The 115,024-nt window shown below is 72.0% G+C and carries 101 protein-coding genes and 1 other RNA gene; 64 read left to right on the top strand and 38 right to left on the bottom strand.

Annotated elements, in window-relative coordinates; translation table 11 throughout:
• Positions 1–60: 60 nt before the first annotated feature.
• A complete protein-coding gene (locus tag ACIBG4_RS31460; protein WP_397204878.1) occupies positions 61–1,455 on the bottom strand; it encodes an SDR family oxidoreductase in 1,395 nt (464 codons plus the stop codon).
• Positions 1,456–1,548: 93 nt separating this feature from the next.
• Between ACIBG4_RS31460 and ACIBG4_RS31455 the strand changes: the two genes are divergently transcribed.
• From ACIBG4_RS31455 to ACIBG4_RS31430, 6 genes are all read left to right on the top strand, one after another.
• Positions 1,549–3,054 (top strand): CDP-alcohol phosphatidyltransferase family protein, encoded by a 1,506-nt coding sequence (locus ACIBG4_RS31455; RefSeq protein ID WP_397204877.1) that lies wholly within the window; start codon positions 1,549–1,551, stop codon positions 3,052–3,054.
• Positions 3,051–3,686 carry a DUF5941 domain-containing protein gene (locus tag ACIBG4_RS31450; protein ID WP_397204876.1) on the top strand — a complete coding sequence of 212 codons (636 nt, stop codon included), beginning with the start codon at positions 3,051–3,053 and terminating at the stop codon, positions 3,684–3,686. Before ACIBG4_RS31455 ends, ACIBG4_RS31450 begins: the two co-directional genes overlap by 4 nt.
• A 172-nt stretch (positions 3,687–3,858) precedes the next feature.
• On the top strand, positions 3,859–4,590 hold the full coding sequence (locus tag ACIBG4_RS31445) for a sugar phosphate nucleotidyltransferase (RefSeq protein WP_397204875.1): 732 nt from the start codon (positions 3,859–3,861) through the stop codon (positions 4,588–4,590).
• Positions 4,591–4,650: 60 nt separating this feature from the next.
• Positions 4,651–5,691, top strand: coding sequence for an iron-containing alcohol dehydrogenase family protein (locus tag ACIBG4_RS31440; RefSeq protein WP_355440095.1), 1,041 nt, complete (start codon positions 4,651–4,653; stop codon positions 5,689–5,691).
• Complete coding sequence (locus ACIBG4_RS31435; RefSeq protein ID WP_397204874.1) at positions 5,669–6,436, top strand: CDP-alcohol phosphatidyltransferase family protein; 768 nt, start codon at positions 5,669–5,671, stop codon at positions 6,434–6,436. The genes ACIBG4_RS31440 and ACIBG4_RS31435 overlap by 23 nt, the downstream gene beginning before the upstream one ends.
• A 186-nt stretch (positions 6,437–6,622) precedes the next feature.
• Positions 6,623–7,507, top strand: a complete 885-nt coding sequence (locus ACIBG4_RS31430) for a glycosyltransferase family 2 protein (protein WP_397204873.1) — start codon at positions 6,623–6,625, stop codon at positions 7,505–7,507.
• Between the two features lie 34 nt (positions 7,508–7,541).
• Here ACIBG4_RS31430 and ACIBG4_RS31425 read toward each other — a convergent pair whose 3' ends face one another.
• A complete protein-coding gene (locus ACIBG4_RS31425) occupies positions 7,542–8,207 on the bottom strand; it encodes an acetoacetate decarboxylase family protein (protein WP_397204872.1) in 666 nt (221 codons plus the stop codon).
• 140 nt (positions 8,208–8,347) lie between these two features.
• Here ACIBG4_RS31425 and ACIBG4_RS31420 point away from each other — a divergent pair, with 140 nt between their 5' ends.
• Both ACIBG4_RS31420 and ACIBG4_RS31415 read left to right on the top strand, forming a co-directional pair.
• Positions 8,348–8,815, top strand: a complete 468-nt coding sequence (locus ACIBG4_RS31420) for an RNA polymerase sigma factor (RefSeq protein WP_397204943.1) — start codon at positions 8,348–8,350, stop codon at positions 8,813–8,815.
• Positions 8,812–9,735 (top strand): hypothetical protein, encoded by a 924-nt coding sequence (locus tag ACIBG4_RS31415; protein WP_397204871.1) that lies wholly within the window; start codon positions 8,812–8,814, stop codon positions 9,733–9,735. The genes ACIBG4_RS31420 and ACIBG4_RS31415 overlap by 4 nt, the downstream gene beginning before the upstream one ends.
• Here the strand turns inward: ACIBG4_RS31415 and ACIBG4_RS31410 are convergent.
• The 4 genes from ACIBG4_RS31410 to ACIBG4_RS31395 all read right to left on the bottom strand — a co-directional run bounded on the left by ACIBG4_RS31410 (position 9,732) and on the right by ACIBG4_RS31395 (position 15,580).
• Positions 9,732–10,724 carry a glycosyltransferase gene (locus ACIBG4_RS31410; RefSeq protein ID WP_397204870.1) on the bottom strand — a complete coding sequence of 331 codons (993 nt, stop codon included), beginning with the start codon at positions 10,722–10,724 and terminating at the stop codon, positions 9,732–9,734. The genes ACIBG4_RS31415 and ACIBG4_RS31410 overlap by 4 nt on opposite strands.
• A 56-nt stretch (positions 10,725–10,780) precedes the next feature.
• Positions 10,781–12,109, bottom strand: a complete 1,329-nt coding sequence (locus ACIBG4_RS31405) for an acyltransferase family protein (protein WP_397204869.1) — start codon at positions 12,107–12,109, stop codon at positions 10,781–10,783.
• Between the two features lie 176 nt (positions 12,110–12,285).
• Positions 12,286–13,926: an LCP family protein gene (locus ACIBG4_RS31400; protein ID WP_397204868.1), complete on the bottom strand. Its 1,641-nt coding sequence runs from the start codon at positions 13,924–13,926 to the stop codon at positions 12,286–12,288.
• A gap of 184 nt (positions 13,927–14,110) precedes the next feature.
• On the bottom strand, positions 14,111–15,580 hold the full coding sequence (locus tag ACIBG4_RS31395) for a hypothetical protein (protein ID WP_397204867.1): 1,470 nt from the start codon (positions 15,578–15,580) through the stop codon (positions 14,111–14,113).
• 57 nt (positions 15,581–15,637) lie between these two features.
• On the opposite strand from ACIBG4_RS31395, the gene ACIBG4_RS31390 reads away from it, so the two are divergent.
• The 3 genes from ACIBG4_RS31390 to ACIBG4_RS31380 all read left to right on the top strand — a co-directional run bounded on the left by ACIBG4_RS31390 (position 15,638) and on the right by ACIBG4_RS31380 (position 19,812).
• Entirely contained in the window at positions 15,638–17,728 is a 2,091-nt protein-coding gene (locus ACIBG4_RS31390) for a hypothetical protein (protein WP_397204866.1), read from the top strand.
• 127 nt (positions 17,729–17,855) lie between these two features.
• Positions 17,856–18,749, top strand: a complete 894-nt coding sequence (locus tag ACIBG4_RS31385) for a glycosyltransferase family 2 protein (protein WP_397204865.1) — start codon at positions 17,856–17,858, stop codon at positions 18,747–18,749.
• A gap of 1 nt (position 18,750) precedes the next feature.
• Entirely contained in the window at positions 18,751–19,812 is a 1,062-nt protein-coding gene (locus ACIBG4_RS31380) for a glycosyltransferase family 4 protein (RefSeq protein ID WP_397204864.1), read from the top strand.
• Here the strand turns inward: ACIBG4_RS31380 and ACIBG4_RS31375 are convergent.
• On the bottom strand, positions 19,713–20,672 hold the full coding sequence (locus ACIBG4_RS31375; protein WP_397204863.1) for a YbhN family protein: 960 nt from the start codon (positions 20,670–20,672) through the stop codon (positions 19,713–19,715). The genes ACIBG4_RS31380 and ACIBG4_RS31375 overlap by 100 nt on opposite strands.
• A gap of 105 nt (positions 20,673–20,777) precedes the next feature.
• Between ACIBG4_RS31375 and ACIBG4_RS31370 the strand changes: the two genes are divergently transcribed.
• The 7 genes from ACIBG4_RS31370 (at position 20,778) to ACIBG4_RS31340 (ending at position 30,366) form a co-directional block, all read left to right on the top strand.
• Positions 20,778–21,596 carry a methyltransferase domain-containing protein gene (locus ACIBG4_RS31370; protein ID WP_397204862.1) on the top strand — a complete coding sequence of 273 codons (819 nt, stop codon included), beginning with the start codon at positions 20,778–20,780 and terminating at the stop codon, positions 21,594–21,596.
• Complete coding sequence (locus ACIBG4_RS31365) at positions 21,593–22,486, top strand: lysylphosphatidylglycerol synthase domain-containing protein (RefSeq protein WP_310708193.1); 894 nt, start codon at positions 21,593–21,595, stop codon at positions 22,484–22,486. The genes ACIBG4_RS31370 and ACIBG4_RS31365 overlap by 4 nt, the downstream gene beginning before the upstream one ends.
• A gap of 95 nt (positions 22,487–22,581) precedes the next feature.
• Positions 22,582–23,700, top strand: coding sequence for a glycosyltransferase family 1 protein (locus tag ACIBG4_RS31360; protein ID WP_310708192.1), 1,119 nt, complete (start codon positions 22,582–22,584; stop codon positions 23,698–23,700).
• Between the two features lie 20 nt (positions 23,701–23,720).
• On the top strand, positions 23,721–24,812 hold the full coding sequence (locus tag ACIBG4_RS31355; protein ID WP_397204861.1) for a sugar phosphate nucleotidyltransferase: 1,092 nt from the start codon (positions 23,721–23,723) through the stop codon (positions 24,810–24,812).
• Positions 24,813–24,975: 163 nt separating this feature from the next.
• Positions 24,976–25,869, top strand: coding sequence for a DNA-3-methyladenine glycosylase family protein (locus ACIBG4_RS31350; RefSeq protein ID WP_397204942.1), 894 nt, complete (start codon positions 24,976–24,978; stop codon positions 25,867–25,869).
• A gap of 60 nt (positions 25,870–25,929) precedes the next feature.
• Positions 25,930–28,542, top strand: a complete 2,613-nt coding sequence (locus tag ACIBG4_RS31345; protein WP_397204860.1) for a bifunctional FO biosynthesis protein CofGH — start codon at positions 25,930–25,932, stop codon at positions 28,540–28,542.
• Between the two features lie 165 nt (positions 28,543–28,707).
• Complete coding sequence (locus ACIBG4_RS31340) at positions 28,708–30,366, top strand: substrate-binding and VWA domain-containing protein (protein WP_397204859.1); 1,659 nt, start codon at positions 28,708–28,710, stop codon at positions 30,364–30,366.
• A 114-nt stretch (positions 30,367–30,480) separates the two neighbouring features.
• Here the strand turns inward: ACIBG4_RS31340 and ACIBG4_RS31335 are convergent, their stop codons facing one another.
• The 3 genes from ACIBG4_RS31335 to cofD all read right to left on the bottom strand — a co-directional run bounded on the left by ACIBG4_RS31335 (position 30,481) and on the right by cofD (position 33,533).
• On the bottom strand, positions 30,481–31,215 hold the full coding sequence (locus tag ACIBG4_RS31335; protein ID WP_310708187.1) for a lytic polysaccharide monooxygenase: 735 nt from the start codon (positions 31,213–31,215) through the stop codon (positions 30,481–30,483).
• 87 nt (positions 31,216–31,302) lie between these two features.
• Positions 31,303–32,586, bottom strand: a complete 1,284-nt coding sequence (locus tag ACIBG4_RS31330) for a coenzyme F420-0:L-glutamate ligase (protein ID WP_397204858.1) — start codon at positions 32,584–32,586, stop codon at positions 31,303–31,305.
• Positions 32,583–33,533, bottom strand: coding sequence for a 2-phospho-L-lactate transferase (gene cofD / locus ACIBG4_RS31325; protein ID WP_310708185.1), 951 nt, complete (start codon positions 33,531–33,533; stop codon positions 32,583–32,585). Before cofD ends, ACIBG4_RS31330 begins: the two co-directional genes overlap by 4 nt.
• 192 nt (positions 33,534–33,725) lie before the next feature.
• On the opposite strand from cofD, the gene ACIBG4_RS31320 reads away from it, so the two are divergent.
• Together ACIBG4_RS31320 and ACIBG4_RS31315 are read left to right on the top strand one after the other, a co-directional pair.
• Complete coding sequence (locus tag ACIBG4_RS31320) at positions 33,726–36,332, top strand: hypothetical protein (RefSeq protein ID WP_397204857.1); 2,607 nt, start codon at positions 33,726–33,728, stop codon at positions 36,330–36,332.
• A 320-nt stretch (positions 36,333–36,652) separates the two neighbouring features.
• A complete protein-coding gene (locus tag ACIBG4_RS31315; protein ID WP_049564653.1) occupies positions 36,653–36,913 on the top strand; it encodes a WhiB family transcriptional regulator in 261 nt (86 codons plus the stop codon).
• Between the two features lie 66 nt (positions 36,914–36,979).
• Here ACIBG4_RS31315 and ACIBG4_RS31310 read toward each other — a convergent pair whose 3' ends face one another.
• Positions 36,980–37,432 (bottom strand): metallopeptidase family protein, encoded by a 453-nt coding sequence (locus ACIBG4_RS31310; RefSeq protein ID WP_310708183.1) that lies wholly within the window; start codon positions 37,430–37,432, stop codon positions 36,980–36,982.
• Between the two features lie 157 nt (positions 37,433–37,589).
• Between ACIBG4_RS31310 and ACIBG4_RS31305 the strand changes: the two genes are divergently transcribed.
• The 5 genes from ACIBG4_RS31305 to ACIBG4_RS31285 are packed head-to-tail and all read left to right on the top strand — an operon-like array spanning position 37,590 to position 41,622.
• Positions 37,590–37,955, top strand: coding sequence for a DUF3499 domain-containing protein (locus ACIBG4_RS31305; RefSeq protein WP_310708182.1), 366 nt, complete (start codon positions 37,590–37,592; stop codon positions 37,953–37,955).
• Positions 37,956–37,995: 40 nt separating this feature from the next.
• Entirely contained in the window at positions 37,996–39,357 is a 1,362-nt protein-coding gene (locus ACIBG4_RS31300) for a phosphomannomutase/phosphoglucomutase (protein ID WP_310708181.1), read from the top strand.
• Positions 39,354–39,539, top strand: a complete 186-nt coding sequence (locus ACIBG4_RS31295; protein WP_310708180.1) for a Trm112 family protein — start codon at positions 39,354–39,356, stop codon at positions 39,537–39,539. The genes ACIBG4_RS31300 and ACIBG4_RS31295 overlap by 4 nt, the downstream gene beginning before the upstream one ends.
• On the top strand, positions 39,536–40,642 hold the full coding sequence (locus tag ACIBG4_RS31290) for a bifunctional phosphoglucose/phosphomannose isomerase (protein ID WP_397204856.1): 1,107 nt from the start codon (positions 39,536–39,538) through the stop codon (positions 40,640–40,642). The genes ACIBG4_RS31295 and ACIBG4_RS31290 overlap by 4 nt, the downstream gene beginning before the upstream one ends.
• Before the next feature lie 53 nt (positions 40,643–40,695).
• Positions 40,696–41,622 carry a cation diffusion facilitator family transporter gene (locus ACIBG4_RS31285; RefSeq protein WP_397204855.1) on the top strand — a complete coding sequence of 309 codons (927 nt, stop codon included), beginning with the start codon at positions 40,696–40,698 and terminating at the stop codon, positions 41,620–41,622.
• Between the two features lie 47 nt (positions 41,623–41,669).
• Here the strand turns inward: ACIBG4_RS31285 and ACIBG4_RS31280 are convergent, their stop codons facing one another.
• Positions 41,670–43,391, bottom strand: coding sequence for a phosphatidylglycerol lysyltransferase domain-containing protein (locus tag ACIBG4_RS31280; RefSeq protein WP_397204854.1), 1,722 nt, complete (start codon positions 43,389–43,391; stop codon positions 41,670–41,672).
• Positions 43,392–43,468: 77 nt separating this feature from the next.
• Here ACIBG4_RS31280 and ACIBG4_RS31275 point away from each other — a divergent pair, with 77 nt between their 5' ends.
• Positions 43,469–44,587, top strand: a complete 1,119-nt coding sequence (locus ACIBG4_RS31275; RefSeq protein ID WP_397204853.1) for an alpha/beta hydrolase — start codon at positions 43,469–43,471, stop codon at positions 44,585–44,587.
• Between the two features lie 34 nt (positions 44,588–44,621).
• Here the strand turns inward: ACIBG4_RS31275 and ACIBG4_RS31270 are convergent, their stop codons facing one another.
• Both ACIBG4_RS31270 and ACIBG4_RS31265 read right to left on the bottom strand, forming a co-directional pair.
• Positions 44,622–45,176: a GerMN domain-containing protein gene (locus ACIBG4_RS31270; RefSeq protein ID WP_397204852.1), complete on the bottom strand. Its 555-nt coding sequence runs from the start codon at positions 45,174–45,176 to the stop codon at positions 44,622–44,624.
• Positions 45,173–45,532 (bottom strand): MerR family DNA-binding transcriptional regulator, encoded by a 360-nt coding sequence (locus ACIBG4_RS31265; protein WP_310708174.1) that lies wholly within the window; start codon positions 45,530–45,532, stop codon positions 45,173–45,175. The genes ACIBG4_RS31270 and ACIBG4_RS31265 overlap by 4 nt, the downstream gene beginning before the upstream one ends.
• 100 nt (positions 45,533–45,632) lie before the next feature.
• On the opposite strand from ACIBG4_RS31265, the gene ahcY reads away from it, so the two are divergent.
• Both ahcY and ACIBG4_RS31255 read left to right on the top strand, forming a co-directional pair.
• Positions 45,633–47,060: an adenosylhomocysteinase gene (ahcY, locus tag ACIBG4_RS31260; RefSeq protein WP_310708173.1), complete on the top strand. Its 1,428-nt coding sequence runs from the start codon at positions 45,633–45,635 to the stop codon at positions 47,058–47,060.
• A 190-nt stretch (positions 47,061–47,250) separates the two neighbouring features.
• On the top strand, positions 47,251–48,486 hold the full coding sequence (locus ACIBG4_RS31255; protein WP_310708172.1) for an adenosylhomocysteinase: 1,236 nt from the start codon (positions 47,251–47,253) through the stop codon (positions 48,484–48,486).
• Positions 48,487–48,521: 35 nt separating this feature from the next.
• Here the strand turns inward: ACIBG4_RS31255 and ACIBG4_RS31250 are convergent, their stop codons facing one another.
• Complete coding sequence (locus ACIBG4_RS31250; RefSeq protein WP_397204851.1) at positions 48,522–49,154, bottom strand: DUF305 domain-containing protein; 633 nt, start codon at positions 49,152–49,154, stop codon at positions 48,522–48,524.
• A 184-nt stretch (positions 49,155–49,338) separates the two neighbouring features.
• Between ACIBG4_RS31250 and ACIBG4_RS31245 the strand changes: the two genes are divergently transcribed.
• Both ACIBG4_RS31245 and ACIBG4_RS31240 read left to right on the top strand, forming a co-directional pair.
• Positions 49,339–50,727 (top strand): hypothetical protein, encoded by a 1,389-nt coding sequence (locus ACIBG4_RS31245; protein WP_310708170.1) that lies wholly within the window; start codon positions 49,339–49,341, stop codon positions 50,725–50,727.
• Between the two features lie 137 nt (positions 50,728–50,864).
• Complete coding sequence (locus tag ACIBG4_RS31240; RefSeq protein ID WP_310708169.1) at positions 50,865–52,202, top strand: hypothetical protein; 1,338 nt, start codon at positions 50,865–50,867, stop codon at positions 52,200–52,202.
• A gap of 9 nt (positions 52,203–52,211) precedes the next feature.
• Here ACIBG4_RS31240 and ACIBG4_RS31235 read toward each other — a convergent pair whose 3' ends face one another.
• A complete protein-coding gene (locus ACIBG4_RS31235; protein ID WP_397204850.1) occupies positions 52,212–53,210 on the bottom strand; it encodes an RDD family protein in 999 nt (332 codons plus the stop codon).
• Between the two features lie 51 nt (positions 53,211–53,261).
• Between ACIBG4_RS31235 and ACIBG4_RS31230 the strand changes: the two genes are divergently transcribed.
• Entirely contained in the window at positions 53,262–54,254 is a 993-nt protein-coding gene (locus ACIBG4_RS31230; protein WP_397204849.1) for a stage II sporulation protein M, read from the top strand.
• A gap of 36 nt (positions 54,255–54,290) precedes the next feature.
• Here the strand turns inward: ACIBG4_RS31230 and ACIBG4_RS31225 are convergent, their stop codons facing one another.
• From ACIBG4_RS31225 to ACIBG4_RS31205, 5 genes are read right to left on the bottom strand one after another with little or no spacing between them, the layout of a single operon-like run.
• Positions 54,291–55,664 carry a DUF58 domain-containing protein gene (locus ACIBG4_RS31225; RefSeq protein WP_397204848.1) on the bottom strand — a complete coding sequence of 458 codons (1,374 nt, stop codon included), beginning with the start codon at positions 55,662–55,664 and terminating at the stop codon, positions 54,291–54,293.
• Positions 55,664–56,644 (bottom strand): MoxR family ATPase, encoded by a 981-nt coding sequence (locus tag ACIBG4_RS31220; RefSeq protein ID WP_310715780.1) that lies wholly within the window; start codon positions 56,642–56,644, stop codon positions 55,664–55,666. The genes ACIBG4_RS31225 and ACIBG4_RS31220 overlap by 1 nt, the downstream gene beginning before the upstream one ends.
• A complete protein-coding gene (locus ACIBG4_RS31215; protein ID WP_397204847.1) occupies positions 56,634–57,827 on the bottom strand; it encodes a DUF4350 domain-containing protein in 1,194 nt (397 codons plus the stop codon). Before ACIBG4_RS31215 ends, ACIBG4_RS31220 begins: the two co-directional genes overlap by 11 nt.
• A gap of 52 nt (positions 57,828–57,879) precedes the next feature.
• Positions 57,880–58,521 (bottom strand): DUF4129 domain-containing protein, encoded by a 642-nt coding sequence (locus tag ACIBG4_RS31210; RefSeq protein WP_397204846.1) that lies wholly within the window; start codon positions 58,519–58,521, stop codon positions 57,880–57,882.
• Between the two features lie 11 nt (positions 58,522–58,532).
• On the bottom strand, positions 58,533–59,828 hold the full coding sequence (locus tag ACIBG4_RS31205; RefSeq protein WP_397204845.1) for a glycerophosphoryl diester phosphodiesterase membrane domain-containing protein: 1,296 nt from the start codon (positions 59,826–59,828) through the stop codon (positions 58,533–58,535).
• A 267-nt stretch (positions 59,829–60,095) separates the two neighbouring features.
• On the opposite strand from ACIBG4_RS31205, the gene mtrA reads away from it, so the two are divergent.
• From mtrA to ACIBG4_RS31175, 6 genes are all read left to right on the top strand, one after another.
• A complete protein-coding gene (mtrA, locus tag ACIBG4_RS31200) occupies positions 60,096–60,773 on the top strand; it encodes an MtrAB system response regulator MtrA (RefSeq protein WP_106236674.1) in 678 nt (225 codons plus the stop codon).
• A 21-nt stretch (positions 60,774–60,794) separates the two neighbouring features.
• A complete protein-coding gene (gene mtrB / locus ACIBG4_RS31195; RefSeq protein WP_310715771.1) occupies positions 60,795–62,537 on the top strand; it encodes an MtrAB system histidine kinase MtrB in 1,743 nt (580 codons plus the stop codon).
• Positions 62,524–64,305 carry an LpqB family beta-propeller domain-containing protein gene (locus tag ACIBG4_RS31190; protein ID WP_397204844.1) on the top strand — a complete coding sequence of 594 codons (1,782 nt, stop codon included), beginning with the start codon at positions 62,524–62,526 and terminating at the stop codon, positions 64,303–64,305. The genes mtrB and ACIBG4_RS31190 overlap by 14 nt, the downstream gene beginning before the upstream one ends.
• 46 nt (positions 64,306–64,351) lie before the next feature.
• On the top strand, positions 64,352–65,047 hold the full coding sequence (locus ACIBG4_RS31185) for a ComF family protein (RefSeq protein ID WP_397204843.1): 696 nt from the start codon (positions 64,352–64,354) through the stop codon (positions 65,045–65,047).
• Between the two features lie 623 nt (positions 65,048–65,670).
• Complete coding sequence (gene hpf, locus ACIBG4_RS31180) at positions 65,671–66,348, top strand: ribosome hibernation-promoting factor, HPF/YfiA family (protein WP_355442656.1); 678 nt, start codon at positions 65,671–65,673, stop codon at positions 66,346–66,348.
• 160 nt (positions 66,349–66,508) lie between these two features.
• Entirely contained in the window at positions 66,509–67,207 is a 699-nt protein-coding gene (locus ACIBG4_RS31175) for a response regulator transcription factor (RefSeq protein WP_310715763.1), read from the top strand.
• Here the strand turns inward: ACIBG4_RS31175 and ACIBG4_RS31170 are convergent.
• Both ACIBG4_RS31170 and ACIBG4_RS31165 read right to left on the bottom strand, forming a co-directional pair.
• Positions 67,200–68,507 carry a winged helix-turn-helix domain-containing protein gene (locus tag ACIBG4_RS31170; protein WP_397204842.1) on the bottom strand — a complete coding sequence of 436 codons (1,308 nt, stop codon included), beginning with the start codon at positions 68,505–68,507 and terminating at the stop codon, positions 67,200–67,202. The two genes, ACIBG4_RS31175 and ACIBG4_RS31170, sit on opposite strands and share 8 nt — an antisense overlap.
• Positions 68,508–68,892: 385 nt before the next feature.
• On the bottom strand, positions 68,893–69,216 hold the full coding sequence (locus tag ACIBG4_RS31165) for an HGxxPAAW family protein (protein ID WP_310715760.1): 324 nt from the start codon (positions 69,214–69,216) through the stop codon (positions 68,893–68,895).
• Positions 69,217–69,378: 162 nt separating this feature from the next.
• Between ACIBG4_RS31165 and secA the strand changes: the two genes are divergently transcribed.
• Positions 69,379–72,171 (top strand): preprotein translocase subunit SecA, encoded by a 2,793-nt coding sequence (gene secA, locus ACIBG4_RS31160; RefSeq protein ID WP_397204841.1) that lies wholly within the window; start codon positions 69,379–69,381, stop codon positions 72,169–72,171.
• An 87-nt stretch (positions 72,172–72,258) separates the two neighbouring features.
• Here the strand turns inward: secA and ACIBG4_RS31155 are convergent, their stop codons facing one another.
• From ACIBG4_RS31155 to ACIBG4_RS31145, 3 genes are all read right to left on the bottom strand, one after another.
• Positions 72,259–72,699: an Rv3235 family protein gene (locus ACIBG4_RS31155; protein ID WP_397204840.1), complete on the bottom strand. Its 441-nt coding sequence runs from the start codon at positions 72,697–72,699 to the stop codon at positions 72,259–72,261.
• A 321-nt stretch (positions 72,700–73,020) separates the two neighbouring features.
• Positions 73,021–74,469 (bottom strand): PTS transporter subunit EIIC, encoded by a 1,449-nt coding sequence (locus ACIBG4_RS31150; RefSeq protein ID WP_397204839.1) that lies wholly within the window; start codon positions 74,467–74,469, stop codon positions 73,021–73,023.
• Positions 74,470–74,502: 33 nt separating this feature from the next.
• On the bottom strand, positions 74,503–75,243 hold the full coding sequence (locus ACIBG4_RS31145) for a GntR family transcriptional regulator (protein ID WP_310715752.1): 741 nt from the start codon (positions 75,241–75,243) through the stop codon (positions 74,503–74,505).
• A 118-nt stretch (positions 75,244–75,361) separates the two neighbouring features.
• Here ACIBG4_RS31145 and ACIBG4_RS31140 point away from each other — a divergent pair, with 118 nt between their 5' ends.
• From ACIBG4_RS31140 to nagZ, 6 genes are all read left to right on the top strand, one after another.
• A complete protein-coding gene (locus ACIBG4_RS31140) occupies positions 75,362–76,396 on the top strand; it encodes an SIS domain-containing protein (RefSeq protein ID WP_397204838.1) in 1,035 nt (344 codons plus the stop codon).
• A 59-nt stretch (positions 76,397–76,455) separates the two neighbouring features.
• Entirely contained in the window at positions 76,456–76,692 is a 237-nt protein-coding gene (locus ACIBG4_RS31135) for a glucose PTS transporter subunit EIIB (RefSeq protein ID WP_310715748.1), read from the top strand.
• Between the two features lie 11 nt (positions 76,693–76,703).
• Positions 76,704–77,150, top strand: coding sequence for a PTS glucose transporter subunit IIA (locus ACIBG4_RS31130; protein ID WP_397204837.1), 447 nt, complete (start codon positions 76,704–76,706; stop codon positions 77,148–77,150).
• 114 nt (positions 77,151–77,264) lie between these two features.
• Entirely contained in the window at positions 77,265–77,522 is a 258-nt protein-coding gene (locus tag ACIBG4_RS31125) for an HPr family phosphocarrier protein (RefSeq protein WP_397204836.1), read from the top strand.
• Entirely contained in the window at positions 77,519–79,246 is a 1,728-nt protein-coding gene (ptsP, locus tag ACIBG4_RS31120; RefSeq protein WP_397204835.1) for a phosphoenolpyruvate--protein phosphotransferase, read from the top strand. The genes ACIBG4_RS31125 and ptsP overlap by 4 nt, the downstream gene beginning before the upstream one ends.
• A 120-nt stretch (positions 79,247–79,366) precedes the next feature.
• Positions 79,367–80,728 carry a beta-N-acetylhexosaminidase gene (gene nagZ, locus ACIBG4_RS31115; RefSeq protein WP_397204834.1) on the top strand — a complete coding sequence of 454 codons (1,362 nt, stop codon included), beginning with the start codon at positions 79,367–79,369 and terminating at the stop codon, positions 80,726–80,728.
• 12 nt (positions 80,729–80,740) lie between these two features.
• On the opposite strand, the gene ACIBG4_RS31110 is transcribed toward nagZ, so the two are convergent.
• A complete protein-coding gene (locus ACIBG4_RS31110) occupies positions 80,741–81,535 on the bottom strand; it encodes a F0F1 ATP synthase subunit A (protein ID WP_397204833.1) in 795 nt (264 codons plus the stop codon).
• Between the two features lie 146 nt (positions 81,536–81,681).
• Between ACIBG4_RS31110 and ACIBG4_RS31105 the strand changes: the two genes are divergently transcribed.
• The 5 genes from ACIBG4_RS31105 (at position 81,682) to ACIBG4_RS31085 (ending at position 85,009) form a co-directional block, all read left to right on the top strand.
• Positions 81,682–82,329 (top strand): HAD family hydrolase, encoded by a 648-nt coding sequence (locus ACIBG4_RS31105; RefSeq protein WP_397204832.1) that lies wholly within the window; start codon positions 81,682–81,684, stop codon positions 82,327–82,329.
• 54 nt (positions 82,330–82,383) lie between these two features.
• A complete protein-coding gene (locus ACIBG4_RS31100) occupies positions 82,384–82,965 on the top strand; it encodes a DUF6912 family protein (RefSeq protein ID WP_397204831.1) in 582 nt (193 codons plus the stop codon).
• Positions 82,966–83,063: 98 nt separating this feature from the next.
• On the top strand, positions 83,064–83,513 hold the full coding sequence (locus ACIBG4_RS31095; protein WP_397204830.1) for a DUF2690 domain-containing protein: 450 nt from the start codon (positions 83,064–83,066) through the stop codon (positions 83,511–83,513).
• 94 nt (positions 83,514–83,607) lie between these two features.
• On the top strand, positions 83,608–84,234 hold the full coding sequence (locus ACIBG4_RS31090) for an HAD family hydrolase (RefSeq protein WP_310715733.1): 627 nt from the start codon (positions 83,608–83,610) through the stop codon (positions 84,232–84,234).
• Positions 84,235–84,316: 82 nt separating this feature from the next.
• Entirely contained in the window at positions 84,317–85,009 is a 693-nt protein-coding gene (locus ACIBG4_RS31085) for a haloacid dehalogenase-like hydrolase (protein WP_310715731.1), read from the top strand.
• Positions 85,010–85,012: 3 nt separating this feature from the next.
• On the opposite strand, the gene ACIBG4_RS31080 is transcribed toward ACIBG4_RS31085, so the two are convergent.
• The gene (locus tag ACIBG4_RS31080; RefSeq protein WP_397204829.1) at positions 85,013–86,623 is read right to left on the bottom strand and encodes a penicillin-binding transpeptidase domain-containing protein; all 1,611 of its coding nucleotides are present in this window, start codon (positions 86,621–86,623) and stop codon (positions 85,013–85,015) included.
• 86 nt (positions 86,624–86,709) lie between these two features.
• On the opposite strand from ACIBG4_RS31080, the gene ACIBG4_RS31075 reads away from it, so the two are divergent.
• The 3 genes from ACIBG4_RS31075 to ACIBG4_RS31065 are packed head-to-tail and all read left to right on the top strand — an operon-like array spanning position 86,710 to position 90,528.
• Entirely contained in the window at positions 86,710–87,627 is a 918-nt protein-coding gene (locus ACIBG4_RS31075; RefSeq protein ID WP_310715728.1) for a LysR substrate-binding domain-containing protein, read from the top strand.
• Positions 87,624–88,481 (top strand): serine hydrolase, encoded by an 858-nt coding sequence (locus ACIBG4_RS31070; protein ID WP_310715726.1) that lies wholly within the window; start codon positions 87,624–87,626, stop codon positions 88,479–88,481. The genes ACIBG4_RS31075 and ACIBG4_RS31070 overlap by 4 nt, the downstream gene beginning before the upstream one ends.
• Positions 88,482–88,539: 58 nt before the next feature.
• Entirely contained in the window at positions 88,540–90,528 is a 1,989-nt protein-coding gene (locus ACIBG4_RS31065; RefSeq protein WP_397204828.1) for an acetoacetate--CoA ligase, read from the top strand.
• On the opposite strand, the gene ACIBG4_RS31060 is transcribed toward ACIBG4_RS31065, so the two are convergent.
• The 6 genes from ACIBG4_RS31060 to ACIBG4_RS31035 all read right to left on the bottom strand — a co-directional run bounded on the left by ACIBG4_RS31060 (position 90,496) and on the right by ACIBG4_RS31035 (position 96,890).
• On the bottom strand, positions 90,496–91,920 hold the full coding sequence (locus ACIBG4_RS31060) for an FAD-binding oxidoreductase (RefSeq protein WP_397204827.1): 1,425 nt from the start codon (positions 91,918–91,920) through the stop codon (positions 90,496–90,498). The genes ACIBG4_RS31065 and ACIBG4_RS31060 overlap by 33 nt on opposite strands.
• Before the next feature lie 161 nt (positions 91,921–92,081).
• Positions 92,082–93,578 carry a ferredoxin gene (locus tag ACIBG4_RS31055; protein WP_397204826.1) on the bottom strand — a complete coding sequence of 499 codons (1,497 nt, stop codon included), beginning with the start codon at positions 93,576–93,578 and terminating at the stop codon, positions 92,082–92,084.
• Complete coding sequence (locus tag ACIBG4_RS31050; protein ID WP_397204825.1) at positions 93,575–93,721, bottom strand: hypothetical protein; 147 nt, start codon at positions 93,719–93,721, stop codon at positions 93,575–93,577. The genes ACIBG4_RS31055 and ACIBG4_RS31050 overlap by 4 nt, the downstream gene beginning before the upstream one ends.
• Entirely contained in the window at positions 93,718–94,500 is a 783-nt protein-coding gene (locus ACIBG4_RS31045) for a hypothetical protein (protein WP_397204824.1), read from the bottom strand. Before ACIBG4_RS31045 ends, ACIBG4_RS31050 begins: the two co-directional genes overlap by 4 nt.
• A 225-nt stretch (positions 94,501–94,725) precedes the next feature.
• Complete coding sequence (locus ACIBG4_RS31040; RefSeq protein ID WP_397204823.1) at positions 94,726–96,249, bottom strand: DUF1996 domain-containing protein; 1,524 nt, start codon at positions 96,247–96,249, stop codon at positions 94,726–94,728.
• Complete coding sequence (locus ACIBG4_RS31035) at positions 96,246–96,890, bottom strand: DUF4142 domain-containing protein (protein WP_397204822.1); 645 nt, start codon at positions 96,888–96,890, stop codon at positions 96,246–96,248. Before ACIBG4_RS31035 ends, ACIBG4_RS31040 begins: the two co-directional genes overlap by 4 nt.
• A gap of 117 nt (positions 96,891–97,007) precedes the next feature.
• On the opposite strand from ACIBG4_RS31035, the gene ACIBG4_RS31030 reads away from it, so the two are divergent.
• The 3 genes from ACIBG4_RS31030 (at position 97,008) to ACIBG4_RS31020 (ending at position 103,138) form a co-directional block, all read left to right on the top strand.
• Positions 97,008–97,553 carry a sigma-70 family RNA polymerase sigma factor gene (locus tag ACIBG4_RS31030; RefSeq protein ID WP_357634941.1) on the top strand — a complete coding sequence of 182 codons (546 nt, stop codon included), beginning with the start codon at positions 97,008–97,010 and terminating at the stop codon, positions 97,551–97,553.
• Entirely contained in the window at positions 97,553–97,750 is a 198-nt protein-coding gene (locus tag ACIBG4_RS31025; protein ID WP_397204821.1) for an anti-sigma factor family protein, read from the top strand. Before ACIBG4_RS31030 ends, ACIBG4_RS31025 begins: the two co-directional genes overlap by 1 nt.
• A gap of 444 nt (positions 97,751–98,194) precedes the next feature.
• Positions 98,195–103,138, top strand: coding sequence for an NAD-glutamate dehydrogenase (locus ACIBG4_RS31020; protein WP_397204820.1), 4,944 nt, complete (start codon positions 98,195–98,197; stop codon positions 103,136–103,138).
• A 57-nt stretch (positions 103,139–103,195) separates the two neighbouring features.
• On the opposite strand, the gene ACIBG4_RS31015 is transcribed toward ACIBG4_RS31020, so the two are convergent.
• Entirely contained in the window at positions 103,196–104,236 is a 1,041-nt protein-coding gene (locus ACIBG4_RS31015) for a hypothetical protein (RefSeq protein ID WP_397204819.1), read from the bottom strand.
• Positions 104,237–104,283: 47 nt separating this feature from the next.
• Between ACIBG4_RS31015 and prfB the strand changes: the two genes are divergently transcribed.
• On the top strand, positions 104,284–105,399 hold the full coding sequence (gene prfB / locus ACIBG4_RS31010) for a peptide chain release factor 2 (RefSeq protein WP_397204818.1): 1,116 nt from the start codon (positions 104,284–104,286) through the stop codon (positions 105,397–105,399).
• Here prfB and ACIBG4_RS31005 read toward each other — a convergent pair.
• Positions 105,396–105,587: a hypothetical protein gene (locus ACIBG4_RS31005; RefSeq protein ID WP_355442730.1), complete on the bottom strand. Its 192-nt coding sequence runs from the start codon at positions 105,585–105,587 to the stop codon at positions 105,396–105,398. The two genes, prfB and ACIBG4_RS31005, sit on opposite strands and share 4 nt — an antisense overlap.
• Before the next feature lie 203 nt (positions 105,588–105,790).
• Here ACIBG4_RS31005 and ftsE point away from each other — a divergent pair, with 203 nt between their 5' ends.
• From ftsE to ssrA, 5 genes are all read left to right on the top strand, one after another.
• Complete coding sequence (gene ftsE, locus ACIBG4_RS31000) at positions 105,791–106,480, top strand: cell division ATP-binding protein FtsE (protein ID WP_185088544.1); 690 nt, start codon at positions 105,791–105,793, stop codon at positions 106,478–106,480.
• Positions 106,481–106,500: 20 nt separating this feature from the next.
• Positions 106,501–107,406 carry a permease-like cell division protein FtsX gene (gene ftsX, locus ACIBG4_RS30995; RefSeq protein ID WP_355442733.1) on the top strand — a complete coding sequence of 302 codons (906 nt, stop codon included), beginning with the start codon at positions 106,501–106,503 and terminating at the stop codon, positions 107,404–107,406.
• Positions 107,407–107,505: 99 nt separating this feature from the next.
• Entirely contained in the window at positions 107,506–107,973 is a 468-nt protein-coding gene (smpB, locus tag ACIBG4_RS30990; RefSeq protein WP_310715704.1) for an SsrA-binding protein SmpB, read from the top strand.
• Positions 107,970–109,844, top strand: a complete 1,875-nt coding sequence (locus tag ACIBG4_RS30985; RefSeq protein WP_397204817.1) for a penicillin-binding transpeptidase domain-containing protein — start codon at positions 107,970–107,972, stop codon at positions 109,842–109,844. Before smpB ends, ACIBG4_RS30985 begins: the two co-directional genes overlap by 4 nt.
• Positions 109,845–110,240: 396 nt before the next feature.
• Positions 110,241–110,624: a transfer-messenger RNA gene (gene ssrA / locus ACIBG4_RS30980) on the top strand.
• A 229-nt stretch (positions 110,625–110,853) separates the two neighbouring features.
• On the opposite strand, the gene ACIBG4_RS30975 is transcribed toward ssrA, so the two are convergent.
• Complete coding sequence (locus ACIBG4_RS30975; RefSeq protein WP_397204816.1) at positions 110,854–111,498, bottom strand: DUF998 domain-containing protein; 645 nt, start codon at positions 111,496–111,498, stop codon at positions 110,854–110,856.
• A 289-nt stretch (positions 111,499–111,787) separates the two neighbouring features.
• Between ACIBG4_RS30975 and ACIBG4_RS30970 the strand changes: the two genes are divergently transcribed.
• Positions 111,788–112,948, top strand: a complete 1,161-nt coding sequence (locus ACIBG4_RS30970) for a sensor histidine kinase (protein WP_397204815.1) — start codon at positions 111,788–111,790, stop codon at positions 112,946–112,948.
• Complete coding sequence (locus ACIBG4_RS30965) at positions 112,945–113,649, top strand: response regulator (protein WP_397204814.1); 705 nt, start codon at positions 112,945–112,947, stop codon at positions 113,647–113,649. The genes ACIBG4_RS30970 and ACIBG4_RS30965 overlap by 4 nt, the downstream gene beginning before the upstream one ends.
• Positions 113,650–113,725: 76 nt before the next feature.
• Here the strand turns inward: ACIBG4_RS30965 and ACIBG4_RS30960 are convergent, their stop codons facing one another.
• Entirely contained in the window at positions 113,726–114,616 is an 891-nt protein-coding gene (locus ACIBG4_RS30960; protein ID WP_397204813.1) for an alpha/beta fold hydrolase, read from the bottom strand.
• A gap of 215 nt (positions 114,617–114,831) precedes the next feature.
• On the opposite strand from ACIBG4_RS30960, the gene ACIBG4_RS30955 reads away from it, so the two are divergent.
• Positions 114,832–114,987: a hypothetical protein gene (locus ACIBG4_RS30955; protein ID WP_175587533.1), complete on the top strand. Its 156-nt coding sequence runs from the start codon at positions 114,832–114,834 to the stop codon at positions 114,985–114,987.
• Positions 114,988–115,024: the final 37 nt, after the last annotated feature.

Here is a 115,024-nt window from a genome sequence, read left to right as displayed (position 1 = left end):
GCGGAGAGCGTCAGCCGTCGCCGAGTGCGAGGGCGTCAGCCGTAGCCGAGTGCGAGGGCGTCAGCCGTCGCCGAGTGACGGGTCCACGACCTGGCCCGTGAGGCCCGACGCCAGCACGGCCAGCGACGCCCGCGCCGCTTCGCCCGCCGTCCCGCCGGCGGTGACGCAGTTGACCCGCACGCCCTCGACGGCCCACTCGGCGGCCAGGGACCGGGCGAGCGCGGTCACCGCCGCCCCGGCCGGCGCCCGCAGCGCGTCCCCCGGGCCCGGCAAAGCCCCAGCCGCGTCCACCATGCCGGGGGCGTCCGGCGGCGCCGGGGCCCACAGGAGCAGCCCCCCGCCGCTCTCCCGCAGGCGCGGGTACGCCGCCCGCGCCACGTTGACCGGCCCCAGGTAGCCGGACACCGCCGCCTCCGCCACGCTCTCGTCCGTGGCGTCCACGAGGCTCCCCGCCCGTCCCGGGGACACGGCCAGGACCAGGTGGTCGATCCGCCCCACCCCGGCCAGGGCCTTGGCCACGGCGGCATGGTCGTCCAGCCGCAGCCCGTCCCGCTCGCGGGACAGGACCCGCACCACCGCGCCGTGCCCGGCGGCCAGCTCGGCCAGCTCCGCCGCCACCCGCGCGTCCGCGCCTTCAGGACCCGTTCCCCCCGGACCCGCCCCCGCGTCGAGCACCACCACGGTCCGCCCCGCCAGCGCCGCCCGCAGGCCCGCCTCCGGCACCACCGGCACCGGCGACGTCGCGAGGAGGCCGGCCGCGATCCGCGCGTCCACCGGATGAGTGATCTTCAGGTTGCGCTCGCTGCCCGGCACGATGTGGATGGGCACGTCCGGCAGGTACCGCAGCACCACCCCGCAGTCGTCCGTCGCCGGCCGGCTGCCAAAGTCCGGGTCCGCCAGCGCCCGCTCGTACGCCTCCCTGATGACCGACAGCCGGAAGCACTGCGGCGTCTGCGCGCGCCGCAGCCGCGACCGGTCCAGAACCTCCGCAATGGTCTCCCCGGCCGGGCCCGGGTCGACCGTGAAGATGGTGTCGGAGCTGGGGATCGCCACCTCGACGGCCCGGTGGGTCCGCAGGGCCCGCACACAGTCCGTGATGATCCGGGGCTCCAGCAAGGGCCGGACGGCGTCGTGCAGCAGCACGTCGCACTCCTCCGTGCCGATCGCCTGGAGCGCCCGCCAGGTGCTCTCCGTGCGGCTCGCCCCGCCCTCGACGACCTGGCTGACCTTACGGAACCCGGCGCGCCCGACCAGCTCCCTCGCCTCGTCCGCGAGGCCCGGCGTCATCAGCACCACGACCTCGTCGATGTCGGGGGAGCCGTCGAACAGGGCGATCGTGTGCTCCAGGATCGTCCGCCCGGCGATCGTGGCGAGCTGCTTGGGCCGCCCGAGCCCCATCCGCTGCCCCACTCCGCCCGCCAGAACGACCCCGACGGCGCGCAACCCAGAATCCATACCCGGAGCGTAACGGTCTGGGTCCGTGATATCCCGTCGCCCTGTCGCTACGCTGAGTCCACGCACTCCCTCACTACCGGGAGGACCTGCGCTTTGACCGACTCCTTGACCCGCGCGAGCTCGGCCGCCTCGGTGGTCCTGCTCGCCACGACTCCGGCATGCAGGCTCTCCTGCGCGGACGGCACACTGCTCGACCGGCTCGGCGACCAGCTCGCGACGCTCTCCGTCCGCGACGTACAGGTGCTGACGCCAGGCGGTGCGCTGCTCACGCACGGAGAGCAGCCCGACGCGGAGCATGCCGAAAACGCCGGAGGGCTCGGCGCCGACCTGCGGGCCGTGGCCAAGCTGGCCCGCGGCTCGACCGGCGCCGTCGTCGTGCTGCCCGCCGACCTCGTCGCCCACACCGACGCGCTGGGGCTGCTGCTCCAGCACCCCGCGCGCGGCTCCGCCGCGCTCGTCTCGTCCGACGCGGACGGCGGGCCGCGGCGCCCGCCCGTGCGGGTGGAGGGCGGCCGGGTGGTCGCCGCGGGCAGCTCCTTCCACACGGTTCCGCAGGCCAACGCCACCTTCCGCGGTGTGCTGCAGGCGGGCGAGGGCGACCTCGCCTCGCTCGCCGACGTCGCGGAGGAGCTGGCCGACCTCGCCGAGAGCGGGCGGCTCGGCCCGGTCAGCACCATCGAGGCCGTGGACCTGCTCCTGGTGGGCATGGTCAGGGCCGGCGCGCGGGTCCGCGCCGCCCGGCTCGGCCGGTTGCACGCCGACCGGGTGACCGGGCAGTCCACCTGCGACGGCGCGATGGCCCGCCTCGCGGAGGTGGACGAGGACCAGGTACGCCTCGACACCGCGATCAAGGACCGAGACGGCTTCTTCACCACGTTCTTCGTCTCCACCTGGTCACGCCATCTGGTGCGCCCGGCGGCCCGGCTCAAGCTCACGCCCAACACCGTCACGGGCTGCTCCGTCGCCCTGGCCGTCCTCGCGGCGGTCTGGTTCTCGGCCGGCACGCGCGGTGGGCAGGTGGCGGGGGCCGCGCTGGTCTACCTGTCGTTCGTGCTCGACTGCCTGGACGGCCAGCTCGCCCGCTACACCCGCGCGTTCACCCCGCTCGGGGCGTGGGCGGACGGGATGGCCGACCGGCTGAAGGAGTACGTCGTCTACGCCGGTCTGGCCCTCGGCTACGCCGACGGCCTGCCGTGGCAGAACGGCGGACCCGACGGCATCTGGTACCTCGCCATCGCCGCGATGATCCTCCAGGTCGTCCGGCACGCGATCGACTTCGCGTTCGGGGGATCGGTGGCGGACGCCAACCGCATCGGCGCGATGTGGGCCAAGCCGGTGCGCTCGCTGCTGGAGGAGACCGACGGGCGGGCCGGCGCTCCCGCGCCGGGAGTGCTGGGCCTCGCCCACCGGCTGGAGCGCGACTCGATCGTCCGCTGGGCGAAGAAGATGATCGTCCTGCCCATCGGCGAGCGGATGGCGCTGATCGCCGTGACCGCCGCGCTGTTCAACGCCCGCGTGACGTTCGCGGCGCTCATCACCTGGGGCAGCGTCGCGGCCCTCTACCAGCTCACCGGGCGGATCGCGAGGTCGACGCGATGATCACCGTGCACATGACACCGGTGCCGAGGAGCACGGTCGTCGCCTACCGCGACGACGGGTCGCTCTCGCGCGGCATGGGCGCGCTCGTGGCGGGCCAGCTCCCGCCGCTGCCGCCGGTCGTCGCGGGCGCGTTCGTCACCGGCGTGCTGCTGATGCTGGGCGTGGCCGGCAGCGACGGGCTGGCGCTCTTCGCGCCGGCCGTGACGCTGCTGCTGGCCGGGCCGGGCAGCTCCCACCCGCACGACGGGCGCTTCGACTGGCTCGTGCCGCCGATCCTGCGGGTGATCGAGTACTCCTTCGTCGCCGCCTGCGGGTTCGCCCACGGCGTCCATCCGGTGCTGATCGTGGTGCTGCTGGGCGCGCTCGCCTTCCACCACTACGACCTGGTGTACCGGCTGCGGCAGCGGGTCTACCCGCCGCCGTGGCTGTCCAAGTTCGGGCTCGGGTGGGAGGGGCGGATGCTGGTGATCGCGCTGGCGGGCGTCGCCGGCGTGATGACGTTCGGTTACGCGCTCCTCGCGCTCTACCTGTGGGGCCTGTTCGCGTGGGAGAGCCTCACCTGCTGGCTCGCCGCGCCCCGCTCCGAACCGGAGCCCGCGCCCGAGGTGGCCGACATGGGAACACAAGACTGACGCCGGATTACCCGCACAGGGCCCAAAGCCAACTAACCTTTGGGCCTACGGTGGTGCGCGTCCGGCGACCCACCACGTGACGGAGTCCGTGCGTACGGTGGGGCGCGTTCAGCGATCCGCCGCCGGGACGGGGTCCGTCCGTACGGAGTCATGCTCGACTGAGGAGTGCACGTTGCTGGGAATGGTGCTGGCCGCTGGAGCCGGAAGACGTCTGCGGCCGTACACCGACACGCTGCCCAAGGCTCTCGTGCCGGTCGACGGCGAGACGACGATCATGGACATCGCGCTGCGCAACCTCGCCGAGGTGGACCTGCGCGAGGTCGTGGTCGTCGTGGGATACGCCGCCCAGGCGGTGCACGAGCGCAAGGAGGAGCTGGAGCGGCGCCACGGCGTCAAGCTCACCCTCGTGCACAACGACAAGGCCGAGGAGTGGAACAACGCCTACTCCCTGTGGTGCGCCCGCGATTACTTCGCGCAGGGCGCGCTGCTCGTCAACGGCGACACCGTCCACCCCGTCTCGGTCGAGAAGACGCTCCTGTCGGCTCCCGAGACCAGCGACATCCTGCTCGCGGTCGACGACGTGAAGAAGCTGGCCGACGAGGAGATGAAGGTCACCCTCGACGGCGGCGCGGTCAAGCGGATCACCAAGCTCATGGACCCGGCCGAGGCGTACGGCGAGTACATCGGGGCGACGCTGATCCGGCCGGCCGCCGCCGAACGGCTCGCCGACGCGCTGCGCGCCACGTTCGAGCGCGACCCGCAGCTCTACTACGAGGACGGCTACCAGGAGATGATCGAGCGCGGCGAGGGCATCCACGTCGCGCCGATCGGCGAGGTCGACTGGGTCGAGGTGGACAACCACGACGACCTGGCCAAGGCCCGCACCATCGCCGTCCGCTACTGAGGGGGCCCGGATGCCGCTTCCAGCCGCTCCTGAGGGGGCCGCATGCCGCTGCTAGCGCGGATGCTGCCGGCGCCGCTGACCATGGAGGTCAGACGGGGCGCGGTGGCGCAGCTCGGCGCACTGCTCGCCGACAGCCGGGTGGCGACCTCCGGCCGTGTCGCGGTGGCGGTCGGGCCGGGCCAGGGCGACCACATCGAGGGCCTGATCGCGCCCACGCTCGACGAGGCCGAGGTGTTCCGGGTCGCCGACGGGTCGGTCGAGGCCGCCGTCTCGCTCGGCGCCGACCTGCGTAAGGGCGCCTACGAGGTGGTCGTGGGCGTCGGCGGCGGGCGCACGATCGACGCGACGAAGTACGCCGCCTCCCTGGCGGGCATCCCGATGGTCGCCGTGGCCACCAACCTGTCCCACGACGGCATCTGCTCCCCGACGGCCTCGCTGACGTACGAGGGCGGCAAGGGCTCCTTCGGCGTGCCGATGCCGCTGGCGATCCTGGTGGACCTCGACTTCGTGCACAACGCGCCGGAGTCGCTGGTCCGCTCGGGCGTGGGCGACGTGGTGAGCAACCTGTCGGCCATCGACGACTGGATCCTCAGCAACGTCGAGCGCGGCGAGCCGATCGACGGCCTGGCCTGCTCGATGGCGCGCACCTCCGCCGAGGCGCTGATCGGCCGCCCCGACTCGATCGAGTCCGACGCGTTCCTGACGGTCCTCGCCGAATCCCTGATCCTGTCGGGGATGTCGATGGTGATCGCCGGGTCCTCACGTCCTTCGAGCGGCGGCGACCATGAGATCCTTCATGCCGTGGACCAACTCTTCCCGGGCACCTCCAACCACGGCGAGCTCGCCGGCATCGGTGCCGCCTTCTGCTTCTTCCTCAGGGAGGACGACGCCCGGCTCGCGCAGGTGACGGGCTGCCTGCGCCGGCACCAGCTGCCCGTGTCGCCGGCCGAGATCGGGCTGAGCACGGAGCAGTTCGCCGAGGCCGTCGCGCTGGCCCCCGCCACGCGTCCCGGCCGCTACACGATCCTGGAGCACCTTCGCATGGGGGAGTCCGAGATCCGCGATCGGGTGGAGGACTATGTCCGGGCCTTCGGTAGCTGAGCTGCGGCGGGTGGCCCAGCCCGCGGGCCACCTGGAGCGCAGGAACGGCGAGCACTGGGCAGGCGTGCTCTACATGCGCCGGATGTCCATCTACGTCACCTGGCTGATGACCAAGACGCCCGTCACGCCCAACCAGCTCACCTGGGTGATGACGCTGGCGGGGGTCGCGGCCGGGGTCGTGCTGGCGCTGCCGGGGTTCTGGGCCGTCGTGGTCGCCGCCCTGCTCGTGCAGGTCTACCTGCTGCTCGACTGCTCCGACGGCGAGCTGGCCCGCTGGACCGGCAAGACCTCGCTGACCGGCGTCTACCTGGACCGCGTCGGCGCCTACTTCACCGAGGCCGCGGTGCTCGTCGGCCTCGGCTGGCGGGTCTCGGCCGTCCTGCCCGACTGGTACACCGTGCTGGGGGTCGCCGCCGCGCTCGGCGCGATCCTCATCAAGGCCGAGACCGACCTCGTGGACGTGGCGCGGGCCAAGGGCGGCCTGCCGGCCGCCACCGAGGCGTCCGGGGCGCAGTTCCGCTCCGGGGTGCTGGGGCTGGGCCGGCGGGTGCTGGGGGCCACGAAGTTCCACCGCATCGTGCAGCCGATCGAGCTTTCGCTGCTCGTCGTGGTGACCACGGTGATCGACATGGTGATCGGCGGCTTCACGGCCACCCGGGTGCTGCTCGTCGCCTGCTTCGTGGCGGCCTGCCTCCAGGTCGTGCTCCATCTGGTCAGCATCATGGCGTCGAGGCGGCTTGCTTGATCAGAAGCCCGGAACCGGTTGCCCGTCTCGGCCGTCGTATAGATCGGACCTCCGTCGTTCGGCGGGGGTTCACGATCGGTTCCGATACGCTTAGCTCCACCAACATCAGGACCATGCGACCAGCAGACTCGGTGATCATGAAAGAATGCTCCGCTCGTGCTCTCAACGCGTCAGGACGATGATTCGTTGAAGATCTCGTGCGTCATCCTCACCATGGGCAACCGGGTCGCGGAGCTGAACCGGGCGGTCGAGTCCGCGCTCAACCAGATCGACGGCGACGTCGAAGTGGTGATCGTCGGCAACGGCGCCGACGTGCCCGAGGTGTCGGCGACGCCACCCGAGGGCTCGGCCGCGATCGTCAAGACGATCCGGCTCGACCGCAACACCGGCATCCCGGCCGGCCGCAACCGCGGCGTCGAGGAGTGCTCCGGTGACGTCGTGCTGTTCCTCGACGACGACGGCTGGTACGCCAACCAGAAGGTCGTCTCGCACGTCCGCGACCGGTTCGCCACGGAGCCCGACCTCGCCGTCATCTCGTTCCGCGTGATGGACCCGGAGGGCGGCACCGGCCAGCGCCGCCACGTTCCCCGGCTGCGCGCGGGCGATCCCGAGCGGTCCTCGCCGGTCACCACGTTCCTCGGCGGCGCTTCGGCCATCAGGCGCTCGGCCTTCCTCCAGGTGGGCGGGCTGCCCGAGCGGTTCTTCTACGCCCACGAGGAGACCGACCTGGCCTGGCGGCTGCTCGGCGAGGGCTACCGGATCGAGTACGACGCCGAGACGGTCATGTACCACCCGCAGGTCCCGCCGACCCGGCACTCCGACTTCCACCGGCTCAACGCCCGCAACCGGGTCTGGCTGGCCCGCCGCAACCTGCCGTGGCCGCTGGCGGTCCTCTACCTGCTCGACTGGATCGTGCTGACCGTGATCCGCGAGCGCGGCTCCTCCGAGGCGCTGAAGGCGTGGTTCGCCGGCTTCCTCGAAGGGCTGCGCACGTCCGCCGGCGAGCGCCGTCCGATGGCGTGGCGGACCGCCTGGCGCATGGTGAAGCTCGGCCGCCCCCCGATCGTCTGACCAGCCCTCCGGCCCGTCCGGAGGCACGGTCCGTCTAGGGGTTGAGCGCCTCGCCGAAGGTCATCTCCACCCGCGCCACCGTGGTCGAGGTCAGGGCCCGCTTGGGCAGGCCCAGCTCGCTCAGCTCCTTGGCGATGGGGTGGTTGCCGAGCCGGATCAGCGCCCCGCCCGGCCGTACCCTGACCCCTCGCGGACGCACCGACCAGGGCACGCGCCGCGTCAGCCCGTCGCGGTGCGTGTAGGCGTCGAGCGGCGTCATGGGCCCCGAACCGGGCACGGGCAGGCCCGGGCGGAGCAGCAGGTCGAGCACCAGCCGGCCGTCCTTGCGCACGATGCAGCGCTTGTACGGCGACGACAGCCGCAGCTCGATGTCCGCCAGCTCCTTCGGGAACCCCCAGATCGACCGCCCGGCCTCCAGCGTGAATCGCTGGTCCACCGGCAGCCAGTGGATGAACACGCCCGCCTGCCTCAGGTCGGCCAGCCCGGCCGACCCTGCCACGCCCGGCGGCCTGACCATGAAGGCCATGCCGAACTCGTGGTACTGATCGAGGTCGCCGTCGCGGTAGTCGACGAACGTCAGCACGCAGACGGCCTTGCCCGGGAACACCTCGGCCACGTCCAGCCCGGAATAGGCGATCACCGCCCGGGCCGCGTCGGCCCGCACGGGGAACATCGCGCTGCAGACGGTCGCGTCTCTCACCTCGACAGGCATGCTGACCGTACGCCCTTGGATCACATGCGATGCCATGCGTCCAGTACATCAACCGGAAAGCGATGTGACCATTCCCGGGCGGCCCCCGTCTGTGCTGATGTGACCATTCTGACCACGCGGAGGCTGTCATCGAGGAGCTCTACCGCGAGCACTGGGCGCTCGTGTGCGGGTTCCTGCTGCGCCGCACCCGCGATCCCCATCTCGCCGAGGATCTCGCCCAGGAGACGTTCGTCAAGGCGACCCGAGCCCTGCTCGGCTGGCGCGGCGAGAACCCGGCCGCCTGGCTGCTCACGATCGCCCGCAACGTGCTCATCGACCACGTCCGGCGCTCCCGCCGGGAGCTCGCCTTACCCGACGCCGACGAGCTCGGCGCGCCGCCGTTGCACGTCGACGCCCTGGAGGTGCGCGACGCCCTCGACCGGCTGCCGGAGCGGCACCGCAGGCTGCTCACGCTGGTCTACCTCGAAGGCTTCTCGCTGGTGGAGGTGGCCGCGATGACCGGCACGAAGCACGCGACGATCAAGACCGCGGTGTGGCGCGCGCGGGCCGCGTTCGCCGAGACGTACGGAGCCGAGAAAAGCGGAGGAGTGCGATGAACGAGGACGAGCCGGTGCTGGAGCTGCCGGACTTCGACCCCAGGGCGACCCGCCGGTCGGTGCGCCGGGGGATCGTCAGGACGGCGACGGTGGTGCTGGCCGTGCTGGTGGCGGTCGTGCTCGTCGCGACGCTCGGGTCGGCGGCGGTGCAGCAGCGCGGCGACCGTGAGCGGCGCATGACGGACGTGCTGGCCACCGCTTTCAAGATCTACAACCCGGCGTACGCCATCGACGTCCAGGACTGCTGCCAGACCACGCCGCTGTCGATGTCGTTCACCGTCGGCGCCCGCCAGCGGCGCGCCGCCGGGGGCTTCGAGGGCGGCGCCACGGGCTTCTACACCATCACCCAGGACTTCTTCGGCCGGGTCGGCCGGCTGCCCCTCGGCAACTACGCCAACACGCGGCTCACCGCCTCTCTGGCCGACGTCGGCACGGACCTCCAGCGGAAGGAGGACGTGCGCCGGGTGCTGGCGAGGCTGCCCGAAGCGCTCAACGCGATGGCCGTCGTCGAGTTCGCCGAGCCGCTCACACCGGCCGAGTTCGCGAAGTTCGGCCAGGGGTGCGGCGGGCCGGCCGTCTACGAGCGGCGGCCCGGCTCGGTCCCGATCACCTGGGACAACACCACCTACGACCGGGCCTACCCGGACCTGGAACTGGGCCCTCCGTGCGGCAAGGAGCCCGAGCAGAACCTGGAGATCTTCCGCCGCTGGGTCGGCATGCTGCGCGACTACGACGAGGCCAATCTCCGCCGCTTCGACCTGTCGCTGGCCCGGCTGCGCAAGGCCGCGAAGGACGGTCTCGTGTACGCCTACGTGGATGACCTGGCCTCGGTCGGGGACCTGCGCAAGCTCCTCGACGACCCGAGGGTGCGCACCGTCCGGCTGGCCGATGTGGCCTTCGACCTCGACCGTCCGCGCTAGGCCGTTCGCGACAGGGGAGTCTTGACGGCGCGGTGCCGGACCGGGGCGGTGAGCCCGGCCCACCCCTCCATCCGGGCCACGAACGCCGGCGCCTGGTCCGGCCAGTGGTGCCGCAGCCGGGCCTCCGCGTGACCGCGCGCGCCGTGCGCGACCCGCCGTGCCGGGTCCTCCTTGAGGTCCAGCACGGCGTCCACGACCGCGTCCACGCTCAGCGGCACCACGATCCCGCAGCCGACTCCCTCCACCAGCGGTGCCGCCTGCGGCGTGGTGATCACGGGCAACCCGCGGCCCATGTAGTCGAGGACCTTGGTGGGGACCCCCGTGACCGTCTCGGCGGCCAGGGAGAGGCCGGCGAGGGCGCCCTCGGCCATCCGCAGGGCGTGCCGGTTCGGGACGTGGCCGTACCAGTCGAGCAGCCCGACCCGCTGGGCGTCGCGCAGCAGCGGGCGGACGCCCGGCTCGGCGGCGCCGATCAGCTCCATCCGGATGCCGTGCGGCGCCAGCCGCTCGGCCAACCGGATGAGCTCCGCCAGGCCGCGCTCGGCCGACAGCCGGCCGAGGTGGACCACCCGGGTGTCGCCGGGAGCGGGCGGGGTCGGGGACACCACGGTCGCCTCCGGCACCACGGAGGAGGAGCAGACGTGGTACCGCCGCTCCGCCCGTGCCAGCCGCCGGGGGGCGACGGGCTCACGCACGTCCCACACGACCGGTGGGCGGCGGTGCGGCAGCAGGCGCAGCAGCGCGTGGTCGTGGACCAGCAGCAGGTCCGCGCCGCGCAGGCCGCGCCTGAGCGCGGCGGCGGCCCGGCCGAAGTGCCCGCCGTACGGCACGTCGACGGGGTCGAGGCCCATCGGCGGCGTGACGTTGAAATAGGTGAACGGCGCGACGTAGGTCACCTTGTGGCCCGCGTCGAGCAGCGCCCTGATCTGCCGGTGCATGATCCGGGCGTCCTCGGGATGGTGGACGGTGGTGGCTACGCATACCCGCATGCGTAGATGCTCGGTGCTGACCAGGTCGATGACGTTAATGCGGGTCGAACTACCGCTTAACTTCCAGATGGGCGCCGATACAACCAGGTCAGGCGCGGCTCCAGCACCCACTTGAACACCGTGCGGGTCTCCGGCAGGCACAGCACGATGGCCAGCGCGAAGCAGCTCGAACTGATCGCCAGCACGCCGAGCGGGCCGTGCAGCCAGGGCAGCTCCAGCCAGCCCATCTCCTTGGCGATGAGCACCGGGATGCCGTGCAGCAGGTAGCAGTACAGGGTGCGGGTGCCCAGGTCGGAGTACCACGTCTCGCGCCGGGGCACGAGCGCGAGCACCGCGAGGCAGACGGCGAGCGAGCAGACGAGCAGACCCGTGCGCACGCCGAGGCCCATCCACCAGGACAGGTCCATGTCCGCGTAGCTGTGCTTGAAGTAGAACGGCTTGAGCGTCGCCTTGGGTGCGATGTAGATGGCGACCGCGGCGGCGGCGGCCAGCACGCCCACGGAGACGATCTTGATCCAGCGCCGGTTGAGCAGCTCGAAGTGCTCGGGCTGCATGACCAGGCCGATGACGAAGAACGGCATGAGGCCGAAGAAGCGGTCCATGCTGAAGTCGCCGGAGATCTGCGAGAACCCGGCGAACAGGTAGATGGCGATGGCCACCGGCACCGGGTACTTCATCCGCTTCCACACCGGAGTGGACAGCCGCCAGAACAGCAGCGCCAGGAGGTACCAGTTGAGCCAGGCCGGGTCGATGATCGTCAGCGACCACTTCTGGCCCAGCGCGGACCGCAGCACCGCGTAGCCGACCTCCACGATGACGTACGGCACGACGAACGTGTCGACGAGCTTGTTCGTCTTCGCGTTGGAGTTCCAGAAGTTGCGGGACAGGTAGCCGCTGATGACCACGAACAGCGGCATGTGGAAGACGTAGATGAAGATGTACGCGGCGCGTGAGGAGTCGGCGTCGAGCGTCGGCACCAGCGAGTGGCCGATGGGCACGAGGGCGATCAGGAGGAACTTGACGTTGTCGAGGTAAGGGTCGCGCTTGCGGCGGGGCGGCTCGGGCTGCTGCTCCGGCGCGGCCTGCGCCTGGGGAGCCTCGGCCACCGCCGTCACCGGCGCCGCCTTGTCACCCGGAGCCGCCTTCGGGGCGCTGGGAGGAGCGCTCGGGGTCCTGGGGGCCGTCCTCGGGGCGTCCGTGGCGGGCGGCGCGGCGCCGAGGGCCGGCGGGCCGGGGCGGACACCGTGGGGGTCGGTCCGCTCGCTCCAGAACGTCTCCTCCGGCAGCGGCCAGCCGGCTCCCGTGCTCGCGGGGCCGGCGGCCTCGCCGGGGCCCCCGGGAGCCGGGGGAGTGGTGACCGGGGCGGACGGCTTGGTCTCAGACACTACGGAGTCGCTCAGCTTCGCTCGGGGCCGGGGGAACGCGACGGCCGCCACGCCTTACAGACGCCCTGACGGCGGAGGACGAGCGGTGTCGCCGACCCGCACCACGATATCCCGGCCAGGACGGTCCTGTCTCTCGAGACGCATCCGAAACCCCGCTTACACAGGGAACTCGGAGGTCACGTGCAGACGTTCTTCTGGTCCGCGGCGACGATGGTGCTGTTCTTGACGCTGTCGGGAAGCTTCTCGACCTTGACCGTCTGGAAGTCCTCGCCGACGATCAGCTGGATCACCGGCGTGCCCGCGGCCTTGGCGCCGCCCGAGGGCAGCGCGACCGGCGAGGTGTAGACGTCCGTGGTCGTGGGCCTGATCTTGCCGGCCGTGGGGGCGGGCTTGGGGACGACCATCCCGGCCAGCACGCCGGCGTAGTCGCCGCCGTCGGCGGCCTTCTTGGCGTAGCGGACCTCGGTCTTGGCCAGGGACTTGCCGTCGGGGGCCTGGTAGTTGCCCAGGCCGACGACCTTGAAGCCCTGCTTGCTGAGCTGGTCGGCGACGGTGCGGGCCCGGCCTGACGTGGTGGTGCCGTTGAGCACCTGGACCTGCACCTGCTCGGGCTTGAGCGCGACCTTGGGCGCGGTGCCGGTGCTGGTCGACGGCTCCGGCTTGGCCACCTCGATGTCGCTCTTGATGGCGTTGAACAGCTCGGTGGAGTCGGGCTCCTTCCACACGACCCGGTTCTTGTCCTCGGGGTCGGGAACCCACGGGATCGTGGTGAACTTGACGCCGTTCGCGGTGAGCTTCTCGGCGCTCCGGGCGATCTCCAGGAGCTTCCCGGTGTCGGCGGCCAGCGCGGGGTCCATGGTCACGGACTGGGCGGCGGCCTTGATGAAGCCGGTCAGCTTGGCGGGGTTGGTGAGCAGCTCGCCGCTGGTCGCCTTCGCCACGACCTTGCTGAGGAAGATCTGCTGGCGCTTGATGCGCTGGATGTCGCTGCCGTCGCCGTAGTGGCGCAGCCGCACGTAGCCGAGGGCCTGCTCGCCGTTCAGCAGGCTCTTGCCCGGGGGCAGCTTGAGCTTGGAGAACTTGTCGTCGACGCCGGACTTGAGGCAGATCTGGATGCCGCCGAGGGCGTTGACGATGTTCTTGAACCCGCTGAAGTCGACCTCGACGAAGTGGTCGATGCGGATGCCCGTGAGGGTCTCCAGCGTGGACATCGTGCAGGAGATGCCGCCGGAGCTGTAGGCGGCGTTGATCTGGCCGCGGTAGCCCGGCATCGGCTGCTTGGTGGTCTCGTTCTGGCAGGTGGGGATCTGCACCATCGAGTCACGGGGGAAGCTGATGAGCTGGGCCTTGTCGCGGTTGGGCGACAGGTGCAACAGGATGATCGTGTCGGTGCGCTTGCCGCCCGCGTCGGCGGTGCGGGCCAGTTTCTGGCCGTACTTCGCGTTGCCCTCGCCCGCGCGGGTGTCGGAGCCGACCAGGAGCACGTTGAGCGCGCCGGTGCTGGGCGGCCGCGGGGTGAGGATCTTGACGGGCTTCTGGTGGATGTTGCCGAAGGCGTCGCGGTAGACCGTGTAGCCGGTCAGCGCGCCCGCGACCATCACCGTCGTGGCGCCGATGCTGATCCAGGCCAGAACGCGCATCTTGTTGACGCCGCCGCCGCCCTTGCCCGGAGCGGCCCGGCGGCCGCCGCGCGGGGGCTCGTCACCCGGCGGAGGGGGAGGCGGGGGGGCCGCCGCCGCTCGGCGGGACATCCGGTGGCCGGGTTCTGCCGGGGCGACCCTGCGGTCCTGCACGGACACGCTCCTGTAGTCACTCATACGCCCCCTCGCCTGGTCTGCGCGCGCCTCACGCGTCGGCATGGTCGTTCTGCGCCACGAGACTAGGTCACGTACGGCGTACCCGTAGCCATGACCGGCGGAATTCGCCGTGACCCGGGCGTGATGTTATCGGCCAAGAGCATACTCAGAGCTAGACAATTCGTGGAATATCATCTTCAAACTCTTAGGGTTTGGCCAGCTCAGCTCGGGTAGAGACAGCGGCCGCCAGACAGGCCAGCGGCACGGCGGGCAGCACGTACCGGTAGTCGAACTCGGCCACGGCGGGCGGCACGACCAGCAGCACCACGGCCGCCGACCAGGGCAGCACCCAGAGCGGCAACCGCCTCGGCCGTCCCGCCACCGGGCTCCCGGTCGCGCTCCTCCGGCGTCTCGCCGCCCGCACGGCGCCGAGGGCGGGCGGCGCCAGCAGGATCACCAGCAGCACGGCGCCGGGCAGGCGGACCGTCCCCTGGTAGGCGCGCATCCACCCGGCGTACGGCTCGACCACTTCCGTGCCGATCGGTCCCTGCTCGTACCTCTTGCCCATGTCCACACCGAGCTGCGCCGCCCAGCGCCCCGGCGGAGGAGGGGAGGCCGACGGCAGCTCGTAGTAGCCGTAGACCTCCTGGTCGGGGTAGACCGGCCGGCCCCACACGAACGTGCGGCCCAGCTCCGACAGCACCGAGCCGGCGTAGTCGAGCGGCTGCGAGCGGATCGCCAGCGTCGCGAAGCGCGCGGCCAGGTCGTCGTTGGCCTTGGTGAAGGTGATGCCGGGCAGCTCGACCAGCGGGGAGTCGGCGGCCCAGAGGTACTCCTGCGAGGGGGGCCGGCGCTCCGGCGGGCGCGGGTCGCACAGCACCCGCAGGTCGGCGGGCGGATCCATCCTGGCGCAGTCGGCGAACGACATCGTCCGCGCGTACAGGAACGCGCCGTTGGCGCCGACCAGGCCCGTGCGCTGGTACGTGCCGTAGAACCAGGCGCCGTACGCGGCGAGCGGGATCAACGCGGCGGCGAGCACCACCGCGGCCCGCCGCAGTCGCCCGGCCAGCACGAACCACACCGCGAGGACCAGGATGAGCGGCTGGCCCACGGTCCTGGTCAGCGTCGCCGCGGCCAGCAGCAGCCCGATCGCCACGGCCCGCCGCCTTCCTCCCATGGCCAGCGCCACCGCCGCGACCAGAAGGAACATGAACAGCGTGTCGGAGACCAGCAGGTGCTCCAGCTCGACCTGGTAGGCGTCGAGCAGCACCGGCGCGGCCGCCAGGGCGGCCCCCCACCGGGGCACCGCCCGGCGCGCGACCGCGTACACGAGCACGCCCGTCGCCAGCCCGAGCAGGTGCTGCGCCGCCGCCACCACCGCGAAGGAGTGGAACGGCTCCAGCAGCTTGAGGAACGCCGAGTAGCCCGCGGGGCGCACCAGGTCGGGGCGGGGGCGGAAGACGGTGACGATGTAGGTGTAGGAGTCGGGGAACCACAGGACCGGCCGGTAGCCCAGCATGGTCAGCACCCGCAGCCCCGCACCGAGGGCCAGCACCCCGAGGAACCACCCGTGCCGCCGCACCGCCGCCAGGATCGTCCTGGGGGTACGACGGGCCGCCGGGGCCGTGCGCCCGGCTGGGCGGGAGAGCCGGTGGGACGCTGGACGATGACGCACGTCGCGTACGCTACCCGGCCCGGTCGTACCCGCAGGTCGGATACCCTCGCGATCACGATGGGATCCGGCGGGCCCGACCAGGTGCGAAGGCCGTCGGCGGGCAGGGTGCTCGCCGTGGCCTCGGTGCTGCCCGCCCTCGTCGTGGCGGGCTGGCTGCTGGCCGGTCTCCCGCTGCTGCTCGCCGGTGTGTACCGGCCGCTGCCCGCGCTGGCGCTCGGCCTGCCCGTGATCGCGCTGCTGTGCCTGGCCGCCCTCCGCGTGTCGGCGGGCGACCCCGAAAAGCCCGAGGCCGAGGGGCTGAGGGCGGGACGGTGGCAGGTGGCCGGGGTCGCCGGGGTGGCCCTCGCCTCCGGCGTGTTCAACGCCGTCCTGCACTCCGAGCAGCTCGTGGTCCGGCGCGACCCCGCCACCTACGCCCAGTACGCCGTCTGGCTGGCCGGCCACGGCTCGCTCCCGATCCCCTCGCAGGTGGCGGCGTTCGGCGGGCCGGACCCGTCCCTGGTCTTCAAGAGCGTGGGCTTCTACGAGGTCGGCGGCGCGGTCGTGCCGCAGTTCATGCCCGGCCCGCCGCTGCTGTTCGCCGCCGGTCAGTGGGCGGGCGGGCTGCTGGTGACCCCTGCCGTGCTGGGGGCGCTCGCGGTGCTCACGGTGGCGGGGGTGGCCGCGCGGCTGGTGGGGGCGCGGTGGGCGGCCCCGGCCGCGCTGGCGTTCGCGGTGTGCCAGCCGGTGCTCTACACCTCGCGCACCACGCTGAGCGAGATCCCGTCGCTGATCCTGCTGCTCGGCGGCCTGGCCCTGCTGCACGACACGCTGTCGCGGGCCGTGGCCGCGCCGGGCGCGCCGGGCCGGAGGTGGGCGGAGGCGGCGGTGGCCGGGCTGGTGTTCGGGCTGGCCGTGCTGGTGCGGGTGGACGGGCTGCGTGACGTGCTGCCGGTGCTCGCGTTCGCCGGGCTGCTGGTGGCGATGCGCCGCTCCGGCCGGCCGGAGGGCGTGGCGGGGCCGCCGCTCCTGGCCGGTGTCGCCGTGGGCGCCGGGCTGGGGCTGTACGCGGCGTACGAGCTGGCCCGGCCGTACCTGGCGTACCTGTCGCGGTCCGTCCAGCCGTTGCTGCTCATCTGCGCGGCCGTGCTGGCGCTGACCGTGCTGGGCACGGCGGTGGCGCCGTGGGTGGCGCGCCTGCCGCGCCCGCGACGCCTGGCGCGGTGGCTGCCGACGGCGGGCGCCGCGCTGACCGTCCTCGTCATGGCGGGGCTGGCGGCACGGCCGTTGTTCCAGACGGTGCGGCGCGTGCCCCTGACACCGGAGGACCGGCTCACCGCGCGGTTCATCGAGGAGACGCAGCGCGCCAACGGCCTGCCGCTGGACGGCGAGCACCTCTACTTCGAGCAGTCGCTGCACTGGGTCGTGTGGTACGTGGGCGTGCCGGCCGTGCTGCTGGCGACGCTGGCCGCCGCCGTCCTGGTGCGCCGGCTGCTGCGCGACGGCAGGCCGTTCCCCTGGCTGCTGCCGCTGGCGGTGATCGGCTGGACCACGGTCACCACGCTGCTGCGTCCCGAGATCACCCCCGACCACCCGTGGGCGTCGCGCCGCCTCGTGCCCGTCGTGATCCCCGGGATGGTCCTGCTCGCGGTCTGGGGCGTCCGGTGGGTGCGCGACAGGCCCGTGTGGCGCCGGTACGGCGCCCGCGGCCCTCGATGGGTGAGCGCCGCGGGCGTGGCGCTGCTGCTGGTGCCGCCGGTCGTGACGTCCATCGGCACGGCGTTCAGCCCGGTGGAGCGGGGCGAGCGGGCGGCCGTGGCCGCCATGTGCGCGCGGTTCCCGGCGAACGCGTCGGTGCTGATCGTCGAGCGCGTCACCGGCGACCGGCTCACGCAGGCGGTGCGGGGCTCCTGCGGCGTGCCGGTCGCGGAGGCCCGCCGGACGGACGGGGACGTCGCGCCCGCGGACGAGGTGCGGCGGCTCACGGCGAGAATCCGGGCGGCCGGGCGCGTGCCGGTCGTGCTGGCCGCCGACGCGGCCCAGGTCGCGCCGTACGGCACGCCGAGGCAGGTCATGGGCCTGGAGACACGCCAGGACGAGCGCTCGCTGACCGGCCCGCCCGACGCCACGTGGACGCTGCGGATCACGGCGTGGATGGCCGCCGGCTGACCTCCGCAGGACGGCCGCGGGCGCGTGGAGCAGCGGCGGGGCGAGCCGATGTGGACCCGGGCCGTCGCGGGGCAGAGTACCCTCGACGCACGTGAGCACGCCTGAGATCGCCCAGAGTGGAACCACCGTGGATGAAGCGCCCTACGTCACGATCGTCCTGCCCTGCTACAACGAGCAGGACCACGTCATCGACGAGGTCGAGCGCATCACGCGGGCGATGGACACGAGCGGCTACACCTACGAGCTGGTGGCGGTCGACGACTGCTCCACCGACGGCACGCTGGCCCGGCTGGAGGAGGCGGCGCCCCGCTTCCCGCACCTGAGGATCCGCGCCTTCCACCGCAACGGCGGCTCGGGCACCGTGCGCCGCATCGGCACCCAGGAGGCGCGCGGCGAGATCGTCGTCTGGACCGACGCGGACATGACCTACCCCAACGAGCGCATCCCCGAGCTGGTGCAGCTCCTGGAGAAGGACGCCACGATCGACCAGGTCGTCGGCGCCCGCACCACCGAGGAGGGCTCCCACAAGGTGCTGCGCGTGCCGGCCAAGTGGGTGATCCGCAAGGTGGCCGAGATGCTCGCGAGCCAGAAGATCCCGGACCTGAACTCGGGGCTGCGGGCCTTCCGCAAGTCGGTGGCCAGGCCCTACCTGCGGCTGCTGCCCCCCGGCTTCTCCTGCGTCACGACGATCACGCTGTCGTTCCTGATGAACCAGCACGACGTCCACTACCTGCCGATCGAGTACGCCAAGCGGGCCGGCACGTCGAAGTTCAGCTTCGTCTCCGACGCCTACCGCTACATCCTGCAGGTGCTGCGGATGATCATGTACTTCAACCCGCTCAAGGTGCTCATGCCGCCGGCGCTCTGGCTGGTGGCGATCGGCCTGGTCAAGGGCGTGTGGGACATGATCCAGCACCCCTTCTACTTCCCGGCCAACACCGTGATGATCTTCCTGTCGGGCCTGCTGATCGGCTCGGTCGCGCTGCTGGCCGACCTGATCGTGCGGTCGCGGGGCGAGTAGCGTGCGCGTCGCGATCGTCGGCCCCACCTATCCGTACAAGGGGGGCGGCGCCCAGCACACCACCGAGCTGGCGCACCGGCTGGCCGCGCTCGGCCACGACGTGGTCATCGAGTCCTGGCGGGCTCAGTACCCGTCGTTCCTCTACCCGGGCCGCCAGACGATCGACGCCCCCGAGGGCACGCCGTACCCCCGGACCGAGCGCCGGCTCGACTGGCGCCGCCCCGACGGGTGGGTCGCCGCCGGCCGCCGGCTCCGCTCCGCCGACCTGGTCGTCCTCGCCGTGCTGAGCCCCGTGCAGGTGCCCGCCTACCTCGGCATCCTGTACGGCCTGCGCCGCCGAGCCCGTGTCGTCGCCCTGTGCCACAACGTGCTGCCCCACGAGCCGAAGCCGTACGACCGGCCGCTGATGCGGGCGCTGCTGCGGCGGGTGGACGGCGTGCTGGCCCACTCCGGGCAGCAGGCGGACCTGGCCAGGACGCTGGCCGCCACACCGGTGCGCGTGGCCGGGCTGCCGCCGCACCTGCCCTCCACCCGGGCCGAGCCGTCCTCGGGGGTTCACCGGCGGCTGCTGTTCTTCGGCCTCGTGCGGCCGTACAAGGGGCTGGACCTGCTGCTGCGCGCGCTGCCCGAGGGGGTGGCGCTGACCGTGGCCGGAGAGTTCTGGGGCGGGCTGGACGAGACCAGGGCGCTGATCGACGAGCTGGGCGTCGCCGACCGGGTGGAGCTGCGGCCCGGCTACGTGGCGGCCGAGGACGTTCCCGGGCTGTTCGCCCGCGCCGACGCGCTGGTCCTGCCGTACCGCAGCGCGACCGCGAGCCAGAACGTGTGGCTCGGCCACGAGCACGGCGTGCCGGTCATCGCGACCCGGGTGGGGGCGCTGGCCGACCACGTCACCGACGGGGTGGACGGGCTGCTGGTGGAACCGGGCGACGTGGCGGCGCTGCGCGCGGCGATCGAGCGCTTCTACGCCTTGGGCGAGCCGGAGAGGTTGCGGTCGGGCGTCAAGGCGGTCGACCCCGAGCCGTTCTGGTCGGCGTACGCCTCGGAGCTGCTGGCGCTCTGACGGCCCAGCAGGAACGCGACCCCCGCGGCGGCCACGTCCGACAGCGTGAACACCAGCCGCGACGCGACCGCCGCGGCCAGGGCGGGCCCGGTGCCGATGATGGGCGTGAACACCAGCACCATCGCGCCCTCGCGCACCCCGACCCCGGCGGGCACGAAGAACGCGAGCAGCCCCGTGGCCCAGGCGAACGCGTAGGCCCCGGTGGCGATCACGTACAGGTCCCAGCGGCCGACGAGCAGCCAGGTGTGGATGCCGTACACGAACCAGCCGAGCGCCGTCCAGCCCACCGCGGCCACGACCGCGCGGCCGGGCAGCACGCTCTCCAGCGGTTCCTTGCGGGCCAGGCGCAGCGCCAGGTTGAGACCCCAGGTGAGCACCTTCGGGTGCAGGCACACGATGATCACCGGGACCAGCAGCAGAAGGTACCACGCCTGGCGCAGGACCTGCTGGGTGGCGAGCGTGGCGGCGGCGATCGACAGCGCCACCCCGAGGTTGATCACCAGCGACAGCGAGATGCAGGCGAACGTCCGGCGCGGCGGGCTGCCGTGGTCGCGGCCCAGCTCCATCGTCGCGGCGTACGCCCAGACCGAGCCCGGGATGTACTTGCCGAGCTGGCCCACGAACATGATGCGGCCGGCGACCCGCAGCGGCAGCGGCGATCCGAGCCCGGCCAGCACCCGGCGCCAGGCGAGCAGGCTGCAGAGCTGACCGGCCAGCACCGCGGCGAACGCGCCGGGCAGCGCCCAGGGCGACAGCCGCGCCACGGCCGTCGTGGTCTCGTCCCAGTTGCGCGCCAGGCCGTAGCCGAGGAAACCGAGCGCGACCAGCGCGAGCACGACGCGCAGCAGGCGGCGGAGCATCCGCCAAGGGTACGCGTGATCAGCCGGACCGGGTAGGGGGCACGCTCGGCCGGGCGAACGGCGGCCCGGTCGCGGGTACTGTTGGGCCCCGTGGGAAAGCAAGCCGTGGGAAAGCAACGGGTCGCGCAGCTGGAGTACTCCGAGTTCCAGTCGGCCATGCTCGACGAGGCCAAGCGCAGGCGCAAGGCCGCGAAGATCATCGCGGTGCTGGAGCACTTCCAGGGCTCGCTCGACGGCCTGGTCGTGGGCGACGTGGGATGCTCGGCCGGGTTCATCGCCGACGAGCTGGCGGGCGCGGGCGCGGGGCACACCCTCGGGGTGGACATCGACGTGCCGGGGCTGCGCAGGGCGGCCGACCGGTTCGGCGGGCGGGTGGCGTTCGTCTGCGGCGACGGCACCGCTCTGCCGTTCCCCGACGGGTCGATCGACGTGCTGGTGTTCAACCACATCTACGAGCACGTGGTCGACCCCGACGCGGTGGTGGCCGAGATGCGCCGGGTGCTGTCCGACAAGGGCGTCCTGTACCTCGGCCTGGGCAACCGGCTCGGCATCATGGAGCCCCACTACAAGCTGCCGTTCCTGTCCTACCTGCCGCCCGCGCTGGCCGACCGCTACGTGCGCGCCTTCGGCCGGGCCGACCACTACTACGAGCGCTACCGCACCCGGCGGGGGCTGCGCCGGATGCTGCGGGCCTTCCACGTGTGGGACTACACGCTCCCGGTGCTGGCCACCCCCACCCGCTTCGCCGGCTCGGAGCTGTTCCCCGGCGCGGTGGGGCGGGCGGCGCAGGCCGTGCTCGCGCGCACGCCGCGCGGGGTGCTGCGGCTGACGCTGCCGCTCGTGCCCACGTACCTGTGGGTGGCCACCAAGACGCCGCGCCGCCCCGCGGGCGCCGCGCTCCCGCAACCCCCGCAGCCGCTGTGAGCACCGAGGCCGGTGTGGGGCGGCGGCCGGTCGCCCGGCGGGTGGTCCGCCTCGGGTTCCTGCTGATCGCCCTCGGCTTCGGCGGCTGGGCCGTGGCCTCGCGGTGGGACGACGTCGTGGCCGGGCTGTCCACGCTGAGCTGGCCGATGCTCGCCGCCTCGCTGGCCGGCGTGGTCGCCGCGCTGCTCGGGGGCATGCTCACCTGGCGCACCCTGCTGGCCGACCTCGGCTCGCCGCTGCCGTTCCGACCGGCCGCCAAGGTGTTCTTCGTCGGCCAGCTCGGCAAGTACATCCCCGGCACGGTCTGGCCGGTGCTCGCCCAGATGGAGATGGGCCGCGACCTCGGCGTGCCCCGGGCGCGCAGCGCCGCCGCGTTCTTCCTGACGATGCCGATCCAGCTCGCCACCGGCCTGCTCGTCACCCTGGTGACGCTCGGCTGGGACCGGTTCGGCTGGCTGCTCCTGCTGGTGCCGGTGCTGCTGGTGCTGCTGGAGCCGAAGGTGATCAACGCCCTGATCGGCTTCGGGCTGCGCAGGCTCAAGAAGGAGCCGCTGGAGCGGCCGCTCACCCGCCGCGGCATGCTCACCGCGCTCGGCTGGGCGCTGGCCGGCTGGACGTGTTACGGCCTGCACCTGTACTTCCTCGTCCCGCAGGGCGGCCTGCTGTTCGCCGTCGGGGCGTTCGCGCTGTCATGGTGCCTCGGCATCCTGACCTTCGTCGTGCCCGCCGGGGCGGGGGTGCGCGAGGTGGCGATGGTGGCCGTGCTGTCCCCGGTGCTGGCCCAGGGACCGGCCATCGCGATGGCCCTCTGCTCCCGGATGATCATCGTGATCGGGGACCTGATCTGCGCGGGTTTGGCGGGAATAGCTGCACGGCGTGGCGGCGTGTGATTTGAGCCTCGATTTGGGGGAGGCTGGTCATAAGCTGAACCCAGAGGGGGACGCCAGGGCTCCCACGACGATCTTGAGGGGAGAAGATCTTCGTAATGCCTCGAGTGCTCGTCGACGCGGCGGCCGTCCCCACGGACCGCGGCGCCCTCATTCGTTACGTGGACGGACTGGTGGCCGGGCTCGACGCCGCGGGGGCCGACCTCGTGGTGGTCTGCCAGCGGCCCGACGCGGACCGGTACCGCCGGCTCGCGCCCTCGGCCGACATCCGGCCGGGTCCCGTCTCGCTCACCAACCGCGCCGCCCGGCTCACCTGGGAGCAGACCGGCCTGCCGCTGGTCGCCCGCCAGGCGGGAGCCGAGGTCATCCACGCGCCCTACTACACGATCCCGCTGGGCGCGGGCCTGCCCACGGTCGCGACCGTCCACGACGTCACCTGGTTCACCGAGCCGGAGCACGACAGTCCCAGCAAGGCGGCGTTCTTCCGCTCGGCCACCCGCACGGCCGTGCGCCACGCCACCCGCCTCATCGTGCCGTCCAAGGCCACCCGTGACGAGCTGGTCCGCGTGCTGGCCGCCGACCCCACCCGCATCGACGTCGCCTACCACGGCGTCGACCAGGACCTGTTCCACCCGCCGAGCGAGGTGGAGCGCAGGCGGGCGGCCGAGCGGTTCGGCCTGCACGGCCGGCCGTACGTCGCCTTCCTGGGCGCGCTCGATCCCCGCAAGAACGTTCCCAACCTCATCCGCGGCTTCGCCGCCGCCGTCAAGAACCTCGACGAGCCGCCCGCGCTGGTGCTCGGCGGCGGCGTCCACGAGGACGACGTCGACACCGCCTGCCGGGAGGTCGAGGCCACGGTGAAGGTGGTGCGGCCCGGGTTCCTGCGCATGCCGGACCTGGCGGGGTTCCTCGGGGGCGCGCTCGTGGTGGCGTTCCCGTCGCGCGGCGAGGGGTTCGGGCTGCCGGTGCTGGAGGCCATGGCGTGCGGCGCGCCCGTGCTCACCACGCACCGCGCGTCGCTGCCGGAGGTGGGCGGCGACGCCGTCGCCTACACCGAGCCGGACGCCGACAGCATCGCCCTGGCCCTCGGCCGGCTCCTCGACTCGCCCGAGCGGCGCCGGGCGCTCCAGGAGGCAGGCCTCGCGCGGGCCCGCGAGTTCACGTGGAAGACATCGGCGCAGGCGCATCTCGCCTCCTATCAACGCGCGGTCGAATAGTTCGGTAACCTCGCGGAGTGATGGAGAGCTCTTTGCCAGACCTCGAGGCGATCCTCCTGGTCGGCGGCCAGGGCACGCGCCTGCGTCCGCTGACACTCGGCACGCCGAAGCCGTTGCTGCCGACCGCCGGCGTGCCTTTCCTGGCGCACCAGCTCGCCCGCGCCCGCTCGTTCGGAGTACGCCGGATCGTCTTCGCGACCTCCTACAAGGCGTCGATGTTCGAGCCCGCCTTCGGCGACGGCTCGGCCTTCGGGCTCTCCCTGGAGTACATGACGGAGGAGACGCCGCTCGGCACGGGGGGCGCCATCCGCAACGCCGCCGAGGCCCTCACCAGCGGCCCCTCCGATCCCGTGCTGGTGCTCAACGGCGACATCCTCTCCGGCCACGACATCGGCGACCAGGTGCGCACCCACACCTCCAGGGGCGCCTCTGTAACGCTCCATCTGACGGAGGTGGACGACCCGACCCGGTTCGGCTGCGTCCCCACCGACGACGACGGACGGGTCACCGCGTTCCTGGAGAAGACCCCCAATCCCGTCACCAACCGGATCAACGCCGGCTGCTACGTCTTCACCCGCTCGGTCATCGACCGGATCCCGCGCGACGAGGTCGTCTCCGTCGAGCGCGAGACGTTCCCCGGGCTCATCGAGTCGGGCGAGCTGGTCCTCGGCTACGCCGACCGCACCTACTGGCTCGACGTCGGCACCCCGGCCGCGTTCGTGCGGGGCTCTCGTGACCTGGTGCTCGGCCGCCTGGCCTCGCCCGCGCTGCCGGGCCCGCCCGGCGAGTACCTCGCCCTCGACGGCGCCCGCGTCTCGCCGGAGGCCAAGGTCAACGGCGGCTCCGCGATCGGCGCCGGCACGGTCGTCGAGGCCGGCGCGGTGGTGTCGGGCAGCGTGCTCAGCGACGGCTGCGTGGTGCACTCCGGCGCGACGGTGATCGACTCCGCCGTCGGGCAGGGCGCCCGGGTGTGCGCGGGCGCCGTGGTGCGTGACGCGGTGATCGGCGACGGGGCCGTGGTGGGCGCGGGCAACGAGCTCCAGCACGGCGTGCGCGTGTGGCCGGGCGTCGAGCTCCCCGAACGGGCCGTCCGCTACTCCACCGACGTCTGACCTCGCCGCCGCTCCGCCGGCGTCCGACCGGCCGCCCACCGGCGTCCGACCCCCGCTGCTCCATCGGCGTCCGACCCCCTGCTGCTCCACCGGCGTCCGACCGGCCGCCCACCGGCGCCCCCGGGCGCGGGCGCGTGTCGCGGCGCGGCACACTGGACGGGTGATGGAGCGCAGGTGGGAGCCCGGTGGGCCGCTGGACGTGGGGCTGGCGCTGGCCCCGCACCGGCGCGGCTCCGGAGACCCCGCCTGGCGGCGCACCCCCGACGGGGCCGTGTGGCGTACCTCCAGGACCCCCGACGGTCCCGGCACCCTGCGGATGAGTGCCGCCGACGGCGTCGTGCTCGGCCGGGCGTGGGGCCCCGGGGCCGGATGGCTGCTGGAGATGCTCCCGGCCTGGCTCGGGGCCGATGACGACGCGTCCGGGTTCGCGGCGCGGCACGAGGTGCTGGCCGAGGCCGCCCGCCGGCACGCCGGGCTGCGCATCGGGCGCACCGGCCGCGTCATGGAGGCCCTGGTGCCGGCCGTCCTGGAGCAGAAGGTCGTCGGCCGCGAGGCGTGGCGGGCCTGGCGATGGCTGCTGCACCGCTACGGCGAGCCCGCGCCCGGCCCCGCCCCCGAGGGCATGCGGGTCGTGCCCGAGGCCGAGGTGTGGCGGCAGATCCCGTCGTGGCACTGGCACCGCGCGGGGGCCGAGGCCGTACGCGCCCGGACCATCGCCACGGCCGCCTGGCACGCCGCCAAGCTGGAGGCCGCCGCCACCACCGAGGAGCTGGACCGGCTGCTGCGGGCGCTGCCCGGGATCGGCGTGTGGACGTCGGCGGAGGTGCGCCAGCGCGCCCTCGGCGACCCCGACGCGGTCAGCGTGGGCGACTTCCACCTGGCCAAGCTCGTCGGCTACGCGCTGACGGGCGAGAAGACCGACGACCCCGGGATGCTGCGCCTGCTGGAGCCGTACGCCGGCCACCGGCACCGGGCCGCGGTCCTCGTCATGCTCACGGGCCTGCGCCCGCCCGCGCGCGGCCCCAGGATGCCCGCCCGCGACTACCGGTCCTTCTGACCTGCGCGTACATGCCCCTGGGTGCGGGGCGCGAACTCAGGCCGACGTAGTGTGCCTCGTATGACTCTCGTCAGTGACAGCGCGCTCCGCCGCGCGCTCGCCCGCGCCCGCGACGGCAAGGCCCTCGACCTCACCGAGGCCGCCGTGCTGCTGCACGCGCGCGGCGACCACCTGAACACGCTGCTGGAGCACGCCTCCCGGGTACGGGACGCCGGGCTGGCGGCGGTGGGCAGGCCAGGCGTGATCACCTACAGCCGCAAGGTATTCATCCCGTTGACCAGGCTCTGCCGCGACAAATGTGGTTATTGCACGTTCGCGACCGCGCCGCACAAGGTGCCGTCGGCCTTCCTCAGCCCCGACGAGGTGCTGGAGATCGCCCGGCAGGGCGCGGCGATGGGGTGCAAGGAAGCGCTGTTCACCCTGGGCGACCGGCCCGAGGATCGCTGGCGGCAGGCGCGGGAGTGGCTGGACGCGCACGGCTACGACGACACGCTGTCGTACGTGCGGGCCATGGCCGTCCGCGTCCTGGAGGAGACCGGGCTGCTCCCGCACCTCAACCCCGGCGTGCTCGGCTGGCGCGACCTCCAGCGGCTCAAGCCGGTGGCCCCGTCCATGGGCATGATGCTGGAGACCACCTCGCGCCGCCTGTTCGAGGAGAAGGGGCAGGCCCACTACGGCTCGCCCGACAAGGACCCGGCCGTGCGGCTGCGCGTGCTGGAGGACGCCGGCCGCTCCAACGTGCCGTTCACCACGGGCATCCTCATCGGCATCGGTGAGACCGTCGAGGACCGGGCCGAGTCGATCTTCGCGATCCGGCGGGTGGCGCGCGAGTACGGCGGCGTCCAGGAGGTCATCGTGCAGAACTTCCGCGCCAAGCCGGACACGGCGATGCGCGGCATGCCGGACGCCGACCTGGAGGAGCTGGCCGCCACGATCGCGGTCACGCGGCTGGTGCTCGGACCGCGCATGCGCGTCCAGGCGCCGCCGAACCTGGTCGACGCCGAGTACGAGCTGATGATCCGCGCCGGCATCGACGACTGGGGCGGCGTGTCGCCGCTGACCCCCGACCACGTCAACCCGGAGCGGCCGTGGCCGCAGATCGACGCGCTCGCGGACCGCACGGCCGAGGCGGGCTTCCGGCTGCGCGAGCGGCTGACCATCTATCCCGAGTACGTGCTGGCGGGGGAGCCGTGGCTGGACCCCCGCCTGTTCGCCCACGTCCAGGCGCTGGCGGACCCGGAGACCGGCCTGGCCCGCGAGGACGTGACGCCGCGCGGACTGCCGTGGCAGGAGCCGGACGGCGGCTTCACCGCCTCGGGCCGGGTGGACCTGCACGTCGAGGTGGACACCACGGGCCGCACCCACGACCGGCGCGACGACTTCGACCACGTCTACGGGGACTGGGACGCCCTGCGCGACCGCCTGGACCCGGACGCCGCGACCGGACCCGCGGCGACGGCCGGAGCCGGAACCGGTGCGGGTTCCGGCGGCGGCGCCACGCCCGCCGGCCTCCGGCAGGCGCTGCGGCAGGCCGAGCGCGACCCGGCCGGGCTGAGCGAGGACGAGGCCGTGGCGCTGCTGTCGGCCGACGGGCCGGCCCTGGACGAGCTGGCCGCCATCGCCGACGACCTGCGCCGCCGGAGCGCCGGTGACGACGTCACGTACGTCGTCAACAGGAACATCAACTTCACCAACGTCTGCTACACCGGCTGCCGCTTCTGCGCGTTCGCCCAGCGCCGCACCGACGCCGACGCGTACACCCTGAGCCTGGCCCAGGTCGCCGACCGGGCGGAGGAGGCGTGGCTGGCGGGCGCCACCGAGGTGTGCATGCAGGGCGGCATCCACCCCGACATGCCCGGCACGGCGTACTTCGACATCGCCAGGGCGGTCAAGGAGCGGACGCCGGACATGCACGTCCACGCGTTCTCCCCCATGGAGGTGGTCAACGGCGCCAGCCGGGCCGACCTGTCGATCGAGGAGTGGTTGCACGCCGCCAAGGAGGCCGGGGTGGACTCGCTGCCCGGGACCGCCGCCGAGATCCTCGACGACGACGTCCGCTGGGTGCTCACCAAGGGCAAGCTGCCCACCGCCGAGTGGATCGACGTGGTCACCACGGCCCACCGGGTGGGCCTCCCGACGACCTCCACGATGATGTACGGCCACGTGGACACCCACCGGCACTGGGTCAGGCACATCAAGCTGATCAGGCGGCTGCAGGAGGAGACCGGCGGCTTCTCGGAGTTCGTGCTGCTGCCGTTCGTGCACACCAGCGCGCCCATCTACCTGGCCGGGATCGCCCGGCCCGGTCCCACCGCGCAGGAGAACCGCGCCGTCCACGCGCTGGCCAGAATCCTGCTGCACGGCGCCATCTCCAACATCCAGTGCTCGTGGGTCAAGCTCGGCGGCGACCTGTGCCGCCAGGTGCTCGACGGCGGCGTGAACGACCTCGGCGGCACCCTCATGGAGGAGACGATCAGCCGCATGGCCGGGTCGGAGAACGGCTCGTACAAGACCATCAGCGAGCTGCGCGCGATGGCGGGCGCCACCGGGCGGCCGGTCCGGCAGCGCACCACCGAGTACGGCCGGCCGGGCGAGGAGCGTCTGGCCGCCTCGGCGGCGAGCGACGGCGTCTGCCAGAGCGTGCGAAGGGTCTTGCCGATGGCGGAGATATAACATGTTCTAGATTGCACTTGCGTCTCGCCCCGGAGGCGCTGGGAGAATCGTCACTCCTGTGGAGAGAGGTTCACCGTGCGGTTGGGTCGACACCGCGCCGCGTTAAGCGCTGAGCTGCGGCGGAGGAAGGCACTCCAGCGAGGTTCGCTGGCCGGGATCACCGCCGTGGCTCTGGTCGCGGGCACCCTCGTGGTGCTCTTCGGCGGGGGCGGGGCGCTGTGCGCTACGCGAGAGCCTGTTCTGGTCAATGTCGCGGCGGCGGTCGACGTGGCCCCCGTGGCGATGCGGGCGGCCTCCCGCTTCAACGAGACCAGGACCTCCTCGGGCGGCCGCTGCGTGCTCGTCCAGGTCACCGAGCAGCCGCCGGCCACGGTGCTGCGCACGCTGATCGGTGACAAGGCGGGCGTGCTGCGCCAGCGGCCGGACGGCTGGATCGCCGACTCCTCCGCCTGGATCCGGCTGGCCCGCAAGCAGGGCGCGAGCGCGCTGCCCGCCGGGGAGAGCGTGGTGGCGACCTCGCCGCTGGTGTTCGCCACCCGCTCCTCGCTCGCGCGGACGTTCTCCGTCGGCGGCACGCAGATGAACTGGCGCATGGTCTTCCCCGCGACCGTGCGGGGGCGGTTGCTGCCGACCGACCAGGAGCCCGACGTCGTCCGGGTGCCCGATCCGTCCCTGGCCGGCGCGGGCATCGCCACCGTCGCCGCGGCCCGCGACGTCGTCGGTACCGGCCCGGAGGCGGACAAGGCACTCACGGCGTTCGTGCGCTGGGCGCAGGCCGGCTCCGCGCCCGACTACCGCACGATGATGGCCGCCGTGGACGACCGCTCGTTCTGGAAGCGGCCGGTCGTCATCGTGCCCGAGCAGTCGGTGTGGAGCCACAACCAGCAGCCCTCGCCGGACCCGGTCGTCGCGCTGCGCCCGCGCGAGGGCACGATCATCCTCGACTACCCGTACGTCGTGACCGCCACCGACCCGGACGTGGCGGAGGCGTCGCGGGCCTTCGCCGACTGGCTGCGCGGCGAGGAGGCGCAGGACCTCGTGCGGCGGGCCGGGTTCTGGTCGGGCGACGGCGCCCGGGGCCCGGTCTCGCCGGGGCCGCAACTGCCGGCGGAGACGCCGGTGGCGCGTCCCTCGGTGTCGCCCGAGGACATCGACGACGCGCTCCAGGCGTGGAGCAGGCTCGCCCCGCCGACCAACATCCTGGTGCTGGCCGACACCTCCCGGCACATGGCCGAGCGGGTGAAGGGCACCACCCGGGTCGCCATCGCCCTCCAGGCCGCCAAGATCGGGCTGCGGCTGTTCCCCGACTCCACGCACATGGGCATGTGGGAGTTCGCCGACGGGCTGGGCGGGCCCAAGGGGTACCAGGAGCGGGTGGGGCTCGGGCCGATCACCCGGCCCGACACCGGCCAGGTGATCCGGCGCAGCGTCCTCGACGAGCTGACCAGCACCATCACCGCGCACCCCGACCGTGACAGCTCGCTCTACGACGCGATCCTCGGCGGCTTCCGCACGCTGACCGGGGAGTACCGCGAGGAGATGAACAACACGCTCCTCGTGATCACCTCCGGCAAGGACGACGGGCACGGCACGTCGCTCCAGAACCTGGTGGACGAGCTGCACGACGCGTGGCGGCCGGACAAGCCGGTGCAGATCGTCATCATCGCGTTCGGGGCGGGCGCGGACCGCGACAGCCTGGGCCGGATCACGGCCGCGACGAACGGCTCCCTGCACGTGGCGCAGCAGCCGGGGGAGATCATCGACGTCTTCCTCGCCGCCCTGGCCCGCCGCCTGTGCCACCCCACCTGCAAGCCGACGCCCTGACCGGGTGGTTCCCGCCGAGTCGTTCCTGAGGGGGCGTACATGTCGGGCCGTTCGTGAGGAAGGCGCCGCCCCGCGTGCGCGGGGCGGCGCCTCGTCATGGGAGGGACCGCTGGATCAGACGCGCTGCCAGAGCGCCGGGACGTTGGGCGGCTCCCACCCGGCGATCGCGGTGTGGGCCTGGAGGCAGCGGTAGGAGGCGCCGCCGTAGGTCACCACGGCGCCCACGGAGTAGGCGGTGCCGGCCTTCCACGTGCCGCCGGGGTTCGAGGTCGGCGGCGGGGTGGGGGTCGGCGTGACGGTCGGCGTGGGTGTGGGCGTGGGCGTCGGGTTGCCGCCTCCGCCGCCGATCTGCAGGTCGATGCAGGAGTAGAAGGCGTTGGCGGTGTCGGAGATGTTCCAGATCGCCAGGACCCTCTGCCGGCCGGACCAGCCCGAGAGGTTCACCGTGTGGGAGACCGTCGCGGGCGGCTGCTGCCCGTTGCCGTTGAAGACCGCCACCCTGGTGTTGCCGATGTAGTACTCGTACGTGCTGGTGGCGTGCCGGGCGGTGAACGTCCAGTTGAACGTCACGCTGGTGCCGACGGAGGTGGCGGGCCACGGCTTGCTCTCGTCGCTGAGCTGGGCGAAGCGGGCGACGTTGGCGTGGCAGTTGCGCAGGCCCTTGGGGCCTTCGACGCTCTGCGGCTCGTAGATGATGTCGCCGCAGTTCGGCACCTGACCGCGGGCGCAGAACGCCTGGCGGCTCGGTGGCGAGTTGACGTACCCGTGGGCCAGGGCGGGCTCGGCCACGAACACCGTGGCGGCGATCGTGATCACCGCCACGGCCAGTAACGTGAGCGTCCTTCGCATGAAAGTGCTCCTTTACGTGGGGGGTTGCCCCAAATGTAAAGGAAACTTTCCTATCGGTAAATGCCTGCTGACATCCCCTGTCAGACCTCAGCGGGTCACGATGAAGTCGGCCGGATCGCGGGGGGCGCGGTCACGGGGCGGGGCGGCGGCGTGGCCCACGGCCACGCACCCCATGGGGTCCCACGAGTCCGGCAGGTCCAGCACCTCGCGCACCACGGGACGGCAGAACATCGTGGACGACACCCACGCCGACCCCAGCCCCTCGACCGCGAGCTGGATGAGGAGGTTCTCCACCCCCGCGCCCATCGCGACCACGAACATCTCCCGCTCCGAGGCGTTGCGCCGGTCGTCGCGGTAGGTGTGGGAGCCCTCCATCACCAGGCACGGCACCACGAGGTACGGCGCGTCGCGCAGCACGTCGCCGCGCCGGACCCGCTTGGCGATCGACTCCTCGCCGAAGCCGTCGCCGCGCAGGTCGGCGATCCACGCCTCACGCATGGCGTCGAGCAGCTTCAGCCGCGTCGCGGCCGACTCCACCAGCACGAACCGCCATGGGGTCGTGTGGTGCGGCGCCGGGGCGGCGATGCCCGCACCGACCGCTCGCCGCACCGCCTCCGGGTCCACGGGCTCGTCCGAGAACGAGCGGATCGTCCGGCGGGCGAACACCACGTCCCGCGACCCGTACCGGAACAGGTCGTCGTCGGCCGGCCGGATCAGCGGGCGGACGCCCGGTCCGTCCTCGTCCGTGACCAGGTGCGCGAGGCCGCGCACCAGGGCGACGGGAACACCCGCCAGCTTGCCCTTGACCAGCTCGGCGGCCGCGGCGATCTCGTCGGCGAGCGCGGTGACCGTCGCGTTCAGCGGATTGCCGTGGGTGTCGGTCCCGCCGCGGAAGTCCTCCAGTGGGAGGACCCCGGCCGCGCCGATGGCCACGTCGGTCAGCCCGTTGCGCCAGGGACGGCCGAACGTGTCGGAGACGATCACCCCGGTCCGCACCCCGAGCAGCGCGGCGAGCCCGGCCCGGACGCGGCGGGCGGAGGCGTCGGAGTCCTCGGGCAGGAGCAGGACGGTGCCCGGCTCGGTGTTGGAGGCGTCGACGCCGGCCGCGGCCATCACGAACCCGTGGCGGGTCTGGGAGATCACGGTGTCGCCGCGTCTGGCGACGACCCGGACCGTCTCCTCCTCGATGGCGGCCGTGCGGTCGGGCGCCCGCCGCACCCGGCCCTCCGCCTTGCTGACGATCTTGGAGGTGATGACGACGATGTCGCCGTCGCGCAGACCGGAGTCCCGCAGGAGAAGCGCGAGGTCGTCCCCTGGCCGCACCTCGCCGAGGCCGGTGACGGGGATGACCTCGACCCGTCCGGCGCTCATCGGGCCAGCTCCAGGGCCAGGTCGAGCGCGGCGCGGGCGATGTCGGCCGCCACGTCGGCCCCCGTGCCGGGGTCGCGCATGAGGATGGGCCGGGCCACCACGCGCACGCCGTCGAGCCGGACGCCGGAGTCCTCCGGCGCCACCAGCCAGCCGTCGACGAGCTCCGGCCCGTACAGGTCGAGCACCGCCTGAGCCGACGTCTCGACGCCGATCGCCGTGAGGCAGGCGTCGGCCATGCCCCGCACGGGGGCGCCGCCGATGATGGGGGAGACGCCCACGACGGTCTTGGGCAGCAACGCCTCGCGGATGCCGGGCACCTGGAGGATCGTGCCGATGCTGACCACCGGGTTCGACGGCGGCAGGATCACCACGTCGGCCTCCTCGATCGCCTCCAGCACGCCGGGGGCGGGCTTGGCGCTGTCGACGCCGATCAGCGCGATCGACTCGGCCGGCACCGAGGCGCGCAGCCGTACCCACCACTCCTGGAAGTGGACGGCGCGCCGGCCGCGCTCGTCGGTGACGACGACGTGCGTCTCGCAGCGGTCGTCGCTCATCGGCAGCAGCTCCACACCCGGCTGCCAGCGCGCGCACAGCGCCCGCGTGATCTGGGAGAGCGGGTAGCCCGCCTCCAGCATCTGGGAGCGGACGATGTGGGTGGCGAAGTCGCGGTCGCCCAGCCCGAACCACTGCGGCTCGACGCCGTACGCGGCCAGCTCCTCCTTGACGACGTGGGTCTCCTTGGCCCGGCCCCAGCCCTGCTCCTCGTCGATGCCGCCGCCGAGGGTGTACATGACCGTGTCGAGGTCGGGGCAGACCCGCAGGCCGAAGAGGGTGATGTCGTCGCCTGTGTTGCCGATCACGGTGATCCGGGCGTCGGGCGCGGTCTCGCGCAGTCCGCGCAGGAAGCGCGCGCCGCCGATGCCGCCGGCGAGGGACACGATGTGCATGCGGACCAGTCTTCCACCGGCCTGTGACACGCCCGAGCCGGGCTGGGCGTTGCCGATCCGCAATCCTCCGAAAATCACGTCATAGAAGGCCATCTGGGGCTTTTGAGGGATAAGTGGTTGCCGGGACTCCCGTCATCCATGGCGGTCATGTGGCAAACTCCCTTCGGGCTAAAGGGTCCGATGGGAGTAGTTGTGAGCAAACTTGACGCAGCTCGGCTGAGAGAGCCGGCCGCCTGGCTGATGCTGGCCGCGGGCGCGATCAACGTCCTGCTGTCCATCGGCAGGCTGCTGATCGGCACGACGACGGCGTACGGCGGCGGCTCGTCCCTGATGGACCGCGCCTTCATGCACTTCTCCAGCCTCACCAGCCCCGTCACCGCGGCCCTGCTCATCGGCTCCGTGCTGCTGGTCACCCGGTTCGGGCCGCCGTCGCCCAAGGCCCGGTTCGTCACGCTCGGCGCGGCGGGCGCGCTCGGCCTCGCGACGCTGTTCGGCGCGCTCGCGCTGCTGCTGGGCCTGCTCTCGGGCAATGGGCCCCGCTCGACGGTGGAGTTCCTGCTCTCCGGCCTGCCGCTGCTCGGCCTGACGGCCATCGCGCTGGTCTACCTGCTCCCGCAGGCGCTGGCCGCGACCTCGGGCGGCCAGGGCGGGCGGCCCGGCTTCGCGCCGCAGTCGTACGGCAACGCGGCGCACGGCAGCGGCTCGGACGCGTTCGGCCCCGGGTACGACCACCAGGGCCGGCCCGGTCAGGGGCCCGGCCCGTACGGCCGGCAGCCCGACTACGGGCACCAGCCCGGCTACGGGCAGCAGCAGGACTTCGGCGGTCCCGGCGACGGCGCCCCGTACGGCCCGCAGGACCCCTACCAGCAGCCGGGGGGCCCGCAGCAGCACGCTCCGCAGCCCCGGGCCGCGCTCCCCGCCGCGCCGGGCGACAGCCGGGCGGACGCCGCCCAGGACACCCCGCCGCACGGCCACCCCGAGCCGGGCTTCCCCCAGCCCGACCCGGGCTTCTCCCAGCCGGACCCGGGCTACCCCCAGCAGGACGAGCGCTTCTCCCAGCCGGACCAGCAGCCCGCCTACGGCCAGAGCGACCAGCAGCCCGCCTACGGTCAGGCGGGCCAGGACCAGCAGCCCGCGTACGCGCATGGCGACCAGCAGCAGCCGTACGCCCAGCCTGGCGGGCCCTTCGGCCAGGGCGACGCCCAGCAGCCGCCCCATGGCCGGCCGGGCTACGGCCCCTCCGACCAGCAGCCTCCGTTCCCGGGTCAGGCGGACCAGCAGTCGCCGTTCGGGAGCCGGCCGGACCAGCAGCCCGCCTACGGCGCTCAGCCGGACCACCAGGCTCCCTTCGCCAACCAGACGGAGCAGCTGCCCCTCTACGGTCAGCCGGAGCAGCCCGCCGCGTTCGGAAGCCGGCACGGGCAGCAGGCACCGTTCGGCCAGCCCGACCAGCAGCCCGCGTACGGCCAGGACCAGCAGCCCGCGTACGGCCAGGACCAGCACCTCTACGGGCAGGCGGGCCAGAGCGGGCAGCAGGCGCCCTACGGCCAGGCGGCCGAGCAGGAGGGCTTCGGCCAGACCAGCCCCACCCAGGCGTTCCCCCCGCAGTCCGGCCAGCAGACCTACGGCCAGCCGGGGCAGGCCCCGTCCTCGTACACCCCGGCCGACACCGCGCCCGGCGGTCACCAGCAGCCGTCCGAGTACCAGCCGGCCCCGTACGTCCCGGCCGACACCCACCCCGGCGCCTACGGCCAGTCGAGTCCCTACTCGTCCCTGGACTCCTCGCCGGACGTCTACTCCACGGCCGACTCCGGCTCCGGCACGTACCCGACCCTGGACACCCCGCTCACCCCGTACCCGCCGGCCGACTCCCAGCCCGGCGGCTACACCCCCGCGGACTCCCAGCCGGGCGGCTACCCGCCGGCCGACACCCGGCCCGGCGGCTACACCCCCGCCCACTCGCAGCCCGACGTCTACGCCCCGGCCCCCGACTCCCCGGCGAACCCCTATGCCACGGACCCCCAGGCCGGCACCCCGTACGGGTCCTACGGCGCGCAGCCCCCGAGCGGCGTCCAGCCCGCCGCCCCGTACCCTCCGGCCCACGACACCGGCGCCGCGTACCAGCCCCAGGCCCCGTCCCAGGCTCAGCCGCAGGCCCCGGTCCAGCAGCCGAACGCCTTCAACGCCCCCGCCGACCCCGTCTACGCCGCCGGCGAGACCTCCCCGAGCGTGCCGTACCCCCCGGCGGGCCAGGAGCAGCGCCCGGCGTACGAGCAGCAGGGCGGCCAGCCGTTCACCGGCTACTCCGGCCACGAGTACGTGGCCCAACCCGCCTACCAGGAGCCCGACCCGCCCGTGGACCCGCGCTCCCAGCAGCTCCTCGACGCCTACCAGCAGGCCGAGACGTACCAGCACACGGGCCAGCAGCCGGGCCGGCCGACCGGCCAGCACCCGGGTCAGCACTCAGGGCAGCAGCCCCGGCAGCCGTACGACGACCTGTTCGGCCACCCCCAGCAGCCGCAACAGCCCCAGCAGCAGACCGGCGCGCACCACGCCGGCCCGCAGCAGGGGTACGGGCAGCCCGCCCCGCAGGGCTACGAGCCCCAGCCGTCGCACTACGAGCCGCAGCCCTACCAGCAGCAGCCCCCCGCGCAGGGCTGGGAGCAGGCGAGCCCGGAGTCGACGGTGCGGCTCGGCCAGCACCAGCACTACGCGCCGGGCGGCGCCGACCAGCCGCGCGACGGCGACGACCCGATCGACCCCACGGCGATCTACACGCCCAACGAGCCACGCAGGTAAGAAAGCAGCAAAGCAAAGGCCAGAGAGTAGGTGGGCCACGGGCGGGGCTCTATACCGCCCTGGTACGGTTCCGACCGCTGACAGCGTTGAACACGCCAGGCCAACGCCATGGAACCCGTGGTGATAGGTCAGGTACGAACATCACATGCCATGCACACCGGGGCGAGAGCTGGCCTTTCCCCGGATACCGGCATGCCGCTTGACGTCACGCACAGCACCCGCGTGTAATTACAACCATGTTGTTACGCCTCTCCGTGGGTGGGTAATAGGGAGGCGTTCATGGGGGGCTCCATTGCGGGCGGGCGGCAGGGAGGTGTGCAGTGACCGATCTGGTCATCGCACAGGATCAGCTTGACGCTGAAGAACTCGGATGGCAGGAGCGTGCCCTGTGCGCGCAGACTGATCCTGAGGCGTTCTTCCCGGAGAAAGGCGGCTCCACCCGAGAGGCCAAGAAGGTCTGCCGGTCGTGTGAAGTACGTGCAGAGTGCCTGGAATATGCACTTGAGCATGACGAGCGATTCGGCATCTGGGGTGGGCTGTCCGAGCGGGAGCGCAGAAGGATCAAGCGCCAGGCCGTTTAGGGATATCTGTCGAAAGGGTCACGCGGAACACCGCGTGACCCTTTCTCATGCCCGTCTTCTCCCCGCTCAGCGCCGGTCGTCGTAGCCCGGGTCGACCGTCTCCGGCGACAGGCCGAGCAGCGTGGCCACCTGCTCCACGACCGTGTCGTGGACGAGCGCCCCGAGCGTGTCGCGGTCGCGGGCGCGCGCCTCCAGGGGGCGCCGGTAGAGCACGATCGCCGCGGGGTCGGCGCCCTTGGCCGGCTCGGCCCGGCCGAACGGGACCGGCTCGGCGCCCATCGCCGGACCGTCGCCCAGCTCGCTGAGCGGCGGCACGTCCTCCACCGCGAACTCCACCGCCGACAGCTGCTTGCCCCACTGCGGGCGCAGCCGGTCCACCGCGTCGAGCACCAGGTCGTCGAACCGCTCGCTGCGCGAGCGGGCGATGGGCACGTGGGACGGCGCCAGCGGTCCGCGCAGACCGCGACCGTGCCGATCCCTCCGCCGTTCGCGCCGCCTCGGGCCCGGCTCATGTGTCACACGGCAAGTCTAAGGGGACACGGCGCGGGGGCAGAGGATGGCAGGCATCGGTGCATGTGGGTGGAAAGGCTGCGACAGCTGTCCGAATTGTGGCGACACGCTCTTTAAGAGCGCTCAGATAGTGGCGCCCCGCCCCCTTACCGGATACGGTCCCTCCGTGAGCCCCGTCCGCCGCTGTTCCCGCACCGCCTGCAGCCAGCCTGCCGTCTTCACGCTCACGTACGTATACGCCGACTCGACCGCTGTTCTCGGCCCTCTGGCGACGTACGCGGAGCCACACTGTTACGACCTGTGCGCCGAACACGCCGAGCGGCTGACCGCTCCCCGCGGCTGGGAGGTGGTGCGCCTGCCGACGGACGGCGCCTCGCCGAGCTCCGACGACCTTGAGGCGCTGGCCAACGCCGTCCGTGAGGCCGCCCGGCCCACTCCCGCCGGTGGCGAGCCGGTCGGACAGGGCGTCGAGGTCGGCCGCCGCGGGCATCTGCGCGTTCTTCGTTCCGCCCAGCAGCACCGTGACCGGTAGGCTCGTCCAGACGTAGCAGACCTAGGGGCGGAGCTGGAGAGTGGGCGACCTCGCCAAGATCTTCAAGGCTTACGACGTACGCGGAGTGGTGCCCGACGAGCTGGACGAGCCGGCGGCGGAGGCCGTGGGAGCGGCGTTCGCGGAGGTGACCGGGGCGGGGTCGGCCGTGGTCGCCCATGACATGCGCGACTCCTCCGTGCCGCTGAGCATGGCGTTCGTGCGGGGCGCGCGATCGCGCGGCGTCGACGTGGTCTACGCGGGCCTCGGGTCCACCGACCTGCTCTACTACGCCAGCGGCAGCCTCGGCCTGCCCGGTGTGATGTTCACCGCCAGCCACAACCCGGCCCGCTACAACGGCATGAAGATGTGCCGCGCGGGCGCGGTGCCGATCGGCGGCGACACGGGCCTGACCGAGATCCGCGACCGGGCCGCCGACCTGCTCGCCCGGCCCGGCGGCGCGCTCGCCGGCGGCGGGGCGAGCGGGTCGCTCATCGAGAAGGACCTCCTCCAGGGCTACGCCGGCCACCTGCGCACCCTCGTCGACCTGTCCGGGATCCGGCCGCTCAAGGTGGCCGTCGACGCGGGCAACGGCATGGGCGGCCACACGGTGCCCGCCGTCCTCGACGGCCTGCCGATCGAGGCGGTGCCGCTCTACTTCGAGCTCGACGGCTCCTTCCCCAACCACGAGGCCAACCCGCTGGAGCCCGCCAACCTGGTCGACCTGCAGCGCGCGGTCGTCGACAGCGGCGCCGACCTCGGTCTGGCCTTCGACGGCGACGCCGACCGCTGCTGGGTCGTCGACGAGCGCGGCGAGTCCGTCTCCCCGTCGGCGGTGACCGCGCTGGTCGCCACGCGGGAGCTCGCCAAGCACCCCGGCTCCGTGGTCATCCACAACCTCATCACCTCGCTCGGCGTCCCCGAGATCGTCCGTGAGCACGGCGGGCGGCCGGTGCGCACCCGCGTGGGCCACTCGTTCATCAAGGCCGAGATGGCCCGCACCGGCGCGGTCTTCGGCGGCGAGCACTCCGCCCACTACTACTTCCGCGACTTCTGGTACGCCGACTCCGGCATGCTGGCCGCGCTGCACGTGCTCGCCGCGCTCGGCGAGCAGGACCGGCCGCTGTCCGAGGTGGTCGAGTCCTACTCCCGCTACCACGCCTCCGGCGAGATCAACAGCACGGTCGGAGACCAGGCCGCCGCGCTGCGCCGGGTGCGCGAGGAATTCACGGGCAGGGGTGAGTTCGACGAGCTCGACGGGCTGACCGTCACCGGCTCCGGCTGGTGGTTCAACCTGCGCGCGTCCAACACCGAGCCGCTGCTCAGGCTCAACGCCGAGGCGGCCGACGAGACCATGATGAAGGCGGTCACCGACGAGGTGCTCGCCATCGTGAGAAGGGTGTGAGAGTGAAGATCGACGACTGGCTGCTGGAGATCCTGGCCTGTCCGGCGTGCAAGTCATCCCTGCGGGTCGAGGGCGAGGCCGGCGGTGAGGGCGGGGAGCTCGCCTGCACCGGCTGCGGGCTCGTCTACCCCGTCCGCGACGACATCCCGGTGTTGCTCGTCGACGAGGCCAGGAAGCCGTGATCTGGGAGCCCGAGCGGCTCGACGACCAGCACCACCTCACCGAGGCCGACCCGGGCGGCATGCTGCTCGCGGTCGCCGCGTCGGCGGCCCAGGTGCGCACCGGTTACCGCGTCGCCGTCGAGGCGGGCCTGCCGGGCCTCGCCGGCCAGTCCCGGCCCCGCGCCGTCGTGATCGCGGGGATGGGCGGCTCGGCCATCGCGGGCGACATCCTCGCCGCGGTCTGCGGCCGGGGCGTCCCGCTGCCGATCGTCACCGTGCGCTCCTACCAGCTTCCCGGCTGGGTCGGCGCGGCCGACCTGGTCATCGCCGTCTCCTGCTCGGGCCGTACCGAGGAGACGCTGTCCGTGGCCACGGAGGCCGTGCGGCGCGGCTGCCAGCTGCTCGCCGTGGGCGGCGCGGACTCGCCGCTGGAGGCGATCGCCAGGCAGGCGTCGGCGCCGTTCGTGGCGGTCCCCGCCACCGGGCAGCCCCGGGCGAACGTCTGGCTGCTGACCGTCCCGCTGATCGTGGCCGCCGCCGCGCTCGGCCTGGTCCAGGCCGAGGCGGAGCTGTTCGAGGAGGTGGCCAAGGAGCTGGAGGCCATCTCCCACCGGTGCCGGCCCTCCAGCGAGTCGTTCATCAACCCGGGCAAGACGCTGGCCATGGAGCTGGCCGAGACCGTGCCGATGATCTGGGGCACCTCGCCGCTGTCGGCCGTCGCCGCCTACCGGCTGGCCTGCCAGCTCAACGAGAACGCGAAGTACCCGGCGGTCTTCGGCGAGCTGCCGGAGGCCAACCACAACCAGGTCGTCGCCCTCGACGGGCCGCTGGCCCAGCGCGACGTGTTCGCCGACGACCCCGGCCACGGCCTGCGCCTGGTGCTGGTGCGCGACGCCGAGGAGCATCCTCAGGTGACGCGCCGCCGCGACGCGTCGGCGCGGCTCGCCCACGAGCGCGGCGTGCCGGTCAGCGAGCTCGCCGCCGAGGGCGAGCATCCGCTGGTGCGGATGGCCTCGCTCATCGGGCTCGCCGACTACGCGAGTGTCTACCTCGCTCTCGGGTACGGCATCGACCCCACCCCGGTGTCGGCCATCACGGAGCTGAAGGCCAGGATTGCGGAGTAAGCACCCCTCCCCAGGGCAAATGAGTACATGATCTTTATGAGCGGAGCAGACCGGTGAGCGCGAGCGGCGGTACGAAGGCAATCATCGCGGCCTTGGCGGCCAACCTGGCCATCGCCGTGTCCAAGTTCGTGGCCGCGTTCTTCACAGGCTCGTCGTCGATGCTGGCCGAGGGCATCCACTCGGTCGCCGACTCGGGCAACCAGTTGCTGCTGCTGATCGGCGGCAAGCGGGCCCAGCGCGGGCAGACCAGGGAGCACCCGTTCGGCTACGGCCGCGAGCGCTACTTCTACGCCTTCGTGGTCGCGGTGGTGCTGTTCACGATCGGCGCGGTGTTCTCGCTCTACGAGGGCATCCACAAGCTCTCCTCCGACGAGGGGGTGGAGTCGCCCATCTGGGCGTTCGCCGTGCTGATCTTCGCGATCGTGGCGGAGGGCTTCTCCTTCCGCACGGCCGTCAAGGAGGCCAACCCGCAGCGCGGGAAGCAGTCGTGGTTCACCTTCATCCGCCGGTCCAAGTCGCCCGAGCTGCCGGTCATCCTCCTGGAGGACCTCGGCGCGCTGCTCGGCCTGCTGTTCGCGCTGTTCGGCGTGGCGATGGCGGTCATCACGGGCAATCCGGTCTGGGACGCCATCGGCACGATCATGATCGGGCTGCTGCTCGCGGTGATCGCGATCATCCTGGCGATCGAGACGAAGTCGCTGCTGCTGGGCGAGAGCGCCACCCCTGAGATGGAGCGCCAGATCTGCGAGGCACTGGAAGCCGCGGACGAGGTCGAGCGGGTCATCCACATGCGGACGCTGCACCTCGGGCCGGAGGAGCTGCTGGTGGCCGCCAAGATCGCGGTGGCCCACAACGACACGGCGTCGGAGGTGGCCAGGGGCATCGACGAGGCCGAGCGGCGCATCCGCGCGGCCGTGCCGATCGCCCGGGTCATCTACCTGGAGCCCGACCTCGACCGTTCCCGCACCACCACGGCCTGAACCCCCTGGGACTCAGCATCCGGCTCCGGCGGCTCGGGCGCCGGGGCTCAGGTGAGCGGCGCCGCCCTGTTGCCGATCAGGCGCGCGCTCGCGCGCCTGAGGCGGGGCCGGCCGAGGGTGATGAACGCCTCGGCCTGCAGCGCTGACGCGCCGATGCGTGGCAGGTCGCGGGCGTTCGGGTAGACGAGGAAACGCGGCTCCCAGATCGGGCGGAACTTCGCGTTGAATCGGTAGAGCGACTCGATCTGGAACCAGTGCGACAGGAAGAGCAGCAGGCCGCGCCAGGCTCGCAGCACCGGTCCGGCGCCGAGCCGCTCACCGCGGGCCAGGGCCGCCCGGAACATCGCGAAGTTGAGCGAGACCTGCGCGATGCCCATCGCGGGCGCCGCCTGCAGGGTCTTGACGATCAGCAGCTCGTTGAGGCCGGGATCGGCGTCGCGGTCGCGGCGCATCAGGTCGAGCGAGATGCCGTGCGGCCCCCACGGCACGAAGTGCAGCACGGCCCTGATCTCGCCGTCCTTGTGCGCGGTGACCACCACGCAGCGGCCGTCTACGGGGTCGCCGAAGCGGCCGAGCGCCATCGAGAAGCCGCGCTCGGTCTCCGTGCCGCGCCAGGAGGCGGAGGCCGCCCTGATCCGTTCCTTCTCGTCCTCCGTGAGTTCGCCGACCCTGCGCACCATGCAGGTGTAACCCGCCCGTTCCGTGCGGTTGGCCATCTGGCGGACGTTACGCATCGCCCGTCCCTCCAAGGTGAAGTCGGCGACCTCGACCACCGCCTCGTCCCCGATCTCCAGCGCCGACAGCCCGGCCTGGCGAGTCCACACCTCGCCGCCCGTCTCGCCGCAGCCGATCACGGCCGGCACCCAGGCGTGCCGCTTCGCCTCGGCCATGAACACCCTGATCGCCGCCGGCCACGCCTCCCGGTCGCCGATGGGGTCGCCGCTGGCCAGCATGACGCCGGCGACCACCCGGTAGGCGATCGCCGCCTTGCCGGAGGGGGAGAAGATCACGCTCTTGTCGCGGCGGAGCGCGAAATAGCCGAGCGAGTCGCGGGCGCCGTGCCTGTCGAGCAGCTCGCGCAGGCGGTTCTCGTCCTGCTCCGTCAGCTCGGCGACCGGGCGTTCGGGGCGCAGGGCCAGGTAGACCGTGGTGACGGCGGTCACGGTGCCGAGCGCGAGCAGCGAGAAGTAGACCAGGTCACCCACGCGCGGCGCGGTGAAGGTCACGGGGCCCTCGATGCCGACCAGGCCGAGGACCACGTGTTCGAGCCGGTCGAGGACGCCGGGGTCACCCGCGAGGGCGTGGGGACGCAGGCCGACGATCACATAGCCCAGGACGAGGTCGAGGGCGCCCAACCCGAGCAGATTCCACAGCGCCCGCCACCGGCTGCGCGGATCGGACAGCGCGTAGAACTCGCGGCGGTTCGCCAGCAGCGCCACGAGGAAGAGCAGGCTGGTGACCGCTGTGACGGGGTGGCGGAGATGAACGAGGGACAGGATCGCGCTGACCGGAAGCAGCGCCACGACCGCCCGCCAGGCGCGCACCTTCCTGCGGCGCAGGGCGTGCGCGAGCATGATGAGCAGGATGCCCACCACCAGGGAGGTCGCCCGGGCGACCGTCGTCACGATCCCGGGCAGCGCCTCCGACCACGCGGTCACCCCGCTGCGGCCGAGGCGCGGGGCCACGGCCTTGACGATGTCGAGGAGCCCGACCATCAGGGCCGCGTAGCCCGCGACAGCGGGCACCCAGGAGCGCGAGATCTGCTTCACCCTTCGGATTCAACGCCCGTCGTGGTAATCCGCGCGTTAACCACGGTCTTACAGCGTGGCGGGTAATCATCTGGAGGATGGGACTCACCTCGCTGCCCCTCCAGCTCATGGCCGCCGTGCTGGCGATCGGCGCGTTGACGGCCACGGTCTGGATGTGGCCGCGCCTGGCCGGGCGACCGGGCGGACGGCGCTGGACCGCGGTGCTGGCGCGGACCGGGGTGCTGGCGGGCGACCAGCTCCTGACCCTGGCGGCGCTCGGACTGCTCGTCAACAACTACTTCGGCTTCTACGGCTCGTGGGACGACCTGCTCGGCGCCGACCCCGGCACGGCGGCCATCACGATCGCCGGGCAGGGCCTCCAGGTGCTGGACAGCCACGCGGTGCGCGGCGGGCGGATCGAGCAGGTCATCATGCCCGGCCCCACCACGCACCTCAGCGAGCAGGCGTACGTGTTCCTGCCTGCCGCCTACCTCAAGGACCAGCGGCGGCGTTTTCCCGCGATCCTCGCGCTGACCGGCTACCCGGGTGACCCGCGCAACCTGATGACCAGGCTCGACCTGCCCGGCCGGCTCGCGACCGCCATCAGCCGCCACCAGGTCCCCCCGGCGGTCCTGGTGATGATGCGGCCGAGTGTGGTGCTGCCGCGCGACACCGAGTGCGTCGACGTCCCGGGCGGGCCGCAGGTCCAGAAGTACTTCGCCGACGACGTGCGGCGGGACATGACGACCGCGTACCGGGTGGCGCCGGGCGTGGAGTCCTGGGGGATCATCGGCGGCTCGACCGGCGGGTACTGCGCGCTCAAGCTCGCCATGACGCATCCACAGGCGTTCTCGGCGGCGGTGTCGCTGTCGGGCTACTACGAGACGATCATCGACGGCACCACGGGCGACCTGTTCGGCGGGCAGCAGGCGGTCGAGCACGACAACGACCTGATGTGGCGGCTGGCGACGCTGCCCGCGCCCGCGGTCAAGGTGCTGGTCACCAGCAGCAGGAAGGGGGAGAGCGACTACCGCTCCACGCGCGCCTTCCTGGCCGCGGTCAAGCCGCCCATGCAGGCGTCCTCACTGATCCTGCCCAGCGGAGGTCACAACTTCAACACCTGGAACAGGGAGCTGCCGCAGGCCCTGCCGTGGCTGGCTCAGCAGCTGCACGCCCCCGGCGGCGCGGCTCCGGCCGCGACCGCCACCCCCGGGTGACACCCTGCCCGGGGGTGCCACCGCACGGGATGTCCTACTCGTGGGCCGTCAGGCAGGACCTGCCGCTCTCGCTCTGGTCGAACAGGCAGCGGCCCTTCTTGTCGAGGGTGACCACCTTGCGCACGCCGCCGAACTGCTTGAGCGTCTTGTCGATCGTGCGCAGGGCCCGGGCGTCGCTGCCGATGCCGTCGCCCACGACGGTGCGGCAGAAGCGCAGCGTCGCCGTGCCGTTCTTGATCTTGATGGCGAAGTCGCTGCCGCAGTCGGAGCGGCCGCGCAGCTTGCCCGTGAGCTCCGAGTGCAGGCCGCGCCCGCGCTCGGCCTTGGTGGGGCCGGTGATCAGCTGCCGGACGGCGAACCTGGCCACCCCCTGGTCCGGGGCCTTGCGGGTCACGGCCACGACCTTGCCCGGGATGCCGTGTCCCTTGGAGAAGTACACCTTGACCTCGCGGGGCTCACCGGCCGCGCCGGCCTGGGCGGCCTGGGCCGCCTGGGCCGCCTGGGCCGCGAAGTCCGGCGCGTGCGCCGCCGGGGAGGCGGCCTGCGCCGGGGAGAGCGCGAGCACGGAGGCCATCAAGAGCTCTTTCATGATTTCTTTGACGTATGGACGGGGGCGCTGGTTCGAAGCAGCCGCAGCGCCTTCTCCTTCTCGAAGTCGAGCGCCCGCCGTGGCACCGGGATGCGCCCGATCCGCACCCCGAGGTCGCGCACGGCCGCGGCGACCGTCGGCTCGCTGAGCACGCGTAGCGCGAACGCCAGCTCGGCGGGGGAGACGTCGAACTGCTTCTCCAGCTCCACGCCCTGGGCCACGGCCGCGAGCTCCTCCGGCCCGAAGCGCCGGTGGGCGCCCTGCTCGCGGACCGGGGGCAGCAGGCCGAGCGCCTCCCGGTACCGCAGCATCCGCGGGGACATGCCGAGCCGCCGCGCGGCCTCCGTGATACGCATCCTTACATTCTTACGTCAATTTCGGGGGCGCCGGGATGCGACCTCTCCCGCGGGGCGCCTAAACTCGTCGGCGACACCGTCCCGACGCGAGGGGTAACAGATGGACTTCAAGGTCGCCGACCTTTCACTTGCCGACTTCGGCCGCAAGGAGATCAGGCTCGCCGAGCACGAGATGCCCGGGCTCATGGCGATCCGTAAGGAATACGCGGCCGCGCAGCCCCTCCGCGGTGCGAAGATCATGGGCTCCCTGCACATGACCATCCAGACGGCGGTCCTCATCGAGACCCTCGTCGCGCTCGGCGCCGAGGTGCGCTGGGTGAGCTGCAACATCTTCTCCACCCAGGACCACGCCGCCGCCGCGGTCGTCGTCGGCCCCGAGGGCACGGTCGACGAGCCCAAGGGCGTGCCGGTCTTCGCCTGGAAGGGCGAGACGCTGGAGGAGTACTGGTGGTGCACCGAGCAGGCCCTGACCTGGCCCGGCGGTGACGCCCCCAACATGATCCTCGACGACGGCGGCGACGCCACCCTGCTCGTCCACAAGGGCGCCGAGTACGAGAAGGCCGGCGCCGTGCCCGCCGCCACCGCCGAGGACCCGGAGGAGTGGCACGTCATCGTCGACCTGCTGACCCGCACGGTCGGCGAGGAGAAGCGGTGGACCCGGATCGCCGAGAGCATCATGGGCGTCACCGAGGAGACCACCACGGGCGTCCACCGCCTGTACGAGATGCACAAGAACGGCCAGCTGCTGTTCCCGGCGATCAACGTCAACGACTCGGTCACCAAGTCGAAGTTCGACAACAAGTACGGCTGCCGCCACTCCGTCATCGACGGCCTCAACCGGGCCACCGACGTGCTCATCGGCGGCAAGGTGGCCGTGGTCTGCGGCTACGGCGACGTCGGCAAGGGCTGTGCCGACGCGCTGCGCGGCCAGGGCGCCCGTGTCATCGTCACCGAGATCGACCCGATCTGCGCCCTGCAGGCGGCCATGGACGGCTTCCAGGTCACCACGCTGGACGAGGTCGTCGGGATCGCCGACATCTTCGTCAGCGCCACGGGCAACTTCAACATCATCACCGCCGAGCACATGGCGAAGATGAAGCACCAGGCGATCGTGTCCAACATCGGGCACTTCGACAACGAGATCGACATGGCGGGCCTGGCCAAGCTGCCCGGCATCGTGAAGAACAACATCAAGCCGCAGGTCGACGAGTGGGTCTTCGCCGACGGGCACTCGATCATCGTGCTCGCCGAGGGCCGCCTGATGAACCTCGGCTGCGCCACCGGCCACCCGAGCTTCGTGATGTCCAACTCGTTCACCAACCAGGTGATCGCGCAGATCGAGCTGTTCACCAAGACGGACGAGTACCCGATCGGCGTGTACACGCTGCCCAAGCACCTGGACGAGAAGGTCGCCCGGCTCCACCTCGACGCCCTGGGCGTCAAGCTGACCGAGCTGACCAAGGAGCAGGCCGCCTACATCGGCGTCCACGTCGAGGGCCCGTACAAGTCCGACCACTACCGGTACTGATCCTTCCATGTGAGGCTCCGGAGGGTGTCTCTCCCTTCGGAGCCGATCCGTTTCATGATCTTTTACGGCAGGCCAGGTCACCCGCACTCGCCGACGTCGCTTCCGTCTGTCATGGCCGGTCGTGAAGGCTCACGGCGCACTCGCCGTGACGAGCGCGTTCCCGGCCGTGTTCTTCGGTTGAAGGCATCCCATGGACGTCAGTGAAAGCGGCGAGCGGCAGATCTCCTGGGCCGCTCGTTCGATGCCGGTGTTGACCGCGATCGGTGAGCGGTTCGCGCTCGAACGGCCGCTTGACGGGTTGAGGATCGCGGCGTGCCTGCACGTGACGGCCGAGACCGCGGTCCTCCTGGGCGCGCTCAAGGCGGGCGGCGCCGAGATCGCGCTGGCCGCCTCCAACCCGCTGTCCACGCAGGACGACGTGGCCGAGGCGCTGCGCGGCTACGGGATCGCGGTCCACGCGCGGGCCGGCGTGGACCGGGCCACCTACTACGGGCACATCCACCAGGCGCTCGACATCGCGCCCGACCTGGTGCTGGACGACGGCTGCGACCTGGTCAACACGCTGCACACCGAGCGCACCGACCTGCTCGGCGGGGTGAGCGGCGGGTGCGAGGAGACGACCACGGGGATCATCCGGCTGCGGCAGATGGCCTCGGAGGACGCGCTGCGCTTTCCGGTCGTGGCGGTGAACGACACGCGGACGAAGCGGATGTTCGACAACCGCTACGGCACCGGGCAGTCCACGCTCGACGGCATCATGCGGGCCACCAACACCATGCTGGCGGGGCGGACGGTGGTGGTGGCGGGGTTCGGGTTCTGCGGGCGGGGCGTCGCGGAGCGGGCCAAGGGGTTCGGCGCGCGGGTCGTGGTGACCGAGATCGACGCGGTCAAGGCGCTCGACGCGACCCTGCAGGGCTACGAGGTGCGGCCGATGGCGGAGGCGGCGCGGACGGGCGACCTGTTCATCACGGTCACGGGCAACCGCGACGTGATCCGGGGCGAGCACCTGGCCGTCATGAAGGACGGCGCCATCCTGGCCAACGCCGGGCACTTCGACGTCGAGATCGACGTGCGGGCGCTGGACGAGCTGGCCGTCGAGGTGCACCGCGGCGTACGGCCCAACACCGACGAGTACGTCCTTCCGGACGGCAGGAGGCTGCTGCTGCTGGCGGAGGGCCGTCTGGTGAATCTGACGGCCGCGGAGGGGCATCCCGCGGCGGTCATGGACATGTCGTTCTCCGCGCAGGCCCTGGCGGTCGCGTGGCTGGCGGGGGAGCGGGCCGGGCTCGCGCCCGGGGTGTACGACGTGCCGGAGTCGATCGACCAGGAGGTGGCGCGGCTCAAGCTGGCGGCCACGGGCATCGGCATCGACGCGCTCACGGAGGAGCAGGAGTCCTACCTCCACTCCTGGCGCGCCGGCTCCTGACCCACCCCTTCCCGGCCGCCGGCGGCTCCGGGTGGTCAGCGCATGGCGGACATGCGGCGGATCTCGGCGGCCTGGCTGACGGAGATGTCCTCGGCGATCTCCTGGACGCGCAGGTGCGAGCCCTGCTTCAGGACCTCCGTCGACATCGTGATGGCCCCCTGGTGGTGGGCGGTCATCAGCTGGACGAACAGCCGGTCGAAGGCGGCGCCCCGGGCGGCCTTCAGCGACTCCATCTGCTCGGGCGTGGCCATCCCGGGCATGCCCTCGTGCGCGGCGTGGTGGTCCGGGACCTGCTGGCCCTCCGTCTTCAGCCAGTCCGTCATCATCGCGATCTCGGGGCCCTGGACGTCGTTGATCCGGGAGGCCAGCCGCTTGACCGCGTCGCTCGCGGCCCGGGAGCCGGCCAGCAGGCTCATGTCCAGCGCCTGGCGGTGGTGCACGATCATGTTCTGCAGGTAGCGGACGTCGGCCGCGTTGGCCTTCTGGGGCGGCACGGCAGTGGCGGCCTCGCTGGGCGACAGCGTGCGGGCCTCCTCGCCCGGCCGGCCGGGCGCGATGACGGGCGCCGTCTCGGTGGCCGTGGCAGCCGGGGGAGCGGCCGCAGGGGCCCCCGTGCAGCCGGCGACGAGCAGGAAGGCGCAGGCGCCGACGATGAGTGCGCTGCGCACCCGACCTCCTTGACCCAGGGCTTGACCGCGGGATGTTGCGACGTTGCACTGTAGACGGTTCGGGCACACGTCGTAAACACCTCATGCCATCAAATTTCTTGACACACTGCTCGCTTGGCGACATATGACAACACAAGTCAGAATGTTCTCTTTATATAGGCTTTATCCTCCGAGAGGAGCCCGAGTGCTCACCCTGCGAAGGAGTCTCGTCGCCGCGGCGGCCGCCGTCGCCTTAGGCGCGATGGCGCTGCCCGCGTCGGCCGCGGACATCCCTCCGGTTGACACCGTGGTGACCAGCCCCAACGTGTCCCACGTGCTCAACATCCCGAAGCCGGCGCCCATCGCCGGGACCATCAACACCGACATCGCGTTCCAGGGCGGTTACGCGTACGTCGGCAACTACGGTGGTTTCTCCATCTACGACGTCCGCGACCCGAAGCAGGCCAAGCCGGTCAGCTCGGTCGTCTGCCCCGGCAGCCAGATGGACGTCAGCGTCCACGGCAACCTGCTCTTCGCCGCCGTGGACAGCTCGCGCAGCGACGACTCCTGCAACAGCACCGGGCTCTCGGCCGACCACAAGGAGGCATGGGAGGGCGTCCGGATCTTCGACATCAGCGACAAGTCCGCGCCCAAGTACGTCAAGTCGGTCGAGACGAACTGCGGCTCCCACACCCTGACCCTCGTCCCGGGCAAGGGCCGTGACCGCAACCGCAACGTCTACGTGTACGTCTCGTCGTACAACCCGTCGGCGACCTTCCCCGACTGCCAGCCGCCGCACGACAAGATCTCCATCATCAAGGTGCCGCTGGACGACCCGACCGCGGCGGCGGTCGCGGCCACGCCGGTCGTCTTCCCCGACGGCGGCAACGAGACCCAGCCCGGCCTGCTCCTGCCGACCAGCGGCTGCCACGACATCACCGCGTACCCCGAGAAGGACATCGCGGCGGGCGCCTGCATGGGTGACGGCGTGCTGTTCGACATCTCCGACCGGCTGAACCCGAAGGTCACCGCCCGGGTGAGCGACCCGAACTTCGCCTTCTGGCACTCGGCGACGTTCAGCAACGACGCCAGGAAGGTCGTCTTCACCGACGAGCTCGGCGGCGGCGGCGCGGCCACCTGCAACGAGGCCACCGGCCCGAACCGGGGCGCCGACGCCATCTACGACATCACCCGGGGCCGGCTGGTCTTCAAGAGCTACTTCAAGATCCCCCGCTACCAGGCCGACAGCGAGAACTGCGTGGCCCACAACGGCTCGCTGATCCCGGTCAAGGGCAAGGACATCATGGTCCAGGCCTGGTACATGGGCGGCGTCTCGATCTGGGACTTCACCGACTCCACCAAGCCCAAGGAGATCGGCTACTTCGAGCGCGGCCCGCGCGCCGACGGCAGCGGCGGCGGCGTCTGGTCGGCGTACTACTACAACGGCCACATCTACGCGGCCGACTTCCACCAGGGGCTCGACGTCCTCAAGATCAGTGACCCGCTCACCGACGGCGCCCAGCGGGTCCGCACGGACCGGCTGAACGTCCAGACCCAGGAGTCCTACCGCGGCGGCGGCTGGGGCCACGACTGACCATCCCCCCACGCGCTGGGCCGGCCCGTCTCCTCCACGGGCCGGCCCTCGCGATCTTCCGGCGGGTACGCCGCGAAGGATGATATTTCCTGCCATAGTGGGGCGCGCTGACTTCATCCCCGACCAGGAGGTCCTCAGTGGCGTCCAGAATCGGCCGCGTCCTCGTGCTGACGGGAGCGGTGCTGGCTCTCGTGACAGGCCCGGCCCAGGCCCGCGACGACGGTGTCAAGGCCGGCTCGAACATCGAGCACGTGGCCACCGTCCCCAAGAAGGGCCCGTTCGCCGCGTCCGACGCCTTCAGCACGGACCTGGCCTTCCAGGGGAACTACGCCTACCAGGGCAACTACTACGGCTTCACCGTCTACGACATCCGGAACCCGGCCAAGCCGGCCGTGGTGAGCCGCGTCTCCTGCCCCGCCGCGCAGAACGACGTGTCGGTCCACGGCGACCTGCTCTTCCTGTCCGTGGACGAGCCGCTCAAGGGCGACTCGTGCGACGCGGAGCCGACGTCGGCGGCGTTCAAGTCCGCCTGGGAGGGCATCCGCGTCTTCGACATCTCCGACAAGTCCCGTCCGAAGTACATCAAGGCCATCAGGACCGCGTGCGGCTCGCACACGCACACGCTCGTGCCGGACAAGACGGGCAAGGCGGTCTACCTGTACGTGTCCTCGTACGGCCCGTCGAGCGACTTCCCCGGCTGCAAGCCGCCCCACGACGGCATCTCGGTGGTCAAGGTGCCGCTGGACCGCCCGAAGGCCGCCAAGGTGGTCTCCAGGCCGGTGCTCTTCCCCGACGGCGGCAACGAGCAGCAGGAGACGCTCCTCGCGCCGACCAGCGGCTGCCACGACATCACGGTGTACGCCAGGAAGAACCTGGCCGCGGGCGCCTGCATGGGCGACGGCGTCCTGATGGACATCTCGGACCGGGAGCACCCGAAGGTCACCGCACGGGTGACCGACGAGAACTTCGCCTTCTGGCACTCGGCCACGTTCAACGCCAGGGGCGACAAGGTGGTCTTCACCGACGAGCTCGGCGGCGGCCTCGGCGCCGTCTGCACCAAGGCGGTCGGCCCGCAGCGCGGCGCGGACGCCATCTACACCGTCGAGAACGGGCAGCTCGTCAAGCAGGGCTACTACAAGATCCCGCGCCACCAGGGCACCGGCGAGAACTGCGTCGCCCACAACGGCTCGCTGATCCCGGTCAAGGGCCGCGACATCATGGTCCAGGCGTGGTACCAGGGCGGCGTGTCGGTCTTCGACTTCACCGACGCCGCCAAGCCCCAGGAGATCGCCTACTTCGACCGGGGCCCGGTCTCGCCGCGTGACTTCGGCGGCTCCTGGTCGGCGTACTACTACAACGGCCACATCTACAGCAGCGACATCCGCAAGGGCCTGGACGTGCTGCGCATCAAGGACCCGCGCACGGCGTCCGCGGCCGGGAAGCGGCTCAAGGCGCTCAACCCGCAGACGCAGTAGGCGCGCCGCTCACTGGGGAGGCGCGAACCCGCCCGGCGTCGGCCGCGGCGGCTCGGCGGGCGCGACCGGCGGCCGCGCCTCCCACGAGCCCGCGGACGACGGCCCCGGCCGACCGTACGCGGGCCGGTCACCCGCGGGCGGCTCGGCGGGCGCGCCGGGCCAGGGCGGGGCGACCGGGCCGGGACGCGCGTCGGTCCATGGCGGGGGGACCGGCCCGCCCGCCTGCATGCCGCCCGCCTGGACACCGCCCGCCCGGACGCTCGCCTGGCGGGCGAGCCGGGCCGCGTCGCGCCGCCGCCGCTCGGCCAGCACGGCGCTCAGGTACGCGTGCGGCGGCACCCCCGCGGGCGCCGCGGGCGACACGTACGCCGCCACCTGCGTCGCGATGCGCACCCCCATCTCGTGCCGTACGGCGGGCGAGAGGTCGTGCCAGCGCAGGAGGTACTGCCGGGCAGCCGTGGCCGCCTCCTCGGGCAGCTGCGACAGCTCCAGCCGCGCGGCCCAGGACGCCAGCGGCGGCGGCATGACGATGAGGTGCCCCTGGTCGCGCGGCCCCCGCTCGGCGATCACGATCGTGCCCGCGAAGACGTCGCCCAGCCGCTTGCCCCGCTGCGAGATCAGCGAGGAGATCAGCGCCGGCGCCCCGGTGAACGCCCAGATCTCCACCATCCCCGCCAGCCCGCGGAACAGCGCCTGGCGGAACCGCTCGGGCCCGCCGTCGTCGCCCACCACCCGCAGGCCCATGGCCAGCTTGCCGAGGCTGCGCCCCCGCGTGACCGACTCGAAGATCACCGGATAGCCGACCATCACCAGCACCATGAACACGATCATGACGGCGGCGATCATCGCCGGATCGCTGACCAGCGCGAACGCCTGCACCGCGACGAGAGCGGCGACGAGCAGCGTCACCTGCACGACCATGTCGATGACGAGCGCCACCGCACGGGTCGGAAGCTGCGCCACCCGTACCTCGACGACGACGGCGTCCCCGGTCACGACCTCAGACATATGTGGAGCCTAACGGCAATGGCCCGCTGATCGACCGGCCACAATGGTCGGGTGGACATCGACGCGTTCGTCACGGCGCACCACCCCGCCTGGGACCGGCTCGAGCACCTCGCCAAGCACCGCTCGTCCCTGACCGGTGCCGAGGTGGACGAGCTGGTCGACCTCTACCAGCGGGTGTCCACCCACCTGTCGATCGTCCGCTCTTCCTCGGCCGACGCGATCCTGGCGGGCCGCCTGTCGGCGCTGGTCGCCCGCGCCCGGTCGGCGGTCACCGGGGCGCACGCCCCGGCGTGGCGGGAGCTGGTGAGGTTCTTCACGGTGTCGTTCCCCGTGGTGGCCTACCGGGCGCGGTGGTGGTGGCTGGCCACCGCCGTGGCGTTCGTGGCCGTGGCGTGGGTGATGGGCGCGTGGGTGGCCGGCGACCCGCAGGTGCAGACGGCGATCGCGTCCCCGGACGAGATCCGGCGGCTCGTCGAGCACGACTTCGCCGACTACTACTCCGAGAACCCGGCCGCGTCGTTCGCCGGCCGGGTGTGGATCAACAACGCGTGGGTGTCGGCGCAGGTCATCGTCTACGCCATCTTCCTCGGGCTGCCCATCCCGTACGTGCTGTGGACCAACGCGGCCAACGTCGCCGTCTCCGGCGGCCTCATGGCCTCGCGCGGCAAGCTCGACGTGTTCTTCGGGCTGATCATGCCGCACGGGCTGCTGGAGCTGACCGCGGTGTTCCTCGCGGCGGCCGTCGGCATGCGGCTGGGCTGGACGGTCGTCGACCCGGGGCCGCGCAGGCGCGCCGAGGCGCTGGCCGAGCAGGGGCGCGCGGTGATGGCCGTGGCGCTCGGGCTGGTCGTGGTGCTGTTCGTGTCGGGGCTGATCGAGGCGTTCGTCACCCCGTCCGGGCTGCCGACGTGGGGGCGGATCGCCATCGGGGTGCTCGCGGAGGTCGCGTTCCTGGCGTACGTGCTGGTGTTCGGGCGGCGGGCCGCCCGCCGCGACGAGACGGGCGACATCGAGCACGCCCCCGACGTCGCCCCCAGCGCTTGACGGGAGGCACGACGGGCCGGCACGCGGAACGGGCGGTTACAGGCGGCCGGCTGCCTTGAGCGCGAGGTAGGCGTCCGCCAGCGCGGGCGCGATGTCGTCCGGCGGCGCGTCCACCACCTCGACCCCGTGCCGGCGCAGCCGCGCGGTGATGCGCCGCCGGTCCAGCCGGGTGCGCTCGGCCGCCGCGGCGTCGTACACCTCCTCGGCCGTGCCCTTGCTCTCCGCCATGGCCGCCACCCGAGGGTCGGAGACGGCCGCGACGAGCACCAGGTGGCGCGAGGAGAGCTGCGGCAACACCGGCATCAGCCCTTCGTCCAGCGCGGCCGCGTTGAGGTCGGTCAGCAGCACGACCAGGCAGCGCCGCTTGGCCCGCGCCAGGATCGCGGCCACCATGCCCTGCGAGTCGGCCTCGACCAGCTCGGCCTCGATCGGCGCCATCGCGTTGACCAGCGACGACAGCAGCTCGGTGCGGGAGGAGCCGGACACCCAGGCGCGCACGGCCCGGTCGTGGGCGAGGAAGTCGACCCGGTCGCCGGCGCGGGCGGCCAGCGCGGCGAGGAGCAGCGCCGCGTCCATCGACCAGTCGAGCCGCGGCCAGCCCGGCACCGGTCGCGTGCCGGACCGGACCAGCGGCCCGCCGCCGTTCGCGGCGGCCCCGGCCAGCGGTATCGGCGCCTCGCCCACCCGGCCGGCCGAGGTGCGGCCGGTGTCGAGGACGATCAGCACCCGCCGGTCCCGCTCGGGGCGCCAGGTGCGTACCACGACGTCATGGCGGCGCGCGGTGGCCCGCCAGTCGATCGAGCGCACGTCGTCGCCCACCACGTACTCGCGCAGCGAGTCGAACTCCGTGCCCTGCCCGCGCACCAGCGCCGGGTGCCGGCCCTCCAGCTCGCGCAGCCGGGCCAGCCGCGCCGGCAGGTGCTTGCGCGACAGGAACGGCGGCAGCACCCGCACCGCCCACGGCGAGCGGTGCCGTCCCTGGCGCGCGGCCAGTCCGAGGGGGCCGACGGAGCGCACGGTCACCGCCACGGACGCGCGGTCGCCGCGCCTGGTGGGGGTGAGCGTCACGATGAGCCGGCGGCGCTCGCCGGGCGGCACGTCCAGCTTCATCACGCGGGGGGACGCCCCCGCCGAGGGCGGCCAGGCGTCGCGCAGCACGCCGCGGACCCGCCGGGAGCCCGGGTTCTCCACGACCAGCTCGACCGTGGCCCGCTGCCCGAGCCGCACCAGCGTCTCGCCGGAGCGGTGGAGGCGCAGGGGGCGCACGGAGCCGGCCAGCGCCAGGTCCACGAGGATCGCCGCGGCCAGCACGAGGCAGACCCCGGCCAGCGCCGCCCCCGGCCGCGGCGCCACCAGCACCACCACGACGCCGAGCGCGGCGACCAGCGCGGCGCGTCCCGTCAGAGCCATCAGCGCGGGACCGGGACCGAGGCCAGGATGCCGTCGAGCAGCCCGTCGGCGGTCGCCCCCTCCAGCTCCGCCTCGGGCCGCAGCTGCACCCGGTGCCGCAGCGCCGGCCGGGCCAGCGCCTTGACGTCGTCCGGCGTGACGTACGCGCGGCCCGACAGCCACGCCCAGGCGCGTGAGGCGGCCAGCAGCGCGGTCGCGCCGCGCGGCGAGACGCCGAGCTGGAGCGACGGGGAGTTACGGGTGGCGCGGGACACGTCGACGATGTAGCCGAGCACCTCGGGGGCGACGTGCACACCCGCCACCGCCTGGCGCCCGGCGGCCAGGTCGGCGGCCGTCGCCACGGGGCGCACGTGCGACAGGTCGCGCGGGTCGAAGCCGTGCGCGTGCCGCTCCAGCACCGCGATCTCCTGCTCGCGCGGCGGCAGCGGCACGGTCAGCTTGACCAGGAACCGGTCGAGCTGGGCCTCGGGGAGCTGGTAGGTGCCCTCGTACTCGACGGGGTTCTGGGTGGCGCACACCACGAACGGGTCGGGCAGCGGGCGGGCGTCGCCCTCGACGCTGACCTGCCGCTCCTCCATGGCCTCCAGCAGCGCCGCCTGGGTCTTCGGCGGGGTGCGGTTGATCTCGTCGGCGAGCAGCAGGTTGGTGAACACCGGCCCCTCGCGGAACTCGAACTCCGCCGTCCTCGCGTCGTACACCAGCGACCCGGTCACGTCGCCCGGCATCAGGTCGGGCGTGAACTGCACCCGCTTGAACTCCAGGTCCAGGGCCGCGGCCAGCGTGCGGACCATGAGCGTCTTGGCGACGCCCGGCACGCCTTCGAGCAGCACGTGCCCCCGGCACAGCAGCGCGATCACCAGCCCGGTCACCACCGCGTCCTGGCCGACCACGGCCTTGGACACCTCCGCCCGCAGCGCCGCCAGCGCCTCGCGGGCCGCCTCACCGCGGTCCGCCACGCGGGTGGTCTCCTCAGTGTTCACCGACCGTCCTTTCGATGGAGTCCAGGTACTGGGCCAGGGCGACGAGCCCGGCGTCGTCGGCGGGCTCCGGCCCGTACAGCGCCGCCCCGACCTGCCGCGGATCGTGCCCGGTCCGTACGGCGACGGCCGCGACGACCTCGTGCCGGCCCGCGTCGGCCGTCAGCCCGAGCCGGGGCACGAGCCGGTCGATCGCGCCGGCCCGCAGCACGTCGGCCGCCCGGCCCCGGGCGCGCCTGGCCCGGTAGAGCCGTCCGCGCCCCTCGACCGTCTCGGCGGCCCGCACGACGACCGGCAGCCGCTCGGTCACCACCGGGCCGAGCCGCCTGCCCCGCCACAACGCGGTGACCAGCACGGCCACCACCGCCATGCCCACGGCCCACGGGACGCCGGGCGGCATCAGGTCGTAGACCGACTCGCCGGCGGGGCCGGCCAGTGTCTCGTCCTGCGGCGGCTCGACCAGCCAGGTCACGGCCTTGGCCGAGCCCAGCAGGTTGAGCGCGAGCGCCGCGTTGCCGTCCTCGGCCAGGCGCCGGTTGGTCATGAACTCGCCGCCGCCGACGACCGTGGTCGTGCCGCCCGCGTTGGGCAGGCTGACGAGTGTCCAGCCCGCGCCGCCGGCGACCGGGTAGCAGCCGGTGGCGCCGCGCGGGGCGGTGAAGGCCGAGCCGCCCATGAAGGCGCTGCCCGCGGCCGTCGCGGCGGGCAGCGAGCACTCCGGCTCCCGCGAGCGTTCGCGCGGGGCCTCCGAGGCGACGCGGACGCCGGGGGCGAGCAGGTCGACGCGGTAGACGTCGCCGACCACGACGCGGTCGCCGCGGATCGCCGCCAGCGCGGCCGGGTCGAGGACGAGGCTCGTGCTGGTGACCAGCAGCAGCCGGTCGCCCTGCTGCGCCAGCTCCCGGGCCCGCGTCACCGAGTCCACCCGGTCCACAGTCACGCCGCGCTCGCGCAGCAGCTCGGCCAGCGCCTTGGAGCCGTCGAGGGAGGTGTCGCCGGGGTCGAGCCGGCGCGACGGTTCTCCGCCGCCGCCGATGACCACGCTCAGGACCGCCGCCGCCACGATGATCAGGCCGAGCAGCGCGGCCCACCGGCTCGCGCGCCAGGCGGAGCGGACGGTCGGCGAGGTGGACGACGACTCCCCGGCCTGGGCGGGCCCCATGCCGGAACCGGTCGCGAGGCTCATGCCGGGCCCTCCCCGCGCCGGTCGAGCGGTGCCCGGAGGTCGAGGCGGGCGCTCATGCCGGTGCTCCCAGCGCGGCGGGCCTGGCCTGGCGGAGGCGCTCGTCGAGGTCGCGCATGGCCGCGTAGGCCTCGGGGGTGCCGCTCACGCCGCCGTACGTCACGTCGTCGAACGAGCGCGCGGCGGCGGCCAGGTCGGCGGCGAAGCCCGGCAGCGCCCGGCCCGCCTCCTCCGCCAGCTCGTCGGCCGTGCGGCCGGGCTGCCCGTCGACCAGCGCGCGCGCCTCCAGGTCGCGGGCGATCGCGCGCAGCCGCTCCCGGATCGCCTCGCCGTGGCGCCCCTCGGCGGCGGCGCGCTCGGCCGCCTGCCGGTGCTCGGCGGCGGTCATCACCCGCTCGCCGAACACGCCCGGCAGGGCCCGCGCGTTCTCGCGTGCGGCGCGCCGCAGCCGCCAGGCGCCCAGCGCGACCAGCCCGACGAGGACCAGCGTGATGAGGACGGCCGCGACGACGCCCCCGGTGGTGCCGCCGCCGGTCACCGCGTCCATGAGGTCCTCCACGAACTGGAGGAAGCGGCGATAGACCAGGTCGATCAGCGACTCGTGGGCGTACGCGGGCCCGGAGAGCTCCTCGGCGGCCCGGCGGGCCGCCTCGTCCCTGCCGATCGGGCTCGCGGAAAGGATCACGTGCGGGATCACGGGCGCGAGGCTCACGGCCGCGGCGTGCCGGTGGGCCGCCAGAGGTCGTCCGCCGACGCGTGCACCCAGCCCTGCCGCTGCTGCTCGACGGCCGCGGTCTGCAGGACGAGGTCGAACGCCTCGCTGCGCATGCGGCGGTCGGCGTAGAGCAGGCCCGCGACGCCGGCCTCGATCGGGTAGCTGATCATCGCGCCCAGCGTGCCGCCGACGGCGATGAGCACCGCCGCCACGATCGCCGAGCCCGTGCCGCTGCCGAGGACGCCCAGCACCGTGCCGACCATGGTGAACGGCACCTGCAGGATGCTCGCGACCACGCCCACGATCAGCGAGGTGAGCAGCAGGATGCCGAACACGCGCCAGAAGTCGCCGCGGACGAGCTCCCAGGAGCGCCGCAGGGCGGCGACCGGGCCCAGGCCCTCCAGGACGACGGCCGGGGACGCCAGCCCGAAGACGGTGCGGAAGTACAACGCGTACGCCAGGTACAGGAGGGCCATCAGCAGCACGACGCCGACCAGGCCGCCCTCGGACAGGGACCCGGTGCCGGCCAGCGCCCAGAGGATCAGGGCGAAGACGAGGACGGGGACGACCATGACGACCGCCAGCAGGCCCACCATGCCGAAGAGCGCGGGCAGCCGCCCCCGGGTCAGCCGCCACGCCTCGCCCGCGGTGATGGAGCCGCCGAAGACGGCCCGGCCGAGGATGCGCGTCAGCACGCCGGTCAGGATGGTCACGGCCACGAAGCTGATGGCCAGCGAGGCGAGCGTGCCGCCGTACTGGGCGAGGAAGTCGTCGTACAGGCCGGTCGTGCCGACGGCCGTCGGGTCGGTGAACGAGTCGCGGATGGTCGTGCGCATCGAGCCGAGCAGGAACGCCTGGCCCACGGCGACCGGCACGGAGGCCAGCAGCGCGGCGACGGCGGACAGCCCGAGAACCGCCTTGGGGTTGGAGCGGACCAGCTTGATGGCGCCGTCGAGGATGTCGCCGAGCCGCAGCGGGCGCAGCGGGATGATGCCGGGCCGCGGGGCCGCCGGCGGCGCGTAGCCGTAGCCCTGGGGCCCGTATCCCTGCGGCCCGTAGCCCTGGGGCCCGTACCCGTGGGGCCGGCCGTCCGGCGGCTGCTGGGGATGGGCCGTGTACGGAGAGTGAGCGGCCTGCTGGTGGGGAGTCTCCGGGCCGTCGCCGTGCGGAGCTCCCGGGGCGGAGCCGGGGGCGGTCCACGGCGAAGGCTGCGGAGCGCCGTAGGGTGGGGGCTGCTCGGCCGCCCAGCCTGGTGGCGTCTCGGGTGAGGGGCCGTGACCGTCAGACATATCCCAATCCTGGCACGCTGGGGGACGCCGTGGTGTCGGGGAGGGCTTTCGGTGCGTACTTGCCCGCATTCGCGGGTGATTCAAGCGGGGTGATCTCGCCGGGGGATGGCAGAAAGGCGGTCGGTTACCGCAGACTGAGACGGCGATCGTGGTGCGAGTCTAAAATTCGTCATTTGAAGGTCTCGTGTCCCACACATGAGCCGACCAAGGGTAACCTTCAGCGATCGTGCTGGTATGTCCCAGAATGCGTAGAACGAATGAGGGGCCATGAAAGGTCGCGTGCTGGTCGTCGACGACGATGCCGCTCTCGCCGAGATGCTGGGCATCGTGTTGCGCGGGGAAGGCTTCGAACCATCCTTTGTCTCCGACGGCGACAAGGCGCTTGACGCGTTCCGGGACACGCGCCCGGATCTCGTGCTGCTCGACCTGATGCTGCCGGGGGCCGACGGCATCGACGTGGCGCGCAGGATCAGGGCCGAGTCAGGGGTCCCGATCGTCATGCTCACGGCCAAGAGCGACACGATCGACATCGTTCTGGGGCTGGAGTCCGGCGCCGACGACTACATCGTCAAGCCGTTCAAGCCGAAGGAGCTGGTGGCGCGCGTGCGGGCGCGGCTGCGCCGCACCGACGAGCCGACCCCGGAGATCCTGCAGATCGGCGACATCACGATCGACGTCGCGGGCCACTCCGTCAAGCGGGGCGAGGAGACCATCAACCTCACGCCGCTCGAGTTCGACCTGCTCGTCGCGCTCGCCCGCAAGCCGCGGCAGGTGTTCACCCGTGAGGTGCTGCTGGAGCAGGTCTGGGGCTACCGGCACGCCGCCGACACGCGCCTGGTCAACGTGCACGTGCAGCGTCTCAGGGCCAAGATCGAGAAGGACCCGGAGCACCCCGAGATCGTGGTCACCGTCCGCGGCGTGGGGTACAAGGCCGGACCCGCCTAGCGCGGTTCCTTCCCCCACGCCATGCCCCCGACGAGGAACGGTCTCCGTCGACGGACGCTCCGCCAGATCCTGGGCGGGGTCCGCCGGCGGGCGCGGCGTGCGGTGGGGGCGGTCCGCCGGGCCTGGCGGCGCTCGCTCCAGCTCCAGGTCGTCACCAGCACGCTGGTCATCTCCGTGACGGTCGTGGTCGTGCTCGGCGTTTTCCTCTCCGACCAGATCAACAAGTCGGTCATCGCGAGCAGCCAGGCGTCCGCCGCCAGCGAGGCGTTCGCCGACCGCGTCCAGATCGCCGCCGCGCTCAGCCAGGAGCCCGACGACCAGGCCAAACCCTCCGAGACGGGCAAGAGCGCGCCCGCCGACCCGCTCGACGCCGTGATGAACACCATCACCGGCTCCGGCGAGAACGGCTCCAAGAAGCGCTACGAGGTGCTCGTCCTCAACACCACCACCCCCGGCGCCTCGCGCGCCTCCGGCAAGGTGTCGCCGCAGGACGTGCCGGTCGCGCTCCGGCAGGGCCTCGAACGCCAGGCCCAGAAGATGCGCTACGACAAGCCGCTGCGGCACCAGGCGCTCATCCGCTTCAGCGGTGACAGCCAGCCCCGGCTGACGCTGGTCATCGGCGGCCTCGTCCCGCCCGAGGCCCAGCCGGCCTACGAGGTCTACCACTTCTTCCCGCTCAACGACGAAGAGCAGATGCTCTCCAACGTCCGGCTCGCCATCGTCGTGGTGGGCTTCGGCCTGGTGCTGCTGCTCGCCGCGATCGCCTACCTCGTGGCACGCCAGGTCGTCACTCCCGTCCGGCTGGCGCGCCAGGCCGCTGAGCGGCTGGCCGCCGGCAAGCTCGACGAGCGGCTCAAGGTACGCGGCGAGGACGACCTGGCCCGCCTGGCGACCTCGTTCAACGAGATGGCGGGCAACCTCGCGCTCAAGATCCACCAGTTGGAGGAGCTCTCCCAGGTGCAGCGCCAGTTCGTCTCGGACGTCTCCCACGAGCTGCGCACGCCGCTGACCACTGTGCGGATGGCCGCCGACCTGCTCTACGACGCCCGCGAGGACTTCGAGCCGATGGCCGCCCGCTCGGCCGAGCTCATGCAGGCCCAGCTCGAACGCTTCGAGTCGATGCTGGCCGACCTGCTGGAGATCAGCCGCTACGACGCCGGCGCCGCCACCCTCGACCTCGACTCCGTAGACGTGCGCGACGTCGTGCTGCGCGCCATCGCCGACTCCGAGGCGCTGGCCGAGCGCCACGCCACCCGCTTCGAGCTCCGGCTGCCCAACGAGCCGTGCATGGCCGAGATGGACAACCGGCGGGTCGAGCGGATCCTGCGCAACCTGCTGTTCAACGCGATCGAGCACGGCGAGGGCCGTGACGTGGTGGTCACCGTGGGCGCCGACCGCGACGCCGTCGCCGTCGCCGTACGCGACCACGGCATCGGCCTGAAGGCCGGCGAGGAGACGATGGTGTTCGACCGGTTCTGGCGCGCCGACCCCTCGCGGGCGCGCACCATCGGCGGCACCGGGCTCGGCCTGGCCATCTCCCGCGAGGACGCCACGCTGCACGGCGGCTGGCTCCAGGCGTGGGGGCAGCCGGGGGAGGGCTCCCAGTTCAGGCTCACGCTGCCCAGGACGGCGGGGGCCGACCTCAAGGGGTCCCCGCTGCCGCTGGTGCCCCCGGAGATCGAGATGCGCCGCACCTGGCGAGGCCAGATGACTCCGGTGCTGCTGCCGGCGTCGGGAGACGGGGCCGTGCATGAGGAGGCATAGGCGGCTCGCCGCCGTCCTGGCCGTCGCCGTCGCGGCGTGGGCGGGCGGCGGCTGCGCGGTGATCCCGGTCGGCGGGCCGTTCCCCGTGGACGAGGCCGGCGGCGGCGACCCGATGAGCAAGCCGTTCCAGCGCATGATCGCCGTCAGGCCGCAGCCGGCGTGGGCGCCCCTCCAGGTCGTCCAGGGACTCCAGGCGGCGATGGCGGCGTACGCCGACGAGCCGGACGTGCTGCTCACCTACCTCACGCCCGCGACCGCGAAGACCTGGAAACCGGACGGGCCCGTCACCGTCATCGCCAACCGTCCCAAGTACGACTACGTCGGCAAGAGCGACGGCGACCAGGTCGTCATCCGGCTCACCGGCACCCCCGTCGCCCGCATCGAGTCCGACGACACGTACATGCCGTTCGCGGCCTCGGCGGGCGACATCTCCGTCGACTTCACGCTGGTCAAGGACGCGCAGGGCGCCTACCACGTCCAGTCGATCGAGCGGGGCGCCGGGCTGCTGCTCACCATGGACGACGTGGCCCGTGCCTACCGGCCGACCAAGCTGTACTACCTGGCCGGGCCGCCCGGGGTCAGCCAGGCGTTCGCCGAGCGGCGGCTCATCGTCGACCGGGTCTGGCTGCGCATCAAGCCCGCCGAGAACTTCGCGCAGACCATCGTCCGCCGCCTCCTGGAGGGGCCGAGCAAGGCGCTGCACGGCGCGGTCGGCAGCGTCTTCCCGCAGGGCATGAGCGTCCGCTCGGTCAGGTCCGACGACGACCGCGTCGTGGTCGACCTGCACGGCCCCATCGAGCCCGACGAGCTCTACACCGACGGGCTGAAGGCGCAGCTCAAGTGGACGCTCAACAACAACGACATGGCCAACGGCCGCACCATCGAGGTGCAGATCGACGGCGAGCCGTTCTACTCCTCCGACCCGCTGGTCATCCGGGCCGACGACATGCGCGAGGACTGGCTGGGCAGCAACGTCAGCCCCGCCTACTACGTCAGCCGGGGCGCGGTGCGCTCCCTCGGCGACGAGCGGCCCGGCAACGCCGTCCAGGGCCCGGCGGGCCAGCCGAACGACCTGTACCGCAGCCTGGCGATGGCCGACGGCGGCGCCATGGTCGCCGGGCGCGGAACGGAGGCGGCCGGAGGCGGCATCTGGGTCGCCCGGATCGCCCCCGACGGCCGGTGGCAGCGCTGGATCGAGGGCCGCGAGGCGGACCTGACTCCGCCCTCCTGGCACCGCGACGGCACCCTGTGGACCTACGACCGGGCCAACGACGCCGTGCTGCGCTGCGACCCGGGCGCCGGCCGCGGCGCCGAGCGGGTCGCCGCGCCCGGCCTCGACGGGCTCGACGTCACGCGGCTGCGCATCTCCCGCGACGGCGTGCGGGTCGCGGTGACGATCGGCAAGAACGAGGTCCGGGTGGGCGCGATCACCGGGGGCGGCGGGGCGCCCATGCTGGGCAACTTCCAGACGCTGACGACGGTGGCCGACGAGGAGGAGATCAAGGACATCGCCTGGCGCGACGGCGAGCGGCTGCTGGTGCTGGTGCAGAGCAACAACGTGCAGAGCGTCAGGGAGATCTACGTCGGCGACGGGCAGACCACGCAGCTCCCGCCGGTCAAGCGGCTCTCCTCGATCAGCGCCCTGGGGGTGCGGGTGCTGGCGGCCACGGCGGACAGCAAGGAGATCCTGGAGCTCAACCAGGACAAGCAGGCGTGGGTCTCCAAGGCCACGGGCGAGGCCGAGAACCCGGTCTTCTCCCTCGGCTGACCTGTCCCCGGCGGGAATGTCGGTGCGGTCCTGCATGCTGGGCCGCGTGCTGAACGCCGTACTCGACGTGCTCCTGCCGCGCGCCTGCGTGGGCTGCGGCGCGGCCGGCGAGCCGTTGTGCGGCGAGTGCCTCGGGCCCCTCGTCGCCCCGGCCCCCCGGATGCCGGTCCCGTGTCCCGCCGGCCTTCCCGGGTGCTGGTCCGGGGCCCGGTACGAAGGGCCGGTGCGGCGGGCCGTGATCGCCTACAAGGAGCGCGCCCAGACCGGCCTGGCGGCCCCGCTCGCCGCACTGCTGGCCTTGACCGTCGCCTCGGCCCTCGCCGAGGCTCACCGTGTCGAGGGCCCGTTCCTGGTCGTGCCGGTGCCGAGCGCCCGCCGCGCCGTGCGGGCCCGCGGCCACGACCCGATGGACCGGCTCGCCGAGCGGGCCGTGCGCGCGCTGCGGCGGCTGGGCCATCCGGCCGTGCTGTGCCGCGCGCTGACCCCGGCGCGGCGGGTGGCCGACCAGGCGGGGCTGGGCGCGGCCGAGCGGGCCGCCAACCTGGCCGGCTCCCTGCGCGTCACCGCCGCGCCCCGGAGCCCGCACAGGACCGCTCCCGGCCCTCTGGGGAGCCCCGTGGTGGTCGTGGACGATCTGGTGACCACCGGGGCCACGCTCGCCGAGGCCGCGAGGGCGCTGCGCGGGTCGGGCGCGGAGGTGGTGTGCGCCGCGACCGTGGCGGCGACACGCCGAAGGTTCTAACAAGGATTACGGTCATCGTGGTGACGCTGAGTGCCCGGCCGCGCTCACGGCGGGGTCACATCCGACTACCCCGTGTACCGCAAGAGACCAGCTCAGAGAGATCATCTCGCCGTACATAAAGGTAGGGAGATCCTAAACCGGGGCAACCTTCCCCCAGGTCACCCCAAGCGAAAATCACAGAAAGTGATCATTTAGGTAATCCTCCGGCTGACATTCGGGTCCGATCCGGATAGCGTTCTGACATGGCACCCGTTCGGGTCCGTGGTTGCGCAGAGCCGGGAGCCCCGGCTCTGCTAGCCGATGCCAGCCGCAGGCGAAACGGTCCACGTAAGGCGACTCTTTGTCGACCGATCACGGTGCGGCTTAGGGGTAAGTCCTGCCTTCCCGAGGGTCCAGATGTCCCTCGTCAGGAGAGAAGGGCAGTAGTGGCATCAGAGCCGCGAAACCCTCAGCAGGCGGATGTGGGGTCGAAGACCAGGTCGGCCGGACGGGTGCCATCCGAAACCCCGGTGATGGACGGCCAAAAGCGGGGAACGGTGAACAGGAGGCGAACAGAGGACCCCGCTCGGCAGGCGCGTCGCCGGGCGCTCTATCTCAGTCGTTAGGCGAAGGGGGGCTGTTGCATGGACATCATCGTCAAGGGCCGGCACACAGGAGTGAGTGACCGGTTCCGAGACCAAGTGACGACCAAGCTGGCCAGAATCGAGCGTCTCGACAGCAAGCTGATCAGAGTAGACGTGGAGGTGTCGAAGGAACGCAATCCGCGCCTCGCCGGACAACGCGAGCGCGTCGAGCTGACCATCCATTCCCGGGGACCCGCCATCAGGGCCGAGGCCTCCGCCGACGACCGCTTCTCCGCCCTCGACATCGCCCTGGACAAGCTGGAAGGCCGCCTGCGCAGGCTCGCCGACCGGCGCAAGGTCCACCACGGCAACCACTGCCCGCCCTCCGTGGCGGAACTCACCGCGACGCTCCCTGACGCCGCGGACCTGGCGCCCACCCCGTCCCCGCTCGTCACCGCCGAGGCCGAGCCCGAGAACGACGACCTGCCCGAGGACTCCCAGTACGACGACCAGCAGTACGACGACATCGTCCCCATCGAGATGGAAGGTGACGGCCCGCTCATCGTCCGGGAGAAGTTCCACCGCGCCGAACCCATGACCATCGACCAGGCCCTCCTGGAGATGGAGCTGGTCGGGCACGACTTCTACCTCTTCCGTGACAAGGAGAGCGGCCAGCCGTGCGTCGTCTACAACCGGCGCGGGTACAACTACGGCGTGTTGCGGCTCGTCGAGCCCTGATAGCGTCTTAAAGGATCTTCTCGACCAACCGAGGATCGGGCACTCGTGTCATCATCGGTCCAACGGCTCTGGCCCCCCGACGAGGAGGAGACGTGAGCGAGCTCAGTCAGGTGTGTGTGAGCGAGCGAAGCGAGGTCGCGAGGCTGACCGAGGAGGCCCTGTGACCGAGCCCGGTGAGGGCGGCGCGCCCGGCGGCGAGCCGATCCGCGTGCTGATCGTGGACGACCACGAGCTGATCAGGCGGAGCCTGGCTCTGGCGCTGGCCGCCGAGCCCGACATCGACGTGGTCGGAGAGGCGAGCGACGGGCATGAGGCGGTCGAACTGGCCGACCGCCTCATGCCCGACGTGGCGCTGATGGACGTGCGCATGCCCCGGCAGGACGGCATCGAGGCCACCAAGGGCATCAAGGCCTCGGTGCCGAGCACCCGCATCATCATGCTCACGGTGAGCGACGAGGAGGAGGACCTCTTCGAGGCCATCAAGGCCGGCGCCACGGGCTACCTGCTCAAGGACGTCCAGATCAACGACGTCCCGGCGGCCGTGCGCGGCGTCCACGAGGGCCAGTCGCTCATCAACCCGGCCATGGCGGCCAAGCTCATCACCGAGTTCGCGAACATGAGCCGCAAGGAGGCCGAGCGGCCGCCCCAGCTGCCGGTCCCGCGGCTCACCGAGCGCGAGATGGAAGTGCTGCGCCTGGTCGCCAAGGGCATGAACAACCGGGAGATCGCCAAGCAGCTCTTCATCAGCGAGAACACGGTGAAGAACCACGTCCGCAACATCCTGGACAAGCTGCAGCTGCACTCGCGCATGGAGGCGGTCGTCTACGCCGTGCGCGAGCGCATGCTGGAGATCACCTGACGGCCGTCTCCAGGTGGGCGGCGAGGCCCGGGTCGGCGCGCTCGACCCGCACGGCGTCGCAGCCCACCCACTCGGCGGCCGACCACAGGGCGTCACGCAGCGCGTCGGACCACTTCGCGCCGCTCAGGCCGGGCTCCAGGCTGAGCTGACGCGCCACCAGGGTGGACCCCTCACGTGCCGGATCGACCCGCCCGATCAGCCGGCCGCCGGCCAGCACGGGCATGGTGAAGTAGCCGTGCACGCGCTTGTGGCGCGGCACGTACAGCTCCAGCGTGTACGAGAAGCCGAAGACCCGCTCGGTGCGGCCGCGGTGCCAGATGAGCGAGTCGAACGGCGAGACCAGCGTCGTGCGGTGACGGCCGCGCGGCTCGGCGGCGAGCGCCTCGGGATCGGCCCACGCCGCCGCACCCCTGCCCGTCGCCCCCTTCCCCTTGGCCGTGCCCTGGCCGTTGACGGCGACCGCCACCTTGCCGTTGCCGCCGCTCGCGGTGGTGGCGCCGTTGGACGCCCCCCGTGCCGGCCAGCCCGACACGGTGACGGGCACCAGCCCGGCCGCGCCGCTGAGCAGGCACTCGTCCAGCATCGCGGCGTACCTGCCCTTGAGCCGCAGGAAGTCGATCAGGTCGCCCCGGGTCGCCACGCCCAGCGCCCGCCCCGCGACACGCGCGAGCCGTACGACGCACTCCTCGTCGGTGAGGTCCTCGGCCAGGAGATCGGCGGGGACCACGCGCTCGGCGAGGTCGTAGACCCGCCGCCAGCCGACGCGCCGCGTGCAGACGAGCTCGCCGATGTCGAGCAGCCACTCCAGCGCGATCTTGGACTCGGACCAGTCCCACCACTCGCCGGCCTGCCCGTCGCCGTCGGAGCGCCTGGCCGCCCGGGCGCCGCCCACGTCGGCCGTCGTGACCGGACCCGCCGCACGGACCCGCTCCAGCAGCTCCTCGACATGGCCGGTGGGAACCTGGTGCCACCGGAACTTGCGCTCCTGGTAGGCCCGGCGGCGGAAGGCGTAGAGCGGCCAGTGCTCGATCGGCAGGATGCACGCGGCGTGGCACCAGTACTCGAAGCTCTGGGCGGGGTCGTCCCAGTAGGCCCGCTCGACCGCCGGCCTGCCGACCGCTCCCTGGCGCGCGTAGGCGACCAGCTCGTGGGAGCGGGCGAGGACGGAGATCGTGTCGAGCTGCACCGCGCCGAGCCTGCGGAGCATGCCCCGCACGCCGCCCCGGCGCCCCTCGGCGCCGAGCAGTCCCTGCGCGCGCAGGATGATCCGGCGCGCCTCGTCAGCGGTCAGGTCCGTCATGTCAACGATTCCGTACGGCGAAGCATGCCGCGCATGCTAGCGCCGCCCACCGACAGAACGGGTCGGCGGTGGAGGGCGGAGAAACCACACCCAGTCCACCGGCTTACCCCCAAGGTGGGAGTGTCCTACCTGAACCGGTACGACACGGTCGTCTGGGGGCGCTGCGGTAGGGCCGGTCCGTGGCCGCGCGCACGCCGTCACACGTGGCCGACGCGCACGAAGGACCCCGCACCCCGGAAACCCCGGCGGGCCCGGCGATCCGGGACGCCCAGGGGACCCGGACCGCCCGTCCGTGCCCCTCGGGCCGTCCGGGTCCGTGGCTCGTCCGGGCGGGGGAGCGGCGGCATCCCTGGGTGGCGCCGCTCCGGTGCCCGGACGGACGGGGTCAGCGGTGGTCTTCGGTGGACATGCCGACGCGGGGCGCGTCGATCACGACGTCGGTGAAGATGTCGAAGACGAGCGCGAGGATGCCGCCCACGACCACCAGGCCGACGCCGATCCAGATGAGCGTCCAGGTCGCCATGGTCATGCCGACTCCGCCGACGATGAACCCGATCAGCATGACGGTGACCGCCAGCCACGAAGACGCACGACCGCCGTGACTGCCGAGATTCTCAGTCTGCTCCGTCTTCTGGCCTTCAACCATGACAAAATCCTTCCCTTTGCCGGATATCCCGCTATTTGGTGCGAGCCGGCTGTCAACCGGCATACCCTCTGCCTGACCCCATTCTCCCAGACATCACCTGCGCCCTCGCTGCCGCGGTGGCTGTGTCCGCTGGCGGAACCGCCTACCATGGCAACGGGGAAGTTTGTCTCGGCCTCTCCTCCTGGCGGCGCCGCCGGGGTAGACCTGCGAGGAGCTTTACATAAAGTGGCAGCCATTCTCGACAAGATCCTGCGTGCCGGCGAGGGCAAGATCCTCCGCAAGCTCAAGCGGATCGCAGACCAGGTCAACTCCATTGAGGACGACTTCACGAGCCTGTCCGACGCGGAGTTGCGCGCGCTGACGGACGAGTTCAAGCAGCGCCACGCCGACGGCGAATCGCTCGACGAGCTGCTTCCCGAGGCGTTCGCCACCGTGCGTGAGGCGGCGCGCCGCGTGCTCGGCCAGCGCCCCTACGACGTCCAGATCATGGGCGGCGCCAACCTCCACATGGGCAACATCTCCGAGATGAAGACCGGTGAGGGCAAGACCCTGACCTGCACCCTGCCCGCCTATCTCAACGCGCTGGCGGGCAACGGCGTGCACGTGATCACGGTCAACGACTACCTCGCCAAGCGCGACGCCGAGAAGATGGGCCGCATCCACCGCTTCCTCGGGCTCGAGGTCGGCGTGATCCTGTCCGGCCAGCAGCCCGACGAGCGCCGCAAGCAGTACGAGGCCGACATCACGTACGGCACCAACAACGAGTTCGGCTTCGACTACCTGCGCGACAACATGGCCTGGTCGCTGGACGAGTGCGTGCAGCGCGGCCACTTCTTCGCGATCGTCGACGAGGTCGACTCCATCCTCATCGACGAGGCGCGCACGCCGCTGATCATCTCCGGCCCCGGCGAGCAGTCCGGCAAGTGGTACGCCGAGTTCGCCAAGATCGTGCCCCGGCTGCGCAAGGGCGTCGAGGCGAAGAACCCCGGCGAGGAGAGCACCGGCGACTACGTCGTCGACGAGAAGAAGCGCACGGTCGGCGTGCTGGAGGCGGGCGTCGCCAAGGTCGAGGACTGGCTCGGCATCGACAACCTCTACAAGCCCGAGCACACCCACCTGGTCGGCTTCCTCAACAACGCGCTCAAGGCCAAGGAGCTCTTCAAGAAGGACAAGGACTACATCGTCTCCGACGGCGAGGTCCTGATCGTCGACGAGTTCACCGGGCGCATCCTGCACGGCCGTCGCTACAACGAGGGCATGCACCAGGCCATCGAGGCCAAGGAAGGCGTGAAGATCAAGGACGAGAACCAGACTCTCGCCACCGTCACGCTCCAGAACTACTTCCGCCTCTACGAGAAGCTGTCCGGCATGACCGGCACCGCCGTCACCGAGGCCAACGAGTTCCACAAGACGTACAAGCTCGGCGTGGTCCCCATCCCGACCAACCGGCCGATGATCCGCAAGGACCAGGCGGACGTGGTCTACAAGACCGAGGACGCCAAGTTCGACGCCGTGGTCGAGGACATCAGGCAGCGCTACGAGCAGGGCCAGCCGGTGCTCGTCGGCACCACCTCGGTCGAGAAGTCGGAGCGGCTGTCGCGGGCGCTCAAGCGCCGGGGCGTGCCGCACGAGGTGCTCAACGCGAAGAACCACGCGCGTGAGGCCGCGATCATCGCCGAGGCGGGCCGCAAGGGCGCCGTCACCGTCGCCACCAACATGGCCGGCCGCGGCACCGACATCATGCTCGGCGGCAACCCCGAGTTCCGCGCCGACCTGGAGCTGCGCCAGCGCGGCCTCGACCCGGTCGAGACGCCCGACGAGTACGACAAGGCCTGGCCGGAGGCGCTGGAGAAGGCCAACGCCGCGGTCAAGGCCGAGCACGACGAGGTCACCAAGATCGGCGGCCTCTACGTCCTCGGCACCGAGCGCCACGAGTCGCGCCGCATCGACAACCAGCTCCGCGGCCGCTCCGGCCGTCAGGGCGACCCCGGCGAGTCGCGCTTCTACCTCTCGCTCGGCGACGACCTGATGCGCCTGTTCAACTCGGCCCGCGTCGAGATGATCATGACCAGGCTCAACATCCCGGACGACCAGCCGATCGAGTCCGGCATCGTCTCCAAGGCCATCGCCTCCGCGCAGCACCAGGTCGAGCAGCAGAACTTCGAGATCCGCAAGGAAGTTCTCAAGTACGACGAGGTGATGAACCGCCAGCGCAAGGTCATCTACGCCGAGCGCCACCGGGTGCTGGAGGGCGCCGACCTGCACGAGCAGGTCCGCGGCTTCGTCGGCGAGGTGATCGACGGCTACGTCGTGGGCGCCACCTCCGAGGGCTTCGCCGAGGAGTGGGACCTCGACAAGCTGTGGAAGGCGTTCAGCGAGCTCTACCCGATCCAGATCACGGTCGACGACCTGGTCAAGGAGGCCGGCTCGCGCGAGGAGCTCACCGGCGAGTTCATCAGCGAGAAGGTCAAGAAGGACGCGCTGGAGGCGTACGACCGGCGCGAGCAGGAGCTCGGCTCCGAGGCGATGCGCGAGTTCGAGCGCCGGGTCATCCTGTCCGTCCTCGACCGCAAGTGGCGCGAGCACCTGTACGAGATGGACTACCTGCGCGAGGGCATCGGCATGCGGGCCTACGCGCAGAAGGACCCGCAGATCGAGTACCAGCGCGAGGGCTTCGAGATGTTCGCCGCGATGCTCGAGGGCATCAAGGAGGACTCCGTCGGGTTCCTGTTCAACATCGAGGTCGAGGTTCAGCAGAACCCGATCGTCGAGGAGGAAGAGGACGCGGTGATGGCGGAGACCCGCTCCATCATCGCGCGCGGCCTGCGCGGTCCCGAGCGGCCCGCGGAGCTGGAGTACACCGCGCCGGGCGAGCAGGGCGACGTCGAGCACACCCGGGTCCGCACCAGTGCGGCGGAGCGGGCGGCCTACGGCAACGTCGAGCGCAACGCGCCGTGCCCGTGCGGTTCCGGCAAGAAGTACAAGCGCTGCCACGGCGACCCGCGCAACGCGGCCTGACCCGAGGCTCCACGGCCCCGCCCCTCTCGCCCACGCGAGGGGAGCGGGGCCGCTCGGCTTCCGGGGGTGAGGCGTCGTCCTTCCGGGTCAGGCGGTTTCGAGGTCCGTGACGAGCCACTGGACGCCGCGTCGTTCCAGGCGCATGGCCAGGACGTGGCTGCGTTCGCCGCAGTGCAGTAGCACGCACATCTCCACCACCCCGTCCGCGGGCTCCGTCACGTGGGGCACGGCGGCGAACGGCGGGCGGCGCGTGTCCAGCATGCGGCCCGCCCGCACCAGCCCCCGGTACGCGTGGTCGGTGAGCCGGTCCGCGACCGACTCGGGCGGGCGGCGCCCGGCGAGGACCTCGGCCACCGCCTGACCGAGCAGGCGCAGGCTCCGCTCGTCCGGCGGGGCACCCGGCGGACCCCACACCAGCGGCAGCGAGTCCAGGGCGAGTGACCCCGCCACCGCGGGCGGCTCCACTTCGGGGCGGCGGGCGGGGACCGGGGCGAGGCGCGCGGCGCGCGTGCGGGGAAGGGATGGCATGAGCCCTCCAGAATCGCGGGGGAGACGATCGCTACAAGGAGTTTTCGGCCCGGCCCCCGGATACCTCGGCCGCCAACTTCTCGGGTGGGGGCGGTGGTTCGGGGGAGTTGGCGGAGAAGATCACCGGGAGTTGGAGTGGTGTCCGGCCGTCCCGCGCGGCGTTCCGGTCGCCGGCGACGTGGATCCGGCCGTCCGGAAGCGTTCCGGACCGCCGTCGAGCGGCGATACGGCCCCGGCGAAAAGAACGCCGGCGAAGAGGACGCCGGTGAAAGGGTCGCCGGCGGGGACGGCCCGGGCGAAACGGCGGCGAGCGAAACGGTCCTAGGGGAGGGGTCGCGTCTCTGGCGGCGCCGTCTCCGGCGGCCCCTCCGTGGCCGGTTCCGTAGAGGCGGGGGCCTCCGTAGAGGCGGGGGCCTCCGGAGGGGTGCGGGGCTCGCCGGAGTCCACGTCAGGCTCGGGCTCCCGGCCCGGCGTCATGATGTTCAGCCGGCGGATGAGGAAGCTGAACACCACGTAGTACACGACCCCGTACACCACCCCGATCGCGAGGATCGCCGGCAGGTTGCGGGTGTTGGACTTGCTGGCGTTGAGCAGCATGTCGAGGAGCCCGGCCGAGAAGCCGAACCCGAGCTGCCCCCCGGCCAGCGTCGTCACCGCCACCGCCACGCCCGTCAGCACGGCGTGCACGACGAACAGCAGCGGCGCCACGAAGATGAACGCGAACTCGATCGGCTCGGTGATGCCCGTGACCAGGGACGCGAGCGCGGCCGACAGCATGATGCCGCCCACGGCCCGGCGCCGGTGCGGCGGCGCGGCCCGCCACATGGCCAGCGCGGCGGCCGGCAGCGCGAACATCATGATGGGGAAGAAGCCGGCCATGAACTGCCCGGAGTGCTCGGCCCCGCCGAAGTAGCAGTTCCAGTCACCCCCGAGGACCCGCCCGCCCACCTCGCACTGCGGCACCACGTGCCACACGATCGAGTTGACGAAGTGGTGCAGCCCGAGCGGGATGAGCAGCCGGTTGATCAGCCCGTAGATGCCGGTCCCGAGCGGTCCCAGCGTGGTGAGGGCCTGGCCGGCGTCGCTGATCCACTGTCCGAGGAACGGCCAGATCCAGCCGATGACCACGCCGAGCAGCAGCGCCGCGATGGCCGTGACGATGGGCACGAAGCGCCGCCCGCCGAAGAACGCCAGCCAGGACGGCAGCTTGATGCGGTGGAAGCGCTGCCACAGCACGGCGGTGACGAGCCCCATCATGATGCCGCCGAGCACCTGGGTGGGGTTCTGCAGCCCGTAGTCGACGACCTCCTTGATCCCGCCGTCCTCGACCTTGCGCAGCAGCACGGTGTCGCGGATGGACGAGCCGAGGAACATCACCTTGGACACCCGGTCGAACACCAGGTAGCCGACGACGGCGGCCAGCGCGGTCGTCCCGTCGGACTTGCGCGCGAAGCCGATGGCCACGCCCACGGCGAACAGCAGCGGCAGGTTCTTGAACAGGGCGTCGCCGGCCGCCTCCAGCACCTGGGCGATCTGCGCCATCCACGCGAACCCGGCCACGTCGGCCAGGCCGCCGGGGGCGGGGCCGTTGGAGCCCAGCATGTCGGACTGCCCGAAGCGCATGAGCAGCGCGGCGGCCGGCAGGGCGGCGATGGGCAGCATGAGGGAACGGCCCAGCCGCTGCAGTACGGTCATGACCCGCGCGAACCGCGGCCGGAGGGCGCTCAGGGCGCGGGCGGGCGGCGAAGGCCGGGCGGTGGTCTCGTTCACCGGGCGTTCCTCCTGAGGGTGGGAGCCGGGCCCTCAGCCCCGTCTGGCGGGCATTTCCAGGATGGTACGCAACTGGTAGCGGTCGGCGCGGTAGGTCGAGACGCCCAGCTCGGCGCAGACGCCGCCGGCGAAGGACCTGCGCTGGAGCAGGAGCACGGCGCCGCCGCGCGGCAGCTTGAGCAGGTCGGCGTCGCTCGGGTCGGCGATGCCCCCGTCGATGGTCAGCTCGCCCGCGTCCATGACGAGGCCGTAGCGGCTCTCCAGGAGCTCGTACAGCGACTTGCCGGACAGGTCCAGGTCGCCGAGGCCGGGGGCGAGGCGGACGGGGATGTGCGCGCGCTCGATGGACAGCGGCTCGCCGTCGGCGGTGCGCAGGCGCTCGATGAAGTGGACCTCCTCGCCCGGCTGGATGCCCAGCTCCTTGGCCAGGTGGGCGCTGGCGCGCACGATCCGCCGGTCGAGGTCGCGGGAGCCGGGCTCCATGCCGCGGGCGCGCATGTCGTCGCTGAACGAGGTGAGCTGGAGGGCCAGCTCGATCTTGGGGCGGGCGACGAACGTGCCCTTGCCGGGCACGCGGTGCAGCCGCCCCTCGGACACCAGGTGGTCCACCGCCTGCCGGACGGTCATGCGGGACAGGCCGAAGCGCTGGCAGAGCTCCCGCTCGGACGGGATGGCCGCGCCGATGCTCAGCTCGTCGCTGTCGATGAGGTCCAGCAGGATCTCGCGCAGCTGGAAGTACTTGGGCACCGGGCTGTCCGGATCGATGTGGGCCACGGATCCTCCCCTCGATCTGACCTGGGCAATGGGCTATGGTTCGTACTGGTCTAGTCCGGACTAGACCACATGTCGCAAAACAGGGTCAAGTCCGAACGGTAACGATTGCGAGCGTGAGATGACCAGCAAGATGCGCAGCGAGATCGCCGAGCAACCCGCGGCGCTGAGGGCCACGCTCGACTCCCTGCTCCCCCGGGTCGGCGAGGTGCGGGCGCTGGGTGAGCGGACCCGCCAGCTGCTGTTCATCGCCCGCGGCACGTCGGACAACGCCGCAGTCTACGGCCGCTACCTCATCGAGTCGCGCGCGGGGAGGCTGGCCGCGCTCGCCGCGCCGTCCATCGCGACGACGTACCGCCGCAGGCTGGACCTGGACGGCGTGCTGGCCGTGGCGATCTCCCAGTCCGGCCGTACGGAGGAGATCGTGGAGACGCTGGCCTGGGCGAGCGACTGCGGCGCGAAGACCGTCGGCATCACCAACGGCGGTCCGGACAGCCCGCTCGCGCAGGCGGCCGACCTGGCGTTGTGCACGCTCGCCGGGGAGGAGAAGGCCGTCCCGGCCACGAAGACCTACACCACGCAGCTCGCCGCGCTGGCCGTGCTCGCGCTCGGCCTCGGCGCCGAGGTGGACGAGAAGGACCTCCAGCGGGTGCCGGACGCCGTCGAGGGGCTCATCGACGCGCCCGGCGACCTGGACGCCGTCGTCGAGGGCCTGGCCGACAAGCACGGCGCGGTCGTCTCGGCCCGCGGCCTGGCCTTCTCCACCGCCCTGGAGACCGCGCTCAAGCTCAAGGAGGCGTGCTACCTGCACGCCATGGGCCTGTCGTACGCCGACCTGCTGCACGGCCCGATCGCGGTCGTGGACGCCGAGACCCCCGCGCTGCTCCTCGCCGCGGAGAACAGCCCCACGCTGGCCGGGACCGTCGCCCTGGCCGAGCGGGTCGTCGCGGCCGGCGCGCCCGCGTTCACGATCGGCGGCGGGCGGGCGCTCGCCGCGGCCGGAACCGCCTCCCTCAACGGCCCGGACCTGCCGGAGTGGGTCGCGCCGATGGGGCTGATCGTCCCCGGTCAGCTCCTGACCGAGGCCCTGGCCCGCCGGCTCGGCGTCGACCCCGACGCCCCCCGCGGCCTCAACAAGGTGACGCAGACCGACTGAGCGGGACGGCGGTCACGGACGGTCGTCTAGCCTTGGTCGGACGGTAAGGAGGAGGACGGATGGCGGCGGATGCGAGCGCGATCATCGCCGGGCTCGGCGGTGCCGGGAACATCATCGACATCGAGCCCTGCATCACCCGGCTGCGGACCGAGGTGCGCGACGCGTCCAAGGTCGACCGAGCCGCCCTCAAGGCGGCGGGCGCCCACGCCGTGATGGCGGCCGGCAACGTGGTCCAGGTCGTCGTCGGCCCGGAGGCCGACACGATCGCCAGCGACATCGAGGACCTCATCGGCTAGAGGGCGAGACCATGACGACTGTTCTCGCCCCTGTCCAGGGGTCGGCGGTGGAGTTGGCGGCCGTCCCCGATCCGGTGTTCTCCGCTGGGATGGTGGGTCCCGGAGCGGCGATCGACCCGCTGAGGGAGCCCGGCAAGGCCGTGGCTCCCATATCGGGGAGAATCATGAAACTGCACCCGCACGCCTACGTGATCGTCGGTGACGACGGCAGAGGCGTGCTGGTACATCTCGGCATCGACACGGTGCAGCTCAAGGGCGAGGGGTTCGAGCTCCTCGCGGCGGAGGGCGACCGGGTCAGCGCCGGGCAGCCCGTCGTGGCCTGGGACCCGGCCGCGATCGAGGCGGGCGGGCGGTCGCCGGTCTGCCCGGTCGTCGCCCTCGACGCGGACGCCGGCTCGGTCAGCGGCGTCGCGGCGGGAACCGTCCGGGTAGGGGAGGAGTTGTTCCGTTGGCTCTGACCCGTCTGGTCTGACCGGGCGGTGATGACCCGCGTGGCTTCGCGCCTTTTCCGGCATCGATGATGGTAGGAGGTCCAGCACGGTCTGGACCGGCACAGGACGAAGGAGTTTTTCATGCCTGAACGCAAGGTCACCGTGGTGGCGGAGGTGGGACTGCACGCCCGCCCGGCGGCCACGTTCGTGCGGGCGGCGGTCAAGGCGCCCATGGACGTCTCGATCGCCAAGCCGGGCCGCGACCCGGTCAACGCCAAGAGCATCCTGCAGATCCTCGCGCTGGACGTGCAGCAGGACGAGGTGGTCGTGATCAAGGCCGAGGGCGACGGCGCCGACACCGTCCTGGACGAGCTCGCGAAGATCGCCGGATCGCCATGAGCCTGGCGGGGGCGGGAGTGAGCCCGGGCGCCGGACACGGGCCCGCGTACATCCTGACGGCGTCCGTCCCGGAACCCCCCGAGGACTCCGCCCACACGGGCGACGCGGACGCCGAGAAGGAGCGCGCCCTGGCGGCCCTCCACCAGGTGGCGGGCGAGCTGGAGTCGCGGGCGGACCGGCTGGAGGCCGACCCCGACGCTCCAGGGCGCGAGGGTGCCGACATCCTGCGGGCGCAGGCGCTCATGGCCGCCGATCCCGGGCTGGCCGTGGGGGTGGAGGCGCTCGTCGACGAGGGGGTCGCCGCGCCGCGGGCGATCTTCTCCGCCTTCGCGAAGTACCGGGCGGCGCTGGCGGGCGCCGGAGGCTACCTGGGAGAGCGGGTGGCGGACCTCGACGACGTCCGCGACCGCGCGATCGCCCGGCTCACCGGACACCCCCTGCCGGGCCTGCCCAGCGAGCCGGCCCCGCCCGCCGAGCCCGGCGGAGCGCCCCGGCCGTACGTGCTGATCGCGCGCGACCTCGCCCCCGCCGACACCGCGCTGCTGTCGAGAGCCGTCGTCGCCGCGTTCGTCACGGAGAAGGGCGGGCCGACCAGCCACACCGCGATCCTCGCCCGCGCGATGGGCGTGCCCGCCGTCGTCGGCTGCGCCGGCGCGACCGCGATCCCGCCCGGCACGACCGTTCTGGTCGACGGGACCTCCGGCGAGGTACGGCCCGACCCGACCGGCGAGGAGCTGGCCAGGGTCGCGGGCGCCGCCCGGGCCCGCCGGGCGGCCGTGGAGCGGGCGGGCGAGGCCGGCCGGACCCGTGACGGCCACCCCGTGCCGCTGCTCGCCAACATCGGCGGCCCCGGCGACCTGGACGCCGCCCTGCACCACGGGGCGGAGGGCGTGGGTCTCTACCGGACCGAGTTCCTCTTCCTGGGCAGGAGGCAGGCGCCGCCGGCCGAGGAGCAGGAGCGGGCCTACCGGGCGGCGCTGGCGGCCTTTCCCGGCCGCACGGTGGTGGCCCGGACGCTCGACGCCGGCGCCGACAAGCCGCTGGCCTTCCTGCCGCCTCCCGCCGAGGAGCCGAACCCGGCGCTGGGGGAGCGCGGCCTGCGGCTGCTGCGCAGGTTCGGGGACGTCCTGGACGTCCAGCTCGGGGCGCTCGCCAGGGCCGCCGCCTCCGAGACGGCCGAGCTCCAGGTCATGGCGCCCATGGTGGCCACGGCCGAGGAGGCCGCGTGGTTCGCGGAGGCGTGCCGGGCCAGGGGGCTGCCCCGGGCGGGAGTGATGATCGAGGTGCCGGCGGCGGCGCTGCGGGCCGCGAGTCTGGCCGCCGAGGTGGACTTCCTGTCGATCGGCACCAACGACCTCGCGCAGTACGCGTTCGCCGCGGACCGGGAGCTCGGCACGCTGGGCGACCTCCAGGACCCGTGGCAGCCCGCCCTCCTCGACCTCGTCCACCTCACCGCCGCCGGCGCGTCGGGGGCGGGACGGCCGTGCGGCGTCTGCGGGGAGGCGGCGGCCGATCCGGCCCTGGCCTGTGTGCTGGTGGGGCTCGGGGTCACGTCGTTGTCCATGGGGGCCGCCGCGCTGCCGGCCGTGCGGGCGGGGCTGGGGGAGCACACGCTGGACCAGTGCCGGCGGGCGGCCGAGGCGGCCCGCGCGGCCATGACCCCGTCTCGGGCCCGCACCGCAGCCCGCGCCGAGCTCCCGGCCCTCACCGCCCTCGGCCTGTGACCGGACGGCCTCGTGACCTGCGGCTTGTGACTCGCGGTGGCGCGCCGGGCCCGTCCACCGCGGGCGGCCGGTAGCCGCGCGCGGCGCCGAGGAGGCCGTGGCGTGGATACGGTTGGAGGCATGTCTGGACGGATCGGCATGGCAGGGCTGCTCGTGTTCGCGTTGACGGCGTGCGGGGGAGGTGGCACGGCGGGGGCGACACCGGGCACCCGCGCCGCCGCCCCACCCGCCACGCCCGCCTCCCCTGCGGCCTCCCCCACGGCCACCGCCCCGGCCGGTGAGGACACCCCGGCGAGCACGTCCGAAGCCTCCGCGCCGAGCCGCGTCCCCGCCGCGAGCGGCGACGTGCGCCGGGTGCTGGCCCGGATGAGCGCGGAGGAGAAGGTCGGCCAGCTCTTCATGCCCGTCCTGTACGGCACGGCCGCCGGCACGGTGTCCGGCGAGAACCAGGCCAGGTACGGCGCCCAGACCCCGGCCAAGGTCATCGCCAGGTACCACCTCGGCGGTGTCATCCTCTTCCCCGCCAACATCAAGAGCGTCTCGCAGGTCGTCGCCCTCACCAACGGCCTGCAGGCCGCGTCCCCGCGCGTGCCGCTGATCATCGGCACCGACCAGGAGAACGGCCTGGTGTCCCGGATGGGCGCGCTGATGACGACGTTCCCGGGCGCCTCCACCGTGGGCGCCACCCGGGACCCGGCGCGGGCGCGGGCCGTCGCCAAGGCGACCGGCGAGGAACTGCGCGCCGTCGGCGTCAACCTGGACTTCGCCCCCGTCGCGGACGTCAACATCAACCCGGACAACCCCGTCATCGGCCGGCGGGCCTACGGCAACGAGCCGGCGAAGGTCGCCACGATGGTCTCGGCCGCGGTCAAGGGCTTCGGCGACGCCGGGGTGGCCGCCACCGCCAAGCACTTCCCCGGCCACGGCGACACCGACGTCGACAGCCACACCGGGCTCCCGGTGATCAAGCACACGCGCGCGCAGTGGGAGCGGATCGACGCGCCGCCGTTCAGGGCGGCCATCGCGGCCGGGGTGGACGCGGTGATGAGCGCGCACATCGTGTTCCCGAAGCTCGACCCGTCGGGCGACCCCGCGACGCTGTCCAAGCCCATCCTGACCGGGCTGCTGCGGGAGAAGCTCGGCTTCAAGGGCGTGATCTCCACCGACGCGCTCAACATGGAGGGCGTGCGCAAGAAGTACGGCGACGGCGAGGTGGCCGTGCGCGCCGTGCTGGCCGGTGCCGACCTGCTGCTCATGCCCAACGACCTGCCCAAGGCGTACGACGCGGTGCTGTCCGCCGTGAAGTCGGGACGGATCAGCCGCGCCCGGCTCGACCAGTCCGTGACGCGGCTGCTGACCCTGCGGCAGGCCCGTGGCTTCCTGCGCGCGGCGCCGCGGGCCTCGGCGGCCGAGGCGGCCGGCGTGCTGCGCTCGGCCGAGCACCGCCGCCTGGCCGCCCGTGTCGCCCGCGAGGGCGGGTGACCGTCCCAGGGATCAGTGCTCGCCGTGCAGCCCGCTCGCGACGAAGATCGCGGCCAGGAGGGTGAACAGGAAAGCCTGCAGGCACTGGATGAAGATCTCGAAGGCGGTCATCACGATCGTCATGGCCACGGCCAGCACCCCGAGGCCGGACCCGAGCGGCGTGAGTTTCTCGAACAGGAACCAGAAGCCCACCGAGCTGAAGAAGGCCAGGATGAGGTGGCCGGCGAACATGTTCGCGAACACCCGGACGAAATGGGTGAACAACGAGGTGACGAAGACCTCGGCGAGGATGAGCGGCGCGTACAGGCCGTAGGCCCAGCGGGGCAGACCCGGCAGGTGCACGATGCCCCGCAGGTAGCCCCGGACGCCGTGGTGCCGCACACCGAGGTAGAGCTTGACCGCGTACACGCTGACCGCGATCACGAGCGGGAACGAGATGCGCGCCGTCACGGGGAACTGGACGAGCGGCACGATGCCCATGAGGTTCCAGATCAGCACGGTCAGGAACACGCTGAACAGCAGCCCCATCCACCGGTCGGCGTCCTTGCCCAGCGCGGGCCGCGCAATCTGGTCGCGGACGAAGTGGTAGGCCAGCTCGCCGACCCCCTGGAAGCCCCTGGGCACGATCGACGGCCGGGCGAAGGCGGCCCGGCAGAGGGCGATGACGGTGAGGACGCTCAGCACGGCGACGAGCACCGGCTTGGTGAACCACGAGGGGCCGCCGGAGATGATCGGAGCGAACTCGAACAGCTCCGGTCCGGGGGCGTGGAAGTCGTCAGGGGAGGTCATCAGGATCGTCGTCCGCACGGCGGTCCCTTCTCTGTTCGACCAGAACGGAACCTCACGATAACCAGGTAATTCGGTGATCCTTTATCCGGGAATAGTGCCCATCATCGCCACACGTGCGACGCTCTACGCTTGGAGCGGGAGCAGGAGCGGTCCGAGGAGGCGGTGTGGTAGCGGGTGTTCTGATCGACTGGGGCGGGGTGCTGACCACCAGCATGTCCGACTCCATCGCGAAGTGGATCGCGGCCGACCGCATCGACCACGACCACTATCACGCGGTCATGAGCGAGATGGTGCACCGGGCGTACGGCGACGCGGAGGAGGAGACGGTCGTCCACGCGCTGGAGCGCGGCGAGCTGGACGGCTCCGCCTTCGAGCGTGACCTGGCCGCCCGGCTGCTGACCCTCGACGGGGTGCCGCCGGAGGCGGAGGGCCTGCTGGAGCGGATGTTCGTCGGCTTCGAGCGCGCCGAGGCCATGTACGACATGCTGCGCGCGGTCAAGCGGCACGGGCTGCGCACGTGCCTGCTGTCCAACTCGTGGTCCAACACCTACCCGCGCGACGACTGGGACGAGATCTTCGACGCTGTCGTGATCTCCGGCGAGGTCGGCATGCGCAAGCCGGAGCCCCGCATCTTCCGGCACGCCCTCGACCTGCTGGCGCTGCCGGGCGAGTCGTGCGTGTTCATCGACGACATCGAGGCCAACATCGCCGCGGCCCGCGCCCTCGGCATCCACGGCATCCACCACCGCGACCCCGAGACGACCATCGCGTCCCTCGAGTCGCTCCTCCAGATCCCCCTCCGACCGGCATGATGGTGCCCTCGCACCCTGCCGACCGGTGCCTTCGCACGCTCTGAAAGGTTCCTGATGCGCGTCTACCTGCCGTGCACGCTGCCCGCCCTCGCCCGCGCGGTGGAGGCGGGCGAGCTGGGCCCGGCCCCGCTGACCGGTTACGCGGTGACGCCCGCGCTGATCGAGTGGTACGCCTCGGGCGACACCGAGGAGCTCGAGTACGTCGCGCTCACCGAGGCCGCCCGCGCCTCCCTGAGGCTGCTGGCCGCGGACCGCCCCGCCGAGCCCGTGAAGCCCGGGGACGAGCCGCCGGCAGGCGACGAGCCGCGGCCCGAGAAGGACGAGGACGGCCACGCGTGGGCGCCGCGGCGGGTGGTGGTGGCCGCCGAGGTGCCCGACGACACGCTGAAGGCCGGCGCCGACCTGGAGGAGCGGGCCACGGTGCGGCTGACGCGGCCGGTGCCGATGTCCAAGGTCGCCGCGGTGCACGTGGACGACCTGTACGCCGTGCCCGACATCGGGGCGGCCGTCGAAGCGCTGCCCGCCTCCGACGCGGGCGACGACGACGCCCGCTTCACCGTGGACGGCGCCGAGGCGCACGAGCTCATGTGGTACGCCACGCAGGAGATCCCGCACCTGCTCCGAGAAGATCATTAGGGACATGTTAAATACCGGGTAAAGTGCCTTGACCCTTTCTTGATCGGACTGGCTAAGATCACAGGCTGGACTTGTCCGTGACAGAAGGAGTCGGTTCTGTGAAGCTTCGAGCAGTGGTGACCGCGGTGGGCGCGCTGGCCACAGCCCTCATCGTGACGTCCCCCGCCCAGGCGGCCTCCGCCCGCGGGTACGACCACAAGGACCCCTACCAGACCGGGTGCGGCAACTCCGCCCGCACCGTCCGCACCGGGAACATCAACAGCCAGCTTGACGGCAAGATCGGCACCGTCATGCTCAAGTACTCGTTCCGGTGCAAGACCAACTGGGTCGAGATCAGCACGATCACCGCCGGCTACGGCTCGATCACCGTCCAGAACGCCAGGGGCACGGTGGACACCTTCCAGTTCAAGAAGGGCAACGGCGGCCGCCACTGGGGCAACATGGTGAACGGCAACAACATCTGCGCCTGGGGCAGCGCCAGCGTGAAGTGGGGCAGCGGCATGGGCGGCCAGCGCGGTTCCGGCGGCACCGGCCAGGCCTGCAAGTAGCAGCCTGCCCCCGTACGGGCGTAGCCGCGGTCCAGTGGGCCGCGGCCCGTCCGTTCACCGGGATGTCACCGCCGGCCGCTAGTCTGGAACGGCCATGACGAAGCACATCATCTGGGACTGGAACGGCACGCTCTTCCACGACATCGACGCCGTCGTCGGAGCGACCAACGAGGTCTTCAGCTCCTACCAGCTGCCCCCTCTCACCGCCGACGGCTTCCGCGCCGTCTACACCCGGCCCATCTGGCTGGCCTACGAGCGGCTGCTGGGCCGCCCGCTGACCGAGGGCGAGTGGGAGACGCTCGACACCGGTTTCCACGAGCACTACTTCCGGCTGAGCGTGGCCTGCGGCCTGGCCGAGGGCGCGCTGGCCACGCTGGCGAGCTGGACGGGCACGCAGTCGCTGTGCTCGATGGCCCCCCACTCCCACCTGGTGCCGATCGTCGAGTCGTTCGGCATCACCGGTCACTTCACCCGGGTGGACGGGCTGGTCGGGGTCACCGGCGGCGAGAAGGCCGAGCACATGGCGGCCCACATCGAGGCGCTCGACGTGGAGCCAGGCCAGGTGCTGGTGATCGGCGACAGCGTCGACGACGGCATCGCCGCCCGCCACGTGGGGGCGCGGGCCGTCCTCTACACGGGCGGCATGACCTCGCGGGCGGACCTGGAGGCCACGGGCCTGCCGGTCGTCGACACCCTGGCCCAGGCCCTCGACCACATCTGACGGCCGCCGGGTTCGGGAGCCACGCCGGTTCCCCGGCCGTACCCTTGCAGGGTCCCCCCAGGAGGCCGCCATCAACCGCCTAGTGCTCTGGAACATCGACCTGACCCTGGTCGACGTCGCCATCGTCACCCGTGACGCCTACGCCGAGGCGTTCCGCGCCGTGACCGGCCGCCCGCTCGTCAAGCTCGCCCCGGCGCTGGGCCGCCCCGACTCCGAGATCGTCTTCGAGACCCTCGCCGTCAACGGCGTCGTGGCCGAGGACGCCCACCTGCCCAAGTTCCTCGCGGCGCTGGCCTCGGCCTTCGCCGACCGGCGCGGCCGGCTGCCGAAGGAGGGCCGGGCGATGCCCGGGGCCAAGGACGCGCTCAAGGCCGTGGCCCGGCTCGACGGCGTGGTCCAGTCCGTGCTGACCGGCACGATCAAGGGCAACGCCGTCCTGAAGCTGAAGGCGTTCGGCCTGGACAAGCACATCGACTTCGACCTCGGCGGCTACGGCGAGGAGGCCTACCCGAAGGCGACGCTGCTCCAGGTCGCGCAGGGGCGGGCCAGGCAGCGGCTCGGCACGCCGTTCACGGCCGCCAACACGGTGGTCATCGGCGACTCGGCGCGCGACGTCCAGGCCGCCCGGATCGGCGGCGCGGCGATGATCGCGGTGGCCTCGGGCCGCTCGACCACGGCCGAGCTGCGCGAGGCCGGGGCCGACATCGTGCTGCCCGACCTGTCCGACGCCGCCGAGGTGGTGGCCGCCGTCGCCCGCCTCACCACCCCGGCGTGACGCTCAGGCGAGCGCCTTGAGGAAGCGGGCCGCGACCGGGGCGGCGACGGCCGACCCCGCTCCGGCGCCCTCCACGATCACCGCGAACGCCAGGTCGCCGCGGTAGCCGACGAACCACGAGTGCGCGGGCGGCTCCTTGCCCGAGCCGTACTCCGCCGTGCCGGTCTTGCCGGCCGTGCCCTCCGGGAAGCTGACGTCGTGCGCCGTGCCGTCGGTCACGACGGCCGGCATGAGGTCGCGCAGCGCCCGCACGACGTTCTGCTCCAGAGGACGGGGCCGGAGCGTGTGGTCCGGCATCCGTTCCTCCGGGACCAGCCGGGGCGGCCACCAGGCGCCGGCGGCGACGGCCGCGGCGACGGAGGCCATGTTGAGCGGGCTGGCCAGCACCCGGCCCTGCCCGATGGCGGCGGAGGCGAGGTCCGTGTCGTCCTTCGGCGCCGGGAACTCCGCCTTCACGGCCGGCACGCCCGGCGTGATCGCCGCGCCGAACCCGAAGTCGGCGGCCACCTTGGCGAGCCGGTCGGCGCCGAGCCGGTCCACCGTCATCGCGCCGAAGGTGGTGTTGCACGAGTGGGCGAAGGCGTCGCGGAAGGGCAGCGTGCCGTAGTCCTTGAAGCCGGCGTTGTGGAAGGGGAAGCCGCCGATGTTCTGCTCGGCGGGGCAGTTCACCTGCGCGTCGGGCTTCGCGCCGTCCGCGACCAATGCGGAGGCGGTGACGACCTTGAACGTGGACCCGGGCGGGTACTTGCCGAGCAGCGCCCGGTTGAAGCCGCCGGGCTTGTTGACCACGGCGAGGATCTCGCCGGTGGAGGGCCGCAGCGCGACCAGCGAGGCCGGCTTGTCCACGCCCTCCAGCGCCCGGGCGCCCGCCCGGTGCACCTTGAGGTCGAGCGTGGTCTTCAGCGACTCCTTCCCCGTGGCCTTGACGAGGGTCTCGACCGGCTCATCACCCTCGTAGAGCTCGATCGTGCTCTCCTTGTACGGGGCGAACCAGTCCGGGTACGTCTGCTTCAGACCCTCGACGAGCTGCTGCACGGAGCCGGGCGTGCCCGGGGTGTCGATGCGCTCGCCGTCGGCGGCCAGGACGTGCGCCGGCTCGCCCGGCCGGGTGATCGTCCGCAGCGACCTGCCCTTCCCGAGCAGGCGGTGGATGGTGGCCGGGCTCCAGGCGACCTTCCACGTGCCGCCGCGCTCGACGAGCTTGAGCTCACCGTCGTAGTCCCAGTCCTTCACTCCTTGGAGCCCGGCGTCGAAGGACACGGTCCCGTCGTCCCCCACGCTCTGGGAGAAGACCCCGTTCGGTACGTCGCGGTGGAAGGAGGCGCGCTCGGCCTGGAGATCGGTGAGGAACCGCCGGTGCCAGTCCTCGAAGTCGGCGGGCGGGTCGGCGACGAGGCGGCGCATCGCCGCGTAGTCCTGCGCCGACCACGCGTTCAGGTAGGCGTCGGCGGTCTGCTCCGGCGAGCCCTCGGTGCGCAGCGCCCAGAGCGTGCCGCCGGCCGCGAGCGCCGGGACGAGAAGTGCCGCGGTGATCCACGGCCACCTGCGCCGCCTGCGCGGCCGTGGGCTCTCCTCTCTGAGATGGGCGTACATTGTCCCCGTTGGTGGTGCCATGAGGTGAGAAGACCAGAATGACCTGCGCCCTGTCCAATACTGATATGGGCGAAGAAGTCATATGAGTTCAGATATAGTTGCTGCTCATGGACCTCGTCCGGCACCTTCGCTACTTCATCGTGGTAGCGGAGGAACTCCACTTCGGCAACGCCGCGATCCGGCTCGGCATGGCACAGCCGCCGCTCAGCCAGCGGATCAAGCGCCTGGAGGAGGAGCTCGGCGTGCGGCTGTTCGACCGCTCCGCCCGGCAGGTCCGGCTCACCGAGCCCGGCAGGCTGCTGCTCGGCGAGGCCCGCGAGATCGTCGCCCGGGTCGACCGGCTGCGTGAGCTGGCCCGCCACGGCCAGGGCGCCGTGCTGCGCGTCGGCGTCCCGCCCGACCTCGCGCCCGCCGTGATCGCCGGGCTCGTCGCCGGCTTCCGGGAGAGCCACCCCGGGATACGGCTCGCGCCCGCCGAGATCTGGACGGCCGAGCAGGTGGCCGCGCTGGCCGAGGGCGCCATCGACGTCGGCATCGTGCGCCACCCCGTCACCGCGCCCGGCCTGCTGTTCGGCCCGGCCCTGGTGCAGCCGCAGGGTGTGCTGCTGGCCGAGGAGGACTCGCTGGCCCGGGGCGGCGAGCTGCACCTGGCCGACCTGGCCGGCCGCGAGCTGCTGATGCCGCCCCGCGAGGGCGAGCCGGGCGTCCACGCGGAGGTGCTGGCCGAATGCCGCCGCCAGGGGTACGTGCCGCCGCAGGTCCACGAGGGCGCCGGGCTGGGCCTCGTGCTCGCCGGCGCGGCCGTCGCGTTCGGGCCGCGGGCGGAGCTGCCGGGGCTGGCCTGGCGCCCGCTGCTAGGCTCGCCGATCGCCGGTCGGGTCTCCACAGCCTGGCGGGCCGAGAGCGAAGCGGTCGCCGCGTTCTCCGCGATGGCCGTACGAACCCTGAAGGAGCGCGCCGGGATGGTGGACGAGGGCGCGGCGCCCGTGCGGCGGGTCAGCCGGCGGCCGGGAGTGCTGGCATGAGCGGGCCGGACTTCGGCGGCGTGTTCCGCGCGGCGGGCGTCACCGGCTGGCTGCACGCGACAGACATCGACACCGGCAGGCAGGTGGGGCACGGCTCCGACGACCCGGTGCCGACGGCGTCGGTGTTCAAGGTGCCGCTGCTGGTCGCCTTCTGCCGGCAGGCCGACGCCGGGCTGCTCGACCCGGCCGCGCCGGTGACCGTGCGGGCGGGCGAGCGGGTCTTCGGGCCCACGGGGCTGTCGGCCATGCTGGACGACGTCACGATGTCGCTGCGGGACCTCGCCTACCTGATGATCGCGGTCAGCGACAACACCGCCGCGGACGTGCTGTCGGAGCAGGTGGGGTTCGAGGCGATCAACGCCATGCTGGCCGGGTTCGGGCTGACGGGCACCCGGGTCCGGCAGAAGGCGGCCGACCTCTACGCGAGCATGGCCGAGGACGCCGGCCACAACTGGCCGTACCTCGACCTGGAGGAGATCGACCGGCTGCGCGTGCTCGACCCGCGGCGCACCAACCGCAGCACGCCGCGCGAGATGGCCACGCTGTTCGGGCTCATCTGGCGGGACGAGGCCGCCTCCCCCTCCTCCTGCGCCTGGATGCGGGCGGTGCTGAACAAGCAGGTGTGGCCGCACCGGCTGGCCTCCGGCTTCCCGTACGACGACGTGGACGTCAGCGGCAAGACCGGCACGCTGCCGACGCTGCGCAGCGAGGCGGGCGTGGTCGAGTACCCCGACGGCGGCCGGTACGCGGTGGCGGTGTTCACCCGGTCCTTCAGCCCCGCGGTCAACCAGCCGCGCGCCGACGCCGTGATCGGCACGGCCGCGCGTATGGCGGTGGACCACCTGAGGCGCTAGCTAGTTGTGTGGCGGATCGGGTATGACTTCCGGCCACACGGGCGACAGGATGGGGCACATGGTTGTTGAAGGGGCACTTCTCTGGGAGCCGACCGAAGAGATCGTCAAGCAGGCCAAGCTCACCCGGTACCTGGAGTGGCTCGGCCGGGCGGGGGCGGGCTACGAGGAGGTGTGGCGGTGGTCCGTCGAGCGTCCGGAGGACTTCTGGACGTCGATCTGGGACCACTTCGAGGTCGTCGGCGAGCGTGGTGACGGGCCCGTCGTCTCCGGGACGATGCCGGGCGCCGAATGGTTCACCGGAAGCAGCCTCAACTACGCGGAGAACGCGCTGCGCCACTCCGGGGGCACGGCCGTGGTGTTCGTCTCGGAGGACGGCGCCCGCCAGGAGATCGGCCACGAGGAGCTGCGCGAGGAGGTCGCCCGCGTCCGGGCCGGCCTGGTGCGCCTCGGCGTCGGCCGCGGCGACCGCGTAGCCGCCTACCTGCCGAACATCCCGCAGGCGCTCGTCGCCTTCCTCGCCACCGCCTCCCTCGGCGCGATCTGGTCGGCCGGCTCGCCCGACTTCGGGGTGGCGAGCATCGTCGACCGGTTCAAGCAGATCGAGCCCAAGGTCCTGATCGCGGTCGACGGCTACCGCTACAACGGCAAGGCCTACGACCGCTCGGCCGCGGTGAACGAGATCGCCGCCGCGCTGCCGTCGCTGCGCGCCACCGTGTGGATCCCGTACCTGTCGGCGGCGGCCGAGGGCCTGCCGCCTCAGCAGGCCGAGCCCGCCCCCGGGCCGGCGCGGTCGCTCCCGCACGGCGAGGTGATCGGCTGGGAGGGGCTGCGCTCGGAGAGCGGCCCGCTGGAGTTCGAGCGGGTGCCGTTCGGCCACCCGCTGTGGATCCTCTACTCCAGCGGCACCACCGGTCTGCCCAAGCCCATCGTCCACGGGCACGGCGGCGTGGTGCTGGAGCACCTGAAGTCCCTCTCCTTCCACCAGGACCTCGGCGAGGGGGACGTGTTCTTCTGGTACACCACCACGGGCTGGATGATGTGGAACTACCTCGTCGGCGCCCTGCTGGTGGGGGCCGTCCCGGTGCTGTACGACGGCTCGGCCGCGCATCCCTCACCCGCCACCCTGTGGCGGATCGCCGCCTCGGAGGGCGTCACCTACTTCGGGGTGGGCGCGCCGTACATCATGGCCTCCCTCAAGGCGGGTCTCCACCCCGAGGGGCTGGAGCGGCTGCGCGGCGTCGGCTCGACCGGCTCGCCGCTGCCGCCGGAGGGCTTCGCCTGGGTGCACGAGGAGCTGCCGGGCGTGCCGATCGGCTCGTTCTCGGGCGGCACGGACGTGTGCACCGGCTTCGTCGGCGCCACCGTGCTGCACCCCATCCGGGCGGGCGTCATCCCGTGCCGCTCGCTGGGCGCCGCCGTGGACGCCTACGACCCCGAGGGCCGGCCGGTCGTCGGCGAGGTGGGGGAGCTGGTGCTCACCCGGCCGATGCCGTCGATGCCGGTCATGTTCTGGAACGACCCCGAGGGCGAGCGCTACCGCGAGAGCTACTTCGACGTCTACCCCGGCGTCTGGCGGCACGGCGACTGGATCAAGATCGACGCCGACGGGAGCTGCGTCATCTACGGCCGCTCCGACTCCACCCTCAACCGGGGCGGCGTCCGGATGGGCACGAGCGAGTTCTACCGGGTGGTCGAGCGGTTCGAGGACATCGCCGACAGCCTGGTCATCGACACCGGCGTGCTCGGCCAGGAGGGCAGGCTGCTGCTGTACGTGACCCTGGCCGAGGGGGCCGAGCTGACCGACGAGCTGACGCGCGCCCTGTGCATGGCGCTGCGCGACGAGCTGTCGCCCCGGCACGTGCCCAACGAGATCCGGGCGGTCCCCGGGATCCCGCGCACCCTGTCGGGCAAGAAGCTGGAGGTGCCGGTCCGCAGAATCCTCCTCGGCACCCCCGTCGAGCAGGCCGCCAACCCCGACGCCATGGCCAACCCGGAGGTCCTGGAGCACTTCAGGCTAGACCCCCTGAGGGAGCCGGAACAGGCGTGACGGATCGTAGGCGGCCTTGACCTGGGCCAGGCGGGCGGCGTTCGCCCCGTAGTACGCGGTACGCCAGTTCCTCAGGTCCGGGTCGATGTAGTTGACGTAGGCGTGCTCGCCGAAGTGCGGGGCCATGGCGCTCTGGATCCGGCGCAGCCAGGCGCGGTCGTTGCCCTCCTGGTAGTACTGCACGCTGTACAGCGCCGCCCGGTGGGGGAAGGCCGTCGCGTCGGGCCGTACCCGGGCGACGGCGCCGCCCATGGCGTCGAACAGCACCGAGTGCGGCCCGGGGCGGCTCACCTCGGCCACCAGCGCCCGCACCCCGTCGGGGGTGAGCGGCCGGTAGGCCAGGTGTGACTTGGCGGCGAAGGCGGCCCGGCCCAGCCGCCCGTGCGGCGAGGGGTGGCACTGGTCCACGGTCAGCGACGAGCACCCGCCCATCACCTTCATCGCCTGGAGGTACGAGGTCCGGTAGACGGTGCGGGACGCCGGGCGGCCGATCCGGGCCACGACGGGGGCGAGCAGCCGGTCCAGCTCGGCCTTGCCGCCCAGGTGCACCCCGGTGATCCGCACCTCCGGCCCGCCCGGGTCGCGCGTGAGGTGCAGCGTGGACCACAGCTCGTCGGGCGCGGCGGGCGCCCACTCCTGCCAGGCCGCCAGCGCGGCCGCCGCCTTCGCCCAGGTCCAGCGCAGGAAGAACACGTTCAGGTCGCTCGTCGCGTGGGTGCGGAACGTGAACGACACGGCGACGCCGAAGTTGCCGCCGCCACCGCCCCGGCACGCCCAGAACAGGTCGGGGTGGTTCCGCTCGTCGCAGTCCAGCACCCGGCCGTCGGCCGTCACGATCCGTACGGACTCCAGCGTGTCGCAGGTCAGGCCGTACTTCCTGGACAGCACGCCGATGCCGCCGCCCAGCGCGAGGCCGCCCACCCCGACCGTGGGGCAGGTGCCCGCCGGGACGCCCACCCTGTGCCGGGCCAGCGTGGAGTACACGTCGATCAGCTTGGCCCCGGCCCCCACCGTCGCCCGGCCGTCCGCGTAGCCGACCTTGTTCATCCGGGAGACGTCCACGACCAGGCCGGTGCCGGTGGACCAGCCCGCGTAGGAGTGGCCGCCGGAGCGGGCGGTGACCGGCAGCCCGTTCGCGCGGACGAACGCCAGGCAGCGCGCGACGTCGGCCGGCCCGGCGCAGTAGGCGACGCCGCGCGGCCTGATCCGGTCGAAGACCGGGTTGAACAGGCGGCGGGCCGAGCCGTAGCCGGAGTCGCCGGGCAGCACCAGCGTGCCCGACAGGCCGCGCCGCAGTTTCGCCCAGTCCGGCGCCCGGGTGTGCTCGGTGGAGAGCACGGGAGCCAGCACAGGGGCGAGCGCCGCGGTGCGGAGGAAGTGGCGGCGGTCCATGGTCGGCTCCCAGCGGTCATCGTCGGTACATCCGGTGAGATGCCGCCGTGGACGTGCGGGTTCATCACGATCTGATGTATGCGCGCAGGACACGCCCGTCGCAGGCGCACGCGGGGAGCCCGCGGGCCCGCCGGAGCCCCTCCCGGCGGGCCCGGGGCCGCTCAGCCTGTGCGCGCCATCGACGACTCGGCCAGGCGCAGCGCCAGGGCGGGACACATGTCGACCGCGCGGCGCGCATCCTTCGCCATCCAGCCCGGCACGGTCCGGAACGACGGGAAGCCGTACTCGTCCAGCTCCACGAACTCCGGCAGCAGGTGCGCGCACAGCCCGTGCCCCTGGCAGCGGGTCCAGTCCACGTCCAGCCGGTACTCCGGCTCCACCTCCTGCTCCGGCAGTGGCAGCACGCCGAGCACCGGCCGGCCGCACGAGCCGAACTCCAGGTGCAGCGCGATGTCGCTCTCGAACGCGTCCAGCGCCGACAGCACGAACTTGGCCGTGCCGTCCGGGTGGAAGCACGCGCCCCGCCGCTCGACGGCCCGCACCGCCCGGCGCACGGCGTCGGTCGAGCCGGTCCCGTCCGCCAGCGCGAGGAGCTGCCGGGCGACGTCCGGCAGGCCCAGCCGGCACGGGCCGCACTGGCCGGCCGACTGCGCGGCCAGGTAGGCGGCCACCCGGGCCGCCTCGCCCAGCGGGCAGGTCGCCTCGCCCAGCGGCACGATGATCCCCGCCCCGAGGTCGGCGCCGGCCTGCTTCATGCCCTCGCGGGAGATGACCGCCGAAACGGCCGCCTGGGGCGTCAGGAAGGCGCCGTGGTAGCCGCCCATCAGCACGCCCTCGCCCGGCTCGGCGTCGCACAGGTCGAGCACGTCGGCCAGCAGCGTGCCCGTCTGCGCCTCGATGACCACGTTGGTCGCGGCGCCGCCGCTGACCGTGAGCAGCACGGTCCCCGGCTCCTTGCTGGTGCCCACCTCGGCGTACTTCTCCGGGCCAAGCTCGGCGAGCAGGGCGAGCTGGGCGAAGGTCTCGGTGTTGGACAGCAGGGTAGGCAGGCCGTCCACGCCGCTCGTCGCGGCCCGCTTCTTGCGGCCCGGCGGGATGCCCTCCAGGCCGTTCACGGCGCGGACGAGTGCCCCGCCCTCGCCGGAGATGAACCGCTCCTCGATCCCGACCACGCGGATCGGGATGTGGCTCTCGGTCGCGCCCGCGACCTTGGCGGCGCGCCGCTCGGCCACGGCGGCGGCGATGGAGGACTCGGCCACCTCGCCGCGGACGGTGGCGACGATCACCTCGCGGGCGTTCAGCGCCTCGGCGGCCAGCACGGCGCCGTCGAGGACGAGATGAGGGGCGCGGATGAGCAGCATCGCGTCCTTCGAGCTGGCCGGCTCGCCCTCGGCGCCGTTGACCAGCACCACGCTCTCGCGGGAGCCGGCGGCGTCGGCGACGGCGCGCAGCTTGCGGCCGAAGGGGAAGGCGGCGCCGCCCCGGCCGCGCATGTCGACCTCGTTCACCTCCGCGATGAGGGTCTCCACGTCGCGGGGGGCGGGCTCGCCGTGCAGCGTGCGGTGCGCCGGCAGGTCGAGCCGCCTGGTGTGGTCCAGCCCGGCGGTCAGCCGGGCGGGGCCCAGCCGCAGCACATCCGGTGCTCGGTGCGGGATCACAACGTCTCCTGGATGGTCGTCTCCTGGGGGGCGAGGAGAGAGATCTCCTTGGTGATGCGGAGGTCCCCGGGAGCGGGGGTCTCCTGAAAGACGGGGAGCCCCGTGGGAGCGGGGGTCTCCTGGGAGGCGCGGGGCGGGATCATCCCGCCTCCCTGTACTTCCGCCGTGCGGCGGCCAGGCTGACCGGGGCGTCGACCTCCTTCAGGCGGCGAGCCGCGGGCGCGTCGGAGACCGCGGGAGTGGGCACGAGCTCGGGCCGTACCGCCGGGCGCAGGACCGTGGCCAGCACCCGGACGAGCAGTGCCGACCCGACCGCCGCCAGGCAGGCCGAGTACGACCAGGTGACCCAGGCCGCGGCGTTGCGGCCGGCGGTCAGCCCGTGCAGGATGGCCACCGGCCAGGCCAGGTAGGCGCCGGCGTGCATCGTCCGCCACATCCACGGCTTGCCCGTCACCGCGAAGCGTCCCCGGATGACGCCCGTCACCACGACCGCGATCATGAGGTTGGAGGCGAGGGCGCCGAAGCCCACCCAGACACCGGCCACGGGGATCACGGCCGCGGCCGGCGGGACGTGGCCGAGGCTGACCATGAGGCCGATGTGGGTGAACATGTAACCCATGCCGATCGCGGCGGTGGCCCGGTGTGCGAACTGGGCCCTGACGCGGTTCGACGGGGAGAGGAAGACGCGCTCGGTCGTCAGCAGGCCGAGCCCGACGGTGGCGGTCAGCAGCACCAGGGCGAAGACCCCGGCGTAGAACTCGAGGAAGCTCACCCCCTGACCGAACACGGACATGCCGCGGTCGGTCCTGGTCAGGGCGAAGGCCGACAGGGCCAGCGCCATGATGGCCGCGCTCAAGCCGAGCCGGACGTTCCTGGTGTCCAGCTTGGCCGGCGCGTGCCGAGGGTGTCGTCTGTGGAGCATTCTTTCCCTCCAAGGTCAGTTGAGGGTGCGCCTCGGGAGGGTCCGGGCCGTTCTGATCTTTCGCCGTCCACCCAGATCGCCCGTCCGGCGCCCGCCGGCCCGTGACCGCCGCTCCGGCTCGCCGCCGCGCCCGGCCCGGGGAGGCGGGCTCGTGCGCGGTACGGCGGGAGGGCGGTGTCGGGTGGCGGGGCCGGCGGGCGACCCGGTGGATGGCGCGTGATCAGGTCAGCAGCGGCGGCCCCGGTTGATGCAGTCGACCACGAAGGACATCAGCCGGTCGGGCATGACGTTGGCGAAGTCCGCGTGGTCGGTGATGGGGTTGTGCTGCTGTTCGGGGAAGGCGTCCACGGCGAACGAGGGACCCTGCGGAACGCTGTAGGAGAGGGTCATCCGCAGCTGCGGAACAGCCTTCATACCTCCGGGGCAGGCACCGCTCTGGTCAGGGAAGACCACGTGCGTGCGGTGGTTGGCGCTGTCGGTGTTCTGCCCGTCCCAGCAACTCGGGAAGTCCAGAATACGCAGCACCTGACTACCCCGCGGGCAAAGCGGATATTTCGTGGTGATTCGGTTCTGGAAGCCGGTGCAGCTCCAGGCCGCGCGGGCGTTGGCCCCGCCGTTCGTGGCCGCCTTGGCGTCACCGGTGATCAGCCGCAGGAACCGCGGCATGGCCGTCACCCGGGACGTCGGGTTGCCGCGGAACTGGAGCGTCACCGAGCGGGCACGCAGCACCTGGCCGACGTTGCCGTCCGGGTCGTTGACGTTCACGTCCACCTTGCGGTCGCGGAGCACCGGCCAGAAGTACGTCGACTTGTCGCCGAACCGGCACGTCGTTCCCGCCGCCGAGAGGCTCTCGTCGGTCGAGAACCCGTTCGTGGACACGTTGCCCACGTAGTCGTGCAGGTGGTGGGCGCCGTTCGACACGCCCGGCGCGACGATGAAGTTGTCCGGGTTGTTGTGCCCGTTGCGGTTGGTGCCGCACGCGGAGACGAACGTGCCACGCGAACCGCCCCGGCCGCCACGAGGCGGGTCGATCGAGGTCTGCTGGACCTGGCGGATGTCGACGAAGTCGGTCAGGAACGGGCCCAGGTCGGCGCACTCCGCCTCGCCGCCGCCGGTGGCGGTGGGGGACGGCGTGGCGGTGGGCCGCCGGGTCGGCTGCTGCTGGTTGCCCCGGCCGCGCCGGCGGAACAGCGGGTTCGCCGACTGGGTGGGCTGGGCCGCCTGCTGGTCGTCCTGGTCCTGGCCGTTCTGGTCGGCCTGCTGGTCGCCCTGGTCCTGCTGCCCTTGGTCCTGCTGGTCTTGGTCCTGGCCGTTCGGGTCGGGCGCCGGGGAGAGCGCACCGCCGCCGTCGCCCTGCTGGTCGGTGTTCTGCTGCTGGTCGCCGTTGCGCTGGTTCGTGTTCTGCTGCCGACCGTCGGGGGGCTGGTTGGCCTGGTCCTGGTTGTTCTGGTCCTGGTTGTTCTGGTCCTGACCCTGGTCCTGCCGGCCTTGGTCCTGGTTGCCCTGGTCCTGCTGGCCTTGATCTTGCTGACCTTGGTCCTGGTTGTCCTGGTCCTGGCCGTCCGGCGCCTGCGTGGGCTGGCCCTGGCGCTGGGCCCTCGTCGTCGTCTGCTCCTGGTGGCCCTGCTCTGCGGGGTCGCAGTGGTCGGCGAGCGCCGGGCTGACGCTGAAGACGGCCGCGGACACCAGACCGCCGGCCACCACGGCCAGGGCGGACATGGCCGCGGCCATGCGTCTCGACTTACTCATGGTTGTCTCCTCGTTTCGACCGCCGCGGGGGCGGGTGGAGTGGCCGAGGGGGTCGGGGGCTCGGGCAGCTCGTCGAAGTCGACCAGGCCGGTGGACTCCAGCAGCGTCATGTGCTTCATGACCACGTTCACCGCCTGCTGGGTGAACTTGCGCACCTCGCCGTTCCGGGTCCCGGATCGGACGCCCGCCACGACGGTGAAGACCTTCCCGTGCGCCGCGCGCAGCAGGTTGGCGAAGTCCCGGTCGAAGGCGGGGCCGTTCTCGGCCGCCAGTTGAGCCATCCAGCTCTGCTGGTCGGGATTGGGCTGGTCGGGCAGCGGCACGCCCAGCTTGGCCGCGAGCCGGCGGGTGACCACGTCCAGCTTGGTGTGGTCCTCCACCAGATGCATGCCGACGTCCTTGACCCGATCGGACCCCGCGCGTTCCTGCGCGTACCGTCCGACGGGTATCTCCCAGAGCCCTGCCTGCCGTACCTTGACCAGGAGGTCGCGGTCGGCCGGCCCCAGCGGGCCGGAGGGCAGCACCGTCCACTCGGCGGACACGGGCGCGGCCGACGATGGCATGACCAGGAAAATCGTCGCCACCGCGGCCACGGCGAAGCCGCCGAACATGAGGACCTCACCGCGTAGAAGCCTGTGCATGACCGGAGGTACGCGGAGCCTCCAGGACCGGTTCACTCATAACGGCGAATAGTCAGAAATGACTGGAGTTATCGGAGTGGCTACCGGACGCATAACGAAGGTGTAAAGATGTGCCCCGTGCTAAGTCACCTCGACGGCAGGTTCGAGAGTGCGGATGCCGAGGCGGAGCATCGCATCGCGGTGCTCTACCAGGAGTTCGGCGGCCCTCTGCTGCGCCACATACGCAAGTCGACCGGTAACGATCTTCAATGGGCTGAGGACGTCGTACAGGAGACGCTCGTCAGGGCCTGGCGTAACTCGGCAAGACTGCAATGGGAACCGAGTCTCATCTGGGCGTGGCTGCTGACCGTGGCCCGCCGCATCGTGATCGACGGTCGCCGGCGCAAGAGCGTCCGGCCCCATGAGGTCGAACCCCCCGAAGTCGACATGTTGGCGGTCCCCGACGGGTCCGAGCGGGCGTTGTCGGCGATCGTCGTCGCCGACGCGCTGCGAAGCCTGTCGGAGGAGCACCGCGAAGTCATTGAGCAGACCTATCTCCGGGACCGTACGATAAGCGAGGCGGCGGAGATACTGGGGATCCCACCGGGTACGGTGAAGTCAAGGCTGTATTACGGGATCCGCGCTCTGCGCGAGCTTCTGCGGGACAAGGGGGTAGCCGGCTGATGCACGAAGAGGTGGCCGCTTACGTCCTTGGCGTCCTCGACGAAGAGGAGCTGAAGGCGTTCGAGCGTCACCTCGACGCGTGCGCGTCATGCCAGGAGGAGCTCAAGGAGCTGGCCACGCTCCCCGACCAGCTCGACGAGTTGAAGCACCACCCCTCCGCCTCCGAGGACGATCCCCCCATGTCGATGTCACGTTGACGTCTTCGCCCTTTTCGGGTGATATCGGTACGGCAAGGCATGCGTCCGGCCGACCGAAGGCCGGGCGATCTGGGGGAGGTGTTCGGTGGGGCCCGACACGGCTGCGCCCATCCTCCCGTACGGATGGGCCGGCGAAGAAGACGGCCCGCCATCCCGCGGCGCTCCGCCGCGTCGGCACGTCACTCCCTTCTCCAAGGCGGGCGCGCCCGCCTTGTGGGATGCTGGTGGCACCGCCTTTTCCCAGCGTGGCCTGCCGCTTCACCGCGGCGGCCCCCGCATGCGGACCGGCGCCGTGCCGGACACAGAAGGTCCGGGCACGGGCGGTCCGATGGGCCCTTGCCGTTCGCGGGCGATGACGCGCGCGTACTACTTCCCGCCCCCGTGGGAACCAGAGGCCTGGCTATGAACATGTATGGCAAACCCTCACAAAGGAGTGAGAGCGACATGCCGCTCGACGAGGCCAAGCTCGACGAGGCCAAGGACGAGTTGCTCCAGCGAGCCGCGCAGAGGTACGCGGCCGTGAGCGACCACATGAGTCCCGAGGAGGCACTGGCCCTGCTGCGGGTGTACTACCGGCACGTGGCGCCGGAGGACCTGCTCGACCGCGGCCCCGTCGAGGTGTACGGCCCGGCCATGTCCCAGCGACGGCTGGCCGCGGTGCGCCCGCAGGGCCGCGCGACGGTCCGGGTCTACACCCCCACGGTGGCCGAGCACGGCTGGGACCCCGGCCGCTCGGTGGTGGAGGTGGTCACCGACGACATGCCGTTCCTGGTCGACTCCGTCACGATGGAGCTCGACCGGCACGACATCGGCATCCACCTGCTCGTCCACCCCCAGATGAGGGTGCGCCGCGACATGACGGGCCGCATGCTCGGCCGCGGCCAGGAGGACGTCACCGGCCAGCTCATGGTCGAGTCGTGGATGCACCTGGAGATCGACCGGCAGGCCGACCCCGAGGCGCTCAAGCGGCTGGAGGGCGACCTCCAGCGGGTGCTGGCCGACGTCCGGCACGCGGTCGAGGACTTCTCGAAGATGCGCGCCCTGGCCGTGCAGACCGCCGAGGACCTGTCGATGAACCCGCCGCCGCTGGAGCCGGCCGAGGTCGAGGACAGCCTCGACCTGCTGCGCTGGCTCGCCGACGGGCACTTCACGTTCCTCGGCTACCGCGAGTACCGCCTGGAGAGCACCGACGAGGGCGACGCGCTGCGCGCGCTGCCCGGCACGGCGTTCGGCATCCTGCGCGACGACAAGATCGGCTCCACCAGCTTCTCCGTGCTGCCGCCCGAGGTGCGCGCGAAGGCCCGCGAGAAGCAGCTCCTCATCATCACCAAGGCCAACTCCCGCGCCACCGTCCACCGGGCCGCCTACCTCGACTACATCGGGGTGAAGCTGTTCTCGCCCGAGGGCGAGGTCATCGGCGAGCGCCGCTTCCTCGGCCTGTTCACCCACGTGGCCTACAACGAGTCGATCTCCCGGATCCCCGTGCTGCGGCGCAAGCTGGGCGCGGTCCTGGAGCGCGCCGGGCTCGCCGCCGACAGCCACGACGGCAAGGACCTCATCGAGATCCTGGAGACGTTCCCGCGCGACGAGCTGTTCCAGACCTCGATCGACCAGCTCCTGCCGATCGCGCTGGGCGTGCTGCGGCTGCGCGAGCGCAAGCAGGTCAAGCTGTTCCTGCGCCGCGACGACTACGGCCGCTACATCTCCTGCCTCATCTACCTGCCGCGCGACCGCTACACCACGCAGGTACGGCTGAAGATGCAGGAGGTGCTGCTGAAGGCGCTCGGCGGCAGGTCGCTCGACTACAGCGCGATGATCGGCGAGTCCGCCCTGGCCCGGCTGCACGTCGTCGTGCGCGGCGAGCGGGGCAAGCAGCTGCCGCAGCCCGAGGTGGACGTCGAGGAGCTGGAGGCGCGGCTGGCCGCGATCACCCGCTCCTGGCCCGACGACCTGGCCGTGGCGCTGACCGAGACGTCCTCCGAGGAGGAGGCGCCCCGCCTGGTCAGGCGCTACCAGCAGGCGTTCCCCGAGGGGTATAAAGCGGACTTCTCGCCCGAGACGGCCGTCGCCGACGTGCGCCGGCTGGAGCGGCTGGCCGCCGGCGACGACGACGCCATCGACATCGACCTGTATGTGCCGGACGACGCCGAGGAGGGCGAGCGGCGGCTGAAGATCTACAAGGTCGGCCGCCCGATCTCGCTGTCCAAGGCGCTGCCGCTCATCCAGCGGCTCGGCGTCGAGGTCGTGGACGAGCGCCCGTACGAGATCGACACGTACCGGACGGCCGTCCCCGACTCCGCCACCGGCGTCACCCTGGAGGAGAACTCCGGGGGGCCCGGCGAGGACGTACGCAACTGCTGGATCTACGACTTCGGCCTGCGCTTCACCGCCTCGGAGGAGGCCGCCGGCGACGACGTCAAGCGCCTGTTCGAGGACGGCCTCGTCGCGCTGTGGAGCGGCCGGATCCAGGCCGACAACTTCAACGCGCTGATCCTGCGCGCCGGCCTGACCTGGGAGCAGGTCGAGATCCTGCGGGTCTACGCCAAGTACCTGCGCCAGGCGGGCAGCGCCTACTCCGAGCGGTACATGGAGCGGGTGCTGACCGGCAACGTCCGGCTGTCGCGCCTGCTGGTGCGGCTGTTCGAGGCCCGGCTCGACCCGCGGCGCTCCGAGGACGCGCGGGCCGACCTGGCCGGCGCCCTGGAGGAGGAGATCCTGGGCGCGCTCGACGAGGTCGCCTCGCTCGACGAGGACCGGATCCTGCGGGCGTACCTGGAGATGATGCGGGCGACGCTGCGCACCAACTACTTCCAGACGGTCGACGGGCGTCGCAAGCCGTACATCTCGCTGAAGTTCGACTCGCAGGCGATCAGCGCGCTGCCGCTGCCGCGGCCCAAGTACGAGATCTTCGTGTACTCGCCCCGCGTCGAGGGCGTCCACCTGCGTTTCGGCAAGGTGGCCCGGGGCGGCCTGCGCTGGTCGGACCGGATGGAGGACTTCCGGACGGAGGTCCTCGGCCTGGTCAAGGCGCAGATGGTGAAGAACACCGTCATCGTGCCGACCGGCTCCAAGGGCGGGTTCGTCGTCAAGCGGCCCCCGGCGTCCGGCTCCCGCGAGGAAGTGCTGGCCGAGGGCGTGGCCTGCTACCGGATGTTCATCTCCGGCCTGCTCGACGTCACCGACAACCTCGTCGACGGCAAGGTCGTGCCGCCGGCCGACGTCGTCCGGCACGACGGCGACGACCCCTACCTGGTCGTGGCCGCCGACAAGGGCACCGCGACGTTCTCCGACATCGCCAACGGCGTGGCCAAGGAGTACGGCTTCTGGCTGGGCGACGCCTTCGCCTCCGGCGGCTCCATCGGCTACGACCACAAGGTCATGGGCATCACCGCCCGCGGCGCCTGGGAGTCGGTCAAGTACCACTTCCGCACCATGGGGGTGGATGTCCAGAGCACCGACTTCACCGTGGCGGGCGTCGGCGACATGTCCGGGGACGTGTTCGGCAACGGCATGCTGCTGTCACGGCACATCCGCCTGGTCGCCGCGTTCGACCACCGCCACATCTTCATCGACCCCACGCCCGACGCCGCCGCCTCCTTCGCCGAGCGGCAGCGCCTGTTCGAGCTGCCCCGCAGCTCGTGGGCCGACTACGCGCCCGAGCTGATCTCCCCCGGCGGCGGCGTCTTCCCACGCACCGCCAAGTCGATCTCCATCACCCCGCAGATGCGCGAGGCGCTCGCCCTGCCCGCCGGCGTCAACTCCCTGGCGCCCAACGACCTGATCAGCGCCATCCTCAAGGCCCCGGTCGACCTGCTGTGGAACGGCGGCATCGGCACCTACGTCAAGGCGAGCGCCGAGTCCAACGCCGACGTCGGCGACAAGGCCAACGACCCGCTCCGCGTCGACGCCGCCGACCTGCGCTGCAAGGTCATCGGCGAGGGCGGCAACCTCGGCTTCACCCAGCTCGCCCGCATCGAGTTCGCGCTCAACGGCGGCCTGGTCAACACCGACTTCATCGACAACTCCGCGGGCGTCGACACCTCCGACCACGAGGTGAACATCAAGATCCTGCTCGACCAGGTCGTCCGCGACGGCCGGCTCACCGACACGCAGCGCAACGAGGTCTTCACCTCGATGACCGACGAGGTCGCGCACCTCGTCCTGCGCGACAACCACGCGCAGAACGTGGTGCTCGCCGCCGCCCGCGCCCAGGCCGTGGAGATGCTCCACATCCACGCCCGCTACCTGCGGCGGCTCGAACGCGAAGGGCTGGTCAACCGGGAGCTGGAGTTCCTGCCGTCGGACAAGACGCTGGCCGAGCGCCGCCAGGCCAGGCTCGGGCTCACCGCGCCCGAGTTCTCGGTCCTGCTCGCCTACACCAAGCTGGTGGTGGACGCCGAGCTGCTCGCCTCCGACCTGCCCGACGACCCGTACCTCGCGTCCTGGCTCGTGTCGTACTTCCCGTCGGCGCTGCGCGAGCGGTTCCGGGAGTACATGGACGCCCACCCGCTGCGCCGCGAGATCATCACGACCTGCGTGGTGAACGAGCTGGTCAACTCCATGGGCACCACGTTCATGTTCCGCTTCGCGGAGGAGACCGGCGCCTCGACGCCCGACATCGTGCGCGCCTACCTGGTCGCCCGCGAGGTCTTCGACCTGCCCAGCTTCTACCGCCAGGTGGAGGAGCTGGACAACGTCGTCGACACGAGCACGCAGATCGCCATGCTGCTGGAGGCCCGCAAGCTGGCCGAGCGCGGCACCCGCTGGCTGCTCACCAACCGCCGCCCGCCGCTCGACCTCGCGGGCTCGGCCGGCTTCTTCCTCAAGGGCGTCAACGGCCTGCTCGCGCACATCCCCAAGCTGCTCACCGGCCCCGACCTGGCGGCCTTCGAGGAGCGCCGCGACTCCTTCGTGGCCCGGGACGTGCCCGTGGACCTGGCCGAGCGGGTCGCGGCGATGGTGCCCGCCTACTCCACGTTCGACCTGGTGGAGGTCTCGGCGGTGACGGAGCGGCCGGCCAACGAGGTGGCCGAGGTCTACTTCGACCTGGCCGACCGGCTCCAGCTCGCCCGGCTCCGGGAGCGCGTCATCGCCCTGCCGCGTGACAACCGGTGGAACGCGATGGCCCGCTCGGCGCTGCGCGACGACCTCTACGCCGCGCACGCCTCGCTCACCCGAGACGTCCTGGCCCACAGCACGTCCGGCCTGTCGCCGGAGGAGCGGCTGGCCCTGTGGACGGAGGCCAACTCGGCCGCCGTCAGCCGCGCCAGGCAGACGCTGTCGGAGATCTGGGAGAGCGACAACTTCGACCTGGCCACGCTCTCGGTCGCGCTGCGTGCCGTCCGCACGCTGGTCGCCACCAGCAACCTCCCGCACGCCGAGTCCTGACTCACCGGTACGGCCCGTCCCGCCGCGGGCGGGCCGTACCGCCTCGACCGCCCCGGCTCACTCGCCCGAGGCGCGGGTGAGTGAGCCCTCATGGGCGATGACCCGGGCCGCGGCCGGAGCCGAAGCCGGGGGGACGACCGTGGCGTACTGGTGGGTCTCGGTCAGCTTCAGCGTGCGCCGGACCGTCTTGGTGTCGACCGCCCACTCGGCGTCGTCGGGCACCGGGATGCCGGGGCCCTTCTCGTCCGTCCGCGTCGTCGTGGTCGTGTTGCGCGACAGGGAGTACTGGATCAACGCGCCGCCGTCGCGGGTGCGCAGCGCGTAGACCGGGTAGTCGTTGCCGCTGAAGATCGAGTCGTAGCTCAAGCCGGACCCCTTGGCCTGCTCGCGCTCATGGCTGATCTCCTCGGCGAGGTCAGTGGTGTAGGGGCCGGGCGCGATCAGGCCGGCCGTCACGCCGGTGGCGCCCGCCTCGGCCACGGTCGCGTGCAGGGGGCCCATGTACTGCGGGCTGATGGTGACGCTCTTGTCGCCCAGGGCCAGTGCCGTCGCGTAGCCCTCGGCGTCGAGCTGGACCGGCGGCGGGTCCTGCCCGTCGAGCAGCCGCGTGACCGCGCTGATCTGCCACTCGGCGCCCTTGGCGAAGGTCACCAGGGTCGGATGGCCGTCGCGGGTCACCAGCGCCGTGAACCACGGCGCCGGCGCTCCGGGGCCGGTCGGGAAGCGCGGAACGTACAGGACGGGCGAGCCCCATTCGTAGCGCCGCGGACGGAAGCCGGTGGACTGGTAGGCGGCGGTGGTGAGCTGGGCCTCGGCGTCGCGGGTGAGGTCGAGCGCGTCGCGCAGCGTGCCGTCGCGCAGCTTGGGCGCGGCGGCCCGCAGCACGTCGTCGGTGGCCGTCAGCGTGGAGAACACCTCGCCGGCCTGCGCGGGCGTGACGGCCGGCAGCGGCAGCGCCGGCGCGGCGGACGCCGAGGAGGTGACCGCCGCGCCCGTGAGGGCCGGCACGGGCGCGGCCGGACCGCTCGAACAGGCGACCGCACCGGCCAGCAGCCCGCCGGCGAGCGCCAGCGCCTTCAGCCGACCGTATGCACGCACCTCGCCATGTTATTCGGGCGCGCGAGGGTCGCGTACCCTTGGGAGACGTGGCAGTCATCGATCCGGCAGAAGAGATCAACGAGCTCGCGGGCACGCTCCGGAGCATCCAGGACGTCCTCGACCTCGACGGGATGCGCAAGCAGATCGAGGAGCTGGAGCAGCAGGTGGCCGCCCCCGACCTGTGGGACGACCCCGAGCAGGCCCAGAAGGTCACCAGCAAGCTGTCCCACCTGCAGAGCGAGCTCAACCGGGTGGACGGACTGGCGCGCCGGATGGACGACCTGAACGTCCTCTACGAGCTGGCCGCCGAGGAGGCCGACGACGACACGCGGGCCGAGGCCGACAAGGAGCTGGCCACGCTGCGCTCCGACATCGGCGCGCTGGAGGTCCGCACCCTGCTGTCGGGCGAGTACGACGCGCGCGAGGCGCTCGTCACGATCAACTCCCAGGCCGGTGGCGTCGACGCCGCCGACTGGGCCGAGATGCTGCTGCGCATGTACCTGCGCTGGGCCGAGCGCAAGGGCTATCCGACCGAGGTCTACGAGACCTCCTACGCGGAGGAGGCCGGCATCAAGTCGGCCACGTTCACGGTCAAGGCCCCCTACGCCTACGGCACGCTGCGCGGCGAGCACGGCACCCACCGCCTGGTGCGCATCAGCCCGTTCGACAACCAGGGCCGCCGGCAGACCTCGTTCGCCGGCGTGGACATCGTGCCGGTCGTCGAGCAGACCGACCACATCGACATCAACGAGGACGAGATCCGCGTCGACGTCTACCGCTCGTCCGGCCCCGGCGGCCAGGGCGTCAACACGACCGACTCGGCGGTCCGCATCACCCACCTGCCGACCAACATCGTCGTCTCCTGCCAGAACGAGCGCTCCCAGCTCCAGAACCGCGCGACGGCCATGGTCGTGCTCCAGGCCAAGCTGCTGGAGCGCAAGCGCCAGGAGGAGGCGGAGAAGATGTCGGAGCTGCGCGGCGCCACCACCACGTCATGGGGCACGCAGATCCGCAACTACGTGCTGCACCCGTACCAGATCGTGAAGGACCTGCGCACGGGCACGGAGGCGGGCAACCCGACGGCGGTCCTGGACGGCGACCTCGACGGGTTCATCGAGTCGGAGATCCGGTGGATGCGCCGGCAGGAGTCGGAGACCGCCTAGAGACGGCTCAGGTGCTCGAGCACCAGGGTCAGGAACAGCAGCGCGAGCAGCAGCCCGACGATGAGAGCGGGTGACAGCCCGGCGAAGCCGTGGTTGTGCAGCCGCTCGCGATTGGCGCGGCACAAGGCGCAGCGCCCCTCGATGACGGGGTGGGCGCACTGCGCGCAGACGAGGTGTTGGCAACTCATGTCAGCCCCAAGTGTAGCCGCACAATCGTTTTGTTTCCGTTATGGACGTTCCATGCCAGTCTTCCCCCTAGACTGTCCTCTGGCCAATCGGAACGTCGATCATTGGTAAAACCTGGCGTCCCCGATAGCCGCGCGGCGGGAAGTGGGCATGTGCCACCCTCGCTTCCGTCCTGACCCCTAGACTGGCATGCCGTGATGCTCTCGTGATCCATTTCGATAATGTCACCAAGGTCTACGCGAACCAGAACCGGCCCGCGCTCGACCACGTCTCGGTTGACGTGGACAAGGGCGAGTTCGTGTTCCTCGTCGGTCCCTCGGGATCAGGCAAGTCCACGTTCCTGCGCTTGGTACTCAAGGAGGAGCGACCCAACTCCGGCGCCATCCACGTCGCCGGCAAGGATCTGGGCCGCCTCTCCAACTTCAAGGTGCCGCACCTGCGCCGCCGCATCGGCTGCGTGTTCCAGGACTTCCGCCTGCTCCCGAACAAGAACGTCTACGAGAACGTGGCGTTCGCGCTCGAGGTCATCGGCAAGCCGCGGCGGTTCATCCGCAAGGTGGTGCCCGAGGTCATCGAGCTGGTCGGCCTGGAGGGCAAGGCGCACCGGATGCCCGACGAGCTGTCCGGCGGCGAGCAGCAGCGCGTCGCCATGGCCCGCGCGTTCGTCAACCGGCCGATGATCCTGCTGGCCGACGAGCCGACGGGCAACATCGACCCGGCGACGAGCATCGGCATCATGAAGGTGCTCGACCGGATCAACCGGACCGGCACTACTGTCGTCATGGCCACGCACGACGCGGCCATCGTCGACTCCATGCGCAAGCGTGTCGTGGAGCTGGAGGACGGCAAGATCGTCCGCGACCAGTCGCGTGGCGTTTACGGCCAGGCGTACTGACAGGGAGCAGCAGGCAAACCATGCGGGCGAATTTCATCTTCTCCGAGGTCTGGATCGGCCTCCGTCGCAACCTGACCATGACGATCGCGGTGGTGATCACCGTGGCGGTCGGCATGGCGATGCTGGGCGTCGGCTTGATGATCAACGCCCAGGTCGGCATGATGAAGGACTTCTGGTACGACAAGGTCGAGATCTCGGTCTTCCTCTGTGACAGGACCTCGCCCGCCGAGTCGTGCGGCGGCAAGGCCATCACTCCGCAGCAGACCGCGGCGCTCAAGGACAAGCTCCTCAAGACCACCGGCGTCGCCGATGTCATCTACGAGGACCAGACGCAGGCCTACGAGAACTTCAAGCAGACCTACGCCTCCAACAAGGCGCTGCTCGCGGCCACGACGGTCAAGGACATGCCGACCTCGTTCCGGGTGAAGCTGAAGGACCCCGACATCTACCAACCTGTCATCCAGGCGATGCAGGGACAGCAGGGCGTCTCTCAGGTGATCAACCAGAAAGAGCTGATCGGCAAGTTCTTCGGCATGCTGGACACGCTCAGATCCGGGGCCCTCACGGTGGCCATCATCCTGGTGCTCGCCGCCGCCCTGCTGATCGGCAACACGGTGCGGCTGTCGGCCTTCAACCGCCGCCGCGAGACCGGGATCATGCGCCTGGTCGGCGCCTCCAACCTGTACATCCAGCTCCCGTTCGTGATGGAAGGCATGATCGCCGGCCTGATCGGCGGCGTGCTGGCCGCGGTCATGCTCATCGTGGCGAAGGTCTTCATGTTCGAGGAGCTGAGCCGGTTCGTCGCCATCGGCGCCGAGCTGGGCTGGGACCAGGTGGCGCAGGCCATCACGCTGACCATGGTGATCGGCGTGGTGATCTGTGTGCTGGCCTCGTTCGTGACGCTCCGCCGCTATCTCAGGGTCTGAGCCGTGTTCATGGTCGCACTCCCGACGGACCTCCGCTGGCATCGCAGGCTCGCTCTCTGCGGTCCTGCTCGTCGCTCCGGACGCCGGTAAGGTCGAGACATGCCACGTGAGACGGGGCGGAAGGTCATCGCCCAGAACAAGCGTGCTCGGCACGACTACCATGTCGAGGACACCTTCGAGGCGGGTCTGGTGCTGCAGGGCACCGAGGTCAAGTCCCTGCGCGAAGGACGCGCCTCGCTCGTCGACGGTTACGCCAGCATCGACGACGGAGAGGCGTGGCTGCTCAACGTCCACATCCCCGAGTACACCCAGGGGACGTGGACCAACCACGCCGCGCGCCGCAAGCGCAAGCTGCTGCTCCACCGCAAGGAGATCGCCAAGCTGGCCGCCAAGACCAAGGAGGGCGGCCTGACGATCGTGCCGCTCTCCCTGTACTTCAAGGACGGCCGGGCCAAGGTCGAGATCGGCGTGGCCCGGGGCAAGAAGGACTGGGACAAGCGGCAGTCGCTGGCCGAGCAGCAGGCCAAGCGGGAGATGGCCAGGGCACTGCGCCACCGCAACCGATGAGCCGTTCCCGTCTTCGCCGTACGCTGTCCGCGACGCTCGCCGTCGCGGCCGCGTCCACCACCCTGACCGGGTGCCTCGACGAGTCGTCGCCGCACGACGCGCTGCGCGACTTCCTCGTCGGCTGGCAGACGGGTGACTACGCGCTCGCCGCCCGCCGTACCGACGGCGACGAGGCGGCGGTGCGCAAGACGCTCTCGGACGTGAAGGTGGAGCTGGACGCCGCGTCCTTCCGCTTCAAGATCAAGCGCGTCAGCCTGAACGGCGACGAGTCGCAGGCCGACTTCCGGGCCGAGGTCGACCTGGGCGAGAACAGCCCGCTCTGGGTCTACGACGGCAGGCTGCCGCTGCACCTGGTCGACGGCGTGTGGAAGGTGCGCTGGTCGCCCTCGGTCATCCACCCGCAGCTCAAGGAGGGGCAGCGGTTCGCGGTGGACCCCCAGGCCATCCAGCGCAAGCCGATCGACGACCGCACCGGTCTGTCGCTGCAGACCTCCCAGGTGGTGTACGTGGCCGGGGTGCGCCCGTCGCAGCTCGGCGCGCGGGCCGAGGAGGTCGTCCAGCAGCTGTCGAAGGAGACGGGGTTCGCCCACGACCGGCTGCTCAACCGCATCCGGTCGTCGCCGCCCAACGAGTTCGTGCCGCTCGCCCACTTCGGCAGCAAGCGCTACCAGCAGCTGAAGGACAGGCTCGGGCAGATCGCGCAGCTCACGGTTCAGCCGCAGGAGCAGCCGTTCGCGCCCAAGGAGCCCAAGGACATCGTGGGCAAGGTCAGCGCGCTCACGCCCCAGACCGAGCAGAAGCTCGGCGGGCCGCAGCGCGCCGGCGACTCCGTCGGCCAGAGCGGTCTGCAGAAGGCGTACCAGGACTACCTGACCGGCTCCACCCAGACCCGCGTGGTCATCCTCGACTCCAAGACCGGCAAGGAGGTCACGCTGCTCAAGGAGTGGCCCGGCCGCAAGAACCAGCCGGTCAAGACCACCATCGACAGCTCCGTCCAGGAGGCCGCCGACCGGGCGCTCTCCGAGGGCGAGGCGGGCGCCCTCGTCGCGGTGGACAAGTCGACGGGGGAGATCCGGGCCGTCGCCACGAGCGGGATGAACCAGGAGAAGGACGCGCTGGCCGGCAAGTACCCGGCAGGCACCGCGTTCTCCATCGTGGCCACCGACGCTCTCGTCAAGGCGGGCGTGAGCACCAGGCTCCGGCTGGCGTGCCCGGCCGAGCGCACGGTCGGGGGCGCCCGGTTCGTCGAGACCGGCCAGGTGAGCGGCGTGTCAGAGGCGGCGCCGACGTTCCAGGAGAACTTCGCCAAGGGCTGCGTCACCGCGCTGGCCTCCCTCGCCCGCCGCGTCGACGCCGGAGCGCTCGCGCGCAGCGCCCAGGCGTTCGGCATCGGGCAGCCGTGGCAGCTCCCGCTCAAGTCGTTCAGCGGCTCGCTGGGGGAGCTCAGCAGCGACGCCGACAAGGCCAGGGCCATCGCGGGGCAGAACGTGCAGGTCAGCCCGCTGTCCATGGCGCTCGTCGCGGGGGCCGTGGCCTCCGGCACGTGGCGGCCGCCGGTGCTCGTCACCGACCCTGTCTCGCCCGACCCGGCCGGCGAGATCACGCCCGTACCCGCGCCGCGGCCGGTGCCGCTCGACCCGAAGGTCCGCACGGCGCTGACCGCGATGATGCGGGCCGGCGCGGCCGGCACGCCCGCGCAGGCGGGCGACGGCACCGTGTACGGCGTGACCGCGCCCGCGGGCGAGGAGGAGAGCCGGCAGCGGTGGTTCGTCGGCTGGCAGGGCGACCTGGCGATCGCCGTCCTGGCCAAGAGCTACGACCCGGCGGCCATCGCGGGCGAGTTCTTCGGCGCCCTGCGCGACCAGACCTGATCGCCCGCCCCCGGTGAGGGCGCTCATGCCGTTCCGTGACCAGGTGCTGGCGCAACGCTGACACGGGGGAGCAACCCGGCGGGCCTCCGGTGGCGTCTTACAGAGTGACTGGGCCGCTCGGGGGGTTGCGGTTCCAGTCATCGCGATGAGACCAGGACTTCATCTCGGGGGAAGTCCTGCCGTCGGACCGGCTCGACCCTGCCGGTCGGCCCCCGGGGGCGTGCGCTTCAGGCCGCGCCCCCGGGGGTTTCGCGCGCCTTCGGGCGGGTGCCACGCGCTGCCGGCGGTGAACACGTGGCGGACTCCGGGAATCAAGTTGGCATCGGAGCCGTTATCAGGGGTATCTTCATGTTGCTCGGTCGCCGCGAGAGCGGGGACCGTGTTGACAACTGCACAGGGGGTGACTGGCTTCGACTTCGACTTTGCAAGTCAGGTGAAGCGGGCCGAGGACTGCGGACATAACCTCGTTAATCCTGTGACCGCAAACAACAAGTGCCAATTCCAAGCGCACTGAGGTCGGCCAGGGTTCCCTGGCTCTCGCTGCCTAAGTAGCGAAACCTCTGTCAGCCCGGGAGCGCCTTCGGCCCGGTGTCTGACATCGTTAGAAGGCTCAACCGATCAACCCGGCCACGGGGGCGATCGGGAAATCTCACAGTGGCTGAGCCCGTCGGCGACTCGCCTGCGTGATCGCCGGGGCTGAGAAAAGCACAGCAGGCTGCGCCCGGAGAAGCCCTGTCTTGGGGTTGAAGGACGCGGGTTCGATTCCCGCCACCTCCACCTGTGTACGACGTCGCTTGCGGCGTCGTGGTGTCAGCAACGGCGGTGTCCTCACGGGCACCGCCGTTTCTGCGTTGTACGTGCAGGAGAGGCGCGAGTGGCTCGTCCGCCGTCACCCGAGGGTCGTCGTCGGCGAGCGCGTTCTCGTGCGGCTCGGGCATGCGCGCCACGAGGTTCGCGGTCGTCCGGGGGGCGTGGCACGCGTTGTCGCCGTCGATGGTGCTGACGGCTGTCATACGCCCGCGTTGTCCGATCGGTGGGCACGGAGTATGGCGAGGGCCATGACGACGACCCACGCGTCCATGGCGAAGGCCGCGACACGTTCCAGGGTGCCCATTCCGATTCCGGGATCGTGCTGACTGAAGAACAGCCACGCGCCGAGCACCGCGGCGGCGGCTATGGAGAGGGTTATGGGGCGCAGTCTGCCGAACAGGGAACCCAGGGGTGAGAATCCGGTGCAGATGAGTCCGAGATTTCCCAGCCCCATGATGAGGAGCGCGCCCAGGACGTGAAGGTTCTCGTCGACGTCCGCGGGAACAAGGCCGACCAGAACCCACCCTCCGGCATTGATGACAAGCAGAACGCGGGCACTCGCCGCTATCCGGCCGCGGCCCCAGCAGGCACCGGCCAGCAGCGTGCCGGCGAGCAGCAGGACACCATGGACGACGAAGCCGGCGTTCATGACGGCGTGCAGCGGTGAGCACACATACCGAGGCCGGGAGGCATCCCAGATCTGGCAGTGGACGTTGCCGAGATCACTGATGTTGTTCGCCGCCCAGCTGTAGGGAGTGCGCCAGCCGTACTCCGCAACCAGTTGGGCGACGAAGAACTGCACGGCGGCGACGATCCAGATGGCCGCCCCGATCCTCGCTGCCACGGACGTGCGAGTCTCGGAGTACGACGCGGGAATTGATTTCACGATTGCCTTTCAGGGCCCCGATCGAGTCACTTTCTTCTTCGTGAACGTTCTCAGCCGGCGGTGTTCCGGCGCTTCGCTGCGACGAGGGAAAGATGAGTCCCTGAACAGCGGGAGCCGGTCCTGGCTCTTTCGAGGGAGGCGCCCCGAGCGGCCTGAAGGTACGGTGCAGGCCGTGGGCACACTGATTCGTACGCTCTTCAGCAGAGCCACGTACCGGGGTTGGATACACGCCTGTATCGGCGCGGTCATGAGCCTCCCGCCGATGGTCGCGGCGCTCGTCGTGGCATCGCCGAAGTGGCCGGCGCCGCTTCGTGTCGTGGGATTCGGCTTCGCCCTGTGCGCGGTGCTCGTGGCCATGGGCGCTCCTCGTGCGGCGCGTCGGGGGTGCGTCAGGCTGGCCGACCAGTTGTTGGGCACCGGCCTTTCCGCCCCGCTGGAATCGCCGACGTCCCGGGTGGACCGACTCCGGACCTCGGCGTACCTGACCGCACACATGGCCGTCGGTGGGGCGGTGACCGTGGTGACCTGCCTGTCGGTCTTCGTGGCCTTCATCTTCCTCTCGGTCTGGCTGAGTGGTGGTGGTCCAGTGGAGGGTTACGGGTGGACCCTCCACGTTGAGCATGGGTGGCAGGGCCTGTGGGCGGCGGTCGTCTGCGCCGGATGTCTGGCGCTCGCCGGTTACGTCGCCGTCGGCGGCGCGGCAGCCATGCGACTGCTGGCCACGATCCTCCTCGGCCGTCGGCCCGCCGAGCGGCTGGCCGCCGTGGAGGCGCAGCGGGATCTCCTGGCCCAGCGCAACAGGCTGGCCCAGGAACTGCACGACTCGATAGGGCACACCCTGACGGCATCGACCATCCAGGCCGCCGTCGCCAGTGAGCTGATGGACAGCGATCCGCAGGCGGCCCGACGCGCCCTCAGCAGCATCGAGGAGACCTCCCGTGCCGCGATGGACGACCTCGACCATGTGCTCGGCGTCCTGCGAGAAGGGGAGTCGCCCACGACCCCGCAGCGGACCCTCGCCGACCTCGGCCCCTTGACGGAGCGGGTCCGGCAGGCCGGAGCCGGGCTACGGATGGAGACCGCCGGAGACCTCGCGAAGGTACCGGCCACCGTGTCCAGGGAGGCCTACCGGATCATCCAGGAGGGGTTGACCAACGCCTTGCGGCACAGCGAGATGGCAGGGATCAGTCTGCGGGTCGTTGCACAGGACGGCTGGCTGGAGGTGGAGCTCATCAACCCGATCGACGCCAAGGTGCCCTTCCGGCCTGGCAGGGAGCGAAGGCACGGGCTGACCGGGATCGCCGAGCGGGTGCGGTTGCTGCGCGGCGAGGTGTCGGCGGGTCGTACGGACGAGCACGGCGCACACTGGCGGCTGGCGGCACGAATCCCACTATCGTCGGTGCCGTGAACGCGAGCGCCGGCCCAACCCCGGCTCCCGACCCGCCGGTCACTGTCCTCATCGTCGACGACGACGAGCTCACACGTACCGGACTGCGGGCCCTGCTGTCGGCCAAACCTGACATGGACATCGTCGGCGAGGCCGCTGACGGCGCCGATGTGCTTCCCATGGTCGAGCGACTACGCCCGGACGTTGTCCTGATGGACGTGCGGATGCCGGACGTGGACGGCATCGAGGCGACCCGGCGGCTGCGGTTCGCGCTGCCCGACCCGCCGAAGGTCATCGTGATCACCACATTCGAGAACGACGAACACGTCTATGACGCGCTGCGGGTCGGCGCCAGTGGGTTCATCAGAAAGCGGGCGCCTTCCCAGCAGATCGCGCATGCCATCCGGCTGGTGGCCACCGGTGACTCCGTGCTGTTCCCGGACGCCGTCCGCCGACTGGCCGTCAGCAGGCCCGTACGGCGGAGTACCGCCGACGGCGGGGCGGCCGCGCTCACCGGCCGTGAGATCGAGATCCTGCGGCTCATGGCGAAGGGACATTCCAACCAAGAAACCGCCATACAGCTGCAGGTGAGCCTGGAGACCGTCAAAACGCACGTGGGCAACGTGCTGACCAAGCTGGGCGCGAGCAACCGTACCCAGGCGGTTGTCCTGGCCTACGAAGAGGGTCTGGTGGGCCCCGGGGCAGACGACCGGCAGCACTGACGCACGGCACGTTGATCCGCCCTCGACGCCTACCGGCTGAGCTGCGGCTCGGTCTGGATGGCGGCACCGGCCGGGCTCATCCGCCTCCGGCGAGCCCGGCTAGCCCGCCGGCCTTCGTCTGCTGGGAAGGCGGCTCCAGAAGCCAGGCGAGCGTGGCCGGGGTGGCGTCGAAGTGGCCGGCGTGGCCCGCGTCCGGCTGCACCGTGAGCGTCGCGGTGGGGATGCGGGAGGCGAGCCAGCGCGCATGGGCGACCGGCACGACCGGGTCCAGCTCCCCGTGCCACAGCCGCACCGGCACGGTGATGGCGGCCGGGTCGAAGCCCCACGGGCGGCCGAACAGCGCCAACACGTCGTCCACCCATCCGTCGAGGCCGGGACGGACCGCCTCGGCGTACGCGGCGGCGAGCATGGAGCCGATCTCGGGGCGGCCGAGGACGGCGGCCTCGGTGGCCGGGAGCTGCGGAGGCCCCGATGAGCCGGAGCTCTCCGCGGCGAGGTACTCCACCATGGCGGCCCGGTCCCGCAGGGCGACCCCCGCGCTGCGGACGTTGCCGTCCATCATGCCGGCCGTCCAGTCGAGCCCCCCGGCGTCGCGCGGCGCGAGCCCGGCCATCGAGGCGACACGCAGGGCGCGGCCGGGATGGCGGGCGGCGAACGCCAGGGCGTGCGGCCCGCCCCCGGAGACGCCGTACACGGCGAAGCGGTCGAGCCCGAGGGCGTCGGCGACGGCGGCGACGTCGTCGGCCCCGTCCACCACGCGCCGGCCGGGCAGGGGGGTGGAGCCGCCGAAGCCGGGGCGGTCGAAGGTGATCAGGCGGATGCCGAGGCCGGTGAACAGGGAGTCGTCGGGGTGGCGGGCCAGCCGGCTCATCGGGCTGCCGTGCAGATAGATGACCGGCGTCCCGTCGGGCACGCCCCACTCCTCGACGGCCAGCGTCCGGCCGTCCACGGTGATCACTTCGCGCATTCCGGCAATCTAGCCGGTGCCGGACTTATGGCTCACATGTTTTCGTTCTGGGCGGATCTTCCGCCGCGGAGGGCGTGCCGGCGCGGAGGTCCCGCCGAAATCATCGATGAAAGCCCAGGTCGAAGACTTATCTGGAGCGAGGGTGATTAGAGATCGGTGGTGGGGAAGTGGAAGAGCCGAGTCCGGGTCAGTCCCGGTTGTCCATGGAGGGCAATGTGATCATTCTCGGTCTGATTCTCGTGGTGCTGGGGTGGCTGCTCGGCATCTCGATTCTCTACACGATCGGCGGCATCCTGCTGCTCATCGGCGTCGTCTTCCTCGTCCTCGGATCGGTCGGGCGTCCCGTCGGTGGGCGGCGGTACTGGTGGTGAGGTCGGTCGCCGGCGTGGCGGGCGGGCGCCCGCCACG

The organism is Nonomuraea sp. NPDC050383 (assembly GCF_044459125.1).
Lineage (GTDB): Bacteria > Actinomycetota > Actinomycetes > Streptosporangiales > Streptosporangiaceae > Nonomuraea.
This window is presented reverse-complemented; position numbering and strand designations above follow the sequence as displayed.

Coding starts and splice junctions, on each gene's coding strand:
- ACIBG4_RS31350 (WP_397204942.1), top strand. CDS start 24,976: ATGGAGCGCAGGTGGGAGCCCGGTGGGCCGCTGGACGTGGGGCTGGCG.
- ACIBG4_RS31335 (WP_310708187.1), bottom strand. CDS start 31,215: ATGCGAAGGACGCTCACGTTACTGGCCGTGGCGGTGATCACGATCGCC.
- ACIBG4_RS31050 (WP_397204825.1), bottom strand. CDS start 93,721: ATGATCCCGCCCCGCGCCTCCCAGGAGACCCCCGCTCCCACGGGGCTC.
- ACIBG4_RS31100 (WP_397204831.1), top strand. CDS start 82,384: ATGCGCGTCTACCTGCCGTGCACGCTGCCCGCCCTCGCCCGCGCGGTG.
- ACIBG4_RS31140 (WP_397204838.1), top strand. CDS start 75,362: ATGACCAGCAAGATGCGCAGCGAGATCGCCGAGCAACCCGCGGCGCTG.
- ACIBG4_RS31155 (WP_397204840.1), bottom strand. CDS start 72,699: ATGCCATCCCTTCCCCGCACGCGCGCCGCGCGCCTCGCCCCGGTCCCC.
- ACIBG4_RS31275 (WP_397204853.1), top strand. CDS start 43,469: ATGGGACTCACCTCGCTGCCCCTCCAGCTCATGGCCGCCGTGCTGGCG.
- ACIBG4_RS31415 (WP_397204871.1), top strand. CDS start 8,812: ATGAACGAGGACGAGCCGGTGCTGGAGCTGCCGGACTTCGACCCCAGG.
- ACIBG4_RS31070 (WP_310715726.1), top strand. CDS start 87,624: ATGAGCGGGCCGGACTTCGGCGGCGTGTTCCGCGCGGCGGGCGTCACC.
- hpf (WP_355442656.1), top strand. CDS start 65,671: ATGGACATCATCGTCAAGGGCCGGCACACAGGAGTGAGTGACCGGTTC.
- cofD (WP_310708185.1), bottom strand. CDS start 33,533: ATGCACATCGTGTCCCTCGCCGGCGGCATCGGCGGCGCGCGCTTCCTG.
- ACIBG4_RS31130 (WP_397204837.1), top strand. CDS start 76,704: ATGACGACTGTTCTCGCCCCTGTCCAGGGGTCGGCGGTGGAGTTGGCG.
- ACIBG4_RS31225 (WP_397204848.1), bottom strand. CDS start 55,664: ATGGCTCTGACGGGACGCGCCGCGCTGGTCGCCGCGCTCGGCGTCGTG.
- ACIBG4_RS31330 (WP_397204858.1), bottom strand. CDS start 32,586: ATGAGCGCCGGACGGGTCGAGGTCATCCCCGTCACCGGCCTCGGCGAG.
- ACIBG4_RS31045 (WP_397204824.1), bottom strand. CDS start 94,500: ATGCTCCACAGACGACACCCTCGGCACGCGCCGGCCAAGCTGGACACC.
- ACIBG4_RS31450 (WP_397204876.1), top strand. CDS start 3,051: ATGATCACCGTGCACATGACACCGGTGCCGAGGAGCACGGTCGTCGCC.
- ACIBG4_RS31400 (WP_397204868.1), bottom strand. CDS start 13,926: ATGAGTGACTACAGGAGCGTGTCCGTGCAGGACCGCAGGGTCGCCCCG.
- ACIBG4_RS31065 (WP_397204828.1), top strand. CDS start 88,540: ATGGTTGTTGAAGGGGCACTTCTCTGGGAGCCGACCGAAGAGATCGTC.
- ptsP (WP_397204835.1), top strand. CDS start 77,519: ATGAGCCTGGCGGGGGCGGGAGTGAGCCCGGGCGCCGGACACGGGCCC.
- ACIBG4_RS31265 (WP_310708174.1), bottom strand. CDS start 45,532: ATGCGTATCACGGAGGCCGCGCGGCGGCTCGGCATGTCCCCGCGGATG.
- ACIBG4_RS31375 (WP_397204863.1), bottom strand. CDS start 20,672: ATGCTCCGCCGCCTGCTGCGCGTCGTGCTCGCGCTGGTCGCGCTCGGT.
- ACIBG4_RS31205 (WP_397204845.1), bottom strand. CDS start 59,828: ATGTCTGACGGTCACGGCCCCTCACCCGAGACGCCACCAGGCTGGGCG.
- ACIBG4_RS31125 (WP_397204836.1), top strand. CDS start 77,265: ATGCCTGAACGCAAGGTCACCGTGGTGGCGGAGGTGGGACTGCACGCC.
- ACIBG4_RS31460 (WP_397204878.1), bottom strand. CDS start 1,455: ATGGATTCTGGGTTGCGCGCCGTCGGGGTCGTTCTGGCGGGCGGAGTG.
- ACIBG4_RS31135 (WP_310715748.1), top strand. CDS start 76,456: ATGGCGGCGGATGCGAGCGCGATCATCGCCGGGCTCGGCGGTGCCGGG.
- smpB (WP_310715704.1), top strand. CDS start 107,506: ATGCCACGTGAGACGGGGCGGAAGGTCATCGCCCAGAACAAGCGTGCT.
- mtrB (WP_310715771.1), top strand. CDS start 60,795: ATGCCCCCGACGAGGAACGGTCTCCGTCGACGGACGCTCCGCCAGATC.
- ACIBG4_RS31215 (WP_397204847.1), bottom strand. CDS start 57,827: ATGAGCCTCGCGACCGGTTCCGGCATGGGGCCCGCCCAGGCCGGGGAG.
- ACIBG4_RS31435 (WP_397204874.1), top strand. CDS start 5,669: ATGTCCGGGCCTTCGGTAGCTGAGCTGCGGCGGGTGGCCCAGCCCGCG.
- ACIBG4_RS31270 (WP_397204852.1), bottom strand. CDS start 45,176: ATGAAAGAGCTCTTGATGGCCTCCGTGCTCGCGCTCTCCCCGGCGCAG.
- ACIBG4_RS30970 (WP_397204815.1), top strand. CDS start 111,788: ATGAGCCTCCCGCCGATGGTCGCGGCGCTCGTCGTGGCATCGCCGAAG.
- ACIBG4_RS30985 (WP_397204817.1), top strand. CDS start 107,970: ATGAGCCGTTCCCGTCTTCGCCGTACGCTGTCCGCGACGCTCGCCGTC.
- ACIBG4_RS31360 (WP_310708192.1), top strand. CDS start 22,582: ATGCCTCGAGTGCTCGTCGACGCGGCGGCCGTCCCCACGGACCGCGGC.
- ACIBG4_RS31165 (WP_310715760.1), bottom strand. CDS start 69,216: ATGCCGGTTGACAGCCGGCTCGCACCAAATAGCGGGATATCCGGCAAA.
- ACIBG4_RS31440 (WP_355440095.1), top strand. CDS start 4,651: ATGCTGCCGGCGCCGCTGACCATGGAGGTCAGACGGGGCGCGGTGGCG.
- ACIBG4_RS31390 (WP_397204866.1), top strand. CDS start 15,638: ATGGGATCCGGCGGGCCCGACCAGGTGCGAAGGCCGTCGGCGGGCAGG.
- ACIBG4_RS31410 (WP_397204870.1), bottom strand. CDS start 10,724: ATGCGGGTATGCGTAGCCACCACCGTCCACCATCCCGAGGACGCCCGG.
- ACIBG4_RS31075 (WP_310715728.1), top strand. CDS start 86,710: ATGGACCTCGTCCGGCACCTTCGCTACTTCATCGTGGTAGCGGAGGAA.
- ACIBG4_RS31080 (WP_397204829.1), bottom strand. CDS start 86,623: ATGGCACCACCAACGGGGACAATGTACGCCCATCTCAGAGAGGAGAGC.
- ftsX (WP_355442733.1), top strand. CDS start 106,501: ATGCGGGCGAATTTCATCTTCTCCGAGGTCTGGATCGGCCTCCGTCGC.
- ACIBG4_RS31005 (WP_355442730.1), bottom strand. CDS start 105,587: ATGAGTTGCCAACACCTCGTCTGCGCGCAGTGCGCCCACCCCGTCATC.
- ACIBG4_RS30960 (WP_397204813.1), bottom strand. CDS start 114,616: ATGCGCGAAGTGATCACCGTGGACGGCCGGACGCTGGCCGTCGAGGAG.
- ahcY (WP_310708173.1), top strand. CDS start 45,633: ATGGACTTCAAGGTCGCCGACCTTTCACTTGCCGACTTCGGCCGCAAG.
- ACIBG4_RS31025 (WP_397204821.1), top strand. CDS start 97,553: ATGCACGAAGAGGTGGCCGCTTACGTCCTTGGCGTCCTCGACGAAGAG.
- nagZ (WP_397204834.1), top strand. CDS start 79,367: ATGTCTGGACGGATCGGCATGGCAGGGCTGCTCGTGTTCGCGTTGACG.
- ACIBG4_RS31035 (WP_397204822.1), bottom strand. CDS start 96,890: ATGCACAGGCTTCTACGCGGTGAGGTCCTCATGTTCGGCGGCTTCGCC.
- ACIBG4_RS31355 (WP_397204861.1), top strand. CDS start 23,721: ATGGAGAGCTCTTTGCCAGACCTCGAGGCGATCCTCCTGGTCGGCGGC.
- ACIBG4_RS31020 (WP_397204820.1), top strand. CDS start 98,195: ATGCCGCTCGACGAGGCCAAGCTCGACGAGGCCAAGGACGAGTTGCTC.
- ACIBG4_RS31255 (WP_310708172.1), top strand. CDS start 47,251: ATGGACGTCAGTGAAAGCGGCGAGCGGCAGATCTCCTGGGCCGCTCGT.
- ACIBG4_RS31235 (WP_397204850.1), bottom strand. CDS start 53,210: ATGTCTGAGGTCGTGACCGGGGACGCCGTCGTCGTCGAGGTACGGGTG.
- ACIBG4_RS31040 (WP_397204823.1), bottom strand. CDS start 96,249: ATGAGTAAGTCGAGACGCATGGCCGCGGCCATGTCCGCCCTGGCCGTG.
- ACIBG4_RS31170 (WP_397204842.1), bottom strand. CDS start 68,507: ATGACGGACCTGACCGCTGACGAGGCGCGCCGGATCATCCTGCGCGCG.
- ACIBG4_RS31060 (WP_397204827.1), bottom strand. CDS start 91,920: ATGGACCGCCGCCACTTCCTCCGCACCGCGGCGCTCGCCCCTGTGCTG.
- ACIBG4_RS31345 (WP_397204860.1), top strand. CDS start 25,930: ATGACTCTCGTCAGTGACAGCGCGCTCCGCCGCGCGCTCGCCCGCGCC.
- ACIBG4_RS31190 (WP_397204844.1), top strand. CDS start 62,524: ATGAGGAGGCATAGGCGGCTCGCCGCCGTCCTGGCCGTCGCCGTCGCG.
- mtrA (WP_106236674.1), top strand. CDS start 60,096: ATGAAAGGTCGCGTGCTGGTCGTCGACGACGATGCCGCTCTCGCCGAG.
- ACIBG4_RS31090 (WP_310715733.1), top strand. CDS start 83,608: ATGACGAAGCACATCATCTGGGACTGGAACGGCACGCTCTTCCACGAC.